Consider the following 115,343-nt stretch of genomic DNA (forward strand, 5'->3'; position numbering starts at 1 on the left):
CATCCCGAACTCGGTCGTGAAACATCGCTGCGGCAAAGATAGTTGAGGGGTTGCCCTCCGCAAAAATAGCTCGGCGCCAGGTTATTAATTAAAAAACCACGAATTCCTCCTTCAATAAAGCGAAGGAGGAATTTGTGGTTTACATCATTAGAGCTTGCTGAAATAGCAAGGGTTGTTTCTAGATTAATAGCGCTTAGCAGCACACGCTGATTATCTTTAATGAATTAGGCAAAACGACTCGTGAGGACGGGTATCGTTGGTAGTTTTCCAGATACTCCGGTACTGCCCAGGATTTTCCACAAGTATTCCCGGCTGGTTGACTGACAAATCTTCGGATGTAGGTTGGGTGAAACAACGTGAAACCTAACGCCCACCTAAATTCTGTTGGGTGACGCATTCGCTTCACCCAACCTGCGCTATACCTACAGTACGCCCAAGATTTTCCACAAATATTTCCAGGTTTAGTGAGATACGACCCTCTAAACCTGGAAATACTTATAGTTGTACTGCCTCTGTACACTAACCAGTTGGAGCAACTATAGCACTTGAGCGAAATAGAACGCATAGTTGAACGGCATGAAAGAGTTGTATCTGAATCAGCAAAACATCAAGATTAAATTACTGATATTGAGATTAATTCATGTCTAATTTCCAAACTTTGACAGCTCTGGTGCAGTGGTTAGCGGGAGAGTTTGACAATCGCAAGCAGGCATTTGAACAGCCTGCTTGGTTTGTGCATTTGCGACTCTGGCAGCGTCCTTTACGACAGCGAATCCAAGGGAAATTGGCACTGTTTGCAGAGCAGGCGAATGCGCTCTATTTAAATCAACCTTATCGTCAGCGAGTTGTTGTGTTCTCGGAGAATGGCGATCGCTTGCAAGCTCAATATCTAGCACTCAAACACCCTAATCAGTTTCAAGGTGCAGGTGCTGATACTGATTTGTTGAATAAGTTAGAAGCTTCTGATCTGGAGCCACTGCTTGGTTGTGTACTGGATATCACTCTACAAGACAATATGTTCAAGGCGCGGCCCTTACCCGAAAGCAAGTGCTGCTTTGAGTATGAGGGCACAACTCGCCAAGTGGTGTTGGGGTTTGATGTTGGCTTAAATTCTTTTGCAAGCTATGATCGCGGCGTTGACCCTGAAACAGGGCAAGCACTATGGGGAGCTTTAATGGGCCCCTATGAATTTAGTAAGTGTGAAGATTTTGCGGCTGAGCTACCTGAATAGCGCCAGTATTGAGTTGTTCACCAACCTGCTGCAATCCCTAACTTTTGGTCAACCTTGTGAAATCGCAAGGTGCGATACTATGAGATTAACTTTGGAGATGTAGGATGTGAAAGGTTTAGAAACGCTTCATAGCGCTTTTATCTTCACCCTTAGCAGCCAGGATTAGCGGAGATCTGTTATGGGACTTTTTGACCGGATCGCTCGTGTGATTCGTGCCAACTTGAATAGCCTGGTCGGACAGGCGGAAGATCCAGAAAAAATTTTGGAGCAGACTGTACTGGACATGCAGGAGGATCTGATTAAGCTGCGGCAGTCGGTAGCACAGGCGATCGCCACTCAAAAGCGAACTGAGCGACAGGCAGCTCAGTCTGAAAAAACTGCGAATGAGTGGTATCAGCGAGCGCAGCTGGCGTTGCAGAAAGGGGATGATAGCCTAGCACGGGAGGCTCTGACTCGCCGCAAGTCCTATCAGGAAACGGCTGATGCGCTAAAGGGGCAATTGTCTCAACAAAACAGCGTTGTTACGAAGCTGCGGCAAAACATGATGACCCTAGAGAGCAAAATCTCTGAGGCAAAAACCAAGAAGGATATGTATATTGCTCGCGCCCGCTCTGCCAAAGCATCTCAGCAAATCAACGACATGATGGGGCGTGTGGGTACAGGTAGTGCCATGGCTGCATTTGAGCGCATGGAAGAGAAAGTGATGCAGCTTGAGGCTCAGTCTGAAGCGATCGCCGAGTTGGGTACCGACGACCTAGAGAAACAGTTTGCAGCACTAGAGGGTGGCGGCGACATTGACGCAGAACTGGCTGCCATGAAAGCGCAACTTTCCTCTGGTGCAGCTCCGGCTAGCTTGCCGTCTAGTAAACCTTCATCGTCTAATGCTTCTGAAACTGATCCAGAGTTAGAAAAGCTGCGTTCTCAACTTGAAGACGCATAAACTTGAGTAGCGGCAAAGTGAAGATTCAGAATTAATTTGCTTTAAGGATTGAGGTAAGCAATCCTAGACAACCTGCTGAGTCTGAAACTGAGCTAGTTGGCTGGGAGAAATCGAGCCGTGTTCAGTGATGATAGCGGTGACTAGGTTAGCTGGAGTGACATCGAAAGCGGGATTGTAAAAATCGGCTCCGGGCGGACAAATGATGGTATCGCCGATTTGAAAAACCTCTTCAGGATCACGCTCCTCAATGGGGATTTCACGGCCATCACTAAGCTTGAAGTCAACTGTAGACAGCGGAGCCGCAACAAAGAACGGAATGTTGTGGGCTTTGGCAACTAGGGCGACATTATAAGTCCCAATTTTGTTTGCAGTATCGCCGTTTGCGGCAATTCGGTCAGCCCCAACGACGACTGCGTCAACCATGCCTCTTTGCATACAGTGAGCCGCCATGCCATCCGTGATAACAGTCACTGGAATTCCTTCTTGCACGCATTCCCATGCAGTTAGCTTTGCGCCCTGTAAGCGGGGACGAGTTTCATCTGCATAGACCCTTTCTAAGCGACCGTTGTACCAGGCCGATCGCACTACGCCTAAGGCGGTCCCATATCCCGCAGTTGCTAGCGCCCCGGCATTGCAGTGGGTGAGAATCCGCAGTTTAGCAGGGGTAGAGGGCAAAACTTCTAGTCCGCGATCGCCAATTGCCCGACAAGTCTGCAAATCTTCTGCGTTGATTGTCTGAGCCATGTTGAGTAAAGACTGCCGCAAATGCTCAACGGGTCCAATCGTTTGACGTGCTGTTTTCAGCATCCGGTCGATCGCCCAAAACAGATTCACGGCTGTGGGTCGCGTCGCCCTCAGCTTTTGAGCAACTGCTTCCAAGCGGGTCAAGAACTCATCCCGGCTGTCAGTTTCAATCTCACGAGCACCCAAATACATGCCATAAGCCGCAGCAACTCCAATTGCAGGCGCACCTCTCACAATCATGGTTTTAATTGCTAGTGCCATATCGTCACAGCGACTAATTTCGACGACAGCATATTCACCCGGTAAGCGAGTTTGGTCAATGAGCAAAACGCAGTTGCCCTGCCAGACAACGGGATAAACCTGATTTGTGAGTGACATTGGATTTTCAGAAGGAGAGGGTAAAAATATCTTAACTCTTGAGGATAAATGTCGCGACAAAGCGCTAAAAATAGCAATCGCAGTTAGCTCAAGTGTTCGAGGTCAGAGGGAGATAATACCGCTACTGAGCAGAAACCCTCTCATGGGGAACGCAGGCTAACACTATCTCGGTTTCTGCTTCCGTAAGACCATACAGTTCGCAAACAAGCTGATCGATTTGTTGATCAACCGCATTGATTTGATGGTGGAATTCCTGTAACCCTGCTGGCTTTGCAGGCTCTTGTTGAGCTGACGCCAACAACATTTGTTCAACCAACCAGATTAGCTGGTTATAGCGATCGCTCCCCTTTTCCCCTTCCCCATCTCCCCAACAAATCGGTATCTGTTTCAACTGCGGCGGACCCACACGCAGATAACCACCGCTGAGGCTATTGCTAGCAAAACTGCTAGTGAAATAGAAGCGAATCAGCTTGCTGTTGAGTATGCCTAACAAATAGCGCAAGTCAATTTCGGATTGAATGATTGAAGTTGACTTTGCAGCCAAAACTGTACCCGCCGAGTCCAAGGCACACTCCAGCTGCCTTGTCATTCCTGCGACTAGAATTTTGGGGGCGATCGCCTGCTGTTCTCGTTTGCGCGGTAGGTGCTGACGTAAATGGGCTGGAATCACCGGATGCAAGTAAGACGCGCCCAAATAGCGCAATCGCTTTCTCCCCCACAAAAAACAGTAACGATCGAGCGTGCCGCTGTTGACTAGTTGCAGATCTTCAGGAGTAGGAGCTTGGCTTTCCTGAATTAGCGGCTGAATTGCGTAAGCTTCGGCAACAGTTGCGGCTCCTAGGACTTGGGCGATTGCACCTAAAGGTAGAAACTGCCGCAGTCGCAACATCAAGTCTGCCTGCTGCGGCTCAAGTGTAACTAGCCAGGGCAAGCTTCTCTCAACAGCCTGCTCAGAATCAAACGGCTTAGCGTTAGATGGGTCGAACTCTATGACTGGAGAAACAATGTGAGAATGGGCAACTTCTTCCACACTTTGCATTAACTCATAGTGAATCTTTGACGATGTGAAGGGAGTGCCTTTTTGCACCACATACACCAGCGGATAAACAGCTACTTCAAATACTGAGACACGGGAGTAGTCTCGAATTGAAAGAAGCTGGTTGTGCTGTAGGAGCGATCGCGCCCCTGCTGCATAGTCTGCCGACAGCAGTTTGTTTGGCACGATCAGACTACTTAATCCGCCGGGTTTACATAGTTGCAGCGCCTTTTCAATAAACACACAAAAGATGTCCCAGTTGCCAGCGGCCGCGTTGTAGTGAGTCATGCAATAGTGACGGCAATGGGGCAACCATCGCGTCATCGTTTCTGAGTCAATGTAAGGCGGGTTGCCAATCACCACCTCAAACCCTCCCGATTGCATCGCTTGCGGAAATGCGGTTTGCCAATCTAGCGGATGAAGTGCTTCTCGTTGCAGCGCTTTGTGTTGCGGACAAGCATCTTGCCCGACGATCGCATTGCCCACTTGAATGTTGTGGCTGAGGTCGGGCAGTTGGTCCAAATCAGGGTGAGGCAGAGATTCTAGCAACTTCAGCAATAGGGATAACCGTGTCACCTCAACTGCTTGTGGATCAAGGTCAACGCCATAAAGTTGATTGATCAGAATTTGACTACGCTCTGTCTGGGTGAGAGTTTCCTTGTGGTCTAGCAAAACTTGATAAGCTGTCAGCAAAAAAATGCCGCCTCCACAGGCAGGATCAAGAATTCGCAGCGGGGTTTGGTCGTTTTCAGGACACGATTTGAGCAAATGTCCAACGGTGTTTTGGATGATGTAATGAGCGATCGCTCTCGGTGTGTAATAAGCCCCAGCAGACTTTCGCCTGCCAATTTTGGGCAATTTTGCTCCAGGATTAATTTCCTTTGCTAAAAATATCTCGTGAAGTTGCCCCAATGTCTCAATGGGAATCGTGTCACCACAAGAGACAAATTGAGCAAAACGACTGCACAGGTCACGCAGCAAATGGTCCGCAACGCTCAGGTGAAGCTGCTGTGGATCGATTGAGAGATTGCTCAAGCCCACCCTACGCCAGTACTGCGTCAAACGGGCATAGAGATCTGTTTGTTGGGAAATTTGCTGAAGCTGACCGGGTGCAACAATTCTCCGATTTTCACAAATTGTCAGACAAAGCGTGACTAATACAATCCGCTGGGCAATTTGGCTGGCTCCATTGGGCAACTCAGGATGAGTCAGCATCAGATCGTGGGCGATCGCTTCCCAAGCCCGCTCAGCCTGCTTCAGCAGTGCTTTCATACCTGTTCCGCAATGCTTGCTTCAGCGAGAGGCTGAATACAGTCAGGGCTATCGTGAGTTGCACGGTTGACCTGACTACTTACGGGATAACGCTCCATGCCTTGAGCAGAATGAGGACACAGCAAAGCCTGTAGCAGATCAGGTTTAGACATTGGGGAAAGCCAGCGATCGTAGTTTGGTTCATCTAAGATTACGGGCATTCGGTTGTGAATCGGCTCCATTAACTCGCTGGCTTCTGTCGTCAGGATGGTGCAAGAGTCAATGGTGTCCCCTTCAGAGCTTTGCCAGTGTTCCCACAGCCCAGCAAAAGCAAAGGGATGGCGATGCGAAGCAGTTCCCTCTTTGGGGTAATCGCTGCAACAGAAATAAAATGGCTGCTTCTGTTTTTCCACCTTTTTCCACTCGTAAAATCCGTCCGTCACAATTAAACATCGCCTGCGCTTAAAGGCAGCCCGAAAGGCAGGTTTCTCGGAGACGGTTTCGGCTCTAGCGTTGATCATTTTTGCCCCAATTTTGGGGTCTTTTGCCCAGGAAGGAATCAAGCCCCAATAGAAATGTGTAAATTGTCGCTGTTCTTGGTCGTCCAGCACTACGGCAGCAATGGGCTGAGTAGGGGCAATGTTGTAGCGCGGCGGCAGGTCGGGCACCTCGGCTAGCCGAAAGTGATTGGCGATCGCCTCACTCGTTTGGCTCAAAGTAAATCTTCCACACATAGCTCTAAAAGTTATTTTGAATTGCGATCAGGGTCTGAATCCAATGTAAAACTAAATGTAGGTCAATGTGTTTCCAGCCGCGCTTATCAAAAACGATTGATCAGTTGAGAAACCTGCCGTGAAAGCACTTCCTGAAAGAATTGTTGCTGCTGGATTTGGTCTAGCGATATTTTTGCTATGTGGCGTTAGCATCGCGTCTTATTTCCAACTTCAAAAGCTAGTTAAAAATAAGCAATGGATAATTCACACCTACAAGGTAATTGGATCAATTGACAATGCTTTTGAAGCAATAAGCGAGGCAGAAAACGCCCATCGAGACTATCTGAGTACTCGGCGGAAAGTTGACCTGGACAAATATCATACCAGCGTAAAAAAAGCTACTCAGTCAATTGAACAAACTCGGCAACTAACCATCGACAATCCAACTCAACAGCAGCGACTCGAACGCCTTGAACCTCTAATCGAAAAAAGATTAGCTTTGCTCGATCAGTCAGTCAGTCTAATTCAGCACAATCAGCTAGAAACGCCTGCACGGATTGCCTTTATCGAACAAGGCGGAGCTGTTCAACCAGAGATTAGGTCAGGCTTACAATCCCTTAAAATTGAGGAGTATGCCTTGCTACAAGAACGAGCAGCAGCAACCGGCTTTTCTAATATTTGTTTGGTAATTTGTATCGGTTATTTTTCTAGTTTTATTTTGCTGATTTGGGTTTATCGATTACTTAACAAACAAATTGGTGTCAGCAAAGCCCTATCTGAAGAGGCAATTCGTCTAGAGCAGCAAGCTACAAAATCAAAACTAGAAAACATTCTGGAAAGAATTACCGATGCTTTTGTCGCCCTCGACCCTGAGTGGCGATATACCTATGTTAACCAGCGGGCAGGACACATCTTCAATCGTGATACTAAAGAATTAGTTGGTAAAAATATTTGGGAAGAGTTCCCTAAAGGAATTGGGCAGAAGCTTTATCATGCCTACTACCAAGCAGTAACTGAACAGAGAATGGTTCAACTGGAGGAATATTATCCACTCTGGGATAAATGGTTTGAAAGTCGGATCTACCCATCCCGTGAAGGACTGCTGATTTTTTTTCAAGATATTACCGCGCGAAAACAAGCAGAAATCGCGTTAACTCAGAGTGAACAGCGCTATCGGTCTTTAGCAATCGCCTCTGCTCAAGTCATCTGGCTCAGCGATGCAAACGGCAAGACAGTTGGAGACACCTCTGCTTGGCAACAGCTTACTGGGCAAACCGATGCGGAGATCAAAGGGTTGGGTTGGCTAGAGGCGATTCACCCGGACAGCCGTGAACGGATTCATCAGTCTTGGCTTCAGGCGATCGCCACTCAAAGCCTGTATGAGCAAGTGCAGCCAATGCGAACCCGAGACGGCAGCTACCGTGATTTTTGGGTGAGAGGCGTTCCGGTGCGTGAGGCAGATGGCACCGTTCGAGAATGGATTGGCACTTGCACGGATATTACTGAGCGCAAACAGGCAGAAGAGGCACTGCGACAGGCAAAAGCTGAGTTAGAAATCAAAGTTCAAGAGCGCACTGGTGAATTGGTACGTTCTAATCAGGAGCTAGAACTGTTTGCTTCTGTAGCTTCCCACGATTTGCAGGAGCCACTTCGGGCAATTTCGGGCTTTACTCAACTTCTGATGCAAGATTTGCCAGCCGATCTTCTGGACGAATCAACAAAAGAATACATGCATTGGATTGTGGACGGAACGCAACGAATGCAGCAGTTGATTCATGATTTGCTCGCCTACTCACGGGTAGGCACTCACGATTTGGTGCTTACTCCAACCGATTGCAACGAGGTGCTGGAGCAAGTTTCACGTAATTTGCAGGTGGCGATCGCCGAAAATAATGCTGCTATCTTCCATGACTCACTTCCTATGGTTATTGCAGATAAAACTCAATTGATTCAACTCTTTCAAAATTTGATTGGTAATGCTATCAAATTTCGGCGTAAGGAACCGCCCAAAATCTATATTCGGGTAGAGCAAACTGCCTCAGAGCAAATCTTTAGTATTCGCGACAATGGAATTGGCATTCAACCTCGTTATCTTGAGCAAATTTTTGAGGTGTTCAAGCGCTTATATACTCGTCAGGAATTTCCCGGTACTGGAATCGGTTTAGCAATTTGCAAAAAGATTGTAGACCGTCATGGAGGTCGCCTGTGGGCTGAATCTCAACCAGACGAAGGAACCACTTTTTATTTCACTCTACCTAATCGGGAATAGCGATTTCTTTCTTTAAGCCAATTAGAATTAGCTAACACGATACCAGACTCCTATTGCTTAAAATTTCTTGAGTCCTAATTTTTAAAGAGTTAGCATCTCAATTTATCGCAACTCTTATCAAAGAAGCGTTATGGAAAAATTTACCATTCAAATTTTATTAGTAGAAGATAGCTCCACTGATGCAAACTTATTACGTCAAATACTTTTACGGGCAAATCAACTAGGTTGGGAAATGACACACGTCGATCGATTAAGCTACGCAATTGACGCTTGTTGCGATCGCCCCTTTGATGTCGTTTTGCTTGACCTACATTTACCAGATTCCAGTGGACTAGAGACCATCACAGAATTTCGTGCTGCTATTCCTAGTCTGCCAATTGTGGTTTTAACTGCAACAGATGATGAAGAATTGGCTTTGCAGGTCATGGCAAGCGGCGCGCAAGATTACTTGGTCAAAGACCAAATTACGATTCAACTGCTGGTGCGAGCAATTCGCTATGCGATCGAGCGTGAACAGATTCTAAAACGCCTCAAAAACAGCGAACAAAACATGCTCAAAGCGCTTAATCAAGAGCGTGAACTGAACCTAATGAGAACTAACTTTATCTCAATGGTTTCCCATGAATTTCGCACACCGATGACAACAATTCGTTCTTCTACAGAGTTGCTTCAATGTCTCGGACAGCAAATTACGCCAGAAAAAAGAGAGCAATATTTCAACCGAATCCAGACGTCAATTGATCAAATGCTTGACCTATTGGATGAAGTTTTACTATTAGGCAGCAGTGGAGCAGGTGGACTAGAATACAATCCTGTTCCATTAAATTTAGAAAACTTTTGCCTGGAATTAGTTGAAGCAATGCAGCTCAATGATGGCGATCGCCATTCTATTGTTTTTACCCGTGAAGGAAACTGCACGGAAGCTGAGATGGATGTCGCTTTACTGAGGCATATTTTTATCAATCTCATCTCCAATGCAATTAAATATTCTCCGACACAAAGTAGGATTCAATTTAATCTAAATTGTCAAAATAACACTGCCTTTTTTTCTATCGAGGATCAGGGAATTGGAATTCCCGATAAAGATCAAAGCCGTCTGTTTGAAACTTTCTACCGATGTAGCAACGTGGGTAGGATTCCTGGGACAGGGTTAGGATTGGCGATCGTGAAAAAGTGTGTCGATCTGCATCGAGGCAGGATTCACGCCAGCAGCAAAATCAACGTTGGCACCAAATTTACTGTAGCTTTGCCGCTTACACCTTAAACAATAGACCTCTTGCTGAATGGGGACGCGGCAAAGCCGCGTCCCCATTCACGCTTCGAAAAACGATTCATGCAGGGAGTCTAATTAAACATGCCTATTTTCGAAGTGGAGTTAGAGGCTAAGAACAAGCTGCAATTCGGACTCTGGTTTGGCATCTTCGGGCAATGGATCGGGTTCGGCTCTGACTGCAGAACAATATCGCGCATAGGCACAGCGATCGCACTGTTCGCCAGGGAAGGGAAGCCACTTGCGATCGTGTCGCAACTCAAGGGCTAGCTCGCCAATCACACTCTCGACCTGCTGCCGATGAGAAGGCGTGACCTCAAAACTCACCTTGTTTCCAGTTCGCAGATACACTAGGCTCAAGCGTCGCAAACTACGCTGATAGCGCTGCTCTAGCGCCAGATAATACAGCCCAATTTGCAAATCCATTTCATCAGGCTGGGGTGGCTCAACCTCCTTGGTTGACTTGTAGTCAATCAGCTCCAACCCGTCTTCTAGTAAATCCAGGCGGTCATACCGTCCCGACAGAACAAACTCCAAATTCTGCACCTGTAGCGTTCCTTGAATTCTGCCTTCAACTGCTACAGGTCGGCGCATCACCGACTGACTCACAATAAAGTCGTTGTAATAACGCCTCAAAATCGATCGCCCTTCTGCCATCTGGTTTGCCGTCAGGTCTTTGGTTTGTCGGCTCCAGCAGTACTCAATCCAGTCATAGCGTGGAATCGCATCCTGGTAGTGCCATTCCTGGTAAATTTGCGCTAAAGCCTGATGGAGCGAAGTCCCCAGTGCTGCTGAGCCAAAAAACGCTGCTCCCTGTATTCGCCGCTCATAGCGGAAATAATAAGCCTGAGGGCAGTGATAGTAGGTTTGCAGTTTAGCGGCAGACAGTGTGTAGGGCATGGGTTCCAACTCAAGCTGAATGATTGGAGAGAAGGATAGGTGCTCGTACAGCCATCGCTTCTCAACCCATCATGGCACTAGATATAGAATTAGAACAGGGTACTTTTGCACTACTTGCACTAGAGATAGGGGTTGGGGGTTGGGGGTTGGGGACTAGGGATGGGGCACTAAGGTGAGGCGATCGCCCCTGAGTAGAGACTATATTTAGCGGGAATCTAACACTGCGTTTACAGTATTTCTTTTAACAACTGCTTATCATGAGGTAAAACCAATCACCCCGGAATGATGTTGAGTCGGATTAAAGATATTGCTGCGAATCTTGCCCCCCGTCTGATAGAAATTCGTCGCCACATCCACAGTCATCCTGAATTGAGCGGTCAGGAATATCAAACGGCTGCCTACGTCGCAGGAGTCCTTTCATCTTGTGGTCTGCATGTGCAAGAACTAGTTGGTAAAACGGGAGTTGTGGGTGAAATGCTCGGCTCTGGTACTGATAGTCGCCTTCTAGCAATTCGTGCAGACATGGATGCCTTGCCTATTCAAGAAAAAACCGGGTTGGAATATACCTCTCGACAAACTGGCATCATGCACGCCTGTGGTCACGATGTCCACACGACGGTAGGGCTAGGAACGGCAATGGTGTTGGCTCAGCTAGGTGAGACACTACCAGGCACGATTCGATTTCTATTTCAACCGGCTGAAGAAACTGCCCAGGGAGCAGGATGGATGGTCAAAGATGGAGTCATGCAGGATGTGTCCGCGATTTTGGCACTGCATACTTTTCCGACTATTCCCGGTGGCTGTGTTGGCATTCGCTATGGGGCACTGACTGCTGCGGCCGATGATTTGGAAATCACCATTTTAGGAGAGTCGGGACACGGGGCCCGACCGCACGAAGCAATCGACGCAATCTGGATTGCGGCCCAGGTGTTAACGACACTTCAGCAGGCAATCAGTCGCACCCACAATCCACTGCGTCCGGTTGTGCTGACGATTGGACAAATCACAGGCGGCAGGGCACCTAATGTGATTGCCGATCAGGTGAGAATGCTAGGAACAGTACGATCGCTCCATCCTGAAACCAGTGCTGCTCTGCCAACTTGGATTGAGCAAATTGTCGCTAGTGTTTGCCAGCCCTTTGGGGCACGGTACGAAATCAATTACCGGCGAGGCGTTCCCTCGGTGCAAAATGATCCGGCACTTACCCAGTTGGTAGAAGCCGCTGCTCACGAAGCTTGGGGAAGCGATCGCGTGCAGCTTCTACTAGAACCCTCCCTTGGAGCTGAAGATTTCTCTCTTTACCTAGACCACGCTCCAGGCACAATGTTTCGTCTCGGCGTCGCCTTCCCTGACCAGCCCAATTACCCGTTGCATCATCCTCAGTTTCACGTCAATGAAGCGGCGATCGTTACCGGTGTGGTCACAATGGCCTATGCCGCCTATAAGTATTGGCAAAACTAAAGCTATTTAGGGTGAGCAAAGCGATCGCGCAGCAAAATTTGTTTCTAAAATCGCGGGCTTAACTCCCCAACCCCGTGTCCAACATCCTTCAGGCAAGGACATTCTTTTTGCTGCCTTAGGAAGATGAACTGGCGTTAAGTTTCTTTGTAGACTGCTCCAAACAAGAGTGAATAATCTCCTGAGAACTATGGCATCATCCACACCGCTAAAAGGCATAGAGCTGATCGACTGCGCTAAGGCCAATGCCAAACAAGGCATCGAAACTGCTGCAGGACTGTGTGGTTATGGTCGGGATCTCAACACCTTTAAGCAGGAGCTTCAACACGCTTGTAGTCAAATTGGTGTGCAGGTTAATGAGTTGAGCGATCTGATTACAGATCAGCAAGTCATTCGTCAAGGGGAGGGAGTAGAAGTAGCACCCGACACCCCTTCAGAGCTGTAGTCCAATTCAAATTCAAATAATTCCTATTATTTTGTTGAATCTACCCACTTTAAATGGGTATTTTTCCCGTCGTGGAAAGGACGTTTATTTCTTAAGCTATTTAATAGCAAGGTTTAACTTGTGCATCACTTGCACGAATGCAAGTAACAATGCGCTTCTCAAGTTAAATCCAGAGTTTCCTGAGGCCCGTAGGTGATCCACACTAAAATTGCCGAATCAACACAGCATCACATCAACCCGCAGGGTGTGCAGGTGAACTATTCAGACTCCGTTATTGGAGCAGCGATTTTTGATTTAAGCGGTTTGCCTAAAGAATATTTCACAACGGCTGACAGTGGTGATATTGGCTGGGTGCAGACGATTTTTCAGGCGCTGGGGCTACAGTCTTTACTCGTTTCGTCTTTACAGTTAGAAGGGTTCCGTCATGCTGTGATTCATGGGGCGGGCTACTGTGCAATTGTAGTCAGGCAGCGGGCACGTTATACAGCCTTGTTGGTGCGTCAAGCTGACTTTAAAGAACTTTCAAGCTCTTTTGTTCACTGGATGCAAGACCTTGAACCGACTATTTTAAGAGCCAATCCTCGTTTCAATGCGGTTTAACTAACTGTTCTGCATTAGTAGCGAATCCGAGGATCGACGTAGGCGTTGAAGATATCAATCAAAATGCTGGCGATCGCCACAATCACGCCAAAAAACACCATAATCCCCTGTACGACAGGATAATCCCGGAACCCAATCGCTTCGTATAGCCGATTAGCCAGTCCTGGCCAGGAAAAAGTCACCTCCGTTAAAATTGCGCCTCCCAGCAGTGAGGCGATCGTCAATCCCAATACTGTAATCAGCGGAATCATCGCATTTTTCAGCGCATGAGTCATGACGATTTGCCGTTCAGGAATGCCTCGCGCGCGCGCCGCTTCTACGTAGTCTGACCGCAGCGTTTGCTTCAGGTTTACTCGCACAATTCGTTCAAACACGCCGCTCAATAGAATTCCTAGGGTCAAACTGGGCAGCGCCAAGTAATACAAGCTTGTGAACAACGCTCCAAAATTTGCCTGCAACAGGCTATCAATCACGTATAGCCCAGTTAGCCGATCGGGAGGCGTGAACGACAGCGGAAAGCGAGTGCCAATCGGAAACCAGCGCAACTGCACAGCAAACACAAGCTGCAACAGCATTCCCACCCAATAGGTTGGCAGGGCGTAGGTAATGATGCCAAACAGCCGTCCTCCTGCATCGACAGGCGTGTTTGGTTTGGATGCAGCCAATGCACCAACGCTCACCCCCACCAGTACTGCGATAATTGCACCCAACACCGTTAGTTCGACGGTAGCCGGAAAATATTGCAGAATAATTTCCCAAACCGACTGTCCCTGGCTGGTGAGCGATGTGCCTAGATCAAGCCTGAGCAAATCTTTCAGGTAATCGACGTATTGCAGCCAAAGCGGGTCGTCTAAACCGAGGCGCGATCGTAATGCTTCCTTCGCCGCCTCTGGTGCCCTGCCGCCTAAAATCACATCAACCGGATCACCTGGCGTTGCCCGCAACAACAAAAACACCAGCGTCACGATCGTCCAGAGCATCAACGGCGCAAGCAACACACGAGAGAGAATATAGTAACCCAGGGCGGTAGAACGAGACATGAAACTTATTGGTATCGGTTTACTAAGCTATTCTGAAACATGAAAAGCACTCAATATTTTAGGGAGTTTGCTTCTCAGAAGCATCCTGAAGTTTTACCAGAATGGATAGAGCGTGTGCTAGCTAATCCAATTAAGCAAGAAATGCAGCCTCATAACCGTATCGCCTTCTGGGGCAACATTGAAGAAGCAGAAGGTCGGGTTCTATGAGTCATTACGCTAGACGATGGAGAAACTGTTCACAATGTTTTTTTGACCGTAACTTTTATAAACGACAACAGCGAGGAGAGGAGTCACAGTGAAGATTCAATATTTTCCTGAAACCGATACGTTGGCGATCGAGCTAACCAACAAACCTGTAGCCTCTACTGACGCAATTACTCATGATCTAATCCTGGATTATGACGAACAGGGTAAACCTGTAGCGATTACACTTGACAACTGCTCTAAAAACGTTGATTCTGTTCATCTTCAAACTCTTAATTTGCCTTTAATAAGTTCAAATTACGAACAGATCGGAAGGTGAGGGAGGGCGATCGCCCTCCCTCACATCATTCCTATTTAGAAATTTGCCAGAGCAAGAACTGCTGAGTTGGCTCGATGCTGACGTTTTCTATCCCGTCTTGAACAAAGACATAATCTTTGTTTTGCCAGAGGGGAATGTAAGGAACATCTTCAGCAGATAAGTCTTGCAGTTCAGTGAAGACGGCATCACGAGCAGCGGGGTCTTGCTCTGCCCGTTCTTGCGTGATCAGGTCATTTGCTTTTTGGCTGTAGTAGAAGGAGCCGTTGCCCTGACTTGCACCTTTCTCGCAAAGCGTTTCGGGTGAACCCTGGTCGCAGCTAAAGAAAGGCTGGGTGAAGTTATCCGGGTCGTAGAAGTCGGGATACCAGTTGAGCAAAACGGTTTCGTAGAGCCCGGTGTCAACCCCTTCAGAGAGCGTGGCACGTTCTGCGCTGTTGACAGCAACGGTGACTAAGCCTGGAAGCCCTTGTTCAATCGATTCCTTAAGCGTGTTGGCGATGATGCTGCGCTCGGTGGAGGCAGAGGGATACCAGATTTCAAGGTTGAGCGGGTTGGATTCCGAATATCCGGCTTCTTCCAGGAATGCTCTGGCTTTGTTGAAATCGCCATCCCCGTAAGCTTGCTCAAAGACAGGTTTATAAATCTCGAAACTAGTCGGAATCATGCTGTAGAGCGGCTCTGCGTTGCCTTGAAAGACTCGCTCGTTGATCAGGTTGCGGTCGATCATCGCAGCGATCGCCTTTCTTACATTTAGATCACTGGTTGGCTCAATCTTCTGGTTTAGCGTCATGTAGTTGATTACATTCGTGCCAGCTTCGATCACTTCCCAACCGCCGCTTTCCTCCTCTCGTTGCAGGCTGGCAATCTGGTCAGGGTCAAGCGTTTGGTAAGCAATGTCTAATCCGCTCGTGCGGAAGGTGTTGTACAGGTTTGCTGGGCTTGCGTAAATTTGAATGTCGATGCCCTGATTAGCCGGAGGTTCGCCCCAGTAGTCCTCGTTCACATCCAGCTTGATCGAGTCGGCATTGAGGGAAGCGAGTTTGTAAGGTCCGGTGCCAATGAAGGAGTCAGGTTTGAAGCTGCCTTCGCCAATTTCGTAGGCATCAGGTGGAACTGGGGTTACGCCCCAAAAGGACAGGAGTGCCGGGAATCCAGCAAACTCAGCCTTGAGTGTGATGGTCAGTTCGTATTCACCAGAAGCTTCAACCGAATTGACTACGTCTCCTAGCAAGAAGGCTGGTCCGCCCCCATTTTGAATGAAGCGATCGATAGAAAATTTCATCACTTCGGCGTTAAAGGCAGTGCCATCATGCAGCGTTACGCCTTCTCGCAGCGGAATGGTGTAGGTCAATCCGTCATCGCTAACGGTTGGCATCTCGGTTGCCAGTTGGGGAACTAGGTCTGTGGTGCCAGGTTCGTAGGTGTAGAGGCGATCGCCCATGTTGTAGAGCAAGATGCCTGTAAAAATTGTGTAGGCATCTGCCGGATCAAGCGTTTCCACTTTTTGCGTCGTGCCCATTGTGATCCGACTGCTGCCTGCTTCCCCGCTAGCGGCTGGGCTGGCGGGTTGCTCGGTATCAAGCGCACCACCACAGCCGACAATCAGTGCAATACAAAGGCTGAATAGCGTAAAGAATTGGAGGAGCGATCGCCACCCCCGCCGAGAAAAGCCAAACCGACCCGCAAAACCAGACCCGCTCATAAACTCCACCTGGATATCCCAATACAGCTTGTCATCTGTCTATATCCAGAACTTTATACACTGCTAGCAGCAATAACTCAATCAGAATCGGCACATCTGACTAATGACCCTGTGCTCAGAGTTAGCTTTTTGAAAGCCTACAGTGCGTTGATTTTAAATTTGCTAAAGGTCAACTTAATTCCGCTAAAACTCGACCGTCACTTCCTAAAAATTTGACCTGACAAACTCCTGCATTTTTAGGTAGCATCACACTAAAAATCCCGTTAATAACCTGATCCTTTAAGGTTTCTCCAGTACCAAAAGTTACTTCGACAGCAACGGCTTCGGCGGGTGCAAATAAATTTCTATATTCAAAAGTACTGCCAGCATAGAAGGTATAGCTTTCATCAGCAGCAGTTGCAGCAGGTACCGACGGATTTCTCAACGGATTTCTACATTCAAAGGTGCTTCCGAAGTAGAAGGTGGAGTTCCCATCTTGGGTTTTATTTGACGTCATAAGAGAAGTACTTCTTAAAGTTTCTCCTTCTGATAAAAAGGGCGCACTAAAACTCAAGAGAGGACTATAGCTAAAGCCTCTCCAGACATTTCCTCGTCGAACTAGAGATTTGAAGTCGTAATTTATAGGGTGCTCAAAATAAGGAGCCTCCACTTGCTGCCAACTGGCGTTCCTTTGCTCAACAGTTTCCATTCCGATCACAGCAGACTGTATTGCTCTACTGTCAGTGCGACAAAGCAGCCTGAAAAACACAACTTGTTGGTACGGTGGATATTGAACTGCATGCAGAATCCGAAAGTCTCCAAGAACCTGAGCTTTCTGTCGAATTTCCCGATTGGGACAAAGGTCACCGGAGAAGTAAGAATGACGAACGATATCTTCAGGACTAGATGCAACAGGCGCGTAGGTAAAATTGTTGTCAACCGTTGGCAACTGGTTACTATCCTGCTGTAGAATCAGACCGTTTTCACCTAAGACTCTGATTTCACGAACCTCAGTGGCTTCTGGTGACGCTATTGCAAACACACCATCTTTGTTCTCCTGTCGCAAGCTTTCTCCTGTATCAAAGATGACTTCTATAGCTGTCACATCAGGGCTAAGAATTTCACCATAGATCATGGGAGGGCGATCGCTCTGTTTGTTCTCACGGTTCACCGTCCCGTATTCGACGTATTCTTGAGAAAACTCTGGTAAGACCTCAAGGTGAGACCCAAGTTCGGCCGATCGCCACCCTAAACTTTTGCGCTCCAGAACTTCGTAGCCTAAGAAGCTTCTTCTAGCTCGACTAATACTGCTATCTCCGTCAAAGCAATTGAGCCGATAGATGGCGATCGTCTCCTGTAACTGTGTTTGAGTTCCGACAAGATGAAAATCTTTTGCTGTCCAATCTTCTGAACAGATGGTACTTAGCTCTCGACGAATCGCTGCTCTAGCACTCAGAGAAAAATAATACAAGCTATAGCCAGAAACAACGCTCAGCAGCAAGCCACCTAGAGCAATCCATAGTCGTTTCATAGCACTTTCCCTGGATAGAATAGCAATCCTAAATCAGTTATGAGATGAGCGAGTTATAAGAAACTCACCTCTTTAGGTGAACTTCTCACAAATCATTTGGGACTGCTATAGTAACCAATTCTGAAAAGGTTCTTCTGAAGATCGGCTAAGTAGCCTTTTCTAACCATACGGAGTCATTACGGCGAATCGTGCCGCCCTGCAAGACAGACATTCGAATGCCAGCAATAACATTGTTATAGCGAGCAGTGGTGCGGAGGATATTCAAATCTTCGGGTAGACCAGATTGCGCCAAGGTCGTCACCACACAACGGGGACAGGCAGTATCGATGCTGAGACGAACTGTTTCACCGATCGCCAAAATTCCTCCTACCCACTCATCTTCCAAAAACGCAATTTCACGCGAAGTAGGTTCAATAACAAAATTCGGGCGAAATCGGCAGCGCTCAAATTGCCCTTCGGGGTAAAGCTCGTGCAACCGAGCGAGGGTTGCGGTCGTCATCGCGTGGATGGAGCAAGAGTCAAAAAAGGTTCCTGTTGGCATTAATAATTGAGTGACTGCATCCTGATGAGCTGTGCCTTCAACAGAGGGCCAGTACTGCTCTAGAGTGGGGGTTTCAGGTGGGCAAGAGAGCAACTCCACCTCTCGCCCCAATGCGGCTGAAAGAACTTTGCTGACTTCGGGTGCTTCGCTGGTAATCGAGTCGCCATTGGGTAGGGAAACTTTCACGGGTGGAAGAGACTCATAGCCTTGTGGCATGGCGGTAAGAGATGCCTGAAAATCCAGTAACTTTGCCCATTTCTTAGGATTTTTGGCGCTAGCTACTTTGCCACTTTGCGTGTCTAGTAGTGCATAAGCCCGATCGCCTGCTAGTCCACGAGTAGTTACTTTTGAAACCTCTATTTCCTCTCCCAACATAGACTTAACTGGATAACGCCAGAGTGACGCGATCGCCCCCACCACTTCCCGCACCATAAATGATTGCTTCTGTAACAACGGATTAACGCTACCAGAACTCCCTGGGTGTAGAAGTATCAGAGCTTACGGGGATGAAGTGCGATCGCCCCTCCTATGCTTTTGCCTCTATGTTTGGTTTGGTGAGGATGCAGGGGCAGGTGGGAAAGGGCGATCACCAATGATCATAAATAACTTCACATGAATACTCGGCTTAAACATGAAATTAAATTGGACAATATCGCCCATCACCTGTAGCAGATACAATCTGCATCAAACCATCGTTTTTTCGGCAGTTGGTGTGCATGAGCACTGTTAGCTTGAGATCACTTACTTCGAGGAATTTACTAGGTGTGGTACGTTCCCAAAAATCTATCGGTAGAGCAGTAGGATTTACATTAGGAACGCACCCTACAGCCATAGCGATCGCACTAACCAGCAAAATGTGATCTCTCTGCACGAAAGTTTTGGAATTCAACAAGCCTATCATGACAAAATTTTATCGACAGATAGAATAGGGGTGTTTGCCCTATTGTCTTCCGTATACCTACAAATGCAAGGTTTTGGTTGATGTCTACCCCATACAATGATGCAAGGAATCAGGTAATTCTAGTCAACGTCCTATTGCTAGTATGCATTTTCCTTGGTGTCGATGCCATTCAAGAAGCAGCAATTAAATTTGGGTTCGCAGCAGTCATGCTGAAAAATTTATCTGCAATACCTTGCATTTTGATATGTGTGCTTATCTACACAGTATATAGATTGACTATAGAGTGGCTTAATAGTGAATCTGAATTCAAGAAAAAGATATGGAATAAATTAGACTACAGAATTACGTTAATTGGAACACAAGTTATATGTTTCACCTTTTACACACAGGAAATATATGAGCGAACACTATTGATGAGAGAATTTTGGGTAAACAGTGCGTGGAGTGGTGGCTTGGTATTAGGTCTTTTTATTATTTCTTTCCCGCTCTTGAATTTTCTCCAAAAAACTGTTCCTCATGATACAAACCTCAGAACAGAAATGTGGACTTTTACACGGGTTCTTTGCGTGCATATAGTGTTAGGTGAGATATACTTAAATGTTATTTCCCAAAAAGTTGCTCCAGCTGACTTTTTTGCGATCTTTTTCTTAAGCCCACTTGTCTTTTTGGGTATCCCCATAGCGATTTTAGTTCCTCAATTGGAGAGAGATGAGGAAAGTAAGGAATTTACCATAAGCTGATGCGTAGGTGTGATGGTCTTACAAACTCACAAAATATTCCTCTTAAAGATTCAATTCAAATATGTTGCCTTGATTCTCAAAATAAACGGAGATAATAACCGAGCATTCTAAAGATTTGTTTAGAGGGCGATCGCTCCTCCTCAAACGATCGCCCCTCTTCTCCTAGCCTCCTCGTCTGCGATCGCCAGTCAAGATACTCATCACTTCACCAGAACTCGGTGCAGGTAAAAGGGGACTCCAGGCACTCACTTCAGCAAAACCGCGATGATATAAGTCGTGAATCGTTTCAATCACACCATCACGAGAGCCGATGATGAGAACTCGCAGGCGATCGCGGTCAGGGTTGTGAAGTGCAGAAACTTCTCTCTCAACGGTGGGTGCGTTGGGAGATTCCAAGAAACATTGAGACATGAGTTGTGACTCCTTTTGGTTTTTGAGGAAACCCCAAAAACCTAGCCACCCCGCACTCATTCACACGTTGTACAAAACCAGTGAGAGAACTAAAAGTGATACTTTCACTTTCATGTCCTAAAGGGTTAGCAACGGCTTTTTTGACATGACAAGTCGGGGTGGCTAAGGGAGTGTTAAAATTCACCATTAGCCGCCAGACTGGTACCTCAGTTTGGGGGTCAGTCGCTCATTGCTGCTGGTAACAGCTCTGAGCGGCGCTAGATCTTTGGGTGTAGCAGGGCTGCTTTTGGGTAAAAAAGACAACCTTAACGTGAGAGCATATCTGGAGGAATGGCTTGTCGTCAAGCGATTGAGCTACGGAATTTTTTGATATGTAATTCAAAATTGAAGCTGCAAATTGAGGTGATTTTGTCCAGGTTATCCTGACTGCGAGAGGGAAAAGGCGAAGGTGTCTATACCGATCCGGTACAATGGCTGTCTGTACCCTTAACGGGGATCGCTGACGGGTGAAGACACCGAGGAGTGAGCGGACTGAATGACTCAGTTGAATAATGCCCTGACCCTGTTTTTTAGCCTGCTGGTTGAAGCAATCCCGTTTCTATTGATAGGCGTGGTGTTTTCCAGCGCGTTGCTGCTGTTTGTGGATGAGCGCAAGCTGGTGGCGATGATGCCAAAAAATCCACTGCTGGGAGCGCTGGCAGGTAGCATGGTTGGGTTTCTATTTCCAGTGTGCGAGTGCGGTAACGTGCCCGTGGCGCGGCGACTCATTGTACAGGGTGCGCCTGCTTCGGTGGCGATTGGTTTTTTGCTGGCAGCGCCGACAGTGAATCCGATTGTGTTTTGGGCAACCTGGACGGCGTTTCGTGGTCAACCGGAAATTGTGTTTTTGAGAATTGGGTTTTCGCTGCTGATTGCGACGATCATCGGCTGGGTGTTTAGTTCGCAGGCAGATTTGCGACCGCTTTTGCAACCAGCGGTGGCTCAGTCGATGCCTGCACCCCAAGGAAGGCGATCGCGTCGGTCTAAATTTGCCCAATCTGCGGAACCTGCCTCGGAGCTATTGCAATCTGGCACATTCCTACTTAACTCCTCAGGACAGCCAATGCGAATGGAAGCAGTCGGGGCGCAGGCGGCTTTGGCAGCTAGCTCAGTGACGACAAAGCCATTGAGCGATCGCCTCCAGCTCATGCTAGACAACGTGGTGCAGGAATTGCGCGAACTGGGCGGCGTATTGATCTTGGGAAGTGCGATCGCTGCGATCGTTCAGGTAGCGATTCCTCGTGAAGTCATTCTCAGCTTGGGGCAGGGGCCGATTACGTCGATTTTGGCGATGATGCTGTTGGCGTGGGTCGTATCAATCTGCTCAACGGTTGATTCCTTTTTTGCTCTATCATTTGCTTCGACGTTTACCAGTGGCTCTTTGCTAGCATTTCTAGTCTTTGGTCCCATGATTGATGTGAAAAACATTGGGCTATTGCTATCGGTGTTCCGGGGGAGAGCGATCGTCTATCTATTTGCGCTGGCGGCACAGTTGACATTTTTGCTAACCCTGATCATCAATTTGTATGTCAGCTAGGAAAGAGAGGGATGAAGGATGAAGCTCACAAAACCTCTAACCTCTCTAATCTCTAGTCTCTAGCCCCTAAACCTGTACACTGCGTGTTTTGGAAACTGCATGACTGTTAGACCTAAACCGATCGCTCAACCCCAACCTCGACGGCTTGGCAGTGCTTTCTGGCTGGTTGTCCTGGATATTTTGGCGATTGCCACTTGGGGCGTTTTGCTGCTGAAATACTGGCTGACTGGTAAGCTCAACGTTTTGCTGCACCCGAACTACATGTGGCTGGCAAACACCGCTGGGATTTGCTTGCTGGCGCTGAGCTTGATCAAGGCGGTGCAGCTTCTACAAATTACGACTCAGCGCAGTGCCCGCAATCATTTTAGAAGCTTGCCCACGATGCAGCACTTTTCGCTGTTTCCAAGGGGATGGAGCAGTGCGATGCTGTTAGCGGTGGCAGTGTTTGGGCTACAGTTTACGCCTCAGCCGTTCGCCAGTGAAGTGGCGCTTAATCGAGGTGTGACGGATACGCTGGCGATGACGCGATCGCAGCCTCAGTCTTTTCGCTCGACCACCAGTCCGGAGGAGCGATCGGTAATTGACTGGATTCGCACCCTGGATGTGTATCCCGAACCTGATGCCTACACCGGACAGCAAGCCAATGTCGAAGGCTTTGTGATTCATCCACCCGAACTGCCCAACAACTATCTGATGATTTCCCGGTTTGTGATTACCTGCTGTGCAGCCGACACCTATCCGGTTGGGTTGCCTGTGAAGCTTGAAGGTAGCCGTTCCACCTACCCGCAGGACACCTGGCTGCGCGTTAAAGGTTCGATGATCACTGAAACCCTTGATGGGCAGCGTCACCTTACCATTCAGGCAAGTGAGCTAGAGGAAATTGAGGAACCAGAGAATCCGTATGAGTATTAGACCGTACAAGTATTAGACAAGGATAAGCTTTTCGGGCGTTAAGCGCCCGAAAAGCTCATTGATTTTAGATCAAGCCAGTTCCCTTGCCGCGAGTATCTTTGTCCATCGTCAGTTTGCCGGTCTCGTCGTTTTCATTCACTTCACGGACTTCTTCTGCTCGCTCTGCGGCATTTGCTTCTTCTTCTTGTCTCAGGTCGCCAGGTTCGTTAACGTACATCTCAGGCTCGATCGCATAGTTGTTTGCCAGACCTTCCTTATCGACCGTGTAGCCTCCTGTGGTATCAATACTGCCTCTGCCAGCAGCCTCAGGATCACTGGTAGGCTGCTTGTAGCCTTCACCTTCGCGATCTTTGCGTGCGCCAGTTTCAGCCGGGGTAATACCTCTGTCGTAGTTGTCCACGTCAACGGAGCGATCGCCAGCCCGATTAAAATCTTGATTAGTCATGAGTTAATTCTCCAAAGAAATGTAGTACTTACCGCTTTAAGCCGGCTCAAATCACGCTGCCCCCAGTTTCTTGAAAGCATTACTTAACTTGAGATGACTTACTTTAAGGTTTTTAGTAGTGAAGTACACACTACCGAGAGTCGGATGTTTCTGACACTTCTAAATCAAAATGTTGTCTGTCTAAAGAGAGACTTTTACACTTCTTAAAGTGAGGTTTAAGAAGGTCAATTTACCCCAAACCTGTTTAGGGATATAGCCTTCAAGCAAATATCCTTGCTCCGTTTTGGGGTCTATCTATTGACTGCTTTGCTCTTACAAAATGTATTTAATAATTTTTCAAACACTCTTTGGATAGACTTGGGCGAACACGATAAATTGCGTTTTCAAGGCTTAATTCTTTAACGCTTAATTACAACTCATAGGCTGGGTCTAACGGGCGATCGCCACACCTCTTTCCAGGAACCGGACCGATTTAATTTGCCATTGAGTATTGCGGGTTAGGGTTTCTCGCAAGCCGCCAAATAAAGCAAATTGTTCGCAGGTTGAGAGCGAAGTAATTCTACGAGGAGAACCGGGCACCAGACGCAAATCAACCGTTGCTACGCCCTTATCAACACTGACCCGAAAACCAGACAAATCAAAGTCACTACTGGTTTGCGCCTGCAAAACCTTACTTACGGCTGCGGTGACGGGCTGGTCGGCTGGCAGTTGAATATCTTCTGAGACAAAGCTTTCACATTCACTATCCGCCGTGTAAAGCTTAGCGCTGACTGTTGCAACAGGTTCAGGAGTTGCAGCACTGTTGGTTTGAGCCTCGGTCTGGTTGGCGGGTTGACCATCAGCTTGATAATTTACCCGAGTATCAGCCTGATTATTAGCTTGGCTATTGGTTGAGACTTCGGATACAGCAGTGGGAGAAACAAGTGCTGCATCCGATGGAGACTCAGAGCTGGCTTGAATGGAAGTACTAGGGTTGGGGTTGGGGCGATCGCCCCCTGGCTCAATCTGAGAACAGCTTCCCAGACCTAGCAAAAGTATTCCAGATATTAAAACGGACAGCGGTAGAATGCTTTTCATCAGTAAAACCGTTAGGTTCTAAGTTTTGAGTTTTTTAGGGTAGAACGTCGCGCAGGATTTTGAGTAGTTTTTCAGCCGTGTAGGGTTTTGCTAAAAATGCTTTGACTCCAACGCCGGAAAGCATTGCAGACTGCTGATTAGAGTTCAGTCCGCTAACGGCGATGACATTAACCTGGGGGTCAATTTTGTGTAGCGTGCGAATTGTTGTGAAGCCGTCCATTGATGGCATCATCATGTCTACCAACACCACCCGAATCTTGTCCCGATGCTGGGCATAAAGGGCGATCGCCTCAATTCCATCATTCGCAGTCATCACTTCGTAGCGATACGCTTCCAGGGTCGCTTTCGTGATTTCACAAATCGCCGCTTCATCATCAACGACTAACACCAACTCGCCATTTCCTCCGGGTAGATGGCGATTACTTTCTTCCGCCGTTTGGGACAACGTTGTCTCAGTTGCAGGCAGGTAAACCTTAAATCGGGTGCCCTTACCCACTTCACTATAGACATTGACAAAGCCACCGTGGTCTTTGACAATGCCGATGACTGTGGATAGGCCCAGCCCAGTCCCTTTGCCCACCTCTTTTGTAGTGAAGAAAGGTTCAAAGATTCGATCTAAAACAGCAGGCGGAATCCCTACCCCCGTGTCTGAAACGGTCACGGCCACATAAGGTCCGACCTGCGCATGAATGTTCATGCGGGCATAGTTTTCATCCACGACCAGATTTTCAACTACGATGCTGAGCCTACCGCCATCGGGCATGGCATCACGGGCATTCACACAGAGATTCATGAGTACTTGATGCAGATGCGTTGCGTCTCCTGATACTACCCACAAGTCCCAGATGGGAATATCCGTCCAAATTTCAACAGATTTGGGAAAAGTTTCTTTAGCAATTTTCTCAATCTCTTTGACTAGATGACCAATTTGGAGCATCGTGCGTTCTCCTTCAATGCCTCTAGCGAATGAGAGAACTTGCCTAACCAAATCAGCTCCCCGTCGAGCACTGGTTTCCAGGGTTTCGAGCCATTGCTTGGCCTGCTCGTCGTCTTCACGAACTCTGGTCTCAAGCAGTTGCACAGCCATTAAGATTGGAGCCAGCATATTGTTCAGGTCGTGGGCAATCCCACCTGCTAGCGTGCCAATGCTTTCCATCCGCTGTGCCCTTAAGAACTGCGTTTCCAGGCTCTTTTTTTCAGTTATGTCTGTGCCGACGATCAAAATCGATTTCGGCACGTCGTGTTCGTCTCGAACCAGCGTCCAGCGACTTTCGACAATAATCTGGCGGCGGTCTTTTGTGAGTTGTCGCAGTTCACCTTGCCATTCACCATTCGCCAGTAAGCTCGCTTGGGCTTCTAAATACTGAGGAGATGGCTCGGCGTACAAAAGCTGACTGGCAGGTTTTCCCAGGGCTTCTGCGGCAGTCCAACCGTAGAGCCGCTCTGCACCGTGATTCCAAAACAGAATTCGAGTGCCCAGGTCTTTGACTAAAATTGCGTCTGTGGCAATGTTGATCAGGGCAGCCTGTTCTTGAATTTTTTGCTCGGCGCGTTTACGGTCGGTTACGTCCGTCTGAATGCCAACAAAGTAAAGCAGTTTGCCCTGAGCAGAAAAGACGGGCGAGATTTTTAGCTCATTCCAAAAGGGCTGTCCGTCTTTGCGATAGTTAAGCAGTGTGACTTTAACTTCTCGCTGGGCGTTGATGCCTTCCCGAATTTGGGCAACAGTTTCCCGATCTGTGGCTGGACCCTGGAGAAACCGACAGTTTCGCCCTAGCACCTCCTCTGGCTGGTAGCCCGTAATTCGAGAAAAGGCAGGGTTGGTGTAAACGACTGGATCATCGGGCTGGTTCGGGTCACAGATCAGGATGCCGTCTGAGGCGGAGGCGATCGCCTGAGCCTGCAATAGATTCTCAGTCGCAGCCATTTGCAAAGCCATTGCTGACCGTTTGCGTTCGATCGCGTAGCGCATCGAGCGTACCAGCAGGTCGCCCGTCACCTGACCTTTGACCAAGTAATCTTGAGCGCCATCCTGCACCGCTCGTACCGCTAGCTCTGTATCGTCTAGCCCAGTCAACACAATAATTGGGGCAGTTGAGCCACGCGCTTGAGCCTGGAGCAACGTATCTAAACCTTGGCTATCCGGCAAAGATAGGTCAAGCAAAACTACATCAAAGTCCTCTTGCTGCATCTGCTGCACTCCCTCACTCAAGAGTTCTACATGCACCAGGGTGACAGGAGCCAATATCTCTGCCAAACTTTCTTGCAGCAAACGAGCGTCGCCGGAGTTATCTTCGACTAACAAGACTTTGAGTCGCTGATCAACCATCTACCCCTACTCCATCGGCAGTTTTACGATGGTTAGCCAAAATTCCTCAATAGATTTCACAATCCGGATGAATTGATCCAGGTCAACAGGTTTGGTGATGTAGCAGTTGCCGTGCAGGTTGTAGGCTCTAAGGATATCTTCTTCAGCTTGAGAGGTGGTCAAAATCACAACCGGAATGCGCCTCAAACTGTTGTCTTCCTTGATCGTAACCAAAACCTCTCGCCCATCTTTTTTGGGCAGATTCAGGTCTAGCAAAATTAAGTCAGGACGAGGAGCAGATGAATAGTTGCCCTGGCGATAGAGAAATGCCAACGCTTCGGTGCCATCTTGGACAACGTTGAGATGGTTGTTAACTTTGCCATCTCGAAGCACTTCTCGTGTCAGACGAACATCGCCAGGATTGTCTTCAACCAGTAAGATTTCGATCGGTCTACCGGATATCGCATGGCTCATGCCGAGTTCCCTCCCCTGTCTGGAATAGTGAAGTAGAAGGTTGAGCCTTGTCCAGGCTGCGATTCAACCCAGATGCTTCCACCGTGACGCTCTATAATCTTTTTACAAATTGCCAACCCAATGCCAGTGCCGGGATACTCGCCACGACTGTGCAATCGTTGAAATATTAAGAAAATTCGATCAACATATTCTGAGTCTATCCCGATTCCGTTGTCTTGCACGGAGAATAGCCATGCATCTGCACGACGCTGACTGCTGATGTGGATCTGAGGTAGTTGGTTGCTGCAAAATTTGATGGCATTGCTAATCAAATTTTGAAACAGTTGGGTCAGTTGGGTGGCATCTGCCATGATTTCGGGGAGAGGTCCACAGGTGACGTTTGCGTGAGCGACTTTGATTGTGGTTTGAAGGTTGGCGATCGCCCGATCCAAAATAGCAGAGCAGGGGGTCAACACAAAGGACTTGCCGCGACTATCAACGCGAGAATAGTCGAGCAGGTCATTGATCAAGGTCTGCATTCGCATCGCACCATCTACGGCGTAGTTAATAAACTCATCTGCCGTGTCGTCAAGCTGCCCTCGATAGCGCCGCTCTAGCAGTTGCAGATAGCTAGCAACCATTCGCAACGGCTCTTGCAAATCGTGGGAGGCGACGTAGGCAAACTGCTCCAAATCAGCATTAGAGCGAGCAAGCTCCTGGCTTTGAAGGTTGGCTTGCTCTAGCATCTGAGACTGAGCTAGAGCGATGCCGATCTGGTCTGCCAACTGCTGCGTTAATTCAATTTCTGAGGGTGTCCACTGGCGGGGGCGATCGCACTGATGGACAATCAACAAACCCCAAAACTGATCCTTGAGCAAAATTGGCATTACCAGCTTTGACTTTACGTCAAGGTATTCCAAAAAATGCACCAAACAGGGTTCTAACTTTGCCGTACCAACGTCGTTGACGGTGTAGACGCGTCCCTGTCGATATTTTCTGAGATAGTCTGCTCCAAAGCAATCATCTTGAACTTTTAGATCTAGGGTAGATGACCACCCTGGCGCAACTGCCTCCTGAATCACCTGTCCCTTGCTTTCGGAGTCAAGCCGAAATATCAATACGCGATCGGACTGAAAGATTTTTTGTACCTCGGTAACGGCTGTTTGCAGGATTTCGCCAAGTTGGAGTGATCGGCGAATCTTCAGGCTAATTTCAGCAAAAAGCTGCGATCGCATACTTTGTAGCTGGAGCATTTCTGCTGCCTGCTTGCGATCGCTGATGTCACTGCCGATGCCCAAAAAGCCGGTCAAGTTTCCATCGGAGTCACGTAGCGCTGTGGCTGAAAGCACGATTGGAAAGCGAGAACCATCTTTGCGAATGTAAGTCCATTCTCGCTCCTCGACTCCACCCGATCGGATTTTGTGGACAAAGCATTCAAAACCAGGGGCGATCGTCTCCCCCAGTTCCTCACTCAGTTCCCTGGCTCGTTGCTCTACCTCTTTAAGGTCGTGGATCAGCAAAGGTGTTTTCCCTACCACCTCGTCTGCGCTGTAGCCCAACAGTTGCTCTGCGGCTCGGTTAAAGGTGCGAATGGTGCCATCAAGGTCGGTTGAAATAATCGTGTAGTTTGCGCCATCCAGAATGGCTTGCTGAAGTAGCGTTGTTTCTAGAAGCGATCGCTCTGCTCGACGGCGATCGGTGACGTCATCGACCAAGACCAACGCAGCCCGCCTTTCGGCAAAAACCAGGTCGTGAACCGTAATTTCCACATCGATCAAGCTGCCGTCTTTTTTGCGATGTTGCCAAAGTCCTGCCCGTCCGATGCCAGAAGTCAGGTTTGCAACGTTTTGCAGCAGTGCTGGAATGTCTTCGGGTGGGCGAATGTCACACAGAGTCATGGATAGGAATTCTTCCTGAGAGTAGCCATAGTGGGCGATCGCCGCCCGATTTACTGCCAAGAACGCAAGCGTCTCCAGGTCATACACCCACATTGGCTGGGGATTGTTCTCAAACAGCAGTCGATACCGCTCTTCTGAACTTCGCAATGCTGCCTCAGCCTGTTTTCGCGCATTAATATCCTCAAAGTAAACAGATAAACCCTGTTTAGAAGGATAAGCATGAATTGAAAACCAAGTCTCCAGCGGCGGGTAGAATTCTTCAAACTCGACGCTGGTTTGAGTTTCCACAGCCTGCTGATACTTTTGATAAAGGGCTGAATCAACCAGATCAGAAAATTCTTCCCAAATACATCGACCCAACAACTCAGTGCGGCTTCGGTGTAGCAGCACTTCTGCTTGATGATTGATGTAAGTGAAGCGCCACTCGTCGTCTAGCGCCAAAAACGCATCCGTAATGCTCTCCAAAATATCGCTGCTGTGAGTTTGGGTTTCGGTCAGCTCAGCCAGACTGCGGCGTAGTTCTAACTGAGCCATCACTTGCCTTGCCAGCGCTTGCAAAGCCTCTAACTGAGCAGAATCTAGCTGACGGGGTACATAGTCCAGCACACACAAGGTTCCTAACCCATACCCCTCGCCAGTAACCAGGGGCATCCCTGCATAAAAGCGCACTGCTGGGTCAGCCTGAGCTAAGGGAATATGGACAAACTGCTCATCTTGCTGCACATCATTCACCACCAGCGGTCCAGTCTGGAGAATTGCCTGGGCGCAGAACGTCGCATCTCTGGGAATTTCTGAGGTATCTAAGCCAACTTTTGACTTGAACCACAGGCGATCGCGATCCACCAGGCTGACTAGGGCAACTGGGGTTTGGCAAATGTAAGCCGCCAAACGAGCCAAATCATCAAAAGCAGGCTCAGGTGCCGTATCTAAAATATTCAGTTGACACAATGCTTTGACCCTGACAGCTTCGTTATCGGGCAAAGGTGCCTGAACCATGTTTATAAAAAGTTTGTCTAGCGCATCATTTATACACTCAGTTTAAATGACTCTGTTAGCAGCATATTTGAATCTTTCAAGAAGGGAGTTAAGGGTTAAGGATTGGAGGTTAGGGAAATAAGCGGACTTCACGTAGTTCAGCTGTAGATTAGTCACCTTAGTTGGGGGAGCGATCGCCTGTTTGCCCTTACAAGGCATTGCCAGCCACAAAACGATATTGAGCCGCAACCCCTCAACCTAATTTCCCAAACCCAACCTCAACCCCTAATCCCTAATACTCCCATCCGGCATAATTGCTCCTTTAAAGGTCGCGCCTTCCAAATTGGCATCCTGCAAATTTGCGCCGCTCAGGTCAGCGTTGCTCAAGTCGGCTCCGCTGAGGTTGGCATTGCTCAAGTCGGCATTTCTTAAGAAGGCGTTGCTGAGATTCGCGCCGCTCAAGTCTGCCCCACTCAAGTTTGCAGTTGATAAACCTGCACTGCTGAGGTTTGCGTCATTTAACTTGGCGTTGCTGAGGTCGGCGCTGTCGAGCAGGGCCCCGCTCAGGTTTGCCAGAGTCAGGTCTGCGCCAGATAAGACAGCCGTGTTTAGAACTGCTTTGGTTAAATCTGCCTGACTCAAATCAGCCTGGCTTAGCTCGGCTCCTTGCAGATCACATTCAGGGCACTGTTTATTTTCGAGTAACTGTTGTTCGGGTTTTGCCCGAGTACAGCCGAAAGCCAATAGACAAAGGGCGATCGCCCCACTCAATACTAAAATTTTGGATTTCATATTCAATCAACCCCTTAAACGATGAAAAATTTGAGTTTCAGTTGAGGCGATCGCCCCGACTGCGATTAATCTGATGACTCAGCAAAATCACAGGCAAGACTCCCACCAAGATGATCGCTAGCGCTGGGGCAGAAGCTTCTGCTAGCCGTTCGTCTGCTGCTAGGCGATAGACCTGCACCGCCAGCGTGTCGAAGTTGAAAGGGCGGACAATCAGCGTTGCCGGAAGCTCTTTCATGACATCGACAAACACGAGAATGGCGGCGGTGAGTAGTCCGCTGCCCAAGAGCGGTGCATGAACGCGCAGCAATGTGCTGGTGGGGTTGTGCCCTAGCGATCGCGCCGCATCGTCCAGGTTGGGTTTAATTCTGCCCAGACTCGCCTCAACGGTGCCCAGCGAAATTGCCAGGAAGCGCACCAGGTACGCAAAGACCAGGGCAATGATCGTGCCGCTGAGCAACAGCCCGGTAGAAATGTTGAACGTCGAGCGCATCCAGGCATCCAGGGCATTGTCTAATCGCCCGATCGGAACTAGGACACCAACAGCAATGACTGAACCGGGAATGGCATAACCCATTGCTGCGATCCGGGCTGCTAGAGACATTGCAGGAGTGGGACGCAGCCGCACCCCGTAAGCCACAATCAGGGCGATCGCCACACCTAAAACTGCTGTCAGCCCCGCCAGAGTAAAGCTGTTGCTGGCAAACTGCCAAAAGCGATCGGTAATCGTTACATCTGCATTCTTGATAGTCATATGCAACAAGAGCGCAGTTGGAACGACAAAACCCAAACAAAGGGGTATCAGGCAAGCAATTTGGGCGATCGCGGCTCGAATTCCTCGCAAAATGTAACGGTTTGGCGGTTGCCGCACACTGCCACTTTGGTAGTAGCGCACCTGACGGCGTGACCAGCGCTCTAGCAGAATTAACCCCAAAATGAACAGCATTAGACAAGCCGCAAGCTGAGAAGCAGCCTGACGTTCGCCCATACCAAACCAGGTGCGATAGATGCCCGTGGTGAAGGTGTCTACCGCAAAAAACTGCACTGTGCCAAAATCGCTCAGAGTCTCCATTAGCGTCAAAGCTACTCCTGCGGCGATCGCCGGACGTGCCAATGGCAAAGCTACTTTCAAGAAGCTGCGCCAGGGATTACAACCTAGACTGCGGCTAGCTTCCAATGTGCAAACCGATTGCTCCAGGAAGGCAGTCCGTGCCAGCAGGTAAACATAGGGATAGAGCACCAACGTCAGCATGACGATCGCACCCCAAACTGAACGAATGTCTGGGAACCAGTAATCATTCACTGTCTGCCACCCAAACAGGCTTCTGAGCGATCGCTGCACTGGCCCGTAAAATTCCAGTAGTTCCGTGTAGGTGTAGGACAGGATGTAAGCTGGAGCCGCCAAAGGCAGCAACAGTGCCCATTCTAGCCAGCGGCTACCCGGAAAGCGGCACATCGTCACCAGCCAGGCCGTTCCAACTCCGATCAGCAAAACGCCACTGCCTACACCCAGCATCAACCAGATCGAATTCATTACATAGCGAGGCAAAACGGTTGAAGCAAGGTGACTCCAGACATCCGCAGCAGGCGTAAAAATGCTGCCTACAACAAAAATGACCGGAACCGAGATCAGGCAAGCGATCGCCCAAACCAGCAGCGTCCAACCACCCAGCGGTAGCCGAAACGCGACAGCGCGGCGCTCAGCTCGTCTAGATAATAAAGACACTCCACCCCTCCAGGCGATCGCCCTTGATGAGAATTTCTGGCAAATCCTACTTTACTACGGAGCCGGAGTTATGAATGATGGGAAGGGTGAACAATTCAAACTGCGCCTCTATGCTGCCCTCTGCCATCCTGCATCTCGAAAACGTCACAAAGCAGTTTTCCAGGGCTGCCGCGCCTGCGGTCAATGACATAACGCTTACTTTGCAGGAAGGAGATGTGTTGGGGCTGTTGGGTCCGTCTGGCTGCGGCAAAACGACTCTACTGCGGATGATTGCAGGGTTTGAGTCACCCCAAACCGGGCGGGTTGAGCTAGCCGGACGGCTCGTCGCTGGAAATGGCACCTGGATCGCGCCTGAAAATCGCTCGATTGGCATGGTTTTTCAGGATTTTGCCCTATTTCCTCACTTAAACGTTGCCGAGAATGTTGCGTTTGGCTTGAAGCAGCGAGACAGCAAAAAACTGTGGCAAGAGCGAACAATTGAGGCGATCGCCCTGGTTGGCTTGCAGGGCCTGGAAAACCGCTATCCCCACGAGCTTTCTGGGGGTCAACAGCAGCGAGTCGCCCTAGCCCGCGCCCTAGCCCCGCGTCCAACCCTGGTGCTGCTCGACGAACCACTGAGCAACTTAGATGTGCAAGTGCGACTTTATCTGCGCCAGGAAGTCCGAGATATTCTCAAAAAAACAGGCACTTCTGGCATTTTTGTCACCCATGACCAGGAAGAAGCCCTCTCTATTTCTGACCAGGTTGCTGTGATGCGACAAGGGCACCTAGAACAGATCGGCACTCCCGAGGCAATCTACCGGGAACCTGCCTCGCGCTTTGTGGCTGACTTTGTGACTCAGGCTAATTTTGTGCCTGCCCGATATCACAACCAAAGGTGGCAAACCGAAATTGGTCACTTTGATGCAGACAGTGTTGCTTGTGCTTGCAGTTGCGATCGCCCTTCAGAACTGGAAAACATGAGTGGCGACCTGATGATTCGGCAGGAAGACCTGATTCTGCATCCCGATGCAGAAGGGAACGTGACAGTGGGCGATCGCCAATTTCTGGGACGAGAATACAGCTACCGTCTCTACACCTCATCAGGCCGCGTCCTTCAAGCCCGCACGCCTACCTCCATGCTGCTTTCTGTAGGACAATCCGTGCAGCTATCCGTCACAAATTCGGCACTGAAGTTCTTTCCCGTTCAAAATTCTGCTCGACCATCAGCCGCTTCGATTGACCGGATCAAGGAATAGCATGATTGACCACGATCGGCTGTTTAAGGAATTGCTTTCTACCTTTTTTGCCGAGTTTATTCAGCTATTCTTACCCGAAGTTTTTGCTTATTTAGAACCCAATTCCACCACATTTCTCAATCAGGAAATCTTCACAGACCTAACTTCTGGGGAACGTCGAGAAGTTGACATGCTGGCAAAAGTTCGATTTCAAGGACAAGAAACCTGTTTCCTGATTCACTTAGAAAATCAGTCCAAAGCTCAAGCCGAGTTTGCTAGACGAATGTTTCACTACTTCGCTCGGCTTCACGAAAAATATCAGCTGCCGGTTTACCCAGTCGTAATTTTCTCCTTTGATGCACCTCAGCGAGCAGAGCCGTCCCGTTATCAAGTGCAGTTTCCCGATCGCAAAATTCTCGATTTTAACTACGCTGCAATTCAGCTTAATCGCCTGAACTGGCGAGACTTCCTTCAACAGCGTAATCCCGTTGCTGCTGCACTAATGGCAAAAATGAAGATTGCTCCAAAGGATAGACCCAAAGTGAAGGCAGAATGATTGCGCTTACTAGCAACCTTGCGCCTTGATCCGGCTCGAATGCAGTTGATTTCTGGATTTGTCGATACCTATCTAAAGTTAAACGCAGCCGAAGAACAAACTTTCCAGGCTGAGATTGATAAACTGGGGCTAACCGAGCGAGAGCAAGTCATGGAGATCGTTACAAGTTGGATGGAACAAGGCATTCAGCAGGGCATTCAGCAGGGCATTCAGCAAGGTGAAGTCTCTGTTATCCTGCGTCAACTTCACCGCCGCTTAGGGCAGCTTAATCCTGATTTGGAAGCACAAATTCGCAATCTTCCGATTCAGCGGGTAGAGGATTTAGGGGAAGCGCTGCTCGATTTTTCTGACGAGACTGATTTGGTGACCTGGCTGAACCAGAATAGATAAGCTTCTATTTTGTTAAAGCAACAGTTGTTGGACTGTCTGATGTTGGACTGTCTGAGCTGATCCTCGCCTGCCTTTCAGCCGCAAGTTTGGGTTGCAGGTAGAGATTTTCTAACAAAACGGCGGCTCCAGCGACCCAGGGAGGCACAATGATTGCGCCAATGATTCCCAAAACCTGAGTGCCACCTAGTACTGCCAGCAGTTGATACAGCGGATGAACTCCAACTGAACTGCCAACTAGCAACGGGTCTAGCACGTAGGTTTCGACATTTTGAATGATTACAAATAGCAGGAATACCCAGAGCAATGTCCACCAGCCTTGGGAGAGGGCTACAACTAAAGCAGGGACAGCACCCAAAATTGGACCAAGGAAAGGAATCAGGTTGGTGACCCCGGCGATCGCCCCCAAACCCAACGCAAAATCCGACAGTCCAAGAAAGCTCAAGCTAGTGGTAATCACCACTCCTAAAATTGCTGAAACTAGTACTCGCCCACGGATATAGCTACCGATTCGATAGGCAATGGGGTCAACCTGTGCAGCCAGTCGCTCATCCCAAGGCTTTGGCAGGAGGCGAGTCAAACTGTTAATCAAGGTGCGGCTATCGGAAAGCATGTAGCCTGAGACAAATATCGACAGAATTAGGCTAAAAGCTCCACCCACGATCCCTGTAGTCAGACTGTAGGACCGAATTAGTAGCTGCTGACTCGATCGGATCACCCAGGCCGTGATTCCCTGAAAATTGAGAAACTGCTCAATCTGATTGACCAGTTCTGGACGGGTGTTGTTTAGGGTAAACAGCCGATCTTCTACAACAGCGAGTACGTTGTTGATGTAGATGGGCAACTGCCTGATCAGTTGCTCGATCTGGGTAAAGACGGTTGGGCCGATCAAGAGACTGACCCCAGTCAGTCCACCAATCAGGGCGAGGTAAACCAAAACAACTGTGAGCCAGCGAGGAATCCGCCACCGCTCGGCCCAATCCACTACAGGGGCGATCGCCGCTGCCAGCACAACCGAGATCATCAACAGCACGATCAGGCTTCGCAGTTGCCACAGTACGATTAGCAGCGGGATGATCCCAAAAATGAGCAACACGCTCGACAGGGAAATAGAAATACGCTGCTCAGGCACAACTTTCAATCGAACTGCCTCACTGAAACAATACTTTTAATTTTGCCAGGACTTCAAGATTGTATAGGGGTTCGGAAGGGTGAACGGAAAAAGGAAGGGAGAATTTTTGCTCACCCAGGTCTTGCATGTTTATTCACATTTCATTACATTTCGATTAAAAGAAAAAGTTAGTTTACAGTTTTGGCTTATTCTAAATCTTTGTGGTTTCCAACTTATCTGGATTTCCTAATTTAATCCGCTCAACGCTGAGCAACCTGAGTGGCGTTACCGTTTTTTCGCTGCAACCTGTCCTATTAGGTATCTCAGTTGGGGTTGGGCTAGTCTTGTTGCTGCTAAAAGGCATTCTACTGACGCAAATCGTGGGGTTGATTGTGGCAGGGGGAATTCTGCTAGCTTGGCGATCGCACCATGCCGCATTTCGCGATCGCCTCACGGGCTTGCCCAATCGTGCCTTGTTTATGCGGCAGCTAGAGTGCAGCGTTCGGCAAACCAATCAGTACAAGCAAGATGGGTTTGCGGTCCTATTTTTGGATCTTGATCGGTTTAAGTCTGTCAATAAGAAATTAGGTTCTAAGAATGGCGATCGCCTGCTGGTCAAAATTGCCGATCGGCTCAAAACCGGCATCGGCTGCCAGGATTTGCTAGCACGGGTGGGAGGTAATGAATTTGCTATCCTGCTGCGCGAGGTGCAGTCTACCGATCAGGCAAGCTGGGCGGCACATCACCTGCAAGTTCAGCTCAACTTGCCGTTTGAAATTGATGCGCACGAAGTTTGTTTGACGACCAGCATTGGCATTGCGCTCAGCTCGACAGGCTATGTTTGGTCTGACGATCTGCTGCGCGATGCTCAAACGGCAATGTATCACGCCAAAAGTTTGGGACGGGCACGCTATGCCCTGTTTCAGCCGAGTATGCGAGTACAGGCCGTGACGCTGCTGCAAATCGAAACCGACTTGAGGCGAGCCGTAGAGCGACAAGAACTGCGCCTACACTATCAGCCGCTGGTGTCGCTCCAAACAGGTAAGATTACTGGCTTTGAAGCACTAGCTCGGTGGCAGCATCCTAAACACGGACTGATCTCACCAGCGGAATTCATCCCGATCGCTGAGGATAGCGGCTTGATTACCTCAGTTGGCTATTGGGCGATGCTGCAAGCCTGTCAACAACTGCGAACCTGGCAGCAGCAGTTTCCGGCTGATCCACCGATGGTGATCAGCGTTAATCTCTCTAGCAGGCAGTTTGCTCAGCCCAATTTGATCAACCAGGTTGAATGTGTCCTGGCAGAAACCGGGCTAGATGCTCAAACTCTAAAGTTAGAAATCACAGAAAGCATGGTGATGGAGGATATTGAAGCGGCGATCGCTACCCTTGGGCAGATTAAAGCGCTGAATGTACGGTTAGGCATCGACGATTTTGGTACAGGCTATTCTTCGCTCAGTCATCTTTACCGCTTTCCAGCAGACACGCTCAAGGTTGACCAATCTTTTATCAGCCGCATTGGGCTAGACGAGGAAAATAATGAAATCGTTCGTGCCATCGTCACGCTGGCCCACAACTTAGGCATGACCGTGATCGCTGAAGGCATTGAAACTCAAGAACAGTTAGCAATGTTGCGATCGCTGGATTGCGAATACGGGCAGGGCTACCTTTTCTCAGAACCGCTCAGTCACGAAGCTGCCGCAACCCTGATCGCCACATCGCCTTGTTGGTAACTTGTTGGTAAGCTTATTCCTCTAGCACCCGCACGCCCACAACAGAGGTATTGAATCGGTAGGTTGGGCCTTCGACCTCAATCGGCACCCCAATTTTGACCTTGTTGTTACCTAAAACCGGACCATCACTGGTGATTTCGGCATCGCCACCCAGCGTCATCAGCATGTCTACTGTAAAATCTAGCTCCGGTCTGGGGTCATCCAGCGCAGTAACGGAACCATCAGGCTGAGGCGTCGCAACTGTTCTGGGCAAAGTCCGAATTGATTTTATGTCGACTCGTCCAAACGGTTGATTCCGAATAATGATGCTGGTTTCTCCGGCTTCCTCCAGATCTGCCAGCAGACCCTCAGGGTCAGCAACCGTCAACCCTCGCACCATCACATCGACCTCAATCGGCTTGGTGGGAATGCCTAACTGAGCTACAGAGCCAGACGTGCCGGGAAACAGAAAAATACCTGCCACAACTAGCAGAATGATCAGAGCAGCTCCAATGTCCAGGATGCTGAGTTTGCCAAATAATCGACCTTGAGAATCCAGAATAGCCATCAGACGCATCTCAAACTTATGACAGCATTCTGCTTTGGGGCGATCGCCTTAAAAGCCCAAGAACACTGATTTAACACTGGTCAGCCTATCACAACTGGGCATCACTCAACCCCTCAAGCCCAAATTGAATGCCACCAGAAATTTTAGAATGGCAACATAAGTATCCAAGATTTCGTCCTTGCTTTCTAGAACTTTTTAGTAAATCCTTCTACCATTCGCTTCATAAACCTGTTATGTCCCAGCTTCTTTCTCGCCTCTCCTACCAAATTCGTCGGCGCTGGTTTTATGGCTTAATTTCGGTCATCGTATCACTGGGATGCATCATCGGTACACCCCAACCTGGACAAGCAATTCCCTGGCTCGATCTGATTTTTCGCGGAATTCAGGTGATTCAGCTTTCTAGCCTGTCTGATAACCAGGAAGTTACGTTAGGCGGACAGATTAATCAGCAGTTACTTAGCCAACAGTTTAGACGCTACACCAACAGCAGCATTAATGAATACGTGGATGATATTGGGCAGCAATTAGTCCCTAATAGTGGACGCCCTGATATTCCCTATACTTTCCAGGTCGTGAGTGACGATCAGGTGAATGCTTTTGCAACGATGGGTGGCTATGTTTACGTCACCACAGGTTTGATCAAAACTGCAGACAATGAGGCGCAACTAGCCAGCGTCATTGCCCATGAAATTGGTCATATCTCAGAGCGACACGCGGTTCAACAAATGCGGCAGCGGGCGATCGCCTCTGGGGTTGCAAGCGCTGCCGGACTCGACCGCAACACCGCCGTCAACATTGGCGTAGAACTCGCGATCAGCCGGCCTAACAGCCGCCAAGACGAACTCGAAGCAGATGCCGTCGGGCTAGAAACGCTCCGATCAGCAGGCTATGCTCCCAGTGGGATGGTTGCGTTCATGGAAAAACTAATGGGGCAAGGCTCCGTACCGACTTTCCTGAGTACTCACCCCGCAACGGACGCTCGCATTGAGGCACTAGAAGCGGCGATCGATCCAGCAACGGCAAATAGTGGCACTGGCTTAGACAATGCTGCTTACCGAAATCGTATTAGCCCATTGTTGTAATTCTGACTCTTCAAGGCTGAATATTTTGGAGCGTGTCCTGCGTACGCAGGACACGCTCCAAAATATTCAGCTTTATATAGAAAATGACTGGCGACTGATACCCTTACTCTCGACCTTCTGTTAGTGAAAATTCGTCAAACTTGGTTACCCCTTGTTCTGGTTGTTTTGCATCAAAGCGGTAGCTGTCCACAGTTCCCGTCTCCGTATCCAGAATGCTAAAAACGGTGATGTTATTGCTGGAAATGTAGGGCAAGGACTGACCATTGTCTCCCTGTAGGGGAGCAAGGCTAGGAACAACGGGCTGAAGGTTATTTGGATTACCCGTTGCGACATATTCTTCCTGGTAACCAGTAGGCACTGCTCGCTGCTTTTCCTGGTAGGCTCCGTAGGTGTTGCCAACGTTAGAGGATTCCAGGAAATTCATGCCGCTGGCGCTGACAAAACGATTCCACAAATGAGAGTGTCCGTAAAATACAAGCTGAACGCCTGCCTGCTCCAGCAGCGGCACCACATCTCGAATCAGATAGTCTGCCTCTTTGGGATACTCATAGCGCACAGACTGAATGCGCCCCTCAACATCGCGGTCAATGAGTTGCACCGGATCGGTGTAAGCCGGAACGATATTGTCACCCAGGGAATGAGGAGGGTGATGAAACATGACGATTTTGTATTTGGCTTGCTGAAATTCTGGGCTGTTTAGCTCTGACTCCAGCCAGGTATATTGCGGGCTGCCTGGGGCGATCGCCTCAAAAATATGCTGTCCATAGCCCCAGCGAGTCGAGTCATCCAGGTCATCCTGCCGCTCCCGGTATCTGCCTTTAGCATTTGGCTCCAGACTGGGAACGCGCCAAATATTAGTGGCGTATAGCACCACCAGCCGCACATCACCAAAGCTCACAGCGTAATACTTTTCGCCACCCGATTGACTCTCTGGCAGGGTAAAAATCTCTTGATAAATATCTGTATTGAACGTGTTGTCTTTTAGCCACAGTTCGCGGGTCTGTTGCTCTTCAGGGTCAAGCTGCTTCGCGTTTTGAGTATTGCTCTGAGCAGAATTTTGGGTCTTGATTTGAGCATAAAGCTGTTCAGCCGCCTGCTGAGGGTAAGGATCGTTGAACTGCTCGTTTAAGTCAGACTCCATCGAAAATCGACCCATCACCTCATGATTGCCGATCGCCGTAAATAATGGTGCATGTTGAATGATTTCTCCGCCATTGGAGGAAATTTTTAGGTCGTCTTGATCTAGCTGCCGATTGGCGCGTCCCTGGAGGCTAGGAAAAAATGCCCCACCCCGGTTGTCGTCAAACCATTCTGAAGCGCGATCGGGAATATTAATCAGGTCGCCCGCTGCAAACACCGCATCGACTCGCCCGACGGTTTCTACCACCTTTTGCAGATTGGTTGGCGTGAGTGGCATCAACTGGTGATCGGAAGTCAGCAAAATTTTGAGCGGGGTGCCTGCTTGGGGGCGGGCGGCAAGGGTGAACTCGTCGCTGCTAACGGTTCCGATTCCCTCCGTACTCTTCACCCGATAGGGCACCCGAATGTTGGGAGTTAACCCTGTGATTTCAGCTTCGTGTCGCCAAATCTCTCGCATCACTGGCGCGTTGTAAATCTGTCCATCTTCGGTTTGTTCGCCGACCCGAGATTTCTGATCTTCTCGGACTCGGCTCAGTTTAGTGGTGGCTGCGATCGCCGTTTGCTCAAAATTTTCTCCATACTCCACTTGGTGGCGATCGCCCTCAAATTCTGTAAACCAAACTACCTGCACCGAGTTTTCGGTCGGTAGCTGCAAAAACGGATCGGTTAAAAGTCTGGACGTAGAAACCATGAACTGCTGTGTCACTAGACTAACGACCAGGACCCCATAGGACAGAAAGGTCAGCAGGGCGATCGCCATCACTAGAATGCGACCGTTGGAATAGCTAGAAATCCTTAACCTTCTAAGAGAGCGCGTAGTTCTTCCCCCCGGTGGTTTCAACTTCCGCCCTCATCCTACTGCACTAAAGATATAGCTGTAGTCATGAAAATGAAGCTTATAATACCTCTACAATGGGTGTACGTAGGTAGAAGGGTGCGATCGCGAACGGGTTGAGTGTCCGGCTTCAGTCAAAGCTGACAAACGACTTTTAGAAATTAGAGCTAGAAGTGGGAACCAGTTAGCGCTGCTATCCACGAATGATACGTCGTGGTAGCTCTCAAAATTACTTCATACAGGCTGGGCAAAGCGACTGCGTGACCCAGCGAATCTTAGGTGAGCAATAGGTTTCGCGCTGTCTCATCCTGCCCACATCGATAGACTTGTCCAAACAGACTTGTCCGAACGGACTTCTCTGAACGACTTGTCGGATCACTGTTGTAGAAGTTCCGTACGAAAGAAATGTTCTAAGCTCTTCTACACCCAAATTCATCCTCAGGTTCAGTAGTATCTGGGGCAGCTTATTTAAAGATGGTGTAAAGAAAGTGTTTTTAAATCGAATGTAGCTCGATTTGGCGCAGACTGGTCTTGGCATTCTACCTAAAGTTCCCGATAAAATCGGTCTGACGTTGGAAAAAGTGATCAAGTAAATTCTTTTGGTGCATTTTTTCTAGAGGAAACAATGGCAACCCCATGCTCCCTTAATGAAGTCTTACAGGAGTTGGCGCAGGATCAAAACCTGACGCGAATTAAGAAGCTGCTCGTCTATGCCTGTACGGATATCTGGGAGAGCAATCAAGCTCGTCTAGATGAGTTTGACTTGCGAAACTTACTGGAAAGCCTGCTGGACACTGCCCCTACGGTGGAGCAACTCAGGCTTTTCTTGAACGGAGTAGTCAAAACCTTAAACAAGCAAGCAGAATATACGCTAGTCGCCAATGCCATCACCAACGCGCTGAGGAAAGCCTATCCCGACTATGAGCCGCTGCCTCAAGAGGTGTCACTCCAAAGCCATTACCGCAAAATTGCACGGGAGTTAGCTCGCGATCGCGAGCAGCTAGGTATCAAAAAGCTGTTGTTTTGCGCCAGCGGCAACCACTGGGAAAATAATCCAGCAATTCTAGACAATATTGATTTCCTCAATTTAGTTCAGCACATTCACGAACTGGCACCTACGTTAGAAGAGCTAAAAAACGTCCTCTACAGCATCGTTAAGACGCTCAATCGCCAGTCAAAGTACACCCCAATCGCCAACAAAATTGTCGTCACCTTTGGGCCGCTCTACAACGAACTTCTGCCCGATGGCATGGACCAGCCAGAGCCTATTCAAATTACCAATCTGCCCCAGCTTCCTACCTTTCCCTCAAAGCTTACGACTGCTCCCAAATTTAACCCCGACTCCAATCCACAGGTGCTTGAGCAGATCAGGCGCTCTTTTGACTGGTTTGATCTGCGCCTGGAATTAATGAAACAGACCAATCCACTCAGGGCCAAAGTTCTGATCTTTTCCACACTTTATGATCAGTTTGACCAAAATGATGAAAGCTGGACGGCCTTCAAGTTACAAACTCTGGATGACCTCTTGCGTGACCTGTTCCTCAATCATCTCAGCTTGAATGACCTGCAGGTAAAGCTAGAAAATACGGCTAAAGCTTTAGCGGAGCCTGATCAGTACCATCAAGCAGCAGGTGCTATTCTCCGAGCTGCCAAACCCTTTTATGCTGCTGGTCTGCAGCAAATGCAGATACCCAGCTCAACTCAGATGGTCGAGCGATCGCCCCGTTCCACTTCTACAACTCAAATCAACTCCCCACCCCAGCTCCCAATTCAGGGATATCCACCAACTGCACCCGTTGCTGAACCATCTAACCCATTAGACTATCCCCAACCTGGACTAAACTCACCAGTGATTCCTAGCACCATTCTTGACAGTTCGCTAGAGCGACAAAACTCTCATCAACAGGCTTATGAAGCCTTTTTAACCGCAGTTGAAGATCTCTTTAAGAATTAGGCTTAGCCAAAAATCTTTTATTCCAACCAATCAGATTCAACCGTTCTCGGAACACTGCGGACATGAATGCAAGTGAACTGCTCAGTCGATATGCAACTGGTGAAACAAAATTTGTGGGTGCAAACCTATCTGGAGCAGACCTATCAGGTTCAGATTTAATCGGCGTAGACCTGAGCCAAGCAGACTTACACAATGCAATTTTGGTCTTTGCCTATCTCAATCGAGCCACTTTAAGCAAGGCAAACTTGTTGTCTACCCGGTTGAGTGGTGCCAACCTGAGCCAAGCCGACTTAATCGGGGCTAAGTTACGCGATGCCGACCTGCACGGAGCCATGCTGCAAAGTGCCGACCTCCGTAGTGCTGACCTGACCCTGGCGAATTTACTGGATGCCAACCTGATCGATGCAGATTTACGCAACACCAACTTGAGCGGCGCAAACTTGACCGGAGCCTGCCTGCGGGGAGCCAACATGCGCGAAGAAAATCGCCGCTACAGCACCAACCTGCGTGGCGCAAACTTGCGGAAGGCAGACTTGCGCGGCGCAAACCTGACAGGCGCAAATCTCTCTAGAGTTGATTTGCGGGGTGCAAATTTAAGCGAAGCAACACTGCGGGGAGCCGATCTGAGCGAAGCCGATCTGGATGAAGCTAGCTTGAAAGGAGCATTCCTAACCGAAGCAAAGCTGGTGGGCGCAAATCTACGTCGAGCCAACCTGGCAAACGCTAAGCTAGAGCGAGCTGATGCGACCGAAGCTGACCTGGCAGGCGTAAATTTCCAGGGAGCCGTAATGCCGGACATCAAGCTAATCAAAGCAGACTTGAGGCAGGCAATGCTGATCGCAGTTCGGTTAACTCGGGCTGATTTAAGTCGGGCAAACCTCCAGGGGGCCAATCTACGGGAGGCAGAACTGGTTGATGCTTACTTTGCCAGAGCTAATTTGACGAACGCTGATTTAACTAACGCCAACCTGGTCCGGGCAGAGTTAAGCAGCGCCAACCTGATGGGGGCAGACTTGAGAGGCGCAACGTTGCCCGATGGCAGGGTATATGACTAGAGGGATGAAGGATGGGAATGGAAAGTAGTACTGTCTACTGCCCCCAACAAAACATACCTAAATTAACAGCACAAACCAGTTGACACTGTTAAGATCCATCTAAATTTCGTGTGCTGACTTTTGTTTGATTCCCATGAGTGACACTATTCTCGACGTTCGCAATCTCCAGGTGCAGTTTCGCGCAGAAGATCGCCTGGTTAAAGCGGTTGATGGCATCTCATTTACAGTACAGCGTGGTCAAACCCTGGGAATTGTGGGCGAATCGGGGTCGGGCAAGTCAGTCACCTCCCTTGCTGTAATGGGGTTAATTCCCTGCCCACCCGGTCGGGTGACGGGCGGCGAAATCTGGTTTCGCAACCTGGAAGAGGATGCAGCACCCATCAATCTGTTGGCTTTAGCTCCAGAACAGATGCAGCGATATCGCGGCGGAGCGGTGTCAATGATTTTTCAGGAACCGCTGAGTTCGCTGAATCCGGTTTTTACCTGTGGGTTTCAGTTGATTGAGGCGATTCGGCAGCATGAGGATATTCCTGTGCCAGAGGCGCGGCGTAGGGCAATTAATTTGCTGCAAGAGGTAAAGCTGTTGCCCAGCGATGAGGAACTCAAGCAGCGCTGTCTGGAGGAATGGCAGAAAAAAGTTGCGGATGTGCCCGTCCGAGCAGGACGAGCTTCAGCACCCGTGGCTGAGCAGCCTTCGGAACGGGAAATTTTACAGGAAATAAACCGGCAGAAGCACGCGATTTTAGAACGCTATCCGCATGAGCTATCGGGTGGGCAGATCCAGCGGGTGATGATTGCAATGGCGATCTCTTGCAACCCTTCGCTGCTGATTGCGGATGAGCCAACTACAGCGCTGGATGTGACGGTGCAGGCAACCATTCTCGACCTGCTGCGAGAGTTGCGCGATCGCCGCGGCATGTCGATGATTTTCATTACTCACGACCTCAGCATCATTGCCGAAATTGCTGATACGGTTGCTGTGATGTATCAGGGCAAGATCGTCGAATGCGGCTCTGTCTGGCAAATTTATTCTGACCCGCAACATCCTTACACCAGAGGACTTCTAACTTGTCGTCCGCAACCGAACCGGCGTCTGCGCTATTTGCCCACCATCTCGGATTTCATGGAAGTCACCACCACACCTACAGGTGAGCCGATCATTCGAGAAAAGTCGCTGGACGTGAATCAGGCTTTGCGGATGAATGCTGAGGTCAGCGAAGCAGACATCAACCAGCGCTTAAGTGAGTTGCAGCGGCAAGACGCTCTCGTTTCGGTGCAAAATCTGCAAGTTGGGTTTCCTCTGCGCGGCATGTTTGGGCAGACTCAGCGCTACATGATGGCGGTGAATGACGTTTCCTTTAATATCTATCGGGGTGAAACGCTGGGGTTGGTGGGCGAGTCAGGCTGCGGCAAAACTACCCTGGCCCGAACGCTGCTGCGACTGGTAAAGCCGATGAGCGGTCAAATCTTCTTTGAAGGGCGAGATGTGCTAAAGCTGGGCGCAAAGCAGTTGCGGCAACTGCGCCGGGATATGCAAATTATCTTTCAAGACCCTTTCAGTTCGCTCGACCCACGTATTTCGATTGGCGAAGCGGTGATGGAGCCGCTGAAGATTCACTCAATCGGCGCAAGTCGTCGCAACCAGCGAGAACGAGTGGCAGATTTGCTGGCAAGGGTAGGACTAGACCCTCAGTGCATCGATCGCTATCCCCATGAGTTTTCTGGCGGACAGCGACAGCGGATCTGCATTGCCCGTGCCCTAGCGCTGAATCCTAAGTTCATCATTTGCGATGAGTCGGTGTCTGCGCTGGATGTGTCAGTGCAAGCGCAGGTGCTAAACCTGCTGAAGGATTTGCAGCAGGAGTTTGGACTCACTTACATCTTCATCTCCCATGATTTGGCGGTGGTGAAGTTCATGAGCGATCGCATCATGGTAATGAACCGAGGCAAGATTGAGGAAATGGGACCCGCCGACCAAATCTACCGATCACCCCAGCAACCCTATACGCGTCAACTGATTTCAGCCATTCCGCTGGGCGATCTGGAGCATATTCGCGATCGCCAAGCAAAACGGGGTATCGCAGTCAACTAGTCGCTTAGGCAATCCTGACCGGAGTTAGCATAAACATAGACCCACTCGGCATTGCTGAAGAATACGATGATGCTTCTTGCCTAACCCGACAAATTACTCAAACTGACTGACAGCTTGGAAGGAGAAGATATCATTCCAGGCTTCACGCTGTCTGTAGCAGAACTGTTTACTAGACTTCCTGCGTGAATGGTAGCGCGGCTCCGCCGCGCTACCATTCACGCTTCAAAAAGTGATTCATGCAGGAGGTCTACTGAGCTAGATTTCTAGTTGTTACCGCTTCATTTCAACCAGCTACAAATGAAAGAGGTGGAGGCGCATAACGCCTCCACCTCTCTGTAGGAGATTTCCTTGCCCCGTTAATTTGAAAGTGCGACGTACAGCAGAAAACCAGTGAGAACACCGTAGGCGCAAGCCAGAAATGCTTCGAAAGAAATTCGATTAGAAATCGACAAAATCATGCTGAGCGTGAATGAAAATAGCATTTCCGCGACTGGAATATCATTTCCTCCATCTCGCCACAGTGCCGACAAAATGAACAGTGCCAGCGTCCATAGGGCAAACACGAAGTAGATATTGAATGTGGGAATGATGCGAGGGGGCTGCAGAAGCGGTGTGAAGTAAGTGATGTAGGAAATCACGATCAAGGGCAGGGCACCCGCACACAAACTCTGAATTCCCTGTCCTAAACTAATCGAAAAGGCTTCAACAATGAAGCTAATGAGAAAACCTGCGATGACACCAATACAGAGTGCGATCGCCAAAAAGCTCAGAACTCGTAAGAGTAGCCGAGGTCTCTGGTGGGGACCTTCACTTCCAGTCTCGTCTCGTCTTTTTCTCCCAACCCTGTTTAGTTTTCTCCCAACTCCGTTCGGTTTTACCATGCCTTGACCTGCATTGCTCTGCAGAATTGTGATAAAGCTATTGCACAGAGTGTCCTCTTTTGACTCTGCATTTACAACTGCCTCAAGGAATAAGCCGCTTTACTCATGCGTACCGTTAATGAAATTAATCACAAAATCAAGCAACAACAGGCAGTCGTTTGGACGGTTGAAGAACTCAAGGTGCGAGTTAAAGAAGTAGGCGTGACTCAGGCAGCTAAAGAAGTGGACGTAGTAACCACCGGCACCTTTGAGCCGATGGAGTCTTCAGGCGCGGTACTCAACCTGGGACACACTGATCCGCCGATCAAGATTCGTCAATGTTGGATGGATGGGGTGCTAGCTTATTCTGGGTTTGGCGCGGTTGACCTGTATTTGGGCGCAACCCAAATGACAGAATACTCTAGCATGGGCGAATTGGCTGACGCAGATGAGCGCGATTCTCGCTCCCGTAATGCAGTGCGCGATCGCGGCGGCGGTCATGTCATCGCCGACCTGATTGCGGGCAAACCGGTTCATCTACGGGCGATCGGGCAGGTCACTGACTGCTACTCTCGCGCTTCTCTGGAAACGACGATTACCCGCGAAACGATCAATCAGTTTTATTTGTATAACCCGCGCAACGTCTACCAAAATTTTATCGTTGGGGTGAATGGAGGCGATCGCCCTCTCTTCACCTACTTAGGTCCACTCCAACCGCAGCTAGCAAATGCTGTTTATTCCAACCCTGGGGCTGTTTCCCCGTTGCTGAATGACCCCGACTTGAAGCTGATTGGCATTGGCACTCGCGTCTTCCTGGGCGGTGGTGAAGGCTATGTTGCCTGGGAAGGCACTCAGCACTTTCCGCTACAAAAGCGCTTGCCTAACCGTACCCCTATTGGACCTGCCGCTACCCTGGCCCTGATCGGCGATGCAAAACAGATGAGTCCCCGTTGGGTTAAAGGCTGTTATTTCAAAAGCTACGGACCGTCGATCATGATTGGCGTAGGCATTCCGCTACCCGTTTTGAATGAGGAAGTCGTCGTTCGCTGTGCTGTTCAGGATCAAGACCTGGTAGCTCCTGTGGTAGACTTCTCGATTCCGCGACGAGTTCGTCCTACGTTCGGGTTGGTTAGCTATGCTCAGCTGAAAACGGGTCGTCTCACCATTGACGGTAAAAGTGTAAGAGTTGCTCCTCTTGCCAGTATCTTTTTGTCGCGGCAGGTCGCACTAGAGCTAAAGCAATGGATAGAAGCCGGAAAGTTCACTCTAACTGAGTCTGTGGCCCCTATTCCAATGGATAGAACTTTTTTGGCGCAGGATCAACTTGGCGCTCAGGTGAGTCTAGAGTAATAGATCTAGAATTGAGTTTTTATATTGAAAATAATGGATCGTTTATTTACGCCACTACAGCGACTTCTCATCACTTGGGCGCTGATTTTAATTACAGGATGGATGACCCTCAATGCATTGAGGTATTTTAGTGAGTTAATCAGCATCTTGGTGACGGCTGGGTTAATTGCCTTTTTGCTCAACTATCTGGTTGCAAGACTGCATACCCTCATGCCGCGTGGACTCGCTGCTGGACTGGTCTACCTGCTTGCTGGAGCTGCCGTTGGGCTAATTGGAGTTACGATCGCCCCTCCTGTTCTGACTCAAGCACAACAACTCATCGTCGACTCACCAGAACTCATCGCCTCTGGGCAACAACAATTAGAAGGGCTGCAAAACTGGAGCAAGGTTCACCAAATACGATTTGCAATTCCGCTATTGCAGGAGCAGCTTTTGACTGAGCTACAGGGTCAAGCTGAAACCATTGCGTCTAGTGGGGTAGGGCTACTGTTAGGCACATTTAACTGGGTAGTAGATCTGATTCTGATTCTGGTGATCTCGTTTTACATGTTGCTTGATGGAGAGCGACTGTGGAACGGTGTCACCAGTTTTTTTGCGCCCCCCATTCAAGAATACCTGACAGACTCCTTTCGGCGTAATTTGCAGCGGTTCTTTTCAGGGCAACTGTTGTTAGGGCTGTTTATGGCAGTCACGTTATCACTCTCGTTTTGGTGGTTGCGGGTTCCATTTTTCCTGGTGTTTGCCACATTTATTGGCTTGATGGAAGTGATTCCCTTCATTGGCGCAACCTTGGGAATTGTGGTGGTGGGACTGGTGGTGGCTTTTATTGATTGGTGGTTGGCAGTGCAGGTTGTGGGAACGGCGATCGCCCTTCAACAAGTCAAAGATAACTTGCTTGCACCGCGCATTCTGGGCAACCTGACAGGACTGAGCCCCACTATTGTGTTACCTGCATTGCTGGTGGGTGGCAAAGTTGGCGGGTTATTGGGCGTAATTTTGGCAATTCCGCTGGCAGGAATGGTGAAAACGATCGCAGAACTATTGCTCGACCCAACCTTGCCGCCGCAAACAGGGGCTTTTTTCGTCAATCCGCTTGACCCCGATGAGCCTAACACCAAGCTTGAGTGCATCCTTGACCCCGAAGCCTGTGAAGCAGATTCTGAAGAATTAGAAGAATTAATGGATAGCGAAGTTGCCCCAATCACTTAGAATCTACAGTTTGAGTCAAGTGCCGCATGACTAATTCTTGAAACAAGTGAGTTCCCACTTCACGAGTGGGCGATAGCCGACCAGGACGATAGCCTGAGGACTGGATGCGTTTTTGAATTGCAGGCAACAGCCGCAGATCTTCTTGCTGAATGTTGTCAAAAAACTGAATCAGTGGCTCCAAATTTTGGGGTGATTTTGCGGCTTCTGTATCTGGCACCAGCCAATCCCAACGAATACGAGTGCGCGATCGCCCCTGTGGCTCAATCAGGTAAATAATTGCAATCCAGGGACGAATAATCCAGGCAAAATTAGGAAACAGACTAACGGTCCATTTACCGTGTTTCTCCACGTCTCCTAATCCTGAAAAGATCAGATCTGCGTCCATTGAGTAGTACTCATCATCGGGTGGGAAAGGGGCGTACTGTAAATAGTAGTGATGTCTGGCTTCAGCTTTTGTCGCTTTATAGTATTTGGCAATGCTGGAGTGAACCGAAAACTCGTGATAACTTTCCACGTTGTTTTCTACATACAGCTTCCAGTTTGTATCGGTGTAGTAGTCAACGCTGTGAACTCTCGCCCATTCATTAAACTGGTAAGACTTAAATAACTCTGGCAATTCCCCTAACTGAGTCCCCAAAGGGGGCGCATGCAAGTCAAGGTTGACAAAAATAAATGGTCCCCATGTATCAACCTGGATGGGTGTTAGCGCCTGATCTGCCCAACTAAAATTCTCTGCCTCTTGCATATCAGGAATGCCTTTGAGATTGCCCTCCAAGTCAAAGCTCCAGGCATGATAAAGGCAAGTGAGACGGTTACATTTGCCGCTGTCTGTGGCTAAAGGTGCAGCACGATGAGGGCAAACGTTAAAGAATCCGCGCAGGTTGTTTGACTGATCTTGCACAATGATCAAGGGCTGTTCGGCAAGCTCTACCGTAAAGTATGAACCTGCACCCTGAAGCTGATTCACATGTCCGACATAGCACCAGGTTTTGCCGAAGATCAGCCTTTGTTCTAACTGATAAATTGTTTCAGAGGTGTATAGTTCTGCGGGAAGAGTTATGGCTTCTGTATGTAAGGATTGAGGCTGCCAGGTATTAAGACTGTGCATGGTGCGATCGCCCTCTCAAAACTTTCTTCTAATCTAGTCACGAGAGAGAAAGATTACTGCTTTATTGATTACGAATTGCGTACTACGAAAAACAACGCTATTAGAAACAAACTATCCGTAAATTTCAGGAAGGCGATCGCATTCACAAGGTTGTGATTACCAACAGAGCCTCTTGAAACTGCAACAGAAGGCAATGACTACCCAACGAAGCAGTTCTGAACCCCAACAAAAGCACTCTGAGTGACTTGAATCGCTTCCCGAGACCTAATTGAGCAGTTCTGAACTGTAATGAAGGCACTTTGAGTGACTTGAATCATACGCTGATTTGTAATGAAGGAGCTGAGAGGCGATCGCAAGGTATTGATTCGGAGCAGATTTTACGAGTATGAGCGATCGCCCCTACCTTCCTGCTTCCCCAATCACCTGCCCAATCCGCTTCAAAATCTGCAAAGCTGCATAGAGTTCCTGGCTTGAGGTAAACGGGTCTGCCATTCTAAGAAAAATGCCTCGTCTTCCATCCGCGACAGTTGAAATCGTCGTTCTGCCTCGGCAATTGTTGTAATAGCTTCAGTAATGGCAATTGACATTGGAGCATGAATACAGAATTATGCTCATGCTATCAAACCTGATTCTATGACAACCGTAATATTCAAACGGCAAACTGTAGTTTCCCTAACATTTTCTCTCGACAGAATCAGCTTAATTAGTCCCTATCACTGCTTCGGACACATCCCAGGTGTGATTCAGGCACTCAAGAGAGGAGCGTAGCAAGAATGGGACAAAAGCCACAGATTTTTACTCGTCGTCTTAGTCGTCGTCAAGCGATGTATCTGATGGGTGGCTTTGCCGGAGGGATGACCCTTCATGCTTGCGCCCAGTCTACACCAACGACCTCAGAAGCGTCTTCTGAAGCAACAGACACTGCCAGCGCACCAGCAGAACCCGTTGCGGCTTCTACAGGCAGCACGCTCTGGATTGGCTACTCGCCCCTGTATGTAGCCTTGGAAAAAGGCTTTTTTGAAGAAGGTGGCTTAGATCTTACCTACAACGTGTTTAGTGCCAGCGCAGAAGCAGATGCGGCGTTTGCCTCAAACCAAATTCAGGGGCAAAACAACGTCACCTCCGAAGCAGTAGCATTAGCGGCAAAAGGACAGGATTATCGCATTATCCAAGTTGCAGACTCTTCACTAGGGGGAGATGGAATTCTAGCCCGCAATAGCATTGCCGATATTGCTGCGTTTAAGGGGAAAGAAATTGCAGTTGAAATAGGTGCGGTCAGTCACTTTTTCTTGCTTCAAGTGTTAGAAGAAGCGGGTTTGACCGCTGATGATGTGACGATTTTGAATGTCACGCCCGATGCAGCAGCGGCGGCTTATCAGGCAGGTCAAATTGATATTGCCGTGACCTATTCTCCCTTCTTAAAGCAAGCCAATGATGCTCAGTCGGATGGACGAATTATCTATGACACCTCCAAGATGCCAGCCGCTATTTTGGATGTGTACATCTTTAGTCCTCAATTCTTGGAGGAAAATCCGACTGCGGGCGAGGCTTTTGTAAGCGGGATTTTCAAAGGCATCGAGTTTTTGAAAACCAATTCTGACGAAGCGTATGCGATTGTGGGCGATCGCCTAGAGCTAGCGCCAGAAGACGTTGGAACTGAGCTAAAAGGGGTTGACCTGACCAGTTTAGAAAAGAATATTGAAATGCTGAGCAACCCTGATAGCGACATCTACTTAGCAAAACACTTACAGTCTTTAGGTGAGTTTTTGGTCACACAAGAACAAATTCCGGAGGCTCCTGCGGATCTGGAGGCGCGGCTTGAGCCAAAATATGTACAAGCACTTCAAACCAGCAGCTAGAAACGAAAGAGATTGTGCTATTTGAGGAACCGGAAAATCAACCTGTAGAACAATGGCGCGGAATTGGGTCTATAGATCGAATCCATTCTGTAGTTCTTGTTCGAGCATCAGTTGAGGCAGTTGCACAATTCCTCAACCAGGAGAAGAAAGTAATTTTCTGGAAGCGTGATGTCTACGCAGACAACGTGGATATCAGGCATAGAGGCTTGCTGATTCTTCAATTGCGAGGAAACGATTGGACACTAATTCATAATTTAGGTTGGATCGACAGATGTAATGAGCAGGATGCTCAAGCGCTTTCTGATTCTCTGCAAACTTGTGCAATGTACTATCAAGTAAGTGATAGCAGCGAGCGCCTTGGATATCAGTTTTTTCAAAACGGTAAGCTCTTAGAAATCCTGCTTTTTGATGAGAACGGCAACACATTTCAGTCTCAATTGCGATCGCTGACAATTGAAGATATTGAGACTGAAGATAGGGACAAATATGACTTCACAGATTCCTTCCTGCGAGAACAAGGTATTTACATTCTCGATTTAAACCCTATGACTTACCTAGATGGCGGTCAGCCTGTCATTCTGACAATAGCTGCCACTGCGCCCTGGGGCAAGAAAATTCTCCTTGAAAAGTCGCATCTGGAGCGGGTTGATTACATAGTGCTAAAGGCTTGAGTACAAGCTTGACTTCTCACTGTTTTTTTAAACATCCTTTACACCTCGAAAAATTATTGTGTCAACCTTAAAACCTGTCTGTGAAAGCTGGTTTGCTACCGAAAAGATTAATGACTGGCTCTATCTGATCAGCGAGCCTCACTATTACTGGTGGAATCGAGCCAATTTGTGGCTGATCAAAGGTCAGAAGCAGGACTTGCTAATTGATACGGGGCTTGGCGTTTCTAGCTTGCGTCAGCACATTGCTTCGCTGATCGATAAGCCGTTGTTGGCGATCGCCTCTCACATTCACTTTGATCACGCAGGTGGAATGCATGAGTTTGACCACCGGGCCATTCATGCAGCAGAGGCAAAAGCCCTGGAAACGGGAGATGACCACGAAGCGCTTTGTACTGCTGAGCAAGGCTGGGTGTTAGAAGAACACTTTGAGCAACTGCCCCATGCTGATTTCACCGTGACTCAATACACGCTTCATGCGGCTGAGCCAACTCAGGTTTTGAAAGAGGGGGATGTGCTGGATCTGGGCGATCGCGCCTTTGAGGTGCTGCATTTGCCAGGACATTCACCGGGCTGTATTGGGTTGTACGATGCTAAGTCTCAAGATCTGTTTTCAGGTGATGTGGTTTATGACGGCGAACTGTTAGACCAACTCCATTGCAGCCACATTCCGACTTACATCCAGACCTATGAGCGGCTGCAAAGACTTCCGGTTGACACTGTTTATCCAGGTCACTACAGCATTTTTGGGCGATCGCGCTATCAGCAAATCACGGTGGAGTATCTAGAGGCTAAACGTAAACCTGGCTGTCCTGCAGAGCAGCGTTTATAAGGGCGTTTCTTTAAACAGATGGAAGGGCACCCCGCGGAGCGGGGTGCCCTTCCATCTGTAGCCCTAATTTTTGGAATTGGTATAAAGGTAGAACGCACTTACTCTGCCTCTGGTCTATGATCCACAAAACTTTGCATGGATTGCTTGCGATCGCTGCATTCAGTTGTTTGTCTGGGCTATTTACAGCGACCGTGCAGGCTCAAACTGCTGAGTCGGTCTGTGCAACAAGCAGTAGCTTTAACACGACACAGCAGGGAAATGTGATTGTGTTGGGGCGATCGCCTACCTCTCGGTATGTAGTGGTTGTGCCTGCACGCCGAGATAATACCCTGAATGTGGTGCGGCAGTGTGTACCTGATGCATTTCTAGCAGATTCACGATTAGGGGACTATGTGCAGGCGGGGGCATTTCCCAATCGTTCTAGTGCAGAGAACCTATCGCGAGTACTGCGATCGCGAGGACTGGACGCACGAGTCGCTTACTTTTGATCTAGGCAGGGTCTACACATTCATGATCTGCGATTGAAATGCTCTGTGTTAGGGAATCAACAATTGATAAACTTGCTGTTTGCCCAGCGGAGTTGTGACGACAGCCTCAATGCTTCTGTTGGCAGGTAGAGGAACGGTTACATCAAAATTGCCCTGGCGATCGAGCACCAACGGTTCATTCTCAATTTGCACTAAATTTACCGGGTCAACCTGACCAGCAATGCGGGCAGTTCGGTTTGGTTCTGCGGTAAGCTGGCGCAAATCTAAACCTGGATCATCTCTCAAGGGCACCGGAGGCGAAGGCGGTTCACCTGGAATGACCAGACTTTGAAATCCTGCATTCACAGCAACCGACTGTCCTTGAGCAGAAGCAACGACCCCTCCCTCTAAGGTCACTACCCCTGTTTTACCGTCGGGCTGAACACTCACGCCAAAATCAGTTCCCCGAACGCCGCTCACGCCTGCAGGTGTTTGAATTTCTAACCTGGAGTCAGGATTAGTCAATCGCCGCACTTGTAAACGGGCTTGCCCACCTAAAACCTGAAGTTGCGTAATTCGACCGCCGCTGTTTGTCGCTTCCAGGCTTTGCACCCGCAAGGTCGTGTTTTCCGAAACGTTGACGAACCCAATCCCTGTATCTACCGCTAATACGGCATTTGCTCCCTGTCCCGTGCGGATTGTTTCACCTACGGCTTGTAACCTCGTGCCCACCCTGGCGTTGCGGGAATTTTGCCCCTGTTGATAAGTGACTGTCCCTGTCGCTTCGCGCACCTCTAGCCAGCGATCTACCCGAACCTGGAGAGACTGGGCGTCTACCTGTCTTGCTGCATCAGGGAAGCTTAGTGCTAGCAGCAAACCTAAGGGCAGCCAACCTAAGGGCAGCCAATATTTTTTCATTGATCGCATCAACCCTTGTATCCTTCCGCAGTCTACAATTAACCGGATCAAAAAAGCAGCCCAGTTAAGGGCTGCTAAGCTACTGTGTTAAGAAGATTGAATTAGGAGGAGGTAGTGACGCTAAGAGACTGCCTTACTTCATGCCGACGGTTTCTGTACCAACGCGATCGCCAGAAGGCTGAATTGATTCGCCTTCAATAAAGGAACGCAGCATCCAAGCCATTTGCTCATGTCCTTCCATCAATCCGGTGAGGAAGTCAGCGGTTCCTTCATCATGGAACTCTTCAGAACACTGATCGATGTGTCCACGCAGGTTGCGAATGATTTGCTCGTGGTTTTCCATCAGGCGAGCTACCATTTCCGTAGCTGTAGGCAGGTCACCTACATGCTCATTAATCGAAGTGTATTCCAAGAATTCTCTTGCCGTACCGATGGGGTAGCCACCCAAAGCGCGGGCACGTTCGGCGACCGCATCAATGGTCTCAGTCAATGTTTCATAGTGCTCTTCTAACAACTGATGCAGAGAGCGAAACTGAGGACCAACAACATCCCAATGATATTTCTTTGTTTTGATTAGCAGCAGGTAAGCATCTGCCAAATCCCGGTTGAGCAGGGTAATTACGCCCTGGCGCTGTTCGTCAGTGAGACCTATGTTTAACTTACGCATTGCTTTAGGTATTTTCAAATCGACTCCATTTACTAGCTCACCAAACTACTCCAAGAGAGGCATCAACCAAATGAGGGATTGTAGTAGGCTGAATGGCATAGACAAGTGGAATTAGATAGGCGGAGCGATCGCCAAAAACCTGACTCAGCATGCATTCCAGGAAACAGCCTCAATCCCACGCTTTGCTTTATATTGCTCCAAAAGCTGCTACACATTCTGCTATACGGTGAAGTTTGTGAAATCGTTTGCAGTAATGGTACTGGCTCTTACTCCTTGAATAACTGCAAGCAGATCATTGCCTTTATTGATTAAGGTATTGCTCCCTCTTTGGCTGATCTTCAAGTCGCTAAATTCTAAATCACTCAGCAGAGCAATTTTGTCTGTTCCGTCTTTGTAATCTGTGATCAAATCTCGCCCTCTGCCAATTTCTAAGACAAAAACTTCGCTGCCTCTGCCGCCGACGTAGGTGTCACTGCCGCTGCCACCCAGCAAAACATCATCCCCTGTACCACCTTCCAGGCGATCGTTGCCCGCACCACCCAAAAGCAAGTCATCGCCACCCAGACCGAGCAAAGTGTCATTGCCATTGAGCCCAGCCAGAAGGTTGTCTCGACGGTTGCCTCGGATGCGATTGTTGCCGTTGTTGCCGTTGATGGCATTGTCGATGTCGTCAATCAGGTCGTCAAATACGTCGCCAATGTCGCCGCTTAAGTCATCAAACAGATTGCCTAAGTCATCCAAATCAATGTTGTCGATGTTATCAATCAGGTCATCAAGGTCAACTAAATCAATCAAATCGCCAACGCCACCAAAAACATCGTCAATGCCAATACCGAATGCCATGTCAATACACCTGTGTATAGGGGGTGATCTTTCCTTTACTTTAGGGCGATCGCTCCCCCTTCTACTTCACCCCCTCGGCTAGCCTCACAGGGTAATCTTGTTACAGTTTCTTACGGCATCCAGACAGCCGTTTAATTGTTGAATAGCATCACACAAATGCTATTCTTGATAAGCACAAATTCTGGTTGAAAGTGCTTTAAATTGCGGGTGTAGTTCAGTGGTAGAACGCAAGCTTCCCAAGCTTGATGTCGTGGGTTCGAGTCCCATCACCCGCTTCTTCTGAATCCATTTTCTTGGCTGTTTATAGCGATTCTTGCTGATGTCAAGCTCTCCAGCCCGATAGTTCAGGCAAGGGAGAACCTTGAGGACGCTAATTCCTTCAGACTGAGTTTGCGGGTTGGAGGCAGTTGAAAATTGGTATTCCTCTTCAGACACACGCATCTGGTACTGGAGTCCCGCATAATAACCAATAGGACACTCCAAGATCAGATTTCATGGTTGGTTCCAGGTCATCCACATCCAAAAGCAGATTGGTCAGGTGGTGGGAAGCGCTCACTCCACTCTCGCGGCTATTGGCGATCGCCTTGGCCGCACCTTTGACTGTGCTGAATGCCTGGGCGTTTTCTGAAATTTTTGGCTATTTTCGCTCTCTGTTCATCGTCTTGCTGACAGCAGCTCTGTCTGCCTTTTTGCTGAACTACCCAGTTCGCTGGTTAGAAAAGGGCAGAATCAAGCGAGGGCAGGCAGCGATTCTGGTTTTTTTGGTGGCGATTCTAATTGTGTTGGCATTAGGCGTGACGTTGGTGCCGCTTGCCTTTACGCAAGCCCAACAGCTAGTCGCACGATTACCCGAATGGATTGACTCTGGGCGACGGCAACTCGTCATGCTAGACGAGCGCATCAGTGTATTAGGCTTGCCGATCAGCCTGGATGGATTAGCGGCCCAGCTTAATGCTCGACTAACCGGGGAATTGCAGGGTGTTGCCGGACAAACCCTGAATCTGGCGCTAAACCTGACTGTGTTCACCGTAGTCAGGCTGCTAGACATTCTACTGACAGTAGTTTTGACATTTTACCTGCTGCAAAACAGCCATGCCATCTGGAGCAGTTTGATTGGCTGGTTGCCCGCCCGCCTTCAGCAGCCCTTCTCTCGAACGTTAAGGCTCAGCTTTCAAAACTATTTCTTTGGGCAAATCATCTCAGCTACCTGCATGGGGTTGGGACTCACCTCAGCATTTTTGCTGCTCAAGGTTCCTTTTGGGTTGCTGTTTGGCTTGACGATTGGGCTGATGGCACTGGTGCCATTCGGCGGCACCGTTGGGATTGTGCTAGTAACACTACTCGTCGCGTTGCAAAATATTGGACTGGCATTTCAACTTTTGGCAGCTGCGCTGATTGTGCAGCAAATTGTTGAGAACTTTATTGCCCCCAGAGTATTAGGCACTGTTACAGGCTTAAATCCGTTCTGGGTCTTCATTGCCATTCTTGCTGGAGCCAGGATTGGAGGATTGCTGGGCGTTGTCGTCGCCGTTCCTATTGCAGTGTTGCTCAAAGAATTCCTGATTGCAGTTCGTACTGTGACTCATCGAGACGATCATACCCATCCGGTAGCAGAACATCCTTTACCGGAAATTGACCCTTCTAGGGAAGAGACAAACGGAGATGCAAGGCAACTTCAAATCCCAGAGGTTAGCCAGCAAGAGTCAGAAATTTCTGGCTGAAAAGCTTAGTTTTAGAGCATGTTTGAGGAGTCTGGTGTAACCCAGGGCTTTGTCGAAGCGTGACATTCGGGCAGAAATTTTTGGTCTGTTCCGGGATTGACCTGCCGAATGCTACGCCCTTAGAGGAAACATTCGCTTTTGATTTGCAATGCTTCTGAGAGCTGAAAGTATTGCAAATCAACCATCCCCCATTGATATCTCCATTTGACGATAAAGTGAGGAGGAATGAATCTTGCCACCAGTGCTGCTGTGGTTTCAACTGCTTAGCTGATGAGGTGTTTATGTCAGAGTCAAAGCCGAGGGATGTGCAGGTTTTGCCGATCGCTCTGGATACGACGATTTTGCGATCGCGCAGTTGGAATCGACTCCGGTTCGAGATTGAGTATGCTTTGGAGCGAGGCACGACCGCCAACTCTTTTTTGATTGCGGCAGACCAGATTGCGGTTGTTGACCCACCCGGTGAATCATTCACTGAAATCTATTTGACCGCGCTACAGCGCCACGTTGACCCCAAGCAGATAAATTACGTCATTTTGGGGCACGTCAACCCTAACCGGGCGGCAACGCTGAAGGTGCTTTTAGAACTGGCACCTCAGATTACTTTTGTTTGCTCAAATCCAGGGGCGATCGCCCTCCGTTCTGCATTGCCAGACGTGCCGCTTACCATTAGCATCATGCGCGGAACGCCTGACGAAGTCCTTGATTTGAGCAAAGGACACCAGTTGAGCTTCATTCCTACCCCCAGTCCGCGCTATCCCGACAGCCTTTGCACCTACGACAGCAAGACCCAAATTTTATATACAGATAAGTTCTTTGGAGCGCATGTCTGTGGCGATCAGGTGTTTGACGAAGGCTGGTCTGTATTGAGCGAAGACCGTCGCTATTACTATGACTGTCTGATGGCTCCCAATGCTCGTCAGGTCACCACAGCACTGGAAAAAATTGCTCCCTTCACGGTCAAATTTTACGCGCCGGGTCATGGTCCGCTGGTGCGTTATGGATTTACCGAGTTGACGCACGCTTACCAAAACTGGAGCCAGCAGCAAAAGGCTCAAGATCTATCTGTTGCCTTGCTGTATGCCTCTGCCTATGGCAACACCGCAACGATTGCTCAGGCGATCGCCCGTGGCATCACCAAAGCTGGAGTCGCCGTCGAATCAATTAACTGTGAAGCGGCTGAATCGACCGAAATTCAGACTGCCCTGGAAAAGTGCAATGGTTTTGCGATCGGCTCTCCAACTTTGGGCGGACATGCTCCAACCCAAATCCAAACCGCTCTGGGTCTGATTCTCTCCACCGTGCCGCAAGACAAATTGGCGGGCGTATTTGGCTCCTTTGGCTGGAGCGGGGAAGCGATCGATCTGCTCGAAGGGAAGCTAAAGGATGCTGGTTTTCGGTTTGGCTTTGACCCCATTCGCGTTAAATTCACACCCACCGACGTAACCCTAAAATACTGCGAAGAAGCCGGTACAGACTTCGCTCAGGCTCTCAAAAAAGCGAAAAAAGTACGAGAGCCACGCCAACCCGCCACCACTTTAGAACAAGCTGTTGGGCGCATTGTTGGTTCGCTTTGCATCGTCACCACTAAACAAGGCGATGTTGCCAGTGCCATGCTAGCTTCCTGGGTTTCTCAAGCTACGTTTAACCCACCCGGACTTACGATTGCAGTTGCAAAAGAGCGGGCGATCGAATCCTTAATGTATCCTGGCACTTCCTTTGTCCTCAACATCTTGGCAGAAGGGAAGCACCTGGGTTTAATGAAGCATTTCCTCAAACCCTTTGCCCCAGCAGAAGATCGCTTCGTTGACGTAGATACAGATACAGCACCAAATGGCTCACCGATTCTCAATCAGGCTTCTGCCTATCTAGAATGCTCCGTGAGTGGACGAATGGAATGTGGTGACCACTGGGTCGTTTACGCCACGGTCGATCGCGGTAAAGTGCTAGACCCCGAAGCTAAAACCGCTATCCATCATCGCAAAACAGGCACTCACTATTAAGGTAGGTGATCGGTAAAAGCAAGGTCTTCCCTACTACTTCCCACCTACTATTCGTTCCTCATTTCTCCCTTATGTCTCTCGACCTCCTCTTTAACGTTGCCAACCTTTTTGTCCTGCCCTTTTGGGCGCTGATGATCCTATTGCCCAACTGGGGCGTGACTCGCAAAGTCATGCAGTCTTTTCTGCCATTTGTGGTGCTGGCCAGCTTATACGTTTACTTGTTTGCAGGCAGCATTACTCCTGAAACTGCTCAAGATTTCTCTAACCCTCAACTGGCTGACATTGCTCGCCTATTCTCGAGTGAACAGGTTGCTGCAACAGGTTGGGTTCATTTTCTAGTGATGGATCTATTTGTAGGTCGCTGGATTTACGGGGAAGGTCAGCGGACAGGCGTTTGGACGGTTCACTCTCTCATTCTTTGCCTGTTTGCAGGTCCTCTAGGTCTGCTCTCTCACATCCTCACTCACTGGATTAGTCAATTTTTCTCTTCCAAAGTCACTACAGCTGACGAAACCAGTCCCGACCCAGCAACTTAACATAGCTTTGCAAAACGGCCTTTTAGGAAAAAATGGCAAGCCGAAATAGGTGATAAGAGGCGCATTCCTTGGGGGTTTGCCTCTCATGAACCACTCACTTCACAACTAACTTAGGACTGCGAGATTAATCAATCCAAAACTTTGAAAACCTTGCCGATTGAATCGGTTGTGTTAGACTACTAGCCGAGTATGAATTCGGTTGCAGTGTTGGCTTTCAGTATGACAGGCTACTCTCCGGATCAAGTTCTCTCTACACCCTTTTTCTCAAGTTCTGGAGATATTCCATGTCAATTTATGTAGGTAACCTTTCCTACGATGTTACTCAGGATGATCTGAGTACTGTTTTTGCGGAGTATGGTACCGTTCAACGAGTACACCTACCTACCGATCGAGAAACAGGCCGTCCGCGTGGCTTTGGATTCGTCGAAATGTCTGCTGAGGCAGAAGAAGATGCAGCGATCGAGGCGCTAGACGGCGCTGAATGGATGGGGCGCAGCCTTCGCGTCAACAAAGCCAAACCCCGCGAAGAAGGAAGTAACGATAGACGCTCTGGTGGCGGCGGTGGCGGTTGGGGCAATAAGAGCGGTAATTATTCTCGCAACTTCTAAGCACACGTTTAAGTTAGGGCAGAAAAGAGGGAGGGTTTAGCCTTCCTTTTTTTTGTCTTTTCCAGGACGGCATTTTTCTGCGAAGTAATATGGTCTAATGCTAACTGCGTGAGGTTTACAGCGGTTTCTGTTTAGCCAAGCGATAGTTCTTCGTTCATTTCCAAAAGGTTAGAGACTTGCATGTCAACAAAGAACTTGATTTTCACTGTCCTGTTGGTTTTTGTGCCGATTTCAATCGTGGCTCACTATTTGGAATGGGGGGCAGTTGCAGTGTTTGTGACTGCAAGCATTGCCATTCTGCCACTGGCAGCTTGGATGGGTGCGGCAACCGAGGAAATCGCTGTGGTTGCAGGTTCTACACTGGGAGGACTGTTGAATGCGACTTTTGGAAATGCGACAGAACTGATTATCGCTTTAGTTGCGTTGCGAGCCGGACTGGTGAACGTGGTCAAAGCGAGTATCACCGGATCGATCATTGGCAACCTGCTATTGGTGATGGGTCTTGCGATGCTGTTGGGTGGGTTGCGGTTTAAGGAGCAGAGCTTTCAGCCTGTGGTAGCTAGGGTGAATGCGTCGTCCATGAATTTGGCGGTGATTGCGATGTTGCTGCCTACGGCAGTAAATTTCACCTCTAGCGGGATTGATGAGGTGACGCAGCAACGTTTGTCTGTTGCAGTGGCGATCGTGTTGATTTTGGTTTACGGGTTGACCCTGCTGTTTTCGATGAAAACTCACAGCTATCTATGTGATGTCGGAGAAGCTGAATTTGAGGCAGGCGAGGCAGGTGAGGCAGGACACGCAGAAAAGCCAAATTTGTGGCTTTGGGTGGTGGTATTGCTCGTTGCTACAGTATTTGTGGCGATCGAATCTGAGTTTTTAGTCGGTTCGCTTGAAGAGGCCACTTCTGGCTTAGGGCTAACGGAACTGTTTACGGGGGTGATTGTGCTACCTATTATTGGCAATGCGGCTGAACATGCGACAGCCGTAACGGTGGCAATCAAAAACAAAATGGATTTGTCTGTTTCGGTTGCAGTCGGGTCCAGCCTGCAAATTGCTCTGTTTGTTGCACCTGTGCTGGTGCTGGCAGGTTGGGCAATGGGACAACCGATGGATCTAGATTTCAATCCATTTGAGTTAGTTGCAGTCGCGGTCGCGGTGCTGATTGCCAACTCGATCAGCTCAGATGGGCGATCGAACTGGTTGGAAGGAACTTTGCTCTTAGCTGCCTACGCGATCCTGGGGCTTGCATTCTTCTTCCATCCCATTATTGAAGGCATTGGCTAAACCACTCGATTTTGCCGAATGCACTCGGCGTACCAGTTGAAGCTGGATTTAGGAATCCGAGCCTGGGTTTTGTAATCTACGTAGGTAATTCCAAAGCGGCGGCTGTAGCCCCATGCCCACTCAAAGTTGTCCATCAGGCTCCAGACAAAATAGCCTCGGATGGGATAGTTTTCGCTGACGGCTCGGTGAACGGCTTTGAGGTACTCGCGCAGGTAGAGGATGCGATCGCAATCCAGCACCTCTCCCTGGCGAGTCAACTCATCTTCAGCCGCACAGCCGTTTTCTGTAATTAGCACGGGCAAATCTGCCCGCCCCAGCGTTTCGCTGACATGGCGAATGCCCCAGTACAGCGCATCCGGCACGACATGCAGCCAGGGCATGTGCAGTCGAGGATAGCTTTTAGGAAAGCTGAGCAGTTCGTACCCTTGCGGATTGTCTGCCGCTCGGACGTAAGTTCCGGTGTAAATGTTTAACCCGATAGCATCGAGTGGTTGGTGAATAGTTGCCAAGTCGCCATCCTGAATATCGGGAGCCTGATCCCCAAGCTGCTCTAGCATGGCGGGACTGTAGGCACCCGTCAGCGCCGGAAAAGTGATTCCACCGTTTTGACCGCAGGTGGGAAAGGCTTTTTGAGCAGCAGCCACGTTAGCAGGCGATTCGTCAATGGGCACCGTTACAGCAGGATTATCCACTAACGCCACCGAGCAGGCAACTGGAGAAGCTGCCCGAATTGCCTGACAGCCTAACCCGTGTGCCAGCAGTGCGTGATGAGACGTTTGCCAAACTTCCTTCCAAGTTTTGACGACGGTTCCAGGAGCGTGGGGCGGTTGCTTGGTGCCGTAGCCCATGTGGGTAAAGCAGGGAATTTCGTTAATTGTCATCCAGTGAGTGATGCGATCGCCCAGTCGCGTTACCATCGCCGTCACATAATCAGCGTAATCTTGCGCCATCTCCCGACTGCGCCAGGAGCCATATCGCTCCTCCAACGCTTGGGGGCTATCCCAGTGAAACAGCGTAGCATGTGGGGTAATCCCATGCTCTCGCAGACAGTCTACTAACCGTCTGTAGAAGTCCACCCCCGCTTCATTCACCGCTCCCCGCCCATCAGGAATGACTCGTGGCCAGGCAATGCTAAAGCGATAGTGCTTGATCCCCAAGTCTGCCATCAGCTTCACATCTTCTGGATAGCGATGGTAGTGGTCGCAGGCGATCGCCCCTGTCTGCCGATCTATTACTCGTCTCCATTTCGCACTAAACGTATCCCAAACACTGGGTTTACGCCCGTCCTCTTTCACCGCTCCCTCAATCTGATAAGAGGCAGTTGCAGATCCCCAGAGGAAGGAGTTAGGAAATTGATAGCTGGGCATGAGGAGCTTGGGGGTTAGGGATTGGGGATTGGGAGTTAGGAAAGACTGAACCCTGGCTCATGTTAGTTCGTCACCTCTAATTTTGCCAGATGTCGCTCCTGCATCTGTCGCTATTTCTAATTCCTAACTCCAGTCCCGAATCCCCAATCCCCAACCCCTATTTATCAAACCGTCGCATCAAATAAGCTACGCCAAAATCACCGTTAGGATGATTTTCCAGTAATTCTGCTAGTTCAAATACTTTCTCAGCCAAATCTTCGCCCAATTTTTCGACAGTGGCACGGCGTTCGCGGGCAGCGTATTCTCGTTCTTTTACCCGTGCCTGCCATTCGCTAGAAAAAAGCTGCTCGATTGAGGTATGTAGCCCCAATTTCTCTAGAACATCCCACTCGCCGCGATCGCACCAGATACCATGACAGTTGGGGCAGCGCTCTACATAAAACGGAGTTTTTAGCCCAACTCTAGCCCGCGCCAAATAACAGTTGCATTCTGGGCAAAGAGCAGCCTTTGTATCGAACGGAGACTGCACGTAATCGACATCCAACGTTTTAGGCATTGGATAGGAATTTGAACGGGGCTGGCGATTTTGCCAAGACTGATATTCCTCAGCCGGAATCCAGGTTCCCTTGCAGTCGGGGCAACACTGCACTGGCAGTTCGCTGGACAAGCGGCTCTCGGTTAGGGTTACTTTCTTATCTTTAGGGCACTGCACAGCGACTTCTCCAATCAAACTCTTTTCACAAAATCATGACATTTTTAGCACTACTCAGACCCCAACAGAGCATCGCAATAGCGGATCAGGGTAACAATGCGATCGCTCATTTGAGCTTGTCTTTGCTGGGCTGTAGTGGGCTGGCGGGCTGCCTGCAAGAACATCACATCCATCCCTAACAGCCGCATCTGCTTATTGATCTCTGTCTGATAAGACTGCACCTGCGACACCACCGCCGGATCAATTTGATCCAAATCTGTTCCCATGATTCGTAATTGAAACATTTGCTGCACCTCCAAAAAATCGGCATGAAGCGAAGCAAGGTCAGGGTTTGACCGAGTTACCGTGAGCTTTAGCTGCCGCAGCGCATTTTGAAACTGTTGATAGTGTTGATAAGACAAGCCCGACAACATAAAACACCTCTAAGGTCTAATTTGAATTAGAACTTCTGAATCAGGCTCAGACGTAAAGAAGTTTGTATATATTAGTAGAACAGGGACTTCAAAGTTTTGCATTTTAAGGTGAACTGTAAAATCAAGCAGCAGTTTCACGAGATTCCAGCATAGTTCTGGTAGAACTTCTCTATCATCGTGACCTGGCTAGATGCCAAGGTTTTTCTCTAGAAGAAACTTTTTAACTTTACTAGCTGCACTAGCTGCCTTCTCCAGCAGCACACCAGATTTGAAGCGGACCAAAACCTGCTTCATCGGTTTGTATACTAAATCACATTAAATACCGTAGAATCAGCAAACATCTACTCCAGAGCCCTCCAAGCTCTTAAAGCGTGACAGCATGAACGTGACGGCTACTACCCCCTTCCCTATCAGCTTGAATTTGCCCAGCTGGCTACAAGAATGCCTGCGGACGCGAAGTGACGGTGCCAGTTCCAGTAGTGGTGATTCAAGTGACTCCCCGGTTGATGCGGGGTTAATTTGTCGGGCATTTGAATTTGGTTACAGTCTTCACGAAGGTCAATATCGTGCCTCTGGTGAACCTTACATTTGCCACCCGATCGCCGTTGCAGGGCTGTTGCGAGATTTAGGCGGCAGTCCCGTCATGATTGCAGCGGGCTTTTTGCACGACGTGGTAGAGGATACAGAGGTCACCCCCGAAGAAATTGAGCAGCGATTTGGAGTTGAAGTGCGGCGTTTGGTAGACGGCGTGACCAAGCTCTCAAAATTCAACTTTTCCAGTAAGAAAGAGCGTCAGGCAGAAAATTTTCGCCGGATGTTTCTGGCAATGGCACAAGACATTCGTGTCATTGTCGTTAAGCTGGCAGACCGCTTGCACAACATGCGGACGCTCGAACACCTACCGGACGACAAACGCCGCCGCATTGCCTTAGAGACGAGAGAAATTTTTGCCCCTCTCGCAAACCGATTGGGGATCGGTCGGTTTAAGTGGGAACTTGAGGATCTGGCGTTTAAATATTTGGAGCCTGAAGCTTATCGCGAGATGCAGCAGTTTGTCAGCGACAAGCGAGCCGATCGAGAAGCGCGGTTAGAACGAGTTGCAGCACTGTTGCGCGATCGCCTTGAGGAACTAGGGGTTCACTGTCATGACATCAGCGGTCGCCCCAAGCATCTCTACGGCATCTACCAAAAGATGCAGCGGCAGCAGAAAGAGTTCCACGACATTTATGATGTTGCTGCAATTCGTATGATCGTGGAAAACAATGATGAATGTTACCGCGCCTTGGCCGTCGTCCATGATGCATTTCGACCCATTCCTGGTCGGTTTAAAGACTACATCGGGTTGCCGAAACCAAACCGCTATCAATCGCTGCACACGGTAGTCATCGGTAACACAGGCAGACCCGTTGAGGTGCAGATTCGCACATTGGAAATGCACCACGTTGCAGAATACGGGATTGCAGCTCACTGGAAATACAAAGAGACGGGCAGCAGCAGTTCTAGAATGACTGCTGAAGATGAAAAATTTACCTGGCTACGACAGCTGCTGGACTGGCAAAGTGACCTTAAAGATGCCCAGGAATACCTGGAAAGCGTTAAGGACAATCTATTCGACGATGATGTTTATGTGTTTACGCCCCACGGAGACGTGGTGCCGCTGAGTCGGGGTGCGACGTCTGTGGACTTTGCCTATCGCATTCACACTGAGATTGGCAATCACTGCGCTGGGGCACGAGTCAACGGTCGAATTGTCACCCTGGACACTCCATTGAAAAATGGCGACATCGTCGAAATCATTACCCAGAAAAATTCTCGCCCCAGTCTAGATTGGCTCAATTTTGCGGTGACGACGGGGGCACGAAACCGCATTCGTCAGTGGTACAAGCGATCGCACCGGGACGAAAACATCCTGCGCGGCCGCGAGATGTTAGAGAAAGAGCTAGGCAAAAAGGGTTTTGAGGCCTTACTCAAGTCTGACCCGATGCAAAGTGCGGCAGAGCGATGTAATTACCAGTCTGTAGAAGACCTGCTGGCTGCTCTGGGCTACGGGGAAATGACGCTTAATCTGGTGGTAAACCGCATCAGAGAAGCCATTAAAGCCCAACAACCGATCGCGCCTGCGATTGAAGTAGATGATGGCAAGATGGTTTTATTGCCCAGCAGTACAACCGCTGCCCCTCGTCCAGTCACACGTCCGTCTGACTCCCCTATTACTGGCGTAGAAGGGTTGCTTTATCACCTGGCCCGCTGCTGCAACCCAGTACCAGGCGAGTCTATTATCGGCGTTGTTACCCTCAGCAGTCGCGGCATCTCCATTCATCGGCAGGGCTGCCAAAATACGGAGAGCATTCCGGGCGATCGCCTGATTCCCGTTAGCTGGAATTCAACCGTTACAAATGGCAGTCGCGTCCACACCTACCTGGTGCAAATCCAGATTGAAGTGATTGATCGAGTGGGCGTGCTAAAGGATATTTTGTCTCGCCTCACCGACCACGATATTAACGTTCGCAGTGCTCAAGTTAAAACCATTCCTGGGCAGACCGCCATTATCGATTTGGGAATTGACATTCGCGATCATCAGCAGCTCGATCGCACCTTCACTCAAATCCGCAAAATGAGCGATGTCATCAACCTGCGCCGCATCAGTGAGGTTGATGATTAGAGACTGTCGTTAGGCTTCAAGATTTGGTAGAGACGAAGCGCCCCGCTAGCACTCTCTGTTTGATAGCAGAAGCAATTGAACTAATCCCTTTGCTTTGGCAGGGGGTTGCGCCTGCTACTGCTATTTGTTTGTCCCCAAAAATTTCACCAAGGGTGATAAGCAATACTTTTCAGCGGTCGCGGACTGGAAACTTAGCAGTCCAAAGGAAAAATGGTATTATTCTTCAATTATTCTTCATCAACACATGAAGAAATATGTACAACTTCGGAGTGATGTAATATACACGTATTTTTGTTACAAGTGACGAATTAGCGAGAAGACCCGTTATGAACCGTGACAATTTTCTAGAAAAGCATATGTGAGTAGATGCTGAGAGTTTTTCTCAGCCAAGTAGGGTCGCCCTTTTGTTTGCACAAAAAGGCTGTTTTGAAACCAGCTTGTCATTGAGATTTTGTATCTTTTAGTCTCAAATCCTGGATTCAGATTGATTTAGTTCAAACCGTTTAACCCAATTAGCTTCGAGTTTGGTCTTTTAGCGCAAGTAGCCGCATTTGGTGTCTGGAAATGCAAGTTTTTCCAGACAGCTTGTACTGCCAAATTTAAGCCCTTCTTGAAGAGGTGTAAGGATCTATGGCTGCTGTGAAAAGCTCATCATCACAACGGTTAGCGTGGCTAGAAGGAATTCGGATTTTTGCCGCAGTGATGCTTCTGGTTTATCACGCTCAGCTTCTGTTTACAGACTATGCATTTACCCCAAAACCATTGGGCTTAGCTGCGAATCTCCGCTTGATTGAGGTAGCAAGCGATCGCTTGGGGCACAACTTGCTAACTTATATTCTTAGCTTTCCAGCCTGGTTTGGGTTTCAGTTTGTTGATATCTTCATTTTAATCAGCGGATTTAGTTTGGTGTTGTCCTTAAAAGGGAAACCCTTAGAAGTCGGCAGTTTTTTGCAGCATCGGCTTTTACGGATTCTCTGGCCCCTTTGGACAGTTGCTTGGTTGTCTTACCCCTTCCTATGGGCAATTGGAATCGCAACAAACAGCTACAGACCCGACTTGTGGTACGTTTTCGCGGGTGCTAGCTTTCCGCTGCTGTTTGAGTACTCCGGCGAACTGCTGCTAAAGAGCAGTGGACCCTGGTGGTTTGTGCCTCTCATTCTCAGTTTTGCCCTGATTTTCCCTTTCCTGTGGCATCTGCTCCGGCGGTGGGGATCTCGCAATTTGCTGATTGTCAGCCTTGCTTTAACGATTGGCTATCGGGCACTAGCAGTTTACAAATTTGACGGACATCCCACTTATGTTGTTCTAGATACAGCCACAGATTGGCTGCCATTTCTACCGTTTATTGCTAAGCTCAGCACCTTTGTTCTAGGCATGGTGGTGGCACGGGCTTACCGCGCGGGGCAAGGGCCACTGTTTTGGCCGACACGATGGGTGCTGGGATTTGGCATCCTGTTTTACGTAATGGGTTTCATCTGCCAGTTTTCGCGCCTGGGCTGGGTATTTGCTGATTTGCTGCTGCCGATTGGTCTAACCCTTTGCTGCATGGTGGCATTTCAGGCTTTAGCACAAATTCGCCTCGCTAAATCAACGATGCTTTGGCTGGGGGCACACAGCTACAGCTACTTTCTGATCCACGATTTTGTGCTGGATCGAACCATCAATCTGGTGGTTGAAGATAGCCGCGTGTTGTACTGGCTGCTGCTGCCAGCCATGATTGTCGCAACGCTACTTTTGGCTATGGTGGCAGACCATGCGACTCCGCTGCTTCAGCGAGTGGTTATGGGCATACTGCGTGATCTTGACTATGTGCTGACGATCGCCCCCAAGATTCAAATTCGGTCCTGGTTGCCTCAGGTTGGCGATCGCGTCCGATATCGGAACGAAGCAGGCTGGACCGTGATAAAAATAGAGCGACTGCTAGACGACAAGGAGGTTTTTCTCTGTCAGATTACTGATGGTCAAAGAATTTTGTGGCTAAACGAGGATGACCTGGAACCGGACACCCACTCCTCCTTGAACGACTCCTCAATCAGTCGCAATGGCTCCAAATACAACTCACTCTCTTAGTTACTCCTCACACTATTATTTTTTTGTCGCATTCTATGTCCCTGAACCGACTTTACTAGGCACCTTCTTCCCTCACCTTTTCTTTTCACCTCCTCTAGCCATCAAACACCTGTCGATTCAAGATTTATCTAAAAAACCTCCGGAGGGTAACTAAGTGACGAAGTGGACAATCGAGCTACACAAGCTGATTTATACCCACGTTGTGTTGATTGGTGTCCCCACCATCTTTTACTACTGTTTGCGAGTAGGAGGATGGGATTTGATGAACCTGCACATGGCGATCGCCACCTTCTACATGGCTAGTGCATTGATCATCATTGCAGAAACCACCAACGCCTTATTTCGCCGCTTTGCCACAGACCAGTACAACGTCAAGTCAGGATTGGGGCAATTTCACCAACGCACCAAATCACTGTTAGGGATGGGTGGCTCCAGACTCCCCGAGCCAAAGCGGCCCACGCCGCGTTGCTCGTTTTTGATTGCGGCCTATCTGCCTAACGAGCAGTCGATCATCCTAGATACACTCAGGCACATCTTGCTCAACGTACAGCGCCCTGAAGGTGGGTTAGAAGTGATTCTCACCTACAACACGCCGATAGACCTGCCTGTGGAAGATGACCTGCACAGTCTTGCTCAGTCTTATCCGGAGTTACGTTTGTTGCGAGTTGAGGGCAGTCGCTCCAAAGCCGAAAACCTCAATGCTGCATTAGATATTGTTACGGGTGAAGTTGCGTGTGTGTTGGATGCAGACCATCATCCTGCTCCAGATTGCTTCTTTCGGGCCTGGCGTTGGATTGAGCGGGGCTATGACGTCATTCAAGGACGCAACATTATTCGCAATCACGGTCAAAACCTGCTGACCGAAAACGTCGCGATAGAATTTGAGACGCTTTATGGGATTAGCCATCCTGCCAAATCTTTCTTGACAGACTCCAGCATTTTTGGTGGCTCAAACGGCTACTGGCGTACCTCGGTTTTAAAGCAGATCCGCTTTAACCCAATGATGCTGACTGAAGACATTGATGCTTCACTGCGAACCTTGCTGAACGGCTATCGCATTTTGCATGACCGCAGCATCATCACCACGGAGCTTGCACCTGTTGATGGACAATCTTTTTGGTTTCAGCGCAAACGCTGGGCACAGGGATGGTTAGAAGTTAGCCTCAAATATCAGCGCCGAGTCTGGCGATCGCCCAAGCTGAGTCTGTGGCAAAAGGTTTACTGGACTTATTTACTCTATTTTTGTGAGCTTTATTCCATAACTGCCATCCAAATTATTCCGATTGTCCTAAGTCTGTTCCTTTATCAGGGATCATTTGAATCTTCTGACAATCAGTATCTATTTTTGAGTACAGTTGTGGCGCTGTTTAGCGGAATTTATCAAACTTTAGCAACAGCAAAGATTGCTTTTGTGCGCTACCCAGTGACCTATTACATCAAGCACATGCTGTTGTTTTTCCCGTATATCACCTTCAAAAACATGATCGCGCTGGTGGGGCTATACGATCACCTACATGGCAACAACAATTGGCTAATTACTCCCAGAGGCAAGCAGCATAGTCGCAAACCCACACCCCAACCAGAGCCAGTTTTGGCTTCGAGTTCGAGTTCGAGTTCCTGACTTTTATGAGCCTAATTATTTGTCCAGGAATTCATCCACCAGAGCTAACTGCGAGCTTTTTGGCAGGTCTAGAAGATGTCACTCGGACACCTCTGAGAGAATTAACGAACTACTTCATTTTTCCATCCGATCGCTATCCCCCCTACTCCGCATTTCACATTCTAGAAACGCTCTACGCGTGGATAGGGAAACCTTGCAAGAATTCAGAACAGCCTGATCAAAATCTATCCACGAATCTATTACCGAGTTCCTCTCATGCTTCTTTAGTTTTTCTCAGTTTTAGTGCTGGAGTCGTCGGGGCAATTGGGGCAGCCCGAACCTGGCAGCGATCAGGTGGACAGGTGAAAGCATTTATTGCAGTGGATGGTTGGGGTGTACCTCTGAGGGGTGAATTTCCGCTATACCGCCTGAGCCACGATTTCTTTACGCACTGGAGTTCAGCGCCTTTGGGTGCGGCAGCAGAAATTTTTTATGCTGACCCACCCGTACCGCATCTAGAACTATGGCGATCGCCCCAAACCGTTTGGGGGTATCAGCTTAAAGGGGAGGAGCGATCGCCATCTCTGTTTCCTAACAGCCCCCGCCGAGCCCCTATCACTGCTGCCGTATTTTTGATCGACCTGCTAACTCGTCAAATTGATTCCAGACTGACGGGCTGATTTTTAAGTCAAAAAACACTGACAAACTGCATCACTCCGTTCAAGCCTTGCTTAAACGTCAAAACCCGAGCCTGCAGGAGGTTGTAGCACTCTGAGCGACATTGAGCGAGATAACTCTACAACTCTCGACAGGAGCTAGTATCAGAACTAGACTGGATCATTAACGATTTAGTGCATCATTAGATACAGATCTAAGCTATGCGTGAGGTTTTCCCTGTGCGTTCCCAAATTGCTGCACCTGCTCAAACTACGTCTGCATCCACAATTCCCTTTCCTAAACCGACAGCAGTTCGCGCAACTGGCGCATTTGCTTTAATTGATAGCCTGAAGCGTCACGGGGTAAAGCACATTTTTGGCTACCCCGGCGGCGCAATATTACCAATTTATGACGAGCTTTATCGAGCAGAGGCAGCTGGCGGCATTCAGCACATTCTGGTCAGACATGAGCAGGGAGCCTCCCATGCGGCGGACGGCTACGCACGGGCAACTGGACAAGTTGGCGTTTGCTTTGGCACTTCTGGTCCTGGTGCGACCAACCTGGTTACAGGCATTGCGACAGCACAGATGGACTCGATTCCAATGGTGATTGTGACTGGGCAGGTTCCCAGTACTGCGATTGGCAGTGATGCTTTCCAGGAGACAGATATCTACGGCATTACGCTGCCCATCGTCAAGCACTCCTATGTGGTGCGCGATCCCCAGGATATGGCGCGGATTGTGGCAGAAGCGTTTTACATTGCCCGTTCGGGTCGTCCAGGACCAGTTTTGATTGATGTGCCAAAGGACATTGGGCTGCAAGAATTTGACTACACCCCTGTGGAACCCGGAAGTGTTAAGCTACCCGGCTATCGTCCTACGGTGAAGGGGAATCCGCGTCAGCTGAGTCAGGCGTTGAAGCTGCTTCGGCAGGCAAAGCAGCCGCTACTGTATGTGGGCGGTGGAGCGATCGCTGCTGATGCCCATGCAGAAATTCATGCCTTAGCAGAACACTTTCAGTTGCCCGTTACCACAACTCTGATGGGCAAAGGTGTCTTTGACGAAAACCATCCCCTCTCCGTCGGCATGTTGGGGATGCACGGCACAGCCTACGCCAACTTTGCGGTAAGTGAGTGTGATTTGCTGATCGCAGTTGGGGCGCGATTTGACGATCGCGTCACGGGCAAGCTTGATGAATTTGCTTCTCATGCCAAAGTCATTCACATTGACATTGATCCCGCTGAAGTGGGCAAAAATCGCACTCCTGATGTGCCGATTGTGGGAGACGTGCGCCAGGTGCTCACCGATCTGCTGCGCCGTGACCTGGAAGACGGCGTTCCGGCTGATCCCAACCTGACGCAAGCATGGCTCGGTCGGATAAACCGCTGGCGAGAGGACTATCCGCTAGTGGTGCCCAGCTACCCAGACAGCATTGCCCCTCAGGAAGTTATTGTCGAACTCAACCATCAAGCTCCTGATGCTTACTACACGACTGATGTGGGACAGCATCAAATGTGGGCCGCGCAGTTTCTCAAAAATGGACCGCGTCGATGGATCTCTAGTGCAGGTCTGGGCACGATGGGCTTTGGAATGCCCGCTGCAATGGGTGTAAAGGTGGCACTGCCTGATGAGCAGGTGATCTGCGTGAGCGGCGACTCCAGCTTCCAAATGAACTTACAAGAGCTTGCAACGCTTTCTCAGTATGGGATCAACGTCAAGACCGTGATTCTTAACAACGGCTGGCAGGGGATGGTGCGCCAGTGGCAGCAAGCATTCTACGGAGAACGGTACTCTTCTTCCAACATGGAAATTGGGATGCCAGATTTCGTCATCCTGGCTCAAGCATTTGGGATCAAGGGCATGATTGTGACTGAGCGGGATCAGTTGGAGGGGGCGATCGCCGAAATGCTGGCTCACGACGGTCCTGTGCTGATGGATATCCGCGTCAAAAAAGATGAAAACTGCTACCCTATGGTTGCCCCTGGCAAGAGCAATGCCCAAATGATTGGTCTACCAGAGCGTCCTAAGTCAAAGCAGCAGCCTGACGTGATCCCATGTAGCAGCTGTGGCACCGAGAACTCGGCGACTCATAACTTCTGCCCTAAGTGCGGCACCAAAATTTAGGAACTACTGGATTCAGCGCGAAACTAAATCATCAAATCGGGGTATCTCTTAGAGGTACCCCTTCTAATTTTGTGGGCAAGATTTTGCTGAAATCAGCGATTATCGTGTAATTATTTAGTTTGTCGGGTCTGCATTAGATTCGCACTAGGCATCATCTACCTCGCTAAACGACCCAAAGCAATCAAAGAAGTTCTCATAAAGCAGGCAGCCTATTCTTTGTGCAAGGGCAAGCTGCTGCTCCAGCATTTCTCCTGGTCGCAAAACCTCAGAGTTTTTCCGAAAGGCTAGAGTTTAATCGGAAATTTTGGGAAATTTAGTAGTTTACTTGTTACATTACCTGGATACTTGAGTATTGTTAATTCGAGCAGCCCTGTTGAGAACCTGTTGCGAATTGATTAGTTTGTGAATCTATTAGCGAATCAATTAGTAAGGTTAAAAGTCCTATTAAGCGAGATTGTGAAAGCATAATTCTCATTTGCGCTAGCGCTCTAAATCGCTTTTATTGTTAAAGACATCTGTTGCCAACACATTTGCTGTGGACATCAATGTTTAGAAAGGCGGCTAGCATCATCGTCATTAGTTGAGGAGTAAAGTCATGACTGCTGCACTTAGATCCAATGTTTCTAGCCGACGTTTTCCACCCAGACAACCCGGCAGTTACGCGGGGGGATCTAAAGTTGCTCAATTCCAACCCTCTATTGAGCGGCGATCTGGGCAGTCTCAGCTTCAGCCCATTGGTTCACAGGCGGCGGTTCGCCAAACGGTGCAGCTACCCACTCAAGCAGCTAATCCTCTGTGGCTCCGAGCTTTAACTTTTGCCCAGCGAACTTCTACAGTTGTTACGTTTTCCCTGGTTGCATCCGCGCTAGCGGTCTATGGCTGGACAGTCTACTCACAACAGCTTTGGGGCAAGGAATATGATCGACTTGACGCTCTACAGCGCCAAGAGCGTCAGTTGACCGCAGCAACCGAGGTGCTAAAGGATCGGATGGCTCAAGAGGCAGAAGATCCGGCATCTGGGCTATCTATACCCGATCCGACCCACGCGATCTTTTTACAGCCTGCACCTCTCACCGAACCTGCACCTGTGCAAGCGGCACCTGGGACACAACCGATTCAGACGGCACCTTTAGGATATTGATCGAGATGGCTATCTCTTTTCCTCCCTTTCGCAACTTCCGTAGCCGTAAAGCTGCTGAGAAGGAAGGGCAGCGCCTACGAGGTGGGCAATCCGCTAGCGCTTTGACTCAGCCTTCGCTGAAGCGATCGCCCCGACGCGGATTGGAGGACGGTTCAGGTCGGGAAATTGGGGAGCGATCGCCCATCAGTCCCTCTAACCGATCGCGCTTGCTAGCAGTCTGGGGAGTTTTAATGATCGGTGGGGCTGGGCTTGCGCTTAACCTGGTGAGGCTACAAATCGTTCAAGCTCCCATGTTGCGCCAGCGAGCAGAGAACCAGCAGACTGTTGCGCTGCGTCCATTTGTGCCCCGTCGCCCAATTATCGATCGCCAGGGTAATGTAGTAGCGATCGACGAACCTGCTCACACGCTATACGCTCACCCATTTCTGTTTCAGCAGTCGCGGCAGGAGATGGCCACTCAACTTGCCCCAATCCTAAATCGCCCAGAGCAAGAGCTTTTTCAACTGTTCTCTTCAAGTGACAGTGGTATCCGAGTTGAGTATGACCTGCCTGAGGAGACAGCCAACCGCATCACTAACCTGGGCTTGGATGGACTGGAACTAGAGCGACATCAACAGCGGTTTTACCCGCAGCAGGATCTGTTTGCTACGGTAGTTGGCTATGTCAACACAGAGCGGCAGGGTCAGGCAGGACTGGAATACAGCCAGCAAAGTATTTTAGAGCGATCGATAGAGCCTGTTCAGGTTAGCCGTGCTGGAGATGGCGCAATTATTCCCGATGAACTGTCGGGCAGCTTTTTGCACCAGGACGACCTTCAGCTGCAAATTACGCTAGATGGTCGGTTGCAGCGCGCCACCCGTCTGGCGCTAGAACAGCAGATGCAGCAGTTTGGTGCCAAGCGGGGAGCCGTGATGGTGATGGACGTGCAAACTGGCGAAATTCTGTCTATGGTGACTGAGCCATCTTACGATCCCAACCAATATTACCAATTTGACCTCGACCTATTTCGTACTTGGGTTTTGACCGATTCCTACGAACCGGGGTCGACGTTTAAACCAATTAATGTGGCGATCGCTTTGGAGTCGGGAGCCGTCAGCCCCAATGACGTGTTCTATGACGAAGGCCGGATTGAAGTCGATGGCTGGCCGATTCAGAACTCTGACTACAATGAACGCGGAGGCGGACGGGGATCGCTCAGCGTTCAAGAAATCATCCAATATTCCAGCAACGTTGGCATGGTTCACATCATGGAAAGCCTTGATCCAGCAGACTATTACGGCTGGCTGGAGAAAATTGGTCTGGGGCAACCTACGGGCATCGACCTACCCTTTGAAAGCCAGGGACAGATCAAGAGCCTGGAGCAATTTGTAGGTTCTCCAGTAGAACCAGCCACAACCGCATTTGGGCATGGCTTCTCGGTCACGGCGATGCAACTGCTGCAACTGCATGGTGCTCTAGCCAATCAGGGTGAAATGGTCGTTCCCCATGTGGTGCGAGGACTATATAACGCCGAAGGACAGGCATACTGGCGACCCAAGCTGCCCGCTCCCCGCAGACTATTCTCCCCCCAAACAGCCCAGTCGGTTTTGGGCATGATGGAGGTAGCCGTTCAAGAAGGTACAGGTGAGTCAGCCCAAATTTTGGGATACCGAATTGCAGGCAAAACTGGAACCGCCCAAAAACCCAGCCCAGATGGAGGCTACTATGAGTCAGCTCGCATTACCAGCTTTGTTAGCATTCTCCCTGCCGAATCACCACGCTACGTGGTACTAGTCGTGATTGACGAGCCGCAAGGGGAAGATGCCTACGGTTCTACCGTTGCTGCCCCGATCGCTAGAGGAGTGATGGAGGCCCTAATTGCGATCGAGGGCATTCCACCAAGCCAGCCTCAAGTGGTAGAGGAACCAACCGAGTATTAGTCACTATAGCGATGGACACTATTCTCATCCTTCCACCGGTGTGATTTGCACGAGCGAAAGCGCCAGCGGACTGGTTCCCATCACAATGCCGACTTGCAAGAATTGCCGAAAAATTTACAGATGGAAAGGCCCCACACGACGCGGGGTGCCTTTCCATCTGTAATCCTTTTTTGGGAAATGGCACAACATCCAATTGCAGATGAAAATAGAGTGGCAATTGGATTATCCTGACAGTGGAGCAGATTTACGGAACTTAATACATTTCCTCACCTATGAAGTGCATTATCAATCGCCGTGCCCAGTTTTCGGCTAGCCATCGCTATTGTCTACCAGAATTGAGCGATGCAGAGAACGCTCAACGGTTTGGACCCTGCGTTCGTGCGCCTGGACATGGGCACAACTACATCCTCTATGTCTCCATGGAGGGGGATCTAGACGAATATGGCATGGTGCTAAACCTGTCTGATGTAAAGCAGGTAATCAAGCGAGAAGTCACCAGCCAGCTAGATTTCTCCTATCTCAACGATGCCTGGCCAGAATTTCAGCAAACTCTACCCACCACCGAAAATATGGCGCGGGTGATTTGGCAGCGACTTTCACCACACCTGCCTCTTGTCCGCATTCAACTCTTTGAACATCCCGAACTTTGGGCTGAATATGAAGGAAACAACATGGAAGCGTATTTAACGATTAGCACTCACTTTAGCGCCGCGCATCGTCTAGCACTACCCCACCTGACACTAGAGCAAAATTCAGAAATTTATGGCAAATGTGCCCGCGTCAATGGACACGGGCACAACTATCATCTGGAAGTCACGATTAAAGGCGAAATCGATCCGCGCACTGGTATGATTGCTGACCTGGTAGCCCTTCAAAAGGCAGTAGACGATTACGTTGTAGAACCCTTTGACCACACTTTTCTCAACAAAGATATTGCCTATTTTGAAAAGGTAGTGCCGACAGCAGAGAACATTGCCATCCACATTCGCGACCTGCTGCAAGAGCCGATTCGAGAAATTGGGGCATCTCTACACAAGGTTAAGTTGATCGAAAGCCCAAATAACTCCTGCGAGGTTTATGCAACAGAGACAGTAGAACATCCAGTAGAACAACAGGAACCTGTCCTCGCAGAAGTTTAGGATTGAGCGGTGCGCTTACTCACAGCCCCTACCGATTTGGTCTAAGATCCAACGCCATCCCTGATGATCGTCTCTAGGGTTTACACAGTTCTCGCGTCCAGTCCGACTGGGGTTGTTATCGCGATCGCGAATACGGTCATCATCGTCGTCGTCATCATCCCGGTCGCGATCGCCTAACCGATCTTCCCAATCGTCCTCCCAATCTCCGCGATCGCGCCGCTCTTCCCAATCTTCACGCGCCTCATCCTGGCGATCGCGAACACGGTCATCATCATCATCGTCGTCATCGTCATCATCCCGGTCACGATCACGACGGTCGTCGTCATCGTCATCATCCCGATCACGTCCATTGCGTTCGAGCCAATCTTCAAAATCCTCACGGGCATCTGCAACAACCATGTCGCCACTCGAACCTTGATTTAGACCTGCAGAACCGTTGTCTAACTGAGACTGCGCCGCCTGAGCTGAAGTCGTTAAATTAATCAACTCAAGTAAAACCAACGTTGATAAAAGCCAAAGAGTTTTCATAATAGTTTTTTAGGTGAGGTGAAGAGATAAAGCCTCTAAACAACTTGACATCGCCTCAGCCAAAATGTGCCCGTGATTGAGACTGGGCATTAAAGGTTGGGGGTTGGAGTGTTAGGCTGAGCTGCTGATCACTATCAATGTAGCCTCCTATTCCAATCCTCAACCTCATGCTGTAGACTCGCCCAATCGAGTGAACGCCACACCAGAATACTTGCCACCCCTGCAATGCGAAGCGCGTTATGCCGCCTATCCTAGTTCCTTGCGGAGGGGGTTTGGGGGACGCGCTTCGTCCCTCAATGGGGGTTCGGGGGCAAAGCCCCCGAAAAAGACTTGAATCGAGAAACAGAATAAAAAGACAGAGATGCTTTAGCAGACCTGAGCAATCAGAGTCCGATGACGAGGACTATTACACGTCACCGTTGGTCTCGTAAACCCTGCTGAAGCGATCGCCTCCTCAATCTCGAACGTAAAATAATCATCCAAATATGGCTCCGTACTCTTCAGCAGCGTCAACACATAGGGCGGCATCTTCGCGTGAACGTCTGACTTGGGATTCATATCCATGATCGTCAAGTGTCCACCCGGACGCAGCAATCGTCGAGCCTCCTGAAAAATCTCAACCGAAGCCGCACGAGGCAACTCGTGGAATAGAAGACAAGCTGAAACCAGATCAAAAGAATGATCGGGTAAACCCGGGGATTCAGCAGCAGCGTGGAGCCAAGTGGGAGAGTTAGGGAGTGAAGAAGTGCGGTAGTGGGCGATCGCCAAAAAGTAGGGCGACAGATCCAACCCCGTCAACCTTGCTTGAGGAAACGTCTGCTGAAGTGCAACCGTACTCATGCCGATGCTACAGCCGAGATCGAGAATGTCTGTAGGTTCGGTAGGCAGTTGCGCCTTAAGTACATCGTGATAGCTTTGCCGCAGCTTTGCATCCCCCTGCGCTCCCGCCTCTGGCCAAATCCGAGCGTGAACTGCGTGGGCAGCAACATCTACCTCCATTGCGGCTTCCCAGCCTAAATTGCCTTCATCATAGGCATGGAAAGGACGCAAGTAATACTCTGGATAGGTCAACTCAGGATTCTGAATCCGCGCCAGGTCTGCTTCCCAGTCGGGGGAAAGCTCAGCATCAGAGACAGATTGCGTACCTGACGGACGGCGCGATCGCAACGCCTTCACCTCCTCTCGCCAGTACACCCCAATCGATTCAGCCCGCTTAATCATCATCGTGCGGGCTTGGTGTTTTGCCAGATTTGCCAGCGGTTTAACCGCTAGCACTCCATTTACCAAACGAGAAGCCAATCGAGGCGCAGCATTCACAGCAGTCATAGGGCAAAGGTTACTATCAAGGATTTATAAACAGATAGGCTTATTATCTCAAATAAGAGCTTGAGCGAAATTCTCGTTTCTAGCAAGGCACGCTAATCTTCTGAAGTCCAAGCCGATCAAGTTTTGATTGATGAACGGCGAGGACTTTCATCCCTCCGCTAACCGTGAGGTATTAGACGTTAGAGGCGAACAAACTCACGCTTTCGCAATCATCAGCCAGTTTGACCATTTTCTCAAACCTAAATCCCAGCTTTTCTAACAGCTTTGCTGAATCGAAATTGTCCGGTGAGGCGATCGCAACAATACGACTTAAGCCAAAACTGCTTCTCCCATACTCCATCACGGCAGAAGCAGATTCATATGCGTATCCTTTTCCCCGGAACTCCTGAAGAAAGGCAAATCCAAGATCCACATCTTCCAAGGAATCTCTTTTTATCAAACCGCAAATCCCGATCGAGACACCCGAGCCCTTTAGCTCAGTCAAATACAGTCCGAAGCCGAGACGCTCATACATAGCAACTAGGTTCTTCAAAATATAGTCACGAGCATCATCAAGTGTTCTCACACCTTTGTCACCAATAAATCTCAACCACAAAGGGTCATTCAAGAGTGCAAGAATAAACTCGCTATCTTCAACCGTCAGCTTATGAAGGATTAAACGCTCTGTTTCAACAACTCTCATAGCCGAACAGCCTACTCTTGACATACATCTACCATTCCACTTATCTTCCCCAATCGCGCTAATCTGGTAGTCAGACTGATTCCGACTTATTCGTTAGCCGCCATCTGTACTTTTTAGCTTCTCAGGATTAACTTCTCGATGCTACAGTCCTACTTTGATTCTGAAAACAACGGTCACAAGTCCTTTGAGCTACCGGGAGCCAGACCTCATTACAATCCCGATCGCCCTGGACAGGTCGAGCATATTTTCCTAGATTTGGTGCTAGATATTCCCAATCAGCGCTATCAAGGCACCTGTAGCATTCGGATTAATCCCGTTCGCAGTGGCATTGACAGCTTGACGCTCGATGCCGTCAACCTGCAAATTGAATCGGTACAGGTCGATGAAGTAGAGCAACCCTTCGACTATGATGGCGAACAGCTTCAGGTGCGGCTAAAGCAAGAAACTGAAGCAGGACAACCGATTGTAGTGGCGATCGCCTACCGCGTCGAAAATCCTCAGCGGGGACTTTACTTCATCGCTCCCGACCAGCACTATCCCAACAAACCCACCCAAGTCTGGACTCAGGGCGAAGACGAAGACTCCCGCTTCTGGTTTCCCTGCTTCGACTATCCCGGACAGCTTGCCACCTCCGAAATTCGGGTGCGCGTCCCCAAGCAATTTATGGCAATTTCCAACGGCGAACTGATTAACACTGAAGCCGTTGGAGACGACAAAATTTACCATTGGTCACAGCAGCAGGTGCATCCTACCTACCTGATGACCCTAGCAGTTGGCGACTTTGCCGAAATTCGAGACGAATGGCAGGGCAAACCCGTCACCTATTACGTCGAAAAAGGGCGCGAAGACGATGCCCGTCGCAGCATGGGCAAAACGCCTGAAATGATTGAATTCTTCAGTCAGGCATTTGGCTATCCCTACGCTTTCCCCAAATACGCTCAGGTTTGCGTCGATGACTTCATCTTCGGCGGTATGGAAAACACCTCCACCACGCTGCTCACCGATCGCTGCTTGATCGACGAACGAGCAGCCCTGGATAATCGCGGCACCGAGAGCTTGGTCGCACATGAGCTAGCCCACCAATGGTTTGGTGACCTGGTCGTGATCAAACATTGGTCACACGCCTGGATCAAAGAAGGCATGGCTTCCTATTCCGAGGTGCTGTGGACGGATCACGAATATGGAGCCGATGCTGCTGCTTACTACATGCTGAACGAAGCTCGCAGCTACATTTCTGAAGACAGTTCTCGCTATCGCCGCCCCATCGTCACCCACATTTACCGAGAAGCGATCGAACTTTATGATCGCCACCTCTACGAAAAGGGAGCCTGTGTTTATCACATGATCCGCGCCGAGTTAGGCGATGAGCTATTCTTCAAAGCGGTTCATACCTTTGTTCAGGACAACGCTCATAAAACCGTCGAAACGGTTGATTTGTTGAGGGCGATCGAAAAAGCCACCGGACGCAACCTGCATTTCTTGTTTGACCAGTATGTCTTCCGGGGTGGACACCCCGACTTCAAAATCGCCTATTTCTGGGACGGCGACAGCAAACTGGTGAAACTTACCGTCACTCAAACCCAGGCAAAGGAAAACGGCAACGGCAGCAACAGCACCCTGTTTGACTTGAAGCTACCGATCGGCTTTGGCTACATCAAGGACGGAGATAAGCAAGCTAAGCCTTCTCTGCAAACCTTCACGGTGCGGCTGCATGAACGAGAACAGACCTTCTACTTCCCTCTGCCTGAAAAGCCTCAGTTCATCAGCTTTGACGTAGACAATCGCTACCTCAAAACTGTGACATTGGAATATCCAGTGGCAGAACTGAAAGCTCAACTTCAGCATGACCCCGATCCGGTTTCGCGCATCTATGCTGCCGAAGCGCTGGCCAAAAAAGGCGGTTTAGAGGCAGTCAAAGCCTTGTCCGAAGCACTCAAAGCCGATCCCTTCTGGGGAGTGCGGGCAGAAATTGCCGGACAGCTTGCCTCGGTCAAACTCGACCAGGCATTCACCGGACTCGTGGCAGGATTGCAAGACCCCGAAGCCAGAGTCCGTCGAGCAGTTGTGGAAGCACTGGCAAAAATCAAAACCCTGGAGAGCTACAAAGCGCTCAAACCCATCGTTGAACAAGGAGATGCAAGCTATTACGTCGAGGCAGCAGCTATTCGCGTGCTGGGAACGGTCGCAGCCTCTAACCTGAATGGCAAATCTAAGGAAGAGAAAGCGCTGAAGCTGTTGAGGTCAGTGCTAGAGGAACGGGCAGGTTGGAATGAAACGGTGAGGAGTGGGGCGATCGCCGGACTCAGCAAACTCAAAACCTCCGAAGCTGCCCTGAATCTGATCCTGGAATACACTGCTCCTGGCGTTCCGCAAGCGCTGCGGTTGGCAGCGATTCGGGCACTGGGCGCAATCTCCACCGGACAGTCCAACCTCAACTTGGAACGCATCCTCGATCGCCTAGAAGAACTGTCCGGTGAAACCTTCTTCCTCACCCAGGTGGCAACCGCCAGCGCCTTGGGGCAAATGGAAACCATCAAAGCGGTCGGCATTCTGCAAACGCTAGCAGACCAAACCCCCGATGGTCGGGTACGTCGCATCGCAGAAGAAGCTGTACAGCGGGTGCAAAAAAATGCTGGACAAGATCAGGCTGTGAAAAAACTCCAGCAGGATCTAGACCAGCTTAAGAAAGATAACCAGGAGCTAAAGAGCCGTCTGGAAAGCCTGGAGGCGAAGACGAAGGTAGGAGATTAGGAATTGGGAATCAAACCTCTGGAGGCAGGCTCATTTTTTCCAGGTCTAGAACTTGGGCTAGCTCGGCTTCGTTCATCAGTTCTCGTTCTAGAACAATCTGGCGAAGAGATTTGCCTGTTTCCAGAGATTCCTTAGCAACCGCAGCAGCATTCAGGTAGCCAATGTGAGGATTCAGCGCTGTCACCAGTGCTAGACTGCCCTCGGCGTAAGCTAGGCAGCGATCGCCCTTAGCCGTGATTCCCTGAATACACTTTTCGGTCAAGGCGACTAATGTGTTACCCAAAATCTCAATGCTGTGAATCAGATCGTAGGCAATCAGCGGCATCATCACATTCAGTTCTAACTGTCCGGCTTGGGCAGCCAGGGCGATCGCTGCATCGTAGCCCATCACCTGAAAGCACACCATTGCAGTCATTTCCGCCATCACCGGATTGTATTTTCCCGGCATGATGGAGGAACCGGGCTGCACGGGTGGCAGTTGAATTTCCTTGAATCCGGTTTTGGGTCCAGAATCGAGCAGGCGCAAATCGTGAGAAATCTTGGCGCAGTCCTGAGCTAGATTCCGTAACGCACCGGACACATTTACAAACGGTGCCATGCTCTGCATTGCTGCCATCAGGTGAGGCGCAGGCTGCAAAGGTTGCCCCAGCAGTTCCGACAGAATTTCGGCGACCCGATATCTGTATTGAGGATGGGTATTCAGTCCCGTTCCAGCAGCACTACCGCCCAAACCTAATACCGTCAGATCCTTTGCGGCTGTTCTCATTCGCGTTAGGTGATCGGCGAGAATTTGTCCCCAAGCGCGGAAGTTTTCGCCCAGCCGCACCGGAACAGCATCTTGCAGATGGGTTCGCCCTGATCGAATCACATCGTGAAACTCGTCAGCTTTTTGGTTGAGAGACGCGATCGCCCCATCTAGTGCCGGATACAGCGAATGCTCCAGCGCCAGCAAACCTCCAATCCGAATTGCGGTGGGAATCACATCATTGGTGGACTGTCCATAGTTCACATGGTCATTGGGATTCACCCGTTTATAGTTACCCTTCTGATCCCCTAAAATTTCCAGAGCGCGATTAGCCAAGACCTCATTCACGTTCATGTGATGGGAGGTACCCGCACCCGCCTGATAAACGTCTACCACAAACTGATCCCGCAGGCTACCCCGCAACACTTCATCCGCTGCCTGCACAACCGCTTGACTGATTTCTGAAGAGATACAGCCCAATTCTCCATTGGCAATCGCTGTCGCCTTCTTGATCAAAACACAGGCATCAATGTAGGTCGGCAGCGGTTTTAGTCCACTAATCGGAAAATTCTCGGTTGCTCTCAGAGTTTGAATGCCGTAGTAAGCTTCTGCCGGAAGCTGCCGCTCACCCATCGAATCTTTCTCTATGCGGTGCGATTTCAGTTCAGCCATGTTGCGGTTCTTGAATTAATTTTTTGCTCCGAAGATAGGATATAGCTTCGTGCAATCCAAGATCTTAACAATTGCAGCTTTGCCCACGACAGTATATGTGAACTAATAAAATCCTGATACTTCCTCGCTCTGGTGGCAAATATTGAGAATTGGGAATACTACTGAGGTAGAAAATACCCATATACTCAATCTATGGCGTTACGCAGTTTCGGCTAGATTTGGTAGGAGAGTTTTACGAATTACTCCTACTCAGGCAGATCAGGGCATTGCATCCAGTATTTTCAGAAATAATTCACCCCATTTCGTCTTTGCTCAGGTTTGTCATGAGTCAGGATCAAGACTTGCACACCTGGTTTAGTCAGGCTAGTGCGCTCTACGAACTCAAGCGATATGAAGGAGCGATCGCCAGGCTAGATCGACTTCTGGAAGTTAATCCGGAGAATTACGAGGCCTGGATGCATCGGGGCTATGCGCTGTATGAGTCCGGGGCGCATGATCAAGCAATTACCAGTTTTGACAAGGCACTGAAACTGAAGCCCAAACTTGCCTTAGCTTGGCACGGCAGAAGCATTGCCCTGGCACGATTAGGACGTTATGAAGAAGCCATAGACGGATTTAGCGTCGCGATTAAGTTCAATCCCGCAGACCAAAAAGCCTGGTATAACCGGGGCAACGCCCTCGCCTGTTTGCATCGCTACAGTGAAGCAATCGAAAATTTTGACAAAGCGGTCAAGCTTAAGCCTGACGATTATCACGCCTGGTACAATCGGGCCACCTCTCTGGCTGCCCTAAAACGCTACGAAGAAGCGCTGACTAGCTTAGATAAGACGCTTTTGATTAAGAGCAACTGCTACTATGCCTGGAATTATCGAGGGCTGGTGTTGAGTAGAATGCGGCGACACGAGGAAGCGATCGCCAGCTTTGATCGCTCCCTCAAGCATCATGCCGACAACCCCAATGCCTGGTATGGCAAAGCCTGCTCATACACCCTGCAAGGCGATGTCGAGATGGCAATCAAAAATCTGCATCGAGCGCTAGTTCTCAGCCCAAACCTTTACCGCATCATGGCTCGAACCGACCACACATTAGAACTGCTGCGAACCAACGAAGAGTTCCAGGCGCTAACCCAAGACCGATAGGTTTAGCTTTGCCGGTCAACGTCTCCAAGACAGCAGCTTAGTTGCAAGGGGCTTAAAGCGAGTTAAGCGCTTGAGTCCATACTGACTGGCAGCTTTACGAATCACTTCTGCTTGGGTGGGGTAAGGGTAGATGGTGTTGGCGATCGCCCCCAGCCCAATTTGATGGTTCATTGCCAGGGTGATTTGGCTAATGATTTCGCCAGCGTGCCGTGCAACCAGCGTTGCTCCGACAATTTTGTCTGTGTCCTGTTTGACGTGAATTTTTAGAAAGCCCTCCGTTTCATCATCGACGATGGCCCGATCGATATCATTAAGAGAGACACAGAAAGTATCAACTTCAATCCCCTGTTCCTGAGCCTCGTGAGGATAGAGTCCAACATGGGCTACTTCAGGGTCGGTATAGGTGCACCAAGGCATGTTTAGCGCACTCAGCTTTTTGCGCCCAATTCCAGCAACCGCAAACAGGGCATTTTGAATTAGGATACGGGCGGCAGCATCGGCAGCATGAGTAAATTTCCACTTCATGCAGACATCACCGACTGCATAGATGTTAGGGTTTGTGGTTTGCAGGTAATCGTCGATGATCACTCCTTTTTTGGGATCGGTCTTAACTCCCACTGCTTCCAGGTTTAAGCCTTTAATGTTTGGCGTTCTGCCTGCCCCCACCAAGATTTCGTCCACCGTGACAGCATTCTCCTGCCCGTCTGCTTCATAGTGGATCACTTTGACAGAATCTTTTTTCTCAACTCGCTTGATTTGCGACTTTAGGACCAGTCGAACGCCTTCCTGCACAAACACTTGCTGCACGATATTTGATGCATCAATGTCCTCCCGCTCAAGAATGCGGGAGCCGTGCTGAAACAAAACGACTTCTGACCCCAATCGCCGAAAGGTTTGAGCCAATTCACAGCCAATGTAGCCGCCACCAATGACAGCCAAACGATCAGGCTTTTCGGTGAGTGAAAACACCGTTTCGTTGGTGAGATATCCGGCTTCCTCCAGCCCTTCGATTGGCAACCGAGCGGGAGAGGAACCTGTGGCGATCGCCGCTTTCTTGAAGCGCAGCGTTTGTCCCGCTACTTCTACGGCATCTGCCCCTGAAAACTGCGCCTCTCCAAAAAACACATCTATCCCAAACTCTTGCTGAAATCGTGTTGCAGAATCGTTTGGGCTAATCTCTGTACGAACTCGTCGCAGTCGCTCCATCACAGCGGAAAAATCTACCGTCACGCCCTCGGGCACATTGATTCCGTAGTGCTTGGCACGGTGAATCTCACCTGCCACTCGCGCCGAGCGTATCATCGCCTTGGAAGGAACACAGCCAACATTAGTGCAATCACCGCCCAGCAAATGTTTTTCGATCAGGGCAACTTTTGCGCCCAGCAACCCTGCTCCTGCCGCTGTCACCAGCCCGGCAGTACCTCCACCGATTACAACCAGGTTATATCGCTGAGTGGGTGTAGGATTGACCCAATCGGCAGGATGAAGATTTGCAATCAGCTCCTGGTTGTAATGATCCATTGGGCTCACGATCACGGGTCCAACGCCCGTAGATTCAGTCCGAGTCTGTGTCATGGATCAGTCCTCTTAGAGTCAGGTTCTACCCTTCATCATCCCGCTTTGCAGCAGCTTGTTCAACCATCTTCTTCAAACGTAGGTATGCCTCCTCTGGGGTGAGTGGCTCAGACTGGTTTTCATCAGGAATATAAAACTGTTTGCTGTCTGAAAAATGACGCACAACAAAACTAGGAATCAACCCTAATGCCAATGCCTCATTACCCAATTCTTCAGCCGCTTGCGACAGGCTTTTTTCATCATGAAATGGATGGTTCATTGTTTAGTTTCCTTTCAAGTAGATCTTTTGGAAGCGATCGCCCTTCCATTGATTCCCTTCACATTCTACTTCTACGTCATCAACCCACATTTGCTGTAGCTCAAAGCCATGAACTTGAATCTGGATACTGGTGTAGGGGAAAGGAAACTCACCTTCTTCCTGCCAGATTAAATCTAATCCATGCTCAAATCGAATCAGTTGAAATTGATCCAATCGCCATTCTCCATACCCATCCCCTGCATCACTGTAGACTGATGTTTCACAAGTTCCTTGAACAGGTGGATAAAGGTGCAAAGTGAGTTGTTGATAGTCTTCCATTGGCAGAATACTACCTGCTTTCACCAACACAGGGATTGTTTCTAAAGGTGCATCCAGATCAACCTCTGTGGCACCTTCTAACAGATTGCCGTTCCAGAAGTTATACCAGTTTCCCTTGGGTAAAGTAACTTGGCGCGATCGCCCCCCTTCCTCCAAAACCGGGCAAACAAGTAAGCTGTCTCCTAACAAGAATGCATCTGCTACACCCCAGAGATTGGGGTCACTCGGATCAGCCCAAAACAGTGGACGGACTGGCGCGTATCCCTTTTGGCTTGCCTGCCATGCCAATGTGTAGAAGTAGGGCATCAAGCGATAACGCAATTTCAATAGTTCTCGAATGATGCTTAAAGTTGGCTCACCATACGTCCAGGGTGTGCGGTGGTCTGCCTCCACTGAAGAGTGAGTTCGATAAAACGTGAGGAAAGTAGACATCTGAAACCAGCGCAAATACAGCTCTGCGCTAGGATTTCCCTGAAAGCCACCAATGTCAGGACCACTATAAGGAATACCCGAAAGTCCCAACCCTACAACAGTAGAAATAGTTTGGCGCAAAGCTTCCCAGCTTCCTTCAATATCGCCTGTCCAGGTCCAGGCGTAGCGCTGGAGCCCTGCCCAGCCCGCCCGTGACACAATAAAAGGGCGCTGGTGTGGTTGGTTCTGACACAGACTTTCGTAGCCTGCTTTGGATTGCATCAATCCATAAACGTTGTGTGCCTCTAAGTGAGTGCCACCTCTGCCCTCCATGTAGTGCAACATGGGTTTGGGTAGAGAGCGATCGCCCCAAGCCACAAAGGCAGCAGGCTCATTCATATCATGCCAAAAGCCAGCCACTCCCACGTCTAAAAGGTAGGCATATTGGCGACTCCACCACTTCCGCACAGCCGGATTGGTGTAATCAGGGAAGACGGTTAAACCGGGCCAAACGGGAGCGATCGCAATCTCACCATCGGGATATTTGCAGAATGCGTCCAGCAGCCGACCTTCCAAGAAAAGATGACTTTTGCGGCTGTATTTGATTCCGGGGTTGAGGATGGCAATGAACTGCACTCCCAATTCACCCAATTCTTTAATAAACTCTGGCAACTTAGGAAAGCGATCGGGGTCAATGGTGAAGGCGCGGTAATCTACCTGTACATCGATGTCTAGATGAATTGCACTCAGAGGTAAATCGTGTTCCTGAAACCCCTTAGCCGTTGTCCGAACCGCTTCCTCTGTCTCATATCCCCACCGGGATTGGTGATAGCCCAACGCCCAACGAGGAGGGAGGGGCGATCGCCCGGTCAGTTCTGTATACCGCTCTACTAGTTGATCTGGGGTACCCGCAGCAAAGTAATACCGTAATGCGCCTCCTGTAAAGGCAGCAGTAGCAGTATCTTCAAAGCTAAAAGTTGCTTCAAAGGTGTTTTCATAAAACACTAAGTAGCTACCTTGCCGATGTAGCCCCAAATAGACCGGAATGCAGATATAGAGCGGATCGCTACCAGGACTATACTTGCCTGCCGCATCAAAATTCCACATCCGGTAGGAGCGGCTGAATGTAGTTTTGTCCTTCTCAACTATCTTTCGAGGAACCCGCAAATTCAACGGTGCTGCCCGTTCCCCCAAACCATAGATTCCTTCGTCGGGTAACAGTTCCGCCTGATGTGTCCAGGATTCTCCCTCAAGTTTTGGCGGCAGTTCAGTTCGGAGTAACTGCCCTTCGCTGCCATAGAACTTGATGCTTCCCTCAAAGCTAACAGTGACTTTAGTAGCGCCCTCTCCCTGACTGAATAAAGCCCACCCTTCTGTTGTTTCTTCTAGTGTGGTTTCTACTGCGTCCCATTCTTGGTGGGCAATTCCGTAGGGCACTGGAGGAATTCCCGGCTGCCAACTTAGCCGCACCAAATCAGCCGTAAGAAATGTGATGTCAAGCTCAGCCTGCTCAAAGTAAAAGCGAGCGCCTCGCTCACTCGGTTCTGCCTGAAGCAGTTTCCCTGGTTGGTCAAAGCCCTCAGAGGTAGGTGGGGGAGCATACTCACGCTCAAGGCGATCGCGAGTCCGCGAGTAGACATACGCATGGGGCGCGTAACCCAGGTAAAAGAGCCAACTCTTAAAGGACTTCCATTTCTGCAATAGCTGCTTGGGGAACGCCATAGTATTTGAGTGAAGTAGGGTTTAATGCCAGATCAGCTTCGGTGGGACTACGATCGCCAAACTATTCCCCATAATCAAGAAAGAGGAAGGCGATCGCCTTCCTCTTAAGAGTGATTTGAGCAGCATTTCTACCTATATCAGTAGTATCAGTACATCCGACCCTGCCCCGCTTTATCTTGATCCGTTACATCAGAGTTTGGGCTTGTTTGCTCACTCATGCTCAGTTCTCCTTTGCAATTTGAGTCCTTACCTGAAAGTTGTAGGTATCACCATGCTTCAGATACTTCACTCGATCTTCTAACTCTGCCAACACCACAGCGGCTTTAAAGTCCTCAAGTGGAGATTTGAACACAGTGTAATCGTTGTAATGAATCGGGATTGCAGCCTGAGGGGAAATTAGTTGAATTGCTTCCACACCTTGTCTGCCATTCATAGTTAACAGAATCCCAAATACCTTTGTCCCACCCAGGTGCAGCAGCGCTAAATCAATATTGGGATAGCGTTTTGGAATTTCCTTAAGCTGCTCATACACCAGTGTGTCTCCAGTGATGTAAAGACAAAAGTGAGTTTGCCCAGTAGATTGAAACTCCAACATACTGCCCATTACGGGGGGCAATGCCGCCGCAAGAATACCCGGACCGTGCCGTCCTGGCATTGAGGTAATTTTGAGGGATTGCTCCCCTTTACGCACCGTTATAGATTCCCAGGTATCAATCGCCTGCGTTGCATTGAATCCCTTCTTTTTCAATGATTTTGTGGCATGAGGAGTGCTGACAATGGGGAGTGATTTATCTAACTTTTGTTCTGCCACTCGATCAAAGTGGTCTTCGTGCATGTGAGACAGCACAACCAGGTCAAGCGGCGGCAATTCTTCGATAGCGATCGCTGGATCGGTGACACGTTGCGATCGCAACCCATATCCCAAATGCACATGGTCGCCTTGATGCAAAAAGTTAGGGTCAGTCAGGATTGTAAATCCTGCATATCGCAGAATCACAGTTGCCGTACCCACAAAGAAAACCGAACCATTTTCTAGGTCGGGGTTCGTGTTGTCTCCAGGTAAAACCAATTCTTTAGCAGTGTTCATAATTAGATCCTGACCTCCACCAACTTGTAAATGCTTTGCCCACGACTCACTAAGCTTTTGAATAGACAACTTACCCGTTCTCAAGAAAGTTTAGGAAGAAGGCAATGCCCTGTAGGGCGTAGCATTTGGTCAGAGACTTTCGGTGTATTCCAAGACCCATCTACCGAATGCTACGCCCCTACCGTATTGGGCTAAAAATCCAGACTTCTTAGGCATCCTTTAATAGAGCAGGCAGTTTACCTGCTCCACGGTTACTCACTCCTATTTCTTGCCTGTGCCGTGCAGACGAGGGTCGGGAATGGGGGGTTCTGGCTCTGGCCCCAGAGGTTGAGGATTTGCCAGGTACTCAAACTCACCTTTGCCGTCCATTGATGGACCTTTTGCCCAACGTCCTTCGCGGCTTTCCTCGCCATCAGACAGATTCCAGAACTGGTAGGCTGCATCCCGTTTCTCCAACTCCAGTGGGAAAGAGCTAGGAACAGGGGTTGTCTCCAATCCAGAGCTTTCCAGGTCTTCGATCGCCGCCAGCCACTGGTTTTGGTGCATAGTATCCCGTGCAATCATGTAGCTGAGGGTATCTTTCACACCTGGGTCATCCGACATTTCATACATTCGCACAGCCTGCAATCTGCCCTGAGACTCTGCATGCAAGTTGGAGCGGAAGTCTGCTAGCAGGTTGCCACTAGCGATAATGTATCGACCATTCCAGGGATAGCCCACGCTATCGTTAGGTGTTGCACCCAAGCCAGAAACGATCGCATGTTGAGGATTCATGCTTGCTGCAATTACGTCTCGTGGATTTACACCACCCATCACAGCGCCGACGATTGGATCTTTTGCACCATCTTCCTGCATCTTTAGGGGTGCTTCATCTAGTAGATGGGCGATCATAGTCGCCAACATCTCAACGTGTCCAATTTCCTCGGTGCCGATATCGAGCAACATATCTTTGTAACGAGCAGGACCTCGGCAGTTCCAACCTTGGAAGAGGTACTGCATCATCACAGTCATTTCACCAAAGGGTCCGCCGATCAGTTCTTGAATCTTCTTGGCATAAACCGCATCCGGTTGTTCCGGTTTGGTGAAATATTGCATCCGTTTGTTGTGAAAAAACACTTTTTAAATCTCCTAATTGCGTTGTTACTAATCTGCTCAGAATTTGCTCAAAAGCTAGGTTCAAAGGCAATGGATAACAGTTCATCTCTGACGAACTTGTTTATCACCATTTCAGAAGTAATCTGGACACAGAACAAACTCACTCAGATGAATTTGACTTCTGATATCTCCAATCAAGCCGCTTAAAAATCAACTAGCTCAACAGACTTGAACAATCCTGAATTGCTTACGAACGCCTTGCTTCAAAGGACAAGCAGCTTAAGCTCTTAATTTCCACTAAGCCTGTTCGTAAGGGGATTTAAGATTGTCACGCCCCAAAATTACTTTGAATGGATTTTGCTACTTGAGAACAGGTTCCCGCTTGATTGCCTCCATTCTCAGCAATCTTTTCCAACAAAACGTCATACCTATTGCCTGTCATCCGCCCCAACCAAAGAGGTAGCTTTGATAAAGTGATATAAACACTCCGAACGATGAATCAAAGAATGAGTAAATAGAGTGAGCAAGATTACTCAAACGGTTTTTGAATGACTTTGAGCAGTTCGAGAGGAGGTTGGAAAGTAAGACCAAATCCGTTCGATTAACCGTAATTCCTGGTGGGGAGATTTTGCCGTTGGGCCTCGGCTCTGTTAATATTCGGTCTGCTAAACCTACCCGTACAGTGTTGGGTTGTTTAGCAGGATTCAAAATCACAGATATTTTCCCTGAGGTAGGCTACAAATTAGACTACTCAAACAGCCTCTAAACTCTGGCAGTTTCTGAATAGTTGCTGGGAATGTCTTCAGGAATGAGTGTTGTTAATACCTCATCGGTCAAAGAAGAAAGTACAGCCAGTCTATTTGCCTGCTTTTCAATGCTCTTCTCAAACAGATTACGAACCATGCGAGCATTGCCAAAGTTTTTGTCTCGATTATCGTAAAGCTGATTGAAGATTTTGAGCAGTTTCTCTCTTGCTTCTGGTGTCAACTTGAAGTGACTTTTTCCAGCCATTCGCTCAAAAATTGCTAGCAGCTCTTCGGGTGTATAGTCGTTGAAATAGAAGTAACGGTTAAAGCGTGATTTTAAGCCAGGATTTGATTCGATAAAGGCTTCCATCTCATCGGTGTAGCCTGCCACGATGACGACGAGGCGATCGCGATAGTCTTCCATTCGCTTCAGCAGAACGTCGATCGCCTCCTGCCCAAAGTCACGCCCCGCTTCTCGCGGCACTAAAGCATAGGCTTCATCAATGAACAGGACGCCATCCAGAGCAGAATCCACCATTTCATCTACTTTTTTAGCCGTTTGCCCAACATAGCCTGCCACCATGCCAGAGCGATCGGTTTCCACCAAATGCCCTTTACTGAGAAACTCTAGTCCTTCATAGATTTTGCTCATCAGGCGAGCAACGGTCGTTTTACCCGTACCTGGAGGTCCACAAAAGACCGCATGAAGTGAAACTGGCGTTTTTGCTAAACCTCGTTCTGCTCGAATCTTCTGCACCTTCAGAAAGTTGGTTAGAGTTTGCACTTCCTCCTTAATATTCTCCATTCCAACTAGCTCGTTCAGGTCAGCCAGAGCTTGCTCTAAAATCTTGGTTGGGTCTTCCTTCAGAGTGGGTTCAGAACTTTGAGGCTTAGGTTCACCGGAGTTTTGAGGCTGTTTAGATTCAGAAGTTTGCTCAGGTTTTGGAGCCGATGCTTGAGTCAGTTTAGGAATAGGAACAGACGCTAAACCTGCCTGATAGCTGTCTAATTTCTGATAAGAATGAAGGAGTTGCCAAACTTTTGATAATGCCTCCATTTCTTGCATCGTCACGACACCATCCGCTTTAGTAATTACTTGAGCAAACTTATAGATGGCGTTGACAGCATAACCTAGATATTCTGTGCCTTTTTCCTCATCTAGCTTGTTCAGAATAGAGGGCAATGCAAGCTGGTCAGTCTGCTGATCGCCCCCTGTTAAATCAAGCAAAATTTGAATAGTAATTTTTTGATATTTAAGCCGTTCTTCGCTAGAAAATTCCCATGAATTGACAGCAACGTTCAGTTTTTCTCTATCTTTTTTAATCAGCGCATAAATTACTAGATAGGCTAGCAGTTCAGCAGAGCTAATTTCTTTGTTGCTACGTCCACAAATTCTTACGACTTTCGCCAAGTCAACTAATATTAGATCTGCAAACCGTTCGTCTAACTCCAAGATGGAAGTTAGAGAGCGATATAGGTCATTTGCCTCTTGCTTGACCAGCCTGAAGTTAACAATCTGGCGAAAATCCACAAAAACCTCCTGAAACTGACTGAATCCTATCATGGCTTCCCTTCCCTTTCAGGCGGAAGCCTCAACAGCAGACAGAACCTCTAGCTATCTTATCGGTGTCAGAGAAAAACGCCTCTATCGCTGGGCGATCGCCTAGAAAGTAATAAAACGATTGAATAGGACGGGGCGATCGCCCCGTCCTATTCAATCGTCGATGTTTGCGCCATTCCAATGGAATAACCTTGGAAGTTGCGCTAAATCCAAACCATAATTTATGATCCAGACTACAATTTCCAGGATAAGAATGTATCGAACCCAAACCAGTGTTGGATCAGAACTCAAGAGATTCAGCCCCTCGTAAAGCTGCCAAAACCGATAGGGCAAATACAGATAGGGAACCATGACAAATACTGTGGATTGAAAGCGTCTTAACGACAAACTTTCAGACAAAATTTGTAGCCCCAACATGAGAAAGTAAGCAGCAAAGATTGCGACTACATCGAAGTTGCCCTGCCATATTCCCCACACCAGCAAAGCGACCAAGGGTGGAACGATACCCAAAAACTGAACTGACAAAAACCAGATCCTAAACCAGCCTGGAAGCGGTTTAGGAAGCTCATAAGGGGCTGTGTCTCGCCAGGACCAACCGGCGATCGCAAAGAAAGCAGTGGCGATCGCAAAGAAGATTAGATTCTCAAGTAAGAGATAGTTAGTGGTAGGAAAAAGCATGAGCAATAGTGTTCATCGCTGCACTTGTTATCATGCTTCATCTAAGCCGACGTTTGCTGTTTTGCTTCCGACGGTTGATCACAACCCAAACAATGAAGGCAACGAGTAAACCTCCGACTATCAGTTTAGAAAGTGGTCCAATATAGACTTCAACCAACTCGTAGTTGTCGCCCAGCAGATACCCGGCTCCTGTCAGTAAGCTAACCCATGCTACAGTCCCAATCGTTGAGTAGACCAAAAAGGGGATGAAAGGCATGTTGCAGGTGCCCGCTGGAATCGAAATCAGCGTCCGGACTCCAGGCACGAGGCGACAAAGCAATACAGTCCTGCCGCCGTGCTTGACGAACCATTTTGTGGCTTCGTCCATTTCTTTGCTGCTGATCCCCAGCCATTTGCCATAGCGGTCAGCCCAAGCTTTAAGGCGATCGGCTCCCAAAAACTTTCCGGCAAAATACCAGGGCAGCGCTCCTAAAACAGTGCCAATGACTCCTGCCAGGACCGCATAAAAGACGTTCATTTCGCCTTGAGCCGCAGTAAAACCTGCCAACGGCATGATTAGCTCAGAAGGAATCGGTGGAAACAGATTTTCCATAAACATCAGAAAACCGATACCAACGTAACCCAGGCTGTTGATCGTGTTAGTAATCCATTCGACCATAAAGCTGTTCCTTGCAAAGTCCCATTAAAGCGAAGCATTGAGCCAATCTGACAGGCTAGAGCCCTCATTAAGAATAGCTAACAAATTTCAATCAGAAAGCACCCCTGCTATCGGGCATATCCCTAACTCAGCTAGACTGATCGCCCCATCGTTGTAGTAGTACACGCAAGAATGAAGTTGTGGCTGTGATCTCCACTCCCCTTGGGGTGCGGGCTCATGACCATTTGAGATTGCTATATCTCTTTACATAAATTGCGGGGTTCACCCGTGCGTTTTCACTCGTGCGTTTTCTTAAAGAGCGGGGGCGCTGCAAGCAACGCCCCCGCTCAAAATAGATGGCTCTAGCTTAGTTTAAGTGCCTGAGGTCCAGGAATTGATGTATTCGGTCTGCTCAGGCGTGAGCGCGTCGATCCCAATTCCCATCGCCTGAAGCTTCAGGCGCGCAATTTCCTGATCGACTTCAGCAGGAATGGTGTGAATTCCAGGTTCTAGATTGCCTTTGTTCTTCACCAAATATTCACAGGCAAGCGCTTGGTTTGCAAAGCTCATATCCATAACGGCGCTGGGGTGTCCTTCAGCAGCAGCCAGATTGATCAGTCGACCTTCACCCAAAACGACAACAGATCTGCCGCTTGGCAGACGATATTGCTCAGTGAAGTTGCGGACTTGCTTCACTTCAGTTGCCATTTCTTTGAGCGATTTGAGGTCAATCTCAATGTCAAAGTGACCAGAGTTGCAAACGATCGCCCCGTCTTTCATGGTTTCAAAATGCTCTGCTCGGATGACGTGCTTGTTGCCCGTCACGGTGATGAAGATATCACCTTGAGGCGCTGCAACGGTCATTGGCAGTACGCGGAATCCATCCATTGCCGCTTCGAGGGCGCGGGTAGGATTGATTTCCGTCACGATCACGCTTGCACCCATGCCTCGTGCCCGCAGGGCTGTACCCTTGCCGCACCAGCCATAGCCCGCAACAACGATCGTTTTACCTGCGAGAAGAATGTTGGTTGCCCGGATGATTCCATCTAGTGTGGATTGTCCTGTTCCATAGCGATTGTCAAAGAAATGCTTGGTGTCAGCATCGTTAACGTTCATCGCTGGGAAGGTGAGTACGCCATCTTTGAGCATGGCTTGCAGGCGCACGATCCCGGTGGTGGTTTCCTCGGTGGTGCCAATCAGGTCAGCAATTTGGTCTTGCCGCTCTTGAATTAATGTGGCAACTACGTCGCTGCCGTCATCAATGATCAGGTTGGGGCGGTGATCTAGCGCAATCTGGACGTGGCGGTGGTAGGTCTCGTTGTCTTCACCTTTTTGAGCAAAAACTGGAATGCCATGATCTGCAACTAAACTGGCAGCTACGTCATCTTGAGTAGATAGAGGGTTGCTAGCAATGAGCAGAGCATCGGCTCCGGCCGCTTTGAGGGCGATCGCTAGATGAGCAGTTTCAGTCGTGACGTGGCAGCAAGCTACCAAACGAATTCCAGCCAAAGGCTTTTCTTGAGCAAAACGCTCTTGAATTCGCCGCAAGACGGGCATTTCCCGCCCTGCCCACTCGATTCGCTGTCTCCCCTGTGCTGCTAAGGAGAGGTCTTTAACTTCATGCTTTACCTGAGCTGTTGTGGTCATGTAGATCTTGCCTTAAGGAATCTGGGAGATTTTGCAAATTTACGACTTTTACTAGCCTACCTAGCTTAGCCAAATCGCGAAACCGTGAGGCAAAATTCCCCCGCTTTTTACCACCTCTCACCTTTTGTCAAAATGTTAAATTGGCAGCATGATTACAGTCACATTTGAGGAAATTGCTCAGTACCGATCTGAGCTATCAGCGAGTCCAGAAGCGCTTAAAGCGCTAGATATGATCGAAGATTGCGAAGGCGATTTGGAAGATGCAGCGATCGCCCTGGCACTTCAGGCAAGGCAAGAACCTGACACGTCTGACCGTTGGTTAGAAGGTCTCGCCAAACGTTGTCGAGCTGTGTTGTGTCAGTCTGATCTCAGAGCAAATTTGGCAGCAGGATCACTTCAGGACGCAATGCGATCGCTAACCAAAGCAACAGAGCTTCCCCCCAGTCTGGCAACTCCAGTGATCATTTACGTGCTTAAAACGGGTCTAGAAGATTTTTGCAAACCGCTTGAGGAAAAGCTCTAAAAGGTTTCTAAGAGGTTAGGGTAGCCAGATACAGAATCGGCTTACCCTCGCATCCGAAAAGCGGTGCCGCAGTCAACAATAGTGCGTAGCCTACTTGTACAGACGTAATTCATCGCGTCTCTTGCCCAGAATATGGTTGCTCAAGACTCTTCTCAAAATTTTGTCAGGTTACGCCTAGCCCAGTTGCTGCCAGGGATTGCTCTTGCTGCTGCCACAATCATTTCTGGAGCGATCGCCCCTATTGCAACTGCCAGCAGGCAAGAACTCAATCGCCCTGCTTATGCTCAAAATTATTCAGTTCCCGCAGCTGTCTCTCTAGCTCAGTCTTCATCTGCTCAGGTTAACTGGACTACCGAACCTGTTCTGACTATTTCGGATGATCAGGTGAGTCTTGGGGGGACTGACACTATTGCTATTAGCCCAGATGGGAGGGTGGTTGCCGGTGCCGTTACGACTGATCCCAACGAGTACGCAGACTCCGTTAGAGTGTGGGATCTGACAACAGGCGAAGCGCTCTACACATTGAGTGATCATGCTGCAATGGTTTCGGCGATCGCCTTTAGCCCTGATGGTCAACTCCTTGCTACTGCCGATTATGACTTTGACAACCGAATGCTGACCATCCGCCTGCGAAATGTGAGTAGTGGTCAAACGATCCGCACGCTTAGACGAGCTATCACCCCTAAGTTTATGGAAGAGGGCGGCTATTATTTCAGTAGCGTTTTGGCCTTTAGCCCTGACAGCCAAACGCTCTACAGCAGTGCTACTAGTCCTCTGATTCAGGTTTGGGATGTCAACCAAGGAACACTTCAGCGCAGCTTAGTCGGGTATCGGGAAACCATTCGAACTCTGAAAGTCAGTTCAGATGGGCAAATGCTCGCTAGTACCCATGTGGATGGCGAATTAACTTTGATTGACCTTGCTTCTGGGCAGATCAAACGAACCTTTGAGGGCGGCATAGATGCCTTTAAGATAGCCTTCAGTCCAGACAGCCAGACTGTAACGGGCACTTTTACAGTAAGTCGCAATGGCGCAGTTGTGCCCCGTCAAGTCGCAACCTGGAATATCAACACAGGAGAGCTTGTAAATACAGCAACGGAGTTCGTCGAGCAGGACTGGTTAATCCCAAGTGCAGATGGCAAAATCCTGGCTGTTATTAATTATGAGGAAGACATCAACCTGCTAGATATGGTTACCGGGCAAACGCTTCAAACTTTTGAGGAGAATGCAACTAATGGTGCGTTTAGTGCCGACGGACGCCTCTTTGTTGCTGTGACGGAAGGCAACATCAAAGTTTGGTCTAGCTCATCGGCTCAGCCATAAAGCCTTTTAGTTAAGCGCAGTTTCGACCTATGCAGCAGTCTGATCCCCCAGCCATTTCACTCTCAGTTCAGGTGCAGGGAAGCGGTTTCCCAATGCTCTGTTTGCATGGTCACCCTGGCACTGGGGCCAGTATGTCGGTCTTTACTCAGCATTTTTCTCGGCGTTTCAAAACCTTTGCGCCTGATCTGCGTGGCTATGGCAAGAGCCAGGCTAAGACAGCGTTTACCATGCAGGATCACCTGGTCGATCTAGATGCGTTACTCGATCGCTATCAAATTGAGCGATGCTTAGTCTTGGGCTGGTCACTGGGAGGAATTTTGGCGACGGAGCTAGCACTAAGACAACCAGAGCGAATCAGCGGACTGATCCTGATTGCTTCAGCAATGCGTCCTCGCAGCAGTCACCCACCCATTAGCTGGGAAGATAACCTCTACACGGGATTGGCATCGGTAATCAACTGGCTGCAACCAGGCTGGCAGTGGAACATTGACACCTTTGGCAAGCGATCGCTCTATCGTTACCTGATTCAGCAACACACAGCGATCGCCTACCAGCACCTTGCCATTGAAGGAATGCCAGCCTACTTTCAGACATCACCTAGTGCTCGTCAAGCTCTAAACGATGCTCTTAGGCAAGACTACAATCGACTCGCAGACCTCAATCAGGTTAAGTGCTCCAGCTTGGTTATGGCTGGAACGGCAGATCGACACATTACGCTTGAATCTAGTCGGGAAACTGCTCAACATCTGCCAAAATGCCATTGGCTCAGCTACCCTGATGTCGCACACCTCTTCCCCTGGGAGATCCCCGATCAGGTACTCCGGGACATTGACAATTGGATTGAGAGCAACCCTGACGTTGTAGACAAACGGTCAAACGCTCCAAGCTAGATGCAGAAGGACAACAAACCTGCTAATTAAACTTGACCGCTAAAAATGGGAGCTGGACCGCCACGGCTAGGACGATCTGCAATCTCTTCATAAATCGTCAGATTGTCTGGCTTGCATCGCTTCACAGCAAATTTGATACCCTGAGCGCCTTCTTGCTCCAGATCCTCAATGTAGCCAGCTTTCTCAGCCTCAGCCTCACTAGCGCTAGCAAAAGGTCCAAAATAGTAGGTGCAACGCGGATTGTCAGTGAAGATCTCAACCCACCAAGCCAGACCAACGGTTTGAAGTAGATTTGTCCAAAGTTCTTTCATAGTTTTACCGAATTGTCTCTGCTGAATAACAGGGTGTGCTGGGTAAACGCTAAGCGAATTGTCAACCGCCCTTAAGAAGTTTCAAGTTTTGTTATACTCTGTCGCACTTTTTTTTGCAAAACATCCACCAAGGTGTACAGTGCTAGCTCGTCGTTGTCGGTAAATTTCGTAAAGTGCCATTCCGGCTGCTACAGAGGCATTCAGGCTAGGTGTATTGCCTCTCAGCGGAATCGAGACTAGGGTATCGCAACAGCGCTGCGTGAGCAGACTTAACCCTTCACCTTCTGAGCCAATCACCAGAGCGATCGGCCCCGTGAATTTAACGGTGTCCAAATCTTCACTGGCTGTTACCGCCGTACCATAAACCCAAAAGCCAGCTTTCTTTAATTCTTCCAATGCCCGGCTTAAATTGACAACCCTTGCAACTGGAAAAGTTTCTAAAGCTCCTGCCGCAACTTTAACCACAGATGATGTGATCCCCACGGCCCGCCGCTGCGGGATCACCATCCCTTGCGATCCCAGCGCTTCTGCGGTGCGGATAATTGCTCCCAAATTGTGAGGATCTGTAATACTATCGGCAACCACAATGACAGGTTGCTCAGATGTTGCCTTAGCCCGCTCGATCATTTCTTGCAGATCAGCATAGACGTAGGAGGTAACCTGAGCCGCGATCCCCTGATGGTTTGCCGCTTGAGTGAGCTGATCTAGCCGTCGGTGATCAACTTCATCAATGACCGTTCCGTTGGCTTTAGCCTGAAGCAAAAGAGAATGAAAGCGAGAGTCATAGCGCAACCTTGGAGTAATCCAGAGGCGATTGAGCTGTCGTTGGCTCTCCAGTGCAGCCAAAACTGGATGACGACCATAAATCAGATCGTTATCTGTATCAGGCACATCCGTCACACCAACCGAATTAGCCGTTTCAAACTGGGGATCGACAATATTTGCCTGTTGCTCCTGTTGCTCCCGTCCTGGCTTTTCAGCAATGGGCGAACGATTCACAGGTTGGATCTGAATCACAGAGCGCTGTTTAATTTTTCTGCCACTGACAACTCTGCGTTCACCCCGACGCTCTGTATCTGACTTGATAACTCTGCGCTCACGCCGACCTTCTGTATCTGACTTGGCAACTTTGCGCTCACCCCGACCTTCTGCATCGGGCTTAGCAACTCTGCGTTCACCCCGACGCTCTGTATCTGGTTGAGAACGACTGGGTTTTAAATGAACGCGTTTGTCTTTTGACTTAGCTGCACCTTTTCGAGGAGAGCGATCCTGGGATGCGTTGCGATGTTTAGGAGCCATGGTACAAATTCCTCTGAATTGCTTAAAATTGTGCAAGGTATTCGACCTTGCCGTAAAAATGCTGGTTTAGGGGACCTATAAAGGACCATCCACCTATCTACTTGGATGGTCTGACCGAAAGTCTTTACAAGAATTTAGATCGTTACTCTGATAGCTTTTCTAGATCTAATTTTGCGAATAGTTGGGCAAGCCGCTGGGGATCAGTGAGATATAGATAACCCATTAGAGTCTCCAGACTGGTAGCAGACTGATAAACCTCTAAAGCAACTCTTCGGGGACGGTTGGAGGCAGCATTACGGCCCCGCTTTGAAATTTCTAATTCAGCCGTCGTCAGGTAAGGTTCAAGCGATCGCAGATGGTTAGCTTGACTTTCCGCCCTAACTTGAGCCACCACTTGACTATGATAAGTCTGCAAGCGCTTGGGCGGCATCAGGTAGGACAACCGGACATGAAGTTCGTAAACCGCATCTCCAATATAAGCTAGGGCAGCAGGTGAAAGCTGCTTAACCTGGTCAGGGGTCAAGACAGGCAAAGACGTTGGGCTAGACAAATGAGTCTGCTCCAGCAGCCGAGTAGCGAAGTAGTCTAAACCTGTTTCATCCTTCGGTGCCACGCAAGGGCTCCCTCACTGTTATAAACCTTTGTTTTTCTTTACCTTCCTTCACTTGCATAGTAGCCCCAAATGCGATTAAGGACGTATGCCATAGCAAAATGCGATCGCATCTACTTTCTGCGATCGCATAGACAGCTTAGAGTACCAGAAGCCAATCTGGTCACATAATTCAACCGTTCTGTTGAATCTAAATCAAGCCGACTTGACGTTTTCTAGAGCGGCCTCAACCGATGGCTGGAGAGACAGGAACTGCTCAAGCCGAACGAGCTTGACCGTCTGCGTAACGCGAGGGTTAGTTACGACTTGCAAAGTTCCTCCAGCAGTTTGCGTTTTCTTGACAAGCTGCACGAGAGCACCCAGCCCAGAGCTATCGACAAAGTCTATTTGAGATAGATCCAGAATAAAATTCTTTGGACCTTCCTCTACAAACTTGTCGAACACCTTGCGAAACGTTGGCTCTGAGAAGGCATCTAAAAGGCCGGCAAGGCGAAAAAGCTGGCAATTTTCCCTGACTTCGCGGGTGCCTCTTAAACTTACGGTCAGGGTTAGTGATTCAGGAATAAAAACCTCCCATACCAGATACTGTCTAACAATAATATTGCTTAATTCGAGGCTTCAGTATAAGTCAGGATGAGGCCGTCTGCAACCCAAAAATTAATCCCCTTGAGCTAATTCATTCCAAAGGCTGGTCGTCTGCCGGAGACTCAAGTGATTTCCATCACCCAAAATCAAGTGATCGAGTACCGGAATTCCTAGAAGCTGCGCTCCTGCAAGAAGTTGACGAGTTAGAGAAATATCTTCTGGACTGGGTTCAACGTTCCCAGAGGGATGATTGTGGGCCACAATCACCCTCACCGCACCCTGACGAATCGCTTCCCGAAAAATGTCGCGAGGGTGAGCGAGAGTTTCTGTCGCCGTCCCGATTGTGATGACCCGAGTTCCCAGTAGCCGATGTTTGATGTCTAGTAGCAGTACCGCAAACCGCTCTTGAGATTGCCACATCAGGTCGTGGCTGAGGGTTGCTGCTGCCACAGCCGGATCATCAATCACGGTGCGTTCTGACGGGCGCACCTGCAAGACTCGTTTGCCAAGCTCGATCGCCGCCAAAATGGTGGTTGCTTTGGCTGGACCTACACCCGGAATTTGCATCAATTCTTGGGCATTTACGTCTCTTAAGACCGCAAGAGAATCTCGCTGATCTTCCCCCAACTTTTGCAAAATGTACTGCCCTAAACCTACGGCTGAGAGGCGACCAGGACCTTGCCCCGTGCCTAGCAAAATGGCAATTAACTCGGCTGTAGAGAGAATTTTAGCTCCTTGCGTGAGCAGTCGTTCGCGAGGTCGCTCGGTGGCGGGCAGGTCTGCCACTCTAAGACTGTAGGTCATGGATGCGCTTAGAATGATGATAAAAAGGCTAGTACAACGCTTGCATTGGCGTTGGGCAGTCAGTTCTGCCGCATTCCTATCTATCCCAAATGAATCTTTACGCACTACATTTTCTAGTGCATGTCCAGGCACAGTTGACTAGCTGACCGTGAAGAAGATGATAAACTGCTACTGCTCAGCTACTTTTCCAGGTAGGTGTACTTATCGGTGTACTCGGCCAGGAGCGGCTGTACGATTTTTCTACTGCAACTAAAAATAGCCCAAGAACCTCTATTAGACCGATGTGAATGGCGGCTCTGTCGCTCTAGCAATTTAGAAATTTGATTTGCAAACCGTCTAAGGTGGAATAGGTGATTTTGGTTGTCGTAGGGAAAGCTATTGGGGATTAAGTTGTGCTGTTTGGTACAGCTTTATTTTGCTCCCCTGTGAGTAGTGGTTAATTTTGGTGGTTAAATTAAGCAATCTATGCCGGAGAATTCCTGGCTCGAAAACGACTCCTATAGCGAACTAGAGCCTATCAGCTCACTTTTAACTGACCTGACGGACTCAAAGCATGAGGCTTCTGCTACAAGCAATTCTTTACATCGAGGGTTGAAAGGTCGCAGGCGTAAGGCAGTTGTAGTCTTAACGCTCGTCTGGAGTGGTACTGTTGCACTTCACCTGGTTTCCTGGGGCTATTGGTTTGTCTTGGGCTTAACGACTCTAATGGGCATTCATGCTCTACGGATTTTGTTTGCCCGGCCGGTCGCTATGCCTGAGCCGCTTGCAGAAACTGACCCTGAAGCTTGTCCTTATGTTTCGCTGTTGGTCGCGGCGAAAAATGAGGAAGCGGTCGTGGTGCCATTGGTTAAAACGCTGTGCAATCTTGATTATCCGGACTGTCGCTATGACCTCTGGGTAATTGATGACAATAGCAGCGATCGCACTCCCATTTTGTTGGACCACTTGGCGGAGGAGTATCCTCAGCTTCGGGTGATTCATCGTTCTGCGAGCGCTGGGGGCGGTAAGTCTGGCGCACTAAACGAGGTTTATCCCATTACGAAAGGGGAGATCATCGCAGTATTTGATGCCGATGCTCAGGTACCGGGGGATTTGCTGCGGCGCGTTCTACCCATGTTTGAGCGCAAGAAGGTTGGAGCAGTGCAGGTCAGGAAGGCGATCGCCAATGCTTCGGCTAATTTTTGGACCCGTAATCAGGTTGCAGAAATGGCGCTGGATTCCTACCTTCAGCAGCAGCGATTAGCGATCGGCGGCATTGGAGAACTGCGCGGCAATGGCCAGTTTGTGCGACGAGAGGCACTTGATTGCTGCGGCGGCTGGAACGAAGAAACGATTACAGACGACCTGGATTTAACCTTCAAACTGCACCTGGACCAGTGGGATATTGATTTTCTGTCATTTCCACCCGTTGGAGAGGAAGGGGTAACCCGTCCACTGGGGCTGTGGCACCAGCGAAACCGATGGGCAGAGGGTGGCTATCAGCGCTATTTGGACTATTGGCGGCTGATTTTATCGAACCGGATGGGAACTCGCAAGACCGTTGATTTATTCATGTTTTGGGTAACTCAATATGTCATGCCAACTGCCGCAGTGCCTGACTTTTTGATGGCGATCGCCCGCAATCGGGTGCCAATTTTTAGCCCTATCGCCAGCCTAACCATCGTGCTGTTTATTATCGGCATGGTCATAGGACTACGACGAACAGAACCTGATAGAAACGCCACCAAGGTGACAGTTCAATCGCTCTTTCTGCTGTTTTTCCAGACATTGCAGGGCACAGTCTACATGTTCCACTGGCTACCCATCGTTGCTAGCATGACCTTCCGTGTTTCGCTGCGACGAAAACGTCTGAAGTGGGTAAAAACGATCCACCATGGCATCCATGAACCTCGGCTAAACTTGCCTAAAAGCTAGTTAATTCCAATTCCAAGAAAACGAACTAGAGGAGGGAAGGTACCTTCCCTCCTCTAGTTCGTTTTTGCCGAAAAGGTATAATCCCCTCTCTGTGCATACTAAACAGGGCAAATTATTGTTCTGTTACCAAGCTAAGAAAGGTCAGTAAAACCTTATGGATTTTTCCTTTATTCTGTTTTTCATTGTGCTGGCGATTGTTGGCGTCGCACTTTCTATTTATTTTGAGCGCCAGAGAACTAAAAAACTAGAAGCGATCGCCGCAGACCTAAACCTGGAGTTTTACAAGAACGGTAATGGACAAGTTATGGGGCTCGTTCATGACTTTCAACTCTTCTCTAGAGGCCGCAACCGACGAGTTAGGAATTTAATTCAGGGACAAGTTGAAGAAGCATTCGTTGCTATTTTTGACTACCTTTACACAACCGGGAGCGGAAAAAACTCGCACACTCATTCCCAAACGGTTATTTTGCTACGTTCTGATCGCTTGCAGATGCCCAAATTCTCGCTGTACCCTGAAAATCTGTTTCACAAGATGGGCGATTTCTTGGGCTATCACGACATCGATTTTACGAGCTACCCGGAATTTTCCAGCCGTTATCTACTGCGCGGCGAGGACGAGGCATCGATTCGCAAAGCCTTTCATTCTGAAGCAATTGCTTTCTATGAGGATAGCAGAGGGCTTTGTACTGAGGCGAGTGACTCACGGTTAATCTTTTACCGCGCTAGTGCTAAAGTTCCACTCGAAGAAATGCACTCATTTCTCTCAGTTGGGATGAAAGTGTTGCGACTGTTTGCTAAATTTTAGTTGGGCTGACAGCCTGGAGTAGAGGAAGGAATTTCGTTATGAAGTTGAGCGATCGCCTCTGCTAAAGCAAAATCTAACGCTGTTAGTCCACCTGCATCATGAGTTGTTAGAGTAACCGTAACTCGGCTGTAGGAAATTAGTAAGTCAGGATGATGACCTGCCGCTTCCGCAGGGTCTACCAGACGATTGACAAATGCGATCGCCTCCACAAAGCTACCAAGTTGGTAGGTGCAAACAAGCTGTTGATCACGAACTGTCCAACCTGGTAGCTGCTGTAGACGATCAGAAACTTCTGTCTCGCTCAAACGTACTAAAGGATTCAAGTTTTCAGCGTACGCTGAGCTAACCAGCAGCACCAGGCTAGAAACTGCAATTAAAAGGATGCGATTTGCCCATTGCCGCAGTAGCATCATATTTAACTTCCTGCGTGAATCGTTGCGCGGCGGAGCCGCACAACGATTCACGCTTCCAAAACAGTATTCATGTAGGAAGTCTATTACGTTAGGACTGGACTGACTGAAGCTATTAGCAAAAGGATGTAATCCTTTATTTCAGACTGACGCAGTTTATGCTCCTGAATTAGCTTTCTGAACTGACTTCTTGGAGAGACAAGCATCTGAAAAGATCAGTTCACAGGAAAGCTCATCGGGTCTGAAATTCGTCTCAAGTCCGAGTTGATAGAATCCAAACTAGCAGGTTGCCAACCAGCACCTGCGGTTAGATAAAGCAAAAAAGTAATCAAGGCAGCTTGCAGTAGTTTTTTAATCACTGCATCTTCGTCCTATGCGTACCACTCTATAAAAGATACTTATTGAAGTGGTAGATTGAATCCTCCTTTCGTTGGATCGCTTCTCTAGGAAAGAAATCAAACAAAATTGGAGCGATCGCCCATTCCAACAATCCTTAGATTAGACTCCCTGCATTTCTAAGACTAAGGAGATTTCTAGCAAACAAGATACCTGTAGGGGCAGGTTTAGCATTAAAGCTGTCGGTCAATTGCAAAGATTTTGTCAAAACCTGCCCCTACCCAGGGGTAAATTTTTTCTCAGAAATCTCCTAAGATCTAGCTTGCTTAACCATTGCAATTAGAGTGTGGTGAGCATCTTCTGAATCTACAAGTTCATGGTCAAACACAACTCTGACTGGAAGAGTAGTGCCATTTACTTGGGCAGACAAATCCATGCCTTGAGCATCGATTTTGAGCATTTGTGCGGCTGTTGCTTGAGGAACATCGCCAAAAACTCTGGCATAAAGTGCCACTGCATCTGCATGGTCATCATTCATGTGCTTGCAAATGCGATCGCTAATTTCAGGAGAAAGGGCATCAGCCATACTTAAGCTTCCTACCAAATTTCAAGCTGTACAGTGCTTACTTTAAAGTTACTTCAATCTAAGCCAGTTTTAGGAACTGACGCTTTCCTCTTGGGAAACTTCAAATTTTGGTAGTCTCCAGATCAAATTTCAGAAGGGGTTGCTGACCTAAAGAGGCGGATTGGGATGTAAAAAGAAAACTGCCAGTCGAAACAGATTCAAGCCAATAAAGGCAATCAGCGCCACGCTGATAAAAATGTTGATTGCATTACGTAAAGTTTTCATTGCAAATCTTAATAAGTGCTATTGCAGGGTGTAGGGGCAGGGGCAGATTCCTTACCTCAAGTCTACTTCTCGCCCGTTACAGAAGCTTAACTTCAACTTATTGCAACAATCCTACGGCATAACTTTGAAGTATCTTCACAGGATCTTAAATCTTACTTAATTGGCAAGACAAAAGACAAAACCGTAAAATAAGATACAGACAGAAAACAAATTTCGTTCATCTCCCAAGTTCCCCGCCTTCAGGTAGGGTTCTAGTAGAGACGGAAGTAGGGAGTTTTGTCCCGAAGGAACGCGCCTCATTCCGAGATTACAGGATTATCCTTTGCAGGAGGCGATCGTCATTATGAAACTTTCTTATCGCGGTGTCCGTTATGACAGTGTTTCTACCCCTATAAACATGGTTGAAAGTGAAGGTACGGGGAACTACCGTGGAAGCAACTTTCACTTTACCTATCCCAGACACATTCCCGTTCGACAGCCTGTATTGGAGCTAAAGTATCGGGGTGTTGACTACCAGACGAATGCGACTGGTGGAGCTGAATCCATTTCGCCAGCGATTCGTGCAGCAAAGGCAGCAGTTCGCGATGTCTTTCGTCCCAGTGGGATGGATCAAGCTCGTTCTGCAATTCGGGCAAGGCAGGAAATTTTGAGCGAAGTTGCAAAGGTTCATCGCCAAAACATCGAGCGCAGTTTGCAGCACCGAATTGAAGTTGCAAGGGAAAGAGGCGACCAAAACTTAGTCAACGTGCTTGAGCGCGAAATGCAGCAAATCTTTTAGAAGTCTTTTTCTCTAGAAGTCTTTTTCTACAGCTGCATTGGGTAGGACAAAAAAGGGAGGAGGGGTTGAGCCCTTCCTCCCTTTTTGGAATAACTCAGGGAATCAGCACGACGGGTAGGAGTAACTTAAAAATCCACGCCCCGCTTTAAGTCAATTCCCTTCTCGGCGTAGTGTTTGTGACAGTAGACTTCCGAGTGAATACTGGCGAGGTCAAAGTAAGCGGGCGGGTTCTTGCAGCGACCTGTGATGATCACTTCTGTGTCACGAGGTTTGCGTAGCAGTGCCTGAATAATTGGCTGTTGGGGCAGTAGTTCTAAATCGACAGTTGGGTTTAGCTCATCCAGAATAATAGTTTTGTAAAGTCCAGAGGCGATCGCCGCTCGCGCAATTTCCCAACCCCGCTCTGCTTCTACATAGTCAAGTTCTTGTTGCTGTCCGCGCCAGACGATCGCATCTCGACCACAGCGTTGGTGATCAACCAGGCTGGGATAACTTTGTTGGAGAGCAGCGATCGCTGCGTCTTCGGTGTAGCCCGTGCCGCCTTTAAGCCACTGCATAATCAGCACCCGGTGAGATTTATCCTGGCTGATGCCCCGTCCAATTGCCTGAAGTGCTTTACCCAAAGCGCTGGTAGACTTGCCTTTGCCTGCCCCCGTATAAATCTCGACCCCTTCAATTCCATGCTCTAGGGCAGACGGGTGGTGATGAGGCTTCATCTCAGAGTGCAGGTCGGCGACATCAAGCAAAGGCTGAGGCGCACCCCGCCCAGTGGCAATGATTTCCAGGTCTTCTGGTTTGCGCTTGAGGGTTTGCACGACTTCATCAATTGGTAGCAACCCCAGGTCTAGCACCGGATTGAGTTCGTCCAGCACAACAACTGAATAGAGACCAGAGGCGATCGCCCCTTTGGCTACATCCCAACCTCGCTGCGCTTCCATGCGGTCAAATCGGGTGATATCGTCTGCGCCAAAAAATTCTGCTCTGCCCGTCCGCACCTGGTCAATCAGGTGGGGAAAGCCGCGCTGAAGCGCTTCGATTGCCGCATCTTCGTCATAGGTACAGCCTGGGCCTTTGAGAAATCGCAGTAGCAGTACGCGGGTTTGCCAGGATGTCCGGATGCCTAAACCAATTGAGCGCAAGACTACGCCTAGTGCTGCCTGAGATTTGCCCTTGCCCGCACCATCGTAAACGTGAATTTGACCCGTTATGCGCTCAGAGCGGGTTTGAGCGGTACGAATACCGATGCCTGTCCTCGTCATAGCTCTGGTGATGTGGCTCCAGGAAAGTGAATGGAATGGACGTGTAGACAGCGAACGGGTTGTACCTATTCGCTGTTGTTTGCACTACGGATAGCGTTCTAGAGGCGATCGCTCAAACCTCAAAGCCTATCTATAGTGTCTCATAATTGACTCATTATGACGGTTAACCTGCTAATGAGCAATTCCATAACGCTTCATACTCAAACATCCAATCCCATTTGCTCAAAATGAAGCGGGGTATAGCTTCCTTCTTCCAAAAGTTGAGTAAAGATTTCTCTGGCTCTAGGATCGCCTAAAGCGCTTAATGCTTTACCAGCAGTTAGACGTATGGTTGGATCTTGCTGCTGCTGAGCAAGTTGAAACAGAGGCTCTACAGCATGCGAGGCTCCTAGCTTCTCTAAAGTGTCAATCACTATCAATAATGACTTCCACTCAGGAAACTCAGGGTTGATCTGCACAAAAGCCTTTGACTCAACAAAAACCTGCTTTCTTAAACTGAAAGAGCCTGAGATTGTTCGTTGTAGAAGAGCAAGTAGTATCTCTACGGCTCTAACGTCTCCCAATTCTCCTAATAGCCTAACTAATTCAAGGTTCCAAGTTGAGGACTGTTGCAAAATCTGAAATAAAAGGTCGGCTAATTCTATATTTTCTGTTGTTTGGACGGATTCAACGCTCTCGCTAATTCCAAAAGAAGCCAATCTTACGACCACAGCATCTCGAATCCCAGCGTCGTTTCTTTTCATCAAATGCCATAGATATTGAATTGCTTCAATAGTGTCAATTTTGCAAATACCTGTAATTAGCGAGAAAAGATTGCTTTGCTTTAAAGGTAGAGCTTCAAACGCGTCAGCTTGTTCGGATGCGGTTGGGGCATGGTGACGTTGAAATAAAAGGTGTTTAACTTCAGGTTCAAGTTTTTCGACTGCCTGAATCAATAAAGGTAATGCTTCTGGATGTCGCATCTCCGCCAAAGCAGAATAAGCTTCCTGCTGCTCCTCATCGGATAGATGCTGTACTTGATTATTAAGAATGGCGGCGGCATTGTCGAGAATTGCATCGGCTTTAGCAATACGATGAGGCTGATACTTGAACCAAATTTGATCTGCTCCAAGGTCATCCCAATTCAAGTAAGAGTAGTCATCTATAGAGTAAGCGCCTGTCTCAAAGCACTCGGCGATCGCCAGCATCATACCGGTCAAGCTATTGAACTTTAGCTCTAAGCCAACCTGTACAAAAAAATCGAAAACAGGTGAAGTTGCTTTAGGTTCAACATCGCCTTGAATAACGTAATAGTTACCACCTTCGGCAAATAGAGGAAACAAATAGGTTTCATTCTCTTTCACTTCTTCGTCTTCGAGCAGCAGTTGTCGGATTGTTGCGTATTCGGCGATCGCCTCCTCCAGGGACAGCATTTGGTACCCCGGCATGAATTCAACTTGGGGCGTTGGGTTGTACCTATCCTCTCTGCCATTGCGCCACTGATAAAGCTGATACACCTCCTCTGGCAAATGAAACGACAGGGTTTGAAGCTGTGTTTCGATCTGCTCGCGGGTGAGTCCGGGTTGGAGGGATTGGGCAACTGTCGGTGCTTTGACTTGCCAACAGTAAAGAATTCGCTCCAACGTCTGGACTAGGGGCAAAGCTTGAAGATCGGAGGCTGACATGGATTACTCCGTACTGGAGAGTTTGACCAGATTCTAGCGTCAGAAATTCTCTACAAAGGTTGTAAGAGACTTAACCTCTTATCTGAAGCGCGATTCTTACAACTTGTTGAGGTTTGCTATAGGATTTTAAAGACTTGGTCGAGTGGGGCTTCAATTTCTCGATTTTACTGATATCAATCTAGATAGAACGTGCCGTATCTGGGGCGGAGTGAGGGCTTAGATGTTTTCTGTGCTGCCGTTAAGAGCGATCGCATTTCAATGTTTGTTTCTGCTGCTGGCGATCGCTATTGAAGCAGCAGTTCTACATGAAGGACTAAAGCTGCCATACCGCAAAAGCGTGGAGTATGCAGCCTCGATCAATTTACTCTCGACTGCAATTGGCTGGCTGATCTTCTTTAGCATCGAGCCATTGGTTCCAACGAATCTGAAGTTTCAACTGATTAACTGCATTTTTTTTGATCAGTGGTCAAGCGGTATTGCAGCCTGGATCATTTTTGCGGGGTTTGTGACCTTTTTTATCAGCTTTTTAGTCAAACTTTCGGGGTTAGATTTGCTCAAGCTCTTGCTGCAAGACAAAGAGGAAAAACGGTCAGAGCAAGAAATTCAAGCTGACAAGTCCAAGCGCTATCAGAATACAATCCGTGCCAGAAAAAATGCTCGTGAAGGTCCAAGTCGGGCCAACGCCGTTCTCATTGCCAATGCCTTAAGCTATACGGCTATCCTGCTTGTCCTCTTCATTCGGATTATCGTACCTGCTGACATTCGCCTTTAACGTCACCCCTCTGGAGCCTCCCCTGTGCTGGAAGCAATCAAACGCTTTTTTGAGCAATTCTGGACGCAGTTCAAGCCGCCTCGCTCATTCTCCTGGCAAACTCTGATTTTTCTGAGTTTGTTTTCCTGGGGCATGTCGTTGTTGAACTCGGTTTTGACCGACACCGAGTTTGTGCAAGATTTTCTGGCAACGATGGGCTGGTTTTTTCTGACGCTGGGGGTGGGCTGGGCGTTAGCAGACTTCAAGATTGAGTTTTTGGGACTCAAAATTTATCCTGGGCCGTGGATTACAGGGGCATTGACCTGCACGTTTTTATTTGAAGGCTTGCGTGAAGAGTTTCCGGCATTGCCGTTTGTTAGCTGGCCGCTGATCTCGGCGGCGATCGCTGCTGTGCCCAAGTTTCTAAAGCGCGGTCCCGAATTTAAAGTGCCTGATGCAAAGGGGCGACAAGAGCTAGTCATTTTGTTTCTAGTCAGCATTATCTTGAGCTGCTGGTTTAGCTTTCATTTTCTGTTGCAAGACTGGCTGGGTGACTATCCCAGCATTCTGGCAGATCGCTTTGACAGAAGTGCTTTTGTGATCAACACTGCTAGCCCAAGAGTCAGCGATTCTAGAGGCGTTCTGATTTTGAATCTGGCAGAGTCAATTGTCATCGATGAGTTAGAAGGTCGCTCTCTAGCGGAAACTGAACTTTGGCTATTTAATGTCCAATCGCGGGTTGCTGACATAGAAAAGCAGGTTTTGGACAGAATTTCTTTTCTGGAAGAAAATGTTTTGTGGAACCTGGAAGGCTCAGTTTCTGGAAATGCTCCACGCTATACGCTGAATTTGCAGGCAATTTGGCAAGGACCAAGTTCTCAAACAGGAGGCTATTTTTTGCAGAAGCCTTGCTCAATTACCCAGCAGCCTGTGCGAAATCCACCCGCAGCTTCTCCGCCTACTGTGAGTCAGATTGAATGTAATCCAATTAGTGATTTGATTCCGCTTAACCCTATTACAGCGTCGTCTCAAGGGAGTTAGAAGGAGAAAGTTGGTGAGTCTGGGTCGAATTCTGGTCGTCGCTATCAATGTGTTTCGTGAAGTGATTCGCGATCGCGTCCTTTATTTAATCGGCGTGTTTGCGTTGCTGTTTGTCGCGGCAGCAGCACTTTTGCCAGAGATAGCGGCTGGTACGGAAGACAAAATTTTGCAAGATTTGGGATTAGCGGCGATCGCCCTGCTCAGTCTAGTGATCGCTGTATTTGTCGGCACCGGGTTAGTGAACAAAGAGATTGAAAAGCGCACTGTCTTTGTTTTAATTGCTAAACCCATCAGCCGAGTTGAATTTATCATCGGCAAGCATTTAGGACTGACGATGGTGCTAGCAGTGTTAGTGTCCGCAATGACGCTGATTTACCTGGCAGTTTTAGGTTTTTATCAGGTGCCTT

General features: G+C 49.0%; 97 protein-coding genes, 1 tRNA gene, 3 pseudogenes and 1 riboswitch (1 of these 102 running past the window's edge). Of the genes and pseudogenes, 50 read left to right on the plus strand and 51 right to left on the minus strand.

The features are described from left to right. Window positions 1-203, minus strand: a 203-nt coding sequence (locus tag H6F88_RS32910; protein WP_206756446.1) for a hypothetical protein, incomplete at its 3' end; no start/stop codon positions are given. A 437-nt stretch (window positions 204-640) separates the two neighbouring features. Here H6F88_RS32910 and H6F88_RS14130 point away from each other — a divergent pair. Together H6F88_RS14130 and H6F88_RS14135 are read left to right on the plus strand one after the other, a co-directional pair. Continuing rightward, window positions 641-1,231 carry a chromophore lyase CpcT/CpeT gene (locus H6F88_RS14130; RefSeq protein WP_190643397.1) on the plus strand — a complete coding sequence of 197 codons (591 nt, stop codon included), beginning with the start codon at window positions 641-643 and terminating at the stop codon, window positions 1,229-1,231. Window positions 1,232-1,409: 178 nt separating this feature from the next. Then, the gene (locus tag H6F88_RS14135; protein ID WP_190643398.1) at window positions 1,410-2,171 is read left to right on the plus strand and encodes a PspA/IM30 family protein; all 762 of its coding nucleotides are present in this window, start codon (window positions 1,410-1,412) and stop codon (window positions 2,169-2,171) included. Window positions 2,172-2,234: 63 nt separating this feature from the next. On the opposite strand, the gene mtnA is transcribed toward H6F88_RS14135, so the two are convergent. The 3 genes from mtnA to H6F88_RS14150 all read right to left on the minus strand — a co-directional run bounded on the left by mtnA (window position 2,235) and on the right by H6F88_RS14150 (window position 6,314). Next, window positions 2,235-3,293 carry an S-methyl-5-thioribose-1-phosphate isomerase gene (gene mtnA, locus H6F88_RS14140; RefSeq protein ID WP_190643399.1) on the minus strand — a complete coding sequence of 353 codons (1,059 nt, stop codon included), beginning with the start codon at window positions 3,291-3,293 and terminating at the stop codon, window positions 2,235-2,237. Between the two features lie 121 nt (window positions 3,294-3,414). After that, entirely contained in the window at window positions 3,415-5,601 is a 2,187-nt protein-coding gene (locus H6F88_RS14145) for a DNA methyltransferase (protein WP_190643400.1), read from the minus strand. Next, window positions 5,598-6,314 (minus strand): SOS response-associated peptidase, encoded by a 717-nt coding sequence (locus H6F88_RS14150; RefSeq protein WP_190643401.1) that lies wholly within the window; start codon window positions 6,312-6,314, stop codon window positions 5,598-5,600. Before H6F88_RS14150 ends, H6F88_RS14145 begins: the two co-directional genes overlap by 4 nt. A gap of 118 nt (window positions 6,315-6,432) precedes the next feature. Between H6F88_RS14150 and H6F88_RS14155 the strand changes: the two genes are divergently transcribed. After that, on the plus strand, window positions 6,433-8,562 hold the full coding sequence (locus H6F88_RS14155) for a PAS domain S-box protein (RefSeq protein WP_190643402.1): 2,130 nt from the start codon (window positions 6,433-6,435) through the stop codon (window positions 8,560-8,562). Between the two features lie 130 nt (window positions 8,563-8,692). Further along, a complete protein-coding gene (locus H6F88_RS14160; RefSeq protein ID WP_190643403.1) occupies window positions 8,693-9,826 on the plus strand; it encodes an ATP-binding protein in 1,134 nt (377 codons plus the stop codon). Window positions 9,827-9,937: 111 nt separating this feature from the next. On the opposite strand, the gene H6F88_RS14165 is transcribed toward H6F88_RS14160, so the two are convergent. Further along, complete coding sequence (locus H6F88_RS14165; protein WP_190643404.1) at window positions 9,938-10,732, minus strand: PD-(D/E)XK nuclease family protein; 795 nt, start codon at window positions 10,730-10,732, stop codon at window positions 9,938-9,940. Between the two features lie 285 nt (window positions 10,733-11,017). Between H6F88_RS14165 and H6F88_RS14170 the strand changes: the two genes are divergently transcribed. The 3 genes from H6F88_RS14170 to H6F88_RS14180 all read left to right on the plus strand — a co-directional run bounded on the left by H6F88_RS14170 (window position 11,018) and on the right by H6F88_RS14180 (window position 13,235). Beyond that, window positions 11,018-12,193, plus strand: a complete 1,176-nt coding sequence (locus H6F88_RS14170; RefSeq protein ID WP_190643507.1) for a M20 family metallopeptidase — start codon at window positions 11,018-11,020, stop codon at window positions 12,191-12,193. Between the two features lie 187 nt (window positions 12,194-12,380). Further along, window positions 12,381-12,635: a hypothetical protein gene (locus H6F88_RS14175; RefSeq protein ID WP_190643405.1), complete on the plus strand. Its 255-nt coding sequence runs from the start codon at window positions 12,381-12,383 to the stop codon at window positions 12,633-12,635. Between the two features lie 192 nt (window positions 12,636-12,827). Beyond that, window positions 12,828-13,235, plus strand: coding sequence for a hypothetical protein (locus tag H6F88_RS14180; protein ID WP_199313735.1), 408 nt, complete (start codon window positions 12,828-12,830; stop codon window positions 13,233-13,235). 14 nt (window positions 13,236-13,249) lie between these two features. Here H6F88_RS14180 and H6F88_RS14185 read toward each other — a convergent pair whose 3' ends face one another. Next, window positions 13,250-14,275 (minus strand): ABC transporter permease, encoded by a 1,026-nt coding sequence (locus H6F88_RS14185; RefSeq protein WP_190643406.1) that lies wholly within the window; start codon window positions 14,273-14,275, stop codon window positions 13,250-13,252. Between the two features lie 39 nt (window positions 14,276-14,314). Between H6F88_RS14185 and H6F88_RS32655 the strand changes: the two genes are divergently transcribed. Both H6F88_RS32655 and H6F88_RS14195 read left to right on the plus strand, forming a co-directional pair. Further along, window positions 14,315-14,482, plus strand: coding sequence for a hypothetical protein (locus H6F88_RS32655; protein ID WP_199333608.1), 168 nt, complete (start codon window positions 14,315-14,317; stop codon window positions 14,480-14,482). Between the two features lie 88 nt (window positions 14,483-14,570). Next, on the plus strand, window positions 14,571-14,798 hold the full coding sequence (locus H6F88_RS14195; protein ID WP_190643407.1) for a DUF2283 domain-containing protein: 228 nt from the start codon (window positions 14,571-14,573) through the stop codon (window positions 14,796-14,798). A gap of 31 nt (window positions 14,799-14,829) precedes the next feature. Here the strand turns inward: H6F88_RS14195 and H6F88_RS14200 are convergent, their stop codons facing one another. From H6F88_RS14200 to H6F88_RS14210, 3 genes are all read right to left on the minus strand, one after another. Further along, complete coding sequence (locus H6F88_RS14200; RefSeq protein WP_190643408.1) at window positions 14,830-16,500, minus strand: ABC transporter substrate-binding protein; 1,671 nt, start codon at window positions 16,498-16,500, stop codon at window positions 14,830-14,832. 169 nt (window positions 16,501-16,669) lie between these two features. Further along, window positions 16,670-18,010: a hypothetical protein gene (locus H6F88_RS14205; protein ID WP_190643409.1), complete on the minus strand. Its 1,341-nt coding sequence runs from the start codon at window positions 18,008-18,010 to the stop codon at window positions 16,670-16,672. A 145-nt stretch (window positions 18,011-18,155) separates the two neighbouring features. Further along, window positions 18,156-18,983, minus strand: a complete 828-nt coding sequence (locus H6F88_RS14210; protein WP_190643410.1) for an MOSC N-terminal beta barrel domain-containing protein — start codon at window positions 18,981-18,983, stop codon at window positions 18,156-18,158. A 549-nt stretch (window positions 18,984-19,532) separates the two neighbouring features. Here H6F88_RS14210 and H6F88_RS14215 point away from each other — a divergent pair. Then, the gene (locus H6F88_RS14215; RefSeq protein WP_190643411.1) at window positions 19,533-20,192 is read left to right on the plus strand and encodes a hypothetical protein; all 660 of its coding nucleotides are present in this window, start codon (window positions 19,533-19,535) and stop codon (window positions 20,190-20,192) included. Between the two features lie 162 nt (window positions 20,193-20,354). Here the strand turns inward: H6F88_RS14215 and H6F88_RS14220 are convergent, their stop codons facing one another. Beyond that, window positions 20,355-20,603: a hypothetical protein gene (locus H6F88_RS14220; protein ID WP_190643412.1), complete on the minus strand. Its 249-nt coding sequence runs from the start codon at window positions 20,601-20,603 to the stop codon at window positions 20,355-20,357. Between the two features lie 535 nt (window positions 20,604-21,138). On the opposite strand from H6F88_RS14220, the gene H6F88_RS14225 reads away from it, so the two are divergent. Both H6F88_RS14225 and H6F88_RS14230 read left to right on the plus strand, forming a co-directional pair. Continuing rightward, window positions 21,139-22,179 (plus strand): permease, encoded by a 1,041-nt coding sequence (locus H6F88_RS14225; RefSeq protein ID WP_190643413.1) that lies wholly within the window; start codon window positions 21,139-21,141, stop codon window positions 22,177-22,179. 99 nt (window positions 22,180-22,278) lie between these two features. Next, entirely contained in the window at window positions 22,279-23,091 is an 813-nt protein-coding gene (locus H6F88_RS14230; protein WP_190643414.1) for a TIGR03943 family protein, read from the plus strand. A 64-nt stretch (window positions 23,092-23,155) separates the two neighbouring features. Here the strand turns inward: H6F88_RS14230 and H6F88_RS14235 are convergent, their stop codons facing one another. The 7 genes from H6F88_RS14235 to H6F88_RS14265 all read right to left on the minus strand — a co-directional run bounded on the left by H6F88_RS14235 (window position 23,156) and on the right by H6F88_RS14265 (window position 32,762). Beyond that, window positions 23,156-23,536, minus strand: a complete 381-nt coding sequence (locus tag H6F88_RS14235; protein WP_190643415.1) for a hypothetical protein — start codon at window positions 23,534-23,536, stop codon at window positions 23,156-23,158. A 429-nt stretch (window positions 23,537-23,965) separates the two neighbouring features. Then, the gene (locus H6F88_RS14240; protein WP_190643416.1) at window positions 23,966-24,613 is read right to left on the minus strand and encodes a sporulation/spore germination protein; all 648 of its coding nucleotides are present in this window, start codon (window positions 24,611-24,613) and stop codon (window positions 23,966-23,968) included. A gap of 34 nt (window positions 24,614-24,647) precedes the next feature. Continuing rightward, window positions 24,648-26,942: a response regulator gene (locus tag H6F88_RS14245; RefSeq protein WP_190643417.1), complete on the minus strand. Its 2,295-nt coding sequence runs from the start codon at window positions 26,940-26,942 to the stop codon at window positions 24,648-24,650. A 6-nt stretch (window positions 26,943-26,948) separates the two neighbouring features. Next, complete coding sequence (locus H6F88_RS14250; RefSeq protein WP_190643418.1) at window positions 26,949-27,395, minus strand: response regulator; 447 nt, start codon at window positions 27,393-27,395, stop codon at window positions 26,949-26,951. Next, complete coding sequence (locus H6F88_RS14255) at window positions 27,392-30,268, minus strand: PAS domain S-box protein (RefSeq protein WP_190643419.1); 2,877 nt, start codon at window positions 30,266-30,268, stop codon at window positions 27,392-27,394. The genes H6F88_RS14250 and H6F88_RS14255 overlap by 4 nt, the downstream gene beginning before the upstream one ends. Before the next feature lie 264 nt (window positions 30,269-30,532). Continuing rightward, window positions 30,533-31,039 (minus strand): pentapeptide repeat-containing protein, encoded by a 507-nt coding sequence (locus H6F88_RS14260; RefSeq protein ID WP_190643420.1) that lies wholly within the window; start codon window positions 31,037-31,039, stop codon window positions 30,533-30,535. Between the two features lie 37 nt (window positions 31,040-31,076). Then, window positions 31,077-32,762, minus strand: a complete 1,686-nt coding sequence (locus H6F88_RS14265; RefSeq protein WP_347277701.1) for an iron ABC transporter permease — start codon at window positions 32,760-32,762, stop codon at window positions 31,077-31,079. Between the two features lie 110 nt (window positions 32,763-32,872). Here H6F88_RS14265 and H6F88_RS14270 point away from each other — a divergent pair, with 110 nt between their 5' ends. Continuing rightward, entirely contained in the window at window positions 32,873-34,000 is a 1,128-nt protein-coding gene (locus H6F88_RS14270) for an ABC transporter ATP-binding protein (protein WP_190643510.1), read from the plus strand. A gap of 1 nt (window position 34,001) precedes the next feature. Then, window positions 34,002-34,925 (plus strand): annotated as a pseudogene (locus H6F88_RS34470) (DUF4351 domain-containing protein). Between the two features lie 4 nt (window positions 34,926-34,929). Here H6F88_RS34470 and H6F88_RS14280 read toward each other — a convergent pair. Next, the gene (locus H6F88_RS14280; protein ID WP_190643511.1) at window positions 34,930-36,054 is read right to left on the minus strand and encodes an AI-2E family transporter; all 1,125 of its coding nucleotides are present in this window, start codon (window positions 36,052-36,054) and stop codon (window positions 34,930-34,932) included. Window positions 36,055-36,254: 200 nt separating this feature from the next. Here H6F88_RS14280 and H6F88_RS14285 point away from each other — a divergent pair, with 200 nt between their 5' ends. Further along, complete coding sequence (locus H6F88_RS14285; protein WP_190643421.1) at window positions 36,255-37,766, plus strand: bifunctional diguanylate cyclase/phosphodiesterase; 1,512 nt, start codon at window positions 36,255-36,257, stop codon at window positions 37,764-37,766. A gap of 13 nt (window positions 37,767-37,779) precedes the next feature. Here H6F88_RS14285 and H6F88_RS14290 read toward each other — a convergent pair whose 3' ends face one another. Further along, complete coding sequence (locus H6F88_RS14290; RefSeq protein WP_190643422.1) at window positions 37,780-38,313, minus strand: DUF4330 domain-containing protein; 534 nt, start codon at window positions 38,311-38,313, stop codon at window positions 37,780-37,782. A 233-nt stretch (window positions 38,314-38,546) separates the two neighbouring features. Here H6F88_RS14290 and H6F88_RS14295 point away from each other — a divergent pair, with 233 nt between their 5' ends. After that, window positions 38,547-39,395, plus strand: coding sequence for a M48 family metallopeptidase (locus H6F88_RS14295; RefSeq protein ID WP_190643423.1), 849 nt, complete (start codon window positions 38,547-38,549; stop codon window positions 39,393-39,395). 103 nt (window positions 39,396-39,498) lie between these two features. Here H6F88_RS14295 and H6F88_RS14300 read toward each other — a convergent pair whose 3' ends face one another. Next, window positions 39,499-41,226, minus strand: a complete 1,728-nt coding sequence (locus tag H6F88_RS14300; RefSeq protein ID WP_190643512.1) for a fibronectin type III domain-containing protein — start codon at window positions 41,224-41,226, stop codon at window positions 39,499-39,501. Window positions 41,227-41,995: 769 nt separating this feature from the next. Here H6F88_RS14300 and H6F88_RS14305 point away from each other — a divergent pair. The 3 genes from H6F88_RS14305 (at window position 41,996) to H6F88_RS14315 (ending at window position 46,471) form a co-directional block, all read left to right on the plus strand. Further along, window positions 41,996-43,324 (plus strand): hypothetical protein, encoded by a 1,329-nt coding sequence (locus H6F88_RS14305; RefSeq protein ID WP_190643424.1) that lies wholly within the window; start codon window positions 41,996-41,998, stop codon window positions 43,322-43,324. A gap of 62 nt (window positions 43,325-43,386) precedes the next feature. Then, window positions 43,387-44,379, plus strand: coding sequence for a pentapeptide repeat-containing protein (locus H6F88_RS14310; RefSeq protein WP_190643425.1), 993 nt, complete (start codon window positions 43,387-43,389; stop codon window positions 44,377-44,379). A gap of 133 nt (window positions 44,380-44,512) precedes the next feature. Beyond that, window positions 44,513-46,471: an ABC transporter ATP-binding protein gene (locus H6F88_RS14315; protein WP_190643426.1), complete on the plus strand. Its 1,959-nt coding sequence runs from the start codon at window positions 44,513-44,515 to the stop codon at window positions 46,469-46,471. A 356-nt stretch (window positions 46,472-46,827) separates the two neighbouring features. Here H6F88_RS14315 and H6F88_RS14320 read toward each other — a convergent pair whose 3' ends face one another. After that, the gene (locus H6F88_RS14320; protein WP_190643427.1) at window positions 46,828-47,352 is read right to left on the minus strand and encodes a hypothetical protein; all 525 of its coding nucleotides are present in this window, start codon (window positions 47,350-47,352) and stop codon (window positions 46,828-46,830) included. A 105-nt stretch (window positions 47,353-47,457) separates the two neighbouring features. Between H6F88_RS14320 and H6F88_RS14325 the strand changes: the two genes are divergently transcribed. Next, on the plus strand, window positions 47,458-48,681 hold the full coding sequence (locus tag H6F88_RS14325) for a homocysteine biosynthesis protein (protein ID WP_190643428.1): 1,224 nt from the start codon (window positions 47,458-47,460) through the stop codon (window positions 48,679-48,681). Between the two features lie 33 nt (window positions 48,682-48,714). Then, window positions 48,715-49,890, plus strand: a complete 1,176-nt coding sequence (locus tag H6F88_RS14330) for an AI-2E family transporter (protein WP_190643429.1) — start codon at window positions 48,715-48,717, stop codon at window positions 49,888-49,890. Here H6F88_RS14330 and H6F88_RS14335 read toward each other — a convergent pair. Beyond that, window positions 49,883-50,998 (minus strand): aromatic ring-hydroxylating dioxygenase subunit alpha, encoded by a 1,116-nt coding sequence (locus H6F88_RS14335; protein ID WP_190643430.1) that lies wholly within the window; start codon window positions 50,996-50,998, stop codon window positions 49,883-49,885. The genes H6F88_RS14330 and H6F88_RS14335 overlap by 8 nt on opposite strands. 473 nt (window positions 50,999-51,471) lie before the next feature. Further along, window positions 51,472-51,585 (minus strand): annotated as a pseudogene (locus H6F88_RS34475) (type I restriction endonuclease subunit R); the annotation flags it as partial. Between the two features lie 186 nt (window positions 51,586-51,771). On the opposite strand from H6F88_RS34475, the gene H6F88_RS14345 reads away from it, so the two are divergent. The 4 genes from H6F88_RS14345 to H6F88_RS14360 all read left to right on the plus strand — a co-directional run bounded on the left by H6F88_RS14345 (window position 51,772) and on the right by H6F88_RS14360 (window position 54,845). Continuing rightward, a complete protein-coding gene (locus H6F88_RS14345) occupies window positions 51,772-52,857 on the plus strand; it encodes an ABC transporter substrate-binding protein (protein WP_190643432.1) in 1,086 nt (361 codons plus the stop codon). A 14-nt stretch (window positions 52,858-52,871) separates the two neighbouring features. Continuing rightward, on the plus strand, window positions 52,872-53,528 hold the full coding sequence (locus H6F88_RS14350) for a hypothetical protein (protein WP_190643433.1): 657 nt from the start codon (window positions 52,872-52,874) through the stop codon (window positions 53,526-53,528). A 58-nt stretch (window positions 53,529-53,586) separates the two neighbouring features. Then, window positions 53,587-54,357 (plus strand): MBL fold metallo-hydrolase, encoded by a 771-nt coding sequence (locus tag H6F88_RS14355; RefSeq protein WP_190643434.1) that lies wholly within the window; start codon window positions 53,587-53,589, stop codon window positions 54,355-54,357. 116 nt (window positions 54,358-54,473) lie between these two features. Next, window positions 54,474-54,845 (plus strand): SPOR domain-containing protein, encoded by a 372-nt coding sequence (locus H6F88_RS14360; protein ID WP_190643435.1) that lies wholly within the window; start codon window positions 54,474-54,476, stop codon window positions 54,843-54,845. Window positions 54,846-54,893: 48 nt separating this feature from the next. Here H6F88_RS14360 and H6F88_RS14365 read toward each other — a convergent pair whose 3' ends face one another. From H6F88_RS14365 to H6F88_RS14375, 3 genes are all read right to left on the minus strand, one after another. Beyond that, entirely contained in the window at window positions 54,894-55,742 is an 849-nt protein-coding gene (locus H6F88_RS14365; protein ID WP_190643436.1) for a FecR family protein, read from the minus strand. Between the two features lie 133 nt (window positions 55,743-55,875). Further along, window positions 55,876-56,409: a Dps family protein gene (locus H6F88_RS14370; protein ID WP_190643437.1), complete on the minus strand. Its 534-nt coding sequence runs from the start codon at window positions 56,407-56,409 to the stop codon at window positions 55,876-55,878. A 219-nt stretch (window positions 56,410-56,628) separates the two neighbouring features. After that, window positions 56,629-57,252: a hypothetical protein gene (locus H6F88_RS14375; protein ID WP_190643438.1), complete on the minus strand. Its 624-nt coding sequence runs from the start codon at window positions 57,250-57,252 to the stop codon at window positions 56,629-56,631. A 203-nt stretch (window positions 57,253-57,455) separates the two neighbouring features. Here H6F88_RS14375 and H6F88_RS14380 point away from each other — a divergent pair. From H6F88_RS14380 to cax, 6 genes are all read left to right on the plus strand, one after another. Then, window positions 57,456-57,527: transfer RNA gene (locus H6F88_RS14380), tRNA-Gly, on the plus strand. 219 nt (window positions 57,528-57,746) lie between these two features. Continuing rightward, window positions 57,747-58,973, plus strand: coding sequence for an AI-2E family transporter (locus H6F88_RS14385; RefSeq protein WP_190643439.1), 1,227 nt, complete (start codon window positions 57,747-57,749; stop codon window positions 58,971-58,973). A gap of 281 nt (window positions 58,974-59,254) precedes the next feature. Further along, a complete protein-coding gene (locus tag H6F88_RS14390; protein ID WP_190643440.1) occupies window positions 59,255-60,973 on the plus strand; it encodes a diflavin flavoprotein in 1,719 nt (572 codons plus the stop codon). A gap of 71 nt (window positions 60,974-61,044) precedes the next feature. Continuing rightward, the gene (locus H6F88_RS14395) at window positions 61,045-61,509 is read left to right on the plus strand and encodes an ABA4-like family protein (RefSeq protein ID WP_190643441.1); all 465 of its coding nucleotides are present in this window, start codon (window positions 61,045-61,047) and stop codon (window positions 61,507-61,509) included. A 284-nt stretch (window positions 61,510-61,793) separates the two neighbouring features. Then, window positions 61,794-62,117, plus strand: coding sequence for an RNA-binding protein (locus tag H6F88_RS14400; RefSeq protein ID WP_190643442.1), 324 nt, complete (start codon window positions 61,794-61,796; stop codon window positions 62,115-62,117). A 180-nt stretch (window positions 62,118-62,297) separates the two neighbouring features. Next, complete coding sequence (cax, locus tag H6F88_RS14405; protein WP_190643443.1) at window positions 62,298-63,401, plus strand: calcium/proton exchanger; 1,104 nt, start codon at window positions 62,298-62,300, stop codon at window positions 63,399-63,401. On the opposite strand, the gene H6F88_RS14410 is transcribed toward cax, so the two are convergent. The 3 genes from H6F88_RS14410 to patD form a co-directional block, all read right to left on the minus strand. Then, window positions 63,398-64,768, minus strand: coding sequence for a GH1 family beta-glucosidase (locus H6F88_RS14410; RefSeq protein WP_190643444.1), 1,371 nt, complete (start codon window positions 64,766-64,768; stop codon window positions 63,398-63,400). The two genes, cax and H6F88_RS14410, sit on opposite strands and share 4 nt — an antisense overlap. A gap of 157 nt (window positions 64,769-64,925) precedes the next feature. Then, window positions 64,926-65,480, minus strand: coding sequence for a zf-TFIIB domain-containing protein (locus H6F88_RS14415; protein ID WP_190643445.1), 555 nt, complete (start codon window positions 65,478-65,480; stop codon window positions 64,926-64,928). Window positions 65,481-65,530: 50 nt separating this feature from the next. After that, window positions 65,531-65,893, minus strand: a complete 363-nt coding sequence (patD, locus tag H6F88_RS14420) for a heterocyst frequency control protein PatD (protein ID WP_190643446.1) — start codon at window positions 65,891-65,893, stop codon at window positions 65,531-65,533. A gap of 379 nt (window positions 65,894-66,272) precedes the next feature. Here patD and H6F88_RS14425 point away from each other — a divergent pair, with 379 nt between their 5' ends. From H6F88_RS14425 to H6F88_RS14460, 8 genes are all read left to right on the plus strand, one after another. Continuing rightward, on the plus strand, window positions 66,273-68,555 hold the full coding sequence (locus H6F88_RS14425) for a bifunctional (p)ppGpp synthetase/guanosine-3',5'-bis(diphosphate) 3'-pyrophosphohydrolase (RefSeq protein ID WP_190643447.1): 2,283 nt from the start codon (window positions 66,273-66,275) through the stop codon (window positions 68,553-68,555). 630 nt (window positions 68,556-69,185) lie between these two features. Further along, window positions 69,186-70,625: an acyltransferase gene (locus H6F88_RS14430; RefSeq protein ID WP_190643448.1), complete on the plus strand. Its 1,440-nt coding sequence runs from the start codon at window positions 69,186-69,188 to the stop codon at window positions 70,623-70,625. Window positions 70,626-70,779: 154 nt separating this feature from the next. Next, a complete protein-coding gene (locus H6F88_RS14435) occupies window positions 70,780-72,246 on the plus strand; it encodes a glycosyltransferase family 2 protein (protein ID WP_190643449.1) in 1,467 nt (488 codons plus the stop codon). 5 nt (window positions 72,247-72,251) lie between these two features. Further along, on the plus strand, window positions 72,252-72,905 hold the full coding sequence (locus H6F88_RS14440; protein WP_190643450.1) for a hypothetical protein: 654 nt from the start codon (window positions 72,252-72,254) through the stop codon (window positions 72,903-72,905). A 216-nt stretch (window positions 72,906-73,121) separates the two neighbouring features. Then, window positions 73,122-75,005: a biosynthetic-type acetolactate synthase large subunit gene (ilvB, locus tag H6F88_RS14445; RefSeq protein WP_347277702.1), complete on the plus strand. Its 1,884-nt coding sequence runs from the start codon at window positions 73,122-73,124 to the stop codon at window positions 75,003-75,005. 595 nt (window positions 75,006-75,600) lie between these two features. Then, entirely contained in the window at window positions 75,601-76,146 is a 546-nt protein-coding gene (locus H6F88_RS14450; protein WP_190643452.1) for a hypothetical protein, read from the plus strand. Window positions 76,147-76,151: 5 nt separating this feature from the next. After that, complete coding sequence (locus H6F88_RS14455; protein ID WP_190643453.1) at window positions 76,152-78,065, plus strand: penicillin-binding protein 2; 1,914 nt, start codon at window positions 76,152-76,154, stop codon at window positions 78,063-78,065. A gap of 272 nt (window positions 78,066-78,337) precedes the next feature. Continuing rightward, a complete protein-coding gene (locus H6F88_RS14460) occupies window positions 78,338-79,204 on the plus strand; it encodes a 6-carboxytetrahydropterin synthase (protein ID WP_190643454.1) in 867 nt (288 codons plus the stop codon). A 15-nt stretch (window positions 79,205-79,219) separates the two neighbouring features. Here the strand turns inward: H6F88_RS14460 and H6F88_RS14465 are convergent, their stop codons facing one another. From H6F88_RS14465 to H6F88_RS14475, 3 genes are all read right to left on the minus strand, one after another. Then, the gene (locus tag H6F88_RS14465; RefSeq protein ID WP_190643455.1) at window positions 79,220-79,732 is read right to left on the minus strand and encodes a hypothetical protein; all 513 of its coding nucleotides are present in this window, start codon (window positions 79,730-79,732) and stop codon (window positions 79,220-79,222) included. A 366-nt stretch (window positions 79,733-80,098) separates the two neighbouring features. After that, complete coding sequence (locus H6F88_RS14470; RefSeq protein WP_190643456.1) at window positions 80,099-81,058, minus strand: class I SAM-dependent methyltransferase; 960 nt, start codon at window positions 81,056-81,058, stop codon at window positions 80,099-80,101. Window positions 81,059-81,230: 172 nt separating this feature from the next. Next, window positions 81,231-81,740, minus strand: a complete 510-nt coding sequence (locus tag H6F88_RS14475; protein WP_190643457.1) for a GNAT family N-acetyltransferase — start codon at window positions 81,738-81,740, stop codon at window positions 81,231-81,233. 138 nt (window positions 81,741-81,878) lie between these two features. Between H6F88_RS14475 and H6F88_RS14480 the strand changes: the two genes are divergently transcribed. Continuing rightward, window positions 81,879-84,491, plus strand: a complete 2,613-nt coding sequence (locus H6F88_RS14480; protein WP_190643458.1) for a M1 family metallopeptidase — start codon at window positions 81,879-81,881, stop codon at window positions 84,489-84,491. 10 nt (window positions 84,492-84,501) lie between these two features. On the opposite strand, the gene H6F88_RS14485 is transcribed toward H6F88_RS14480, so the two are convergent. Further along, window positions 84,502-85,908, minus strand: a complete 1,407-nt coding sequence (locus H6F88_RS14485) for an aspartate ammonia-lyase (RefSeq protein WP_190643459.1) — start codon at window positions 85,906-85,908, stop codon at window positions 84,502-84,504. A gap of 323 nt (window positions 85,909-86,231) precedes the next feature. Between H6F88_RS14485 and H6F88_RS14490 the strand changes: the two genes are divergently transcribed. Beyond that, window positions 86,232-87,047, plus strand: coding sequence for a tetratricopeptide repeat protein (locus tag H6F88_RS14490; RefSeq protein ID WP_190643460.1), 816 nt, complete (start codon window positions 86,232-86,234; stop codon window positions 87,045-87,047). 15 nt (window positions 87,048-87,062) lie between these two features. Here the strand turns inward: H6F88_RS14490 and H6F88_RS14495 are convergent, their stop codons facing one another. The 9 genes and pseudogenes from H6F88_RS14495 to ahcY form a co-directional block, all read right to left on the minus strand. Next, window positions 87,063-88,622 (minus strand): mercuric reductase, encoded by a 1,560-nt coding sequence (locus H6F88_RS14495; RefSeq protein ID WP_199333609.1) that lies wholly within the window; start codon window positions 88,620-88,622, stop codon window positions 87,063-87,065. Window positions 88,623-88,647: 25 nt separating this feature from the next. Beyond that, window positions 88,648-88,881, minus strand: a complete 234-nt coding sequence (locus tag H6F88_RS14500; protein ID WP_190643461.1) for a hypothetical protein — start codon at window positions 88,879-88,881, stop codon at window positions 88,648-88,650. A 3-nt stretch (window positions 88,882-88,884) separates the two neighbouring features. After that, on the minus strand, window positions 88,885-91,332 hold the full coding sequence (locus H6F88_RS14505; protein WP_190643462.1) for a glycoside hydrolase family 31 protein: 2,448 nt from the start codon (window positions 91,330-91,332) through the stop codon (window positions 88,885-88,887). Window positions 91,333-91,552: 220 nt separating this feature from the next. Beyond that, a complete protein-coding gene (locus H6F88_RS14510; protein WP_190643463.1) occupies window positions 91,553-92,419 on the minus strand; it encodes an MBL fold metallo-hydrolase in 867 nt (288 codons plus the stop codon). Between the two features lie 261 nt (window positions 92,420-92,680). After that, the gene (locus tag H6F88_RS14515) at window positions 92,681-93,535 is read right to left on the minus strand and encodes a manganese catalase family protein (protein WP_190643464.1); all 855 of its coding nucleotides are present in this window, start codon (window positions 93,533-93,535) and stop codon (window positions 92,681-92,683) included. 741 nt (window positions 93,536-94,276) lie between these two features. Beyond that, window positions 94,277-95,086: pseudogene (locus H6F88_RS34480) on the minus strand (AAA family ATPase); the annotation flags it as partial. A gap of 888 nt (window positions 95,087-95,974) precedes the next feature. Then, window positions 95,975-96,499 (minus strand): hypothetical protein, encoded by a 525-nt coding sequence (locus H6F88_RS14525; RefSeq protein WP_190643465.1) that lies wholly within the window; start codon window positions 96,497-96,499, stop codon window positions 95,975-95,977. 37 nt (window positions 96,500-96,536) lie between these two features. Then, on the minus strand, window positions 96,537-97,157 hold the full coding sequence (locus tag H6F88_RS14530; protein WP_190643466.1) for a DedA family protein: 621 nt from the start codon (window positions 97,155-97,157) through the stop codon (window positions 96,537-96,539). A gap of 351 nt (window positions 97,158-97,508) precedes the next feature. Continuing rightward, on the minus strand, window positions 97,509-98,783 hold the full coding sequence (gene ahcY / locus H6F88_RS14535) for an adenosylhomocysteinase (RefSeq protein WP_190643467.1): 1,275 nt from the start codon (window positions 98,781-98,783) through the stop codon (window positions 97,509-97,511). 148 nt (window positions 98,784-98,931) lie between these two features. Between ahcY and H6F88_RS14540 the strand changes: the two genes are divergently transcribed. From H6F88_RS14540 to H6F88_RS14550, 3 genes are all read left to right on the plus strand, one after another. Then, a complete protein-coding gene (locus tag H6F88_RS14540) occupies window positions 98,932-99,306 on the plus strand; it encodes a hypothetical protein (RefSeq protein WP_190643468.1) in 375 nt (124 codons plus the stop codon). Between the two features lie 132 nt (window positions 99,307-99,438). Then, window positions 99,439-100,629, plus strand: a complete 1,191-nt coding sequence (locus tag H6F88_RS14545) for a hypothetical protein (protein ID WP_190643469.1) — start codon at window positions 99,439-99,441, stop codon at window positions 100,627-100,629. A 29-nt stretch (window positions 100,630-100,658) separates the two neighbouring features. After that, window positions 100,659-101,519 carry an alpha/beta hydrolase gene (locus H6F88_RS14550; protein ID WP_190643470.1) on the plus strand — a complete coding sequence of 287 codons (861 nt, stop codon included), beginning with the start codon at window positions 100,659-100,661 and terminating at the stop codon, window positions 101,517-101,519. 26 nt (window positions 101,520-101,545) lie between these two features. On the opposite strand, the gene H6F88_RS14555 is transcribed toward H6F88_RS14550, so the two are convergent. From H6F88_RS14555 to radC, 5 genes are all read right to left on the minus strand, one after another. After that, window positions 101,546-101,830, minus strand: coding sequence for a DUF1816 domain-containing protein (locus tag H6F88_RS14555; RefSeq protein ID WP_190643471.1), 285 nt, complete (start codon window positions 101,828-101,830; stop codon window positions 101,546-101,548). 81 nt (window positions 101,831-101,911) lie between these two features. After that, a complete protein-coding gene (rlmB, locus tag H6F88_RS14560; RefSeq protein ID WP_190643472.1) occupies window positions 101,912-103,129 on the minus strand; it encodes a 23S rRNA (guanosine(2251)-2'-O)-methyltransferase RlmB in 1,218 nt (405 codons plus the stop codon). 142 nt (window positions 103,130-103,271) lie between these two features. Then, entirely contained in the window at window positions 103,272-103,697 is a 426-nt protein-coding gene (locus tag H6F88_RS14565; protein ID WP_242043736.1) for a ribonuclease III domain-containing protein, read from the minus strand. A 237-nt stretch (window positions 103,698-103,934) separates the two neighbouring features. Further along, window positions 103,935-104,303 carry an anti-sigma factor antagonist gene (locus H6F88_RS14570; protein WP_190643515.1) on the minus strand — a complete coding sequence of 123 codons (369 nt, stop codon included), beginning with the start codon at window positions 104,301-104,303 and terminating at the stop codon, window positions 103,935-103,937. Between the two features lie 93 nt (window positions 104,304-104,396). Then, window positions 104,397-105,128, minus strand: a complete 732-nt coding sequence (gene radC / locus H6F88_RS14575; protein ID WP_190643474.1) for a DNA repair protein RadC — start codon at window positions 105,126-105,128, stop codon at window positions 104,397-104,399. A 465-nt stretch (window positions 105,129-105,593) separates the two neighbouring features. On the opposite strand from radC, the gene H6F88_RS14580 reads away from it, so the two are divergent. Beyond that, the gene (locus tag H6F88_RS14580) at window positions 105,594-107,042 is read left to right on the plus strand and encodes a glycosyltransferase family 2 protein (protein ID WP_190643475.1); all 1,449 of its coding nucleotides are present in this window, start codon (window positions 105,594-105,596) and stop codon (window positions 107,040-107,042) included. A gap of 154 nt (window positions 107,043-107,196) precedes the next feature. Beyond that, window positions 107,197-107,847 (plus strand): hypothetical protein, encoded by a 651-nt coding sequence (locus H6F88_RS14585; protein WP_190643476.1) that lies wholly within the window; start codon window positions 107,197-107,199, stop codon window positions 107,845-107,847. Here the strand turns inward: H6F88_RS14585 and H6F88_RS14590 are convergent. Together H6F88_RS14590 and H6F88_RS14595 are read right to left on the minus strand one after the other, a co-directional pair. Further along, the gene (locus tag H6F88_RS14590) at window positions 107,844-108,260 is read right to left on the minus strand and encodes a 4a-hydroxytetrahydrobiopterin dehydratase (protein WP_242050552.1); all 417 of its coding nucleotides are present in this window, start codon (window positions 108,258-108,260) and stop codon (window positions 107,844-107,846) included. The two genes, H6F88_RS14585 and H6F88_RS14590, sit on opposite strands and share 4 nt — an antisense overlap. Window positions 108,261-108,903: 643 nt before the next feature. After that, entirely contained in the window at window positions 108,904-109,179 is a 276-nt protein-coding gene (locus tag H6F88_RS14595) for a DUF2470 domain-containing protein (RefSeq protein WP_190643477.1), read from the minus strand. 476 nt (window positions 109,180-109,655) lie between these two features. Beyond that, window positions 109,656-109,739, plus strand: a riboswitch (Glutamine riboswitch). Between the two features lie 47 nt (window positions 109,740-109,786). Between H6F88_RS14595 and H6F88_RS14600 the strand changes: the two genes are divergently transcribed. After that, complete coding sequence (locus H6F88_RS14600) at window positions 109,787-110,221, plus strand: DUF4278 domain-containing protein (protein WP_190643478.1); 435 nt, start codon at window positions 109,787-109,789, stop codon at window positions 110,219-110,221. A gap of 125 nt (window positions 110,222-110,346) precedes the next feature. Here H6F88_RS14600 and H6F88_RS14605 read toward each other — a convergent pair whose 3' ends face one another. Both H6F88_RS14605 and H6F88_RS14610 read right to left on the minus strand, forming a co-directional pair. Further along, window positions 110,347-111,480 (minus strand): cob(I)yrinic acid a,c-diamide adenosyltransferase, encoded by a 1,134-nt coding sequence (locus H6F88_RS14605; RefSeq protein ID WP_190643479.1) that lies wholly within the window; start codon window positions 111,478-111,480, stop codon window positions 110,347-110,349. A 200-nt stretch (window positions 111,481-111,680) separates the two neighbouring features. Further along, on the minus strand, window positions 111,681-113,144 hold the full coding sequence (locus H6F88_RS14610; protein WP_190643480.1) for a HEAT repeat domain-containing protein: 1,464 nt from the start codon (window positions 113,142-113,144) through the stop codon (window positions 111,681-111,683). 220 nt (window positions 113,145-113,364) lie between these two features. On the opposite strand from H6F88_RS14610, the gene fraC reads away from it, so the two are divergent. The 3 genes in view from fraC to H6F88_RS14625 are tightly spaced (at most 24 nt apart) and all read left to right on the plus strand, a layout consistent with a single transcriptional unit that may run on beyond the window. Continuing rightward, window positions 113,365-113,916 (plus strand): filament integrity protein FraC, encoded by a 552-nt coding sequence (gene fraC, locus H6F88_RS14615; RefSeq protein WP_190643481.1) that lies wholly within the window; start codon window positions 113,365-113,367, stop codon window positions 113,914-113,916. Window positions 113,917-113,940: 24 nt separating this feature from the next. Then, window positions 113,941-114,936: a DUF5357 family protein gene (locus H6F88_RS14620; protein ID WP_190643482.1), complete on the plus strand. Its 996-nt coding sequence runs from the start codon at window positions 113,941-113,943 to the stop codon at window positions 114,934-114,936. Between the two features lie 13 nt (window positions 114,937-114,949). Beyond that, on the plus strand, window positions 114,950-115,343 hold the 5' portion of the coding sequence (locus H6F88_RS14625) for an ABC transporter permease subunit (RefSeq protein ID WP_190643483.1). The gene runs 386 nt beyond the window's last position; the window shows 394 of its 780 coding nt (coding positions 1-394); it begins with the start codon at window positions 114,950-114,952; its stop codon lies beyond the right edge, outside the window.

The sequence above is a fragment of the Oculatella sp. FACHB-28 genome (assembly GCF_014696015.1).
In the GTDB taxonomy this organism is placed as follows: domain Bacteria; phylum Cyanobacteriota; class Cyanobacteriia; order Elainellales; family Elainellaceae; genus JAAUTN01.

Excerpts from the sequence above, each read along its gene's own strand:
- H6F88_RS14130 (WP_190643397.1), top strand. The coding sequence starts at position 641 with ATGTCTAATTTCCAAACTTTGACAGCTCTGGTGCAGTGGTTAGCGGGA.
- H6F88_RS14135 (WP_190643398.1), top strand. The coding sequence starts at position 1,410 with ATGGGACTTTTTGACCGGATCGCTCGTGTGATTCGTGCCAACTTGAAT.
- mtnA (WP_190643399.1), bottom strand. The coding sequence starts at position 3,293 with ATGTCACTCACAAATCAGGTTTATCCCGTTGTCTGGCAGGGCAACTGC.
- H6F88_RS14145 (WP_190643400.1), bottom strand. The coding sequence starts at position 5,601 with ATGAAAGCACTGCTGAAGCAGGCTGAGCGGGCTTGGGAAGCGATCGCC.
- H6F88_RS14150 (WP_190643401.1), bottom strand. The coding sequence starts at position 6,314 with ATGTGTGGAAGATTTACTTTGAGCCAAACGAGTGAGGCGATCGCCAAT.
- H6F88_RS14160 (WP_190643403.1), top strand. The coding sequence starts at position 8,693 with ATGGAAAAATTTACCATTCAAATTTTATTAGTAGAAGATAGCTCCACT.
- H6F88_RS14165 (WP_190643404.1), bottom strand. The coding sequence starts at position 10,732 with ATGCCCTACACACTGTCTGCCGCTAAACTGCAAACCTACTATCACTGC.
- H6F88_RS14170 (WP_190643507.1), top strand. The coding sequence starts at position 11,018 with ATGTTGAGTCGGATTAAAGATATTGCTGCGAATCTTGCCCCCCGTCTG.
- H6F88_RS14175 (WP_190643405.1), top strand. The coding sequence starts at position 12,381 with ATGGCATCATCCACACCGCTAAAAGGCATAGAGCTGATCGACTGCGCT.
- H6F88_RS14185 (WP_190643406.1), bottom strand. The coding sequence starts at position 14,275 with ATGTCTCGTTCTACCGCCCTGGGTTACTATATTCTCTCTCGTGTGTTG.
- H6F88_RS32655 (WP_199333608.1), top strand. The coding sequence starts at position 14,315 with ATGAAAAGCACTCAATATTTTAGGGAGTTTGCTTCTCAGAAGCATCCT.
- H6F88_RS14200 (WP_190643408.1), bottom strand. The coding sequence starts at position 16,500 with ATGAGCGGGTCTGGTTTTGCGGGTCGGTTTGGCTTTTCTCGGCGGGGG.
- H6F88_RS14205 (WP_190643409.1), bottom strand. The coding sequence starts at position 18,010 with ATGAAACGACTATGGATTGCTCTAGGTGGCTTGCTGCTGAGCGTTGTT.
- H6F88_RS14210 (WP_190643410.1), bottom strand. The coding sequence starts at position 18,983 with ATGGTGCGGGAAGTGGTGGGGGCGATCGCGTCACTCTGGCGTTATCCA.
- H6F88_RS14215 (WP_190643411.1), top strand. The coding sequence starts at position 19,533 with ATGTCTACCCCATACAATGATGCAAGGAATCAGGTAATTCTAGTCAAC.
- H6F88_RS14220 (WP_190643412.1), bottom strand. The coding sequence starts at position 20,603 with ATGTCTCAATGTTTCTTGGAATCTCCCAACGCACCCACCGTTGAGAGA.
- H6F88_RS14225 (WP_190643413.1), top strand. The coding sequence starts at position 21,139 with ATGACTCAGTTGAATAATGCCCTGACCCTGTTTTTTAGCCTGCTGGTT.
- H6F88_RS14230 (WP_190643414.1), top strand. The coding sequence starts at position 22,279 with ATGACTGTTAGACCTAAACCGATCGCTCAACCCCAACCTCGACGGCTT.
- H6F88_RS14235 (WP_190643415.1), bottom strand. The coding sequence starts at position 23,536 with ATGACTAATCAAGATTTTAATCGGGCTGGCGATCGCTCCGTTGACGTG.
- H6F88_RS14240 (WP_190643416.1), bottom strand. The coding sequence starts at position 24,613 with ATGAAAAGCATTCTACCGCTGTCCGTTTTAATATCTGGAATACTTTTG.
- H6F88_RS14245 (WP_190643417.1), bottom strand. The coding sequence starts at position 26,942 with ATGGTTGATCAGCGACTCAAAGTCTTGTTAGTCGAAGATAACTCCGGC.
- H6F88_RS14250 (WP_190643418.1), bottom strand. The coding sequence starts at position 27,395 with ATGAGCCATGCGATATCCGGTAGACCGATCGAAATCTTACTGGTTGAA.
- H6F88_RS14255 (WP_190643419.1), bottom strand. The coding sequence starts at position 30,268 with ATGGTTCAGGCACCTTTGCCCGATAACGAAGCTGTCAGGGTCAAAGCA.
- H6F88_RS14260 (WP_190643420.1), bottom strand. The coding sequence starts at position 31,039 with ATGAAATCCAAAATTTTAGTATTGAGTGGGGCGATCGCCCTTTGTCTA.
- H6F88_RS14270 (WP_190643510.1), top strand. The coding sequence starts at position 32,873 with ATGCTGCCCTCTGCCATCCTGCATCTCGAAAACGTCACAAAGCAGTTT.
- H6F88_RS14290 (WP_190643422.1), bottom strand. The coding sequence starts at position 38,313 with ATGGCTATTCTGGATTCTCAAGGTCGATTATTTGGCAAACTCAGCATC.
- H6F88_RS14295 (WP_190643423.1), top strand. The coding sequence starts at position 38,547 with ATGTCCCAGCTTCTTTCTCGCCTCTCCTACCAAATTCGTCGGCGCTGG.
- H6F88_RS14300 (WP_190643512.1), bottom strand. The coding sequence starts at position 41,226 with ATGGTTTCTACGTCCAGACTTTTAACCGATCCGTTTTTGCAGCTACCG.
- H6F88_RS14305 (WP_190643424.1), top strand. The coding sequence starts at position 41,996 with ATGGCAACCCCATGCTCCCTTAATGAAGTCTTACAGGAGTTGGCGCAG.
- H6F88_RS14310 (WP_190643425.1), top strand. The coding sequence starts at position 43,387 with ATGAATGCAAGTGAACTGCTCAGTCGATATGCAACTGGTGAAACAAAA.
- H6F88_RS14315 (WP_190643426.1), top strand. The coding sequence starts at position 44,513 with ATGAGTGACACTATTCTCGACGTTCGCAATCTCCAGGTGCAGTTTCGC.
- H6F88_RS14320 (WP_190643427.1), bottom strand. The coding sequence starts at position 47,352 with ATGGTAAAACCGAACGGAGTTGGGAGAAAACTAAACAGGGTTGGGAGA.
- H6F88_RS14325 (WP_190643428.1), top strand. The coding sequence starts at position 47,458 with ATGCGTACCGTTAATGAAATTAATCACAAAATCAAGCAACAACAGGCA.
- H6F88_RS14330 (WP_190643429.1), top strand. The coding sequence starts at position 48,715 with ATGGATCGTTTATTTACGCCACTACAGCGACTTCTCATCACTTGGGCG.
- H6F88_RS14335 (WP_190643430.1), bottom strand. The coding sequence starts at position 50,998 with ATGCACAGTCTTAATACCTGGCAGCCTCAATCCTTACATACAGAAGCC.
- H6F88_RS14345 (WP_190643432.1), top strand. The coding sequence starts at position 51,772 with ATGGGACAAAAGCCACAGATTTTTACTCGTCGTCTTAGTCGTCGTCAA.
- H6F88_RS14360 (WP_190643435.1), top strand. The coding sequence starts at position 54,474 with ATGATCCACAAAACTTTGCATGGATTGCTTGCGATCGCTGCATTCAGT.
- H6F88_RS14365 (WP_190643436.1), bottom strand. The coding sequence starts at position 55,742 with ATGAAAAAATATTGGCTGCCCTTAGGTTGGCTGCCCTTAGGTTTGCTG.
- H6F88_RS14370 (WP_190643437.1), bottom strand. The coding sequence starts at position 56,409 with ATGCGTAAGTTAAACATAGGTCTCACTGACGAACAGCGCCAGGGCGTA.
- H6F88_RS14375 (WP_190643438.1), bottom strand. The coding sequence starts at position 57,252 with ATGGCATTCGGTATTGGCATTGACGATGTTTTTGGTGGCGTTGGCGAT.
- H6F88_RS14385 (WP_190643439.1), top strand. The coding sequence starts at position 57,747 with ATGGTTGGTTCCAGGTCATCCACATCCAAAAGCAGATTGGTCAGGTGG.
- H6F88_RS14390 (WP_190643440.1), top strand. The coding sequence starts at position 59,255 with ATGTCAGAGTCAAAGCCGAGGGATGTGCAGGTTTTGCCGATCGCTCTG.
- H6F88_RS14395 (WP_190643441.1), top strand. The coding sequence starts at position 61,045 with ATGTCTCTCGACCTCCTCTTTAACGTTGCCAACCTTTTTGTCCTGCCC.
- H6F88_RS14400 (WP_190643442.1), top strand. The coding sequence starts at position 61,794 with ATGTCAATTTATGTAGGTAACCTTTCCTACGATGTTACTCAGGATGAT.
- cax (WP_190643443.1), top strand. The coding sequence starts at position 62,298 with ATGTCAACAAAGAACTTGATTTTCACTGTCCTGTTGGTTTTTGTGCCG.
- H6F88_RS14410 (WP_190643444.1), bottom strand. The coding sequence starts at position 64,768 with ATGCCCAGCTATCAATTTCCTAACTCCTTCCTCTGGGGATCTGCAACT.
- patD (WP_190643446.1), bottom strand. The coding sequence starts at position 65,893 with ATGTTGTCGGGCTTGTCTTATCAACACTATCAACAGTTTCAAAATGCG.
- H6F88_RS14425 (WP_190643447.1), top strand. The coding sequence starts at position 66,273 with ATGAACGTGACGGCTACTACCCCCTTCCCTATCAGCTTGAATTTGCCC.
- H6F88_RS14430 (WP_190643448.1), top strand. The coding sequence starts at position 69,186 with ATGGCTGCTGTGAAAAGCTCATCATCACAACGGTTAGCGTGGCTAGAA.
- H6F88_RS14440 (WP_190643450.1), top strand. The coding sequence starts at position 72,252 with ATGAGCCTAATTATTTGTCCAGGAATTCATCCACCAGAGCTAACTGCG.
- H6F88_RS14450 (WP_190643452.1), top strand. The coding sequence starts at position 75,601 with ATGACTGCTGCACTTAGATCCAATGTTTCTAGCCGACGTTTTCCACCC.
- H6F88_RS14455 (WP_190643453.1), top strand. The coding sequence starts at position 76,152 with ATGGCTATCTCTTTTCCTCCCTTTCGCAACTTCCGTAGCCGTAAAGCT.
- H6F88_RS14460 (WP_190643454.1), top strand. The coding sequence starts at position 78,338 with ATGAAGTGCATTATCAATCGCCGTGCCCAGTTTTCGGCTAGCCATCGC.
- H6F88_RS14465 (WP_190643455.1), bottom strand. The coding sequence starts at position 79,732 with ATGAAAACTCTTTGGCTTTTATCAACGTTGGTTTTACTTGAGTTGATT.
- H6F88_RS14470 (WP_190643456.1), bottom strand. The coding sequence starts at position 81,058 with ATGACTGCTGTGAATGCTGCGCCTCGATTGGCTTCTCGTTTGGTAAAT.
- H6F88_RS14475 (WP_190643457.1), bottom strand. The coding sequence starts at position 81,740 with ATGAGAGTTGTTGAAACAGAGCGTTTAATCCTTCATAAGCTGACGGTT.
- H6F88_RS14480 (WP_190643458.1), top strand. The coding sequence starts at position 81,879 with ATGCTACAGTCCTACTTTGATTCTGAAAACAACGGTCACAAGTCCTTT.
- H6F88_RS14485 (WP_190643459.1), bottom strand. The coding sequence starts at position 85,908 with ATGGCTGAACTGAAATCGCACCGCATAGAGAAAGATTCGATGGGTGAG.
- H6F88_RS14490 (WP_190643460.1), top strand. The coding sequence starts at position 86,232 with ATGAGTCAGGATCAAGACTTGCACACCTGGTTTAGTCAGGCTAGTGCG.
- H6F88_RS14495 (WP_199333609.1), bottom strand. The coding sequence starts at position 88,622 with ATGACACAGACTCGGACTGAATCTACGGGCGTTGGACCCGTGATCGTG.
- H6F88_RS14500 (WP_190643461.1), bottom strand. The coding sequence starts at position 88,881 with ATGAACCATCCATTTCATGATGAAAAAAGCCTGTCGCAAGCGGCTGAA.
- H6F88_RS14505 (WP_190643462.1), bottom strand. The coding sequence starts at position 91,332 with ATGGCGTTCCCCAAGCAGCTATTGCAGAAATGGAAGTCCTTTAAGAGT.
- H6F88_RS14510 (WP_190643463.1), bottom strand. The coding sequence starts at position 92,419 with ATGAACACTGCTAAAGAATTGGTTTTACCTGGAGACAACACGAACCCC.
- H6F88_RS14525 (WP_190643465.1), bottom strand. The coding sequence starts at position 96,499 with ATGCTTTTTCCTACCACTAACTATCTCTTACTTGAGAATCTAATCTTC.
- H6F88_RS14530 (WP_190643466.1), bottom strand. The coding sequence starts at position 97,157 with ATGGTCGAATGGATTACTAACACGATCAACAGCCTGGGTTACGTTGGT.
- ahcY (WP_190643467.1), bottom strand. The coding sequence starts at position 98,783 with ATGACCACAACAGCTCAGGTAAAGCATGAAGTTAAAGACCTCTCCTTA.
- H6F88_RS14540 (WP_190643468.1), top strand. The coding sequence starts at position 98,932 with ATGATTACAGTCACATTTGAGGAAATTGCTCAGTACCGATCTGAGCTA.
- H6F88_RS14545 (WP_190643469.1), top strand. The coding sequence starts at position 99,439 with ATGGTTGCTCAAGACTCTTCTCAAAATTTTGTCAGGTTACGCCTAGCC.
- H6F88_RS14550 (WP_190643470.1), top strand. The coding sequence starts at position 100,659 with ATGCAGCAGTCTGATCCCCCAGCCATTTCACTCTCAGTTCAGGTGCAG.
- H6F88_RS14555 (WP_190643471.1), bottom strand. The coding sequence starts at position 101,830 with ATGAAAGAACTTTGGACAAATCTACTTCAAACCGTTGGTCTGGCTTGG.
- rlmB (WP_190643472.1), bottom strand. The coding sequence starts at position 103,129 with ATGGCTCCTAAACATCGCAACGCATCCCAGGATCGCTCTCCTCGAAAA.
- radC (WP_190643474.1), bottom strand. The coding sequence starts at position 105,128 with ATGACCTACAGTCTTAGAGTGGCAGACCTGCCCGCCACCGAGCGACCT.
- H6F88_RS14580 (WP_190643475.1), top strand. The coding sequence starts at position 105,594 with ATGCCGGAGAATTCCTGGCTCGAAAACGACTCCTATAGCGAACTAGAG.
- H6F88_RS14585 (WP_190643476.1), top strand. The coding sequence starts at position 107,197 with ATGGATTTTTCCTTTATTCTGTTTTTCATTGTGCTGGCGATTGTTGGC.
- H6F88_RS14590 (WP_242050552.1), bottom strand. The coding sequence starts at position 108,260 with ATGATGCTACTGCGGCAATGGGCAAATCGCATCCTTTTAATTGCAGTT.
- H6F88_RS14595 (WP_190643477.1), bottom strand. The coding sequence starts at position 109,179 with ATGGCTGATGCCCTTTCTCCTGAAATTAGCGATCGCATTTGCAAGCAC.
- H6F88_RS14600 (WP_190643478.1), top strand. The coding sequence starts at position 109,787 with ATGAAACTTTCTTATCGCGGTGTCCGTTATGACAGTGTTTCTACCCCT.
- H6F88_RS14605 (WP_190643479.1), bottom strand. The coding sequence starts at position 111,480 with ATGACGAGGACAGGCATCGGTATTCGTACCGCTCAAACCCGCTCTGAG.
- H6F88_RS14610 (WP_190643480.1), bottom strand. The coding sequence starts at position 113,144 with ATGTCAGCCTCCGATCTTCAAGCTTTGCCCCTAGTCCAGACGTTGGAG.
- fraC (WP_190643481.1), top strand. The coding sequence starts at position 113,365 with ATGTTTTCTGTGCTGCCGTTAAGAGCGATCGCATTTCAATGTTTGTTT.